The sequence below is a fragment of the Pseudomonas sp. GW704-F2 genome (assembly GCF_059423025.1).
Genome location: NZ_JBWKXO010000001.1, coordinates 173,015 through 284,992 on the forward strand (window position 1 = coordinate 173,015; position 111,978 = coordinate 284,992).

109 protein-coding genes and 2 pseudogenes (2 of these 111 only partly in view) are annotated in these 111,978 nt (G+C 61.0%); 53 read left to right on the forward strand and 58 right to left on the reverse strand.

The window, feature by feature from the left end:
- Positions 1–1,203, reverse strand: the 5' portion of a protein-coding gene (gene katB, locus AC07W0_RS00775; RefSeq protein WP_017848274.1) for a catalase KatB. Its footprint begins 339 nt before the window's first position; the window shows 1,203 of its 1,542 coding nt (coding positions 1–1,203); its start codon is at positions 1,201–1,203; its stop codon lies beyond the left edge, outside the window.
- Between the two features lie 287 nt (positions 1,204–1,490).
- On the opposite strand from katB, the gene mscL reads away from it, so the two are divergent.
- Positions 1,491–1,907, forward strand: coding sequence for a large-conductance mechanosensitive channel protein MscL (gene mscL / locus AC07W0_RS00780; protein WP_017848275.1), 417 nt, complete (start codon positions 1,491–1,493; stop codon positions 1,905–1,907).
- Between the two features lie 45 nt (positions 1,908–1,952).
- Here mscL and AC07W0_RS00785 read toward each other — a convergent pair whose 3' ends face one another.
- Entirely contained in the window at positions 1,953–2,729 is a 777-nt protein-coding gene (locus AC07W0_RS00785; RefSeq protein ID WP_046381980.1) for a ferredoxin--NADP reductase, read from the reverse strand.
- Positions 2,730–3,129: 400 nt separating this feature from the next.
- On the opposite strand from AC07W0_RS00785, the pseudogene AC07W0_RS00790 reads away from it, so the two are divergent.
- Positions 3,130–3,840: pseudogene (locus tag AC07W0_RS00790) on the forward strand (helix-turn-helix transcriptional regulator).
- A 169-nt stretch (positions 3,841–4,009) separates the two neighbouring features.
- On the forward strand, positions 4,010–5,134 hold the full coding sequence (locus AC07W0_RS00795) for a methyltransferase (protein WP_102616972.1): 1,125 nt from the start codon (positions 4,010–4,012) through the stop codon (positions 5,132–5,134).
- A 69-nt stretch (positions 5,135–5,203) separates the two neighbouring features.
- On the opposite strand, the gene AC07W0_RS00800 is transcribed toward AC07W0_RS00795, so the two are convergent.
- The 3 genes from AC07W0_RS00800 to AC07W0_RS00810 are packed head-to-tail and all read right to left on the reverse strand — an operon-like array spanning position 5,204 to position 7,832.
- Entirely contained in the window at positions 5,204–5,371 is a 168-nt protein-coding gene (locus AC07W0_RS00800; protein ID WP_017848279.1) for a DUF2474 domain-containing protein, read from the reverse strand.
- Positions 5,372–5,383: 12 nt separating this feature from the next.
- Positions 5,384–6,391, reverse strand: a complete 1,008-nt coding sequence (gene cydB / locus AC07W0_RS00805) for a cytochrome d ubiquinol oxidase subunit II (RefSeq protein ID WP_017848280.1) — start codon at positions 6,389–6,391, stop codon at positions 5,384–5,386.
- A 1-nt stretch (position 6,392) separates the two neighbouring features.
- Complete coding sequence (locus tag AC07W0_RS00810) at positions 6,393–7,832, reverse strand: cytochrome ubiquinol oxidase subunit I (protein ID WP_017848281.1); 1,440 nt, start codon at positions 7,830–7,832, stop codon at positions 6,393–6,395.
- A gap of 317 nt (positions 7,833–8,149) precedes the next feature.
- On the opposite strand from AC07W0_RS00810, the gene AC07W0_RS00815 reads away from it, so the two are divergent.
- On the forward strand, positions 8,150–9,388 hold the full coding sequence (locus AC07W0_RS00815) for an MFS transporter (protein ID WP_102616973.1): 1,239 nt from the start codon (positions 8,150–8,152) through the stop codon (positions 9,386–9,388).
- Between the two features lie 48 nt (positions 9,389–9,436).
- Here AC07W0_RS00815 and AC07W0_RS00820 read toward each other — a convergent pair whose 3' ends face one another.
- A complete protein-coding gene (locus tag AC07W0_RS00820) occupies positions 9,437–9,883 on the reverse strand; it encodes a DUF4879 domain-containing protein (RefSeq protein WP_046482566.1) in 447 nt (148 codons plus the stop codon).
- 222 nt (positions 9,884–10,105) lie between these two features.
- Here AC07W0_RS00820 and AC07W0_RS00825 point away from each other — a divergent pair, with 222 nt between their 5' ends.
- Together AC07W0_RS00825 and trmA are read left to right on the forward strand one after the other, a co-directional pair.
- Positions 10,106–11,401 (forward strand): NCS2 family permease, encoded by a 1,296-nt coding sequence (locus AC07W0_RS00825; RefSeq protein WP_017848284.1) that lies wholly within the window; start codon positions 10,106–10,108, stop codon positions 11,399–11,401.
- Positions 11,398–12,477 (forward strand): tRNA (uridine(54)-C5)-methyltransferase TrmA, encoded by a 1,080-nt coding sequence (gene trmA / locus AC07W0_RS00830; protein ID WP_046381974.1) that lies wholly within the window; start codon positions 11,398–11,400, stop codon positions 12,475–12,477. Before AC07W0_RS00825 ends, trmA begins: the two co-directional genes overlap by 4 nt.
- Positions 12,478–12,483: 6 nt before the next feature.
- Here the strand turns inward: trmA and AC07W0_RS00835 are convergent, their stop codons facing one another.
- Both AC07W0_RS00835 and AC07W0_RS00840 read right to left on the reverse strand, forming a co-directional pair.
- A complete protein-coding gene (locus AC07W0_RS00835; RefSeq protein WP_046381973.1) occupies positions 12,484–12,921 on the reverse strand; it encodes a DUF2442 domain-containing protein in 438 nt (145 codons plus the stop codon).
- A complete protein-coding gene (locus AC07W0_RS00840; protein WP_046381972.1) occupies positions 12,918–13,346 on the reverse strand; it encodes a hypothetical protein in 429 nt (142 codons plus the stop codon). Before AC07W0_RS00840 ends, AC07W0_RS00835 begins: the two co-directional genes overlap by 4 nt.
- Before the next feature lie 273 nt (positions 13,347–13,619).
- Here AC07W0_RS00840 and aroQ point away from each other — a divergent pair, with 273 nt between their 5' ends.
- Both aroQ and AC07W0_RS00850 read left to right on the forward strand, forming a co-directional pair.
- Complete coding sequence (aroQ, locus tag AC07W0_RS00845) at positions 13,620–14,060, forward strand: type II 3-dehydroquinate dehydratase (protein ID WP_102616974.1); 441 nt, start codon at positions 13,620–13,622, stop codon at positions 14,058–14,060.
- A gap of 5 nt (positions 14,061–14,065) precedes the next feature.
- On the forward strand, positions 14,066–14,914 hold the full coding sequence (locus AC07W0_RS00850; protein WP_046482177.1) for a shikimate dehydrogenase: 849 nt from the start codon (positions 14,066–14,068) through the stop codon (positions 14,912–14,914).
- A gap of 64 nt (positions 14,915–14,978) precedes the next feature.
- Here the strand turns inward: AC07W0_RS00850 and AC07W0_RS00855 are convergent, their stop codons facing one another.
- Both AC07W0_RS00855 and quiC read right to left on the reverse strand, forming a co-directional pair.
- Positions 14,979–15,644, reverse strand: coding sequence for a TetR/AcrR family transcriptional regulator (locus tag AC07W0_RS00855; protein ID WP_017848290.1), 666 nt, complete (start codon positions 15,642–15,644; stop codon positions 14,979–14,981).
- Between the two features lie 81 nt (positions 15,645–15,725).
- Entirely contained in the window at positions 15,726–17,624 is a 1,899-nt protein-coding gene (gene quiC, locus AC07W0_RS00860) for a 3-dehydroshikimate dehydratase QuiC (protein ID WP_017848291.1), read from the reverse strand.
- 210 nt (positions 17,625–17,834) lie between these two features.
- On the opposite strand from quiC, the gene AC07W0_RS00865 reads away from it, so the two are divergent.
- Positions 17,835–19,169 carry an MFS transporter gene (locus AC07W0_RS00865; RefSeq protein WP_046482183.1) on the forward strand — a complete coding sequence of 445 codons (1,335 nt, stop codon included), beginning with the start codon at positions 17,835–17,837 and terminating at the stop codon, positions 19,167–19,169.
- Position 19,170: 1 nt separating this feature from the next.
- Here the strand turns inward: AC07W0_RS00865 and AC07W0_RS00870 are convergent, their stop codons facing one another.
- Positions 19,171–20,049, reverse strand: coding sequence for a DMT family transporter (locus tag AC07W0_RS00870; RefSeq protein WP_017848293.1), 879 nt, complete (start codon positions 20,047–20,049; stop codon positions 19,171–19,173).
- A gap of 185 nt (positions 20,050–20,234) precedes the next feature.
- Here AC07W0_RS00870 and AC07W0_RS00875 point away from each other — a divergent pair, with 185 nt between their 5' ends.
- Genes AC07W0_RS00875 through AC07W0_RS00885 form a run of 3 tightly spaced genes read left to right on the forward strand, consistent with a single transcriptional unit; the run spans position 20,235 to position 22,561 of the window.
- Complete coding sequence (locus AC07W0_RS00875; RefSeq protein WP_046482185.1) at positions 20,235–20,648, forward strand: lipoprotein; 414 nt, start codon at positions 20,235–20,237, stop codon at positions 20,646–20,648.
- Between the two features lie 44 nt (positions 20,649–20,692).
- On the forward strand, positions 20,693–21,580 hold the full coding sequence (ypfJ, locus tag AC07W0_RS00880) for a KPN_02809 family neutral zinc metallopeptidase (RefSeq protein ID WP_046482187.1): 888 nt from the start codon (positions 20,693–20,695) through the stop codon (positions 21,578–21,580).
- Positions 21,581–22,561 (forward strand): alpha/beta hydrolase family protein, encoded by a 981-nt coding sequence (locus AC07W0_RS00885; protein WP_102616975.1) that lies wholly within the window; start codon positions 21,581–21,583, stop codon positions 22,559–22,561.
- A gap of 120 nt (positions 22,562–22,681) precedes the next feature.
- On the opposite strand, the gene AC07W0_RS00890 is transcribed toward AC07W0_RS00885, so the two are convergent.
- From AC07W0_RS00890 to AC07W0_RS00900, 3 genes are read right to left on the reverse strand one after another with little or no spacing between them, the layout of a single operon-like run.
- Positions 22,682–23,281, reverse strand: a complete 600-nt coding sequence (locus AC07W0_RS00890) for an HAD family hydrolase (RefSeq protein WP_102616976.1) — start codon at positions 23,279–23,281, stop codon at positions 22,682–22,684.
- Positions 23,278–24,147, reverse strand: a complete 870-nt coding sequence (gene tesB / locus AC07W0_RS00895; RefSeq protein ID WP_046381965.1) for an acyl-CoA thioesterase II — start codon at positions 24,145–24,147, stop codon at positions 23,278–23,280. The genes AC07W0_RS00890 and tesB overlap by 4 nt, the downstream gene beginning before the upstream one ends.
- 38 nt (positions 24,148–24,185) lie before the next feature.
- Positions 24,186–24,755, reverse strand: coding sequence for a GNAT family N-acetyltransferase (locus tag AC07W0_RS00900; RefSeq protein ID WP_046482192.1), 570 nt, complete (start codon positions 24,753–24,755; stop codon positions 24,186–24,188).
- Between the two features lie 76 nt (positions 24,756–24,831).
- Between AC07W0_RS00900 and AC07W0_RS00905 the strand changes: the two genes are divergently transcribed.
- Positions 24,832–25,752: a histone deacetylase family protein gene (locus AC07W0_RS00905; protein ID WP_046482194.1), complete on the forward strand. Its 921-nt coding sequence runs from the start codon at positions 24,832–24,834 to the stop codon at positions 25,750–25,752.
- 171 nt (positions 25,753–25,923) lie between these two features.
- Positions 25,924–27,150, forward strand: coding sequence for a TIGR03862 family flavoprotein (locus AC07W0_RS00910; RefSeq protein ID WP_017848301.1), 1,227 nt, complete (start codon positions 25,924–25,926; stop codon positions 27,148–27,150).
- A 123-nt stretch (positions 27,151–27,273) separates the two neighbouring features.
- Here AC07W0_RS00910 and rhlE1 read toward each other — a convergent pair whose 3' ends face one another.
- Together rhlE1 and yedA are read right to left on the reverse strand one after the other, a co-directional pair.
- On the reverse strand, positions 27,274–28,608 hold the full coding sequence (rhlE1, locus tag AC07W0_RS00915; RefSeq protein WP_102616977.1) for an RNA helicase RhlE1: 1,335 nt from the start codon (positions 28,606–28,608) through the stop codon (positions 27,274–27,276).
- 60 nt (positions 28,609–28,668) lie between these two features.
- Positions 28,669–29,565 carry a drug/metabolite exporter YedA gene (gene yedA / locus AC07W0_RS00920; RefSeq protein WP_017848303.1) on the reverse strand — a complete coding sequence of 299 codons (897 nt, stop codon included), beginning with the start codon at positions 29,563–29,565 and terminating at the stop codon, positions 28,669–28,671.
- Between the two features lie 160 nt (positions 29,566–29,725).
- On the opposite strand from yedA, the gene AC07W0_RS00925 reads away from it, so the two are divergent.
- Positions 29,726–30,187, forward strand: a complete 462-nt coding sequence (locus AC07W0_RS00925) for an Lrp/AsnC family transcriptional regulator (protein WP_046381959.1) — start codon at positions 29,726–29,728, stop codon at positions 30,185–30,187.
- Between the two features lie 114 nt (positions 30,188–30,301).
- Here AC07W0_RS00925 and AC07W0_RS00930 read toward each other — a convergent pair whose 3' ends face one another.
- A complete protein-coding gene (locus AC07W0_RS00930; protein ID WP_017848305.1) occupies positions 30,302–30,598 on the reverse strand; it encodes a DUF3077 domain-containing protein in 297 nt (98 codons plus the stop codon).
- Between the two features lie 752 nt (positions 30,599–31,350).
- On the opposite strand from AC07W0_RS00930, the gene AC07W0_RS00935 reads away from it, so the two are divergent.
- The gene (locus AC07W0_RS00935) at positions 31,351–31,623 is read left to right on the forward strand and encodes an acyl carrier protein (RefSeq protein WP_017848306.1); all 273 of its coding nucleotides are present in this window, start codon (positions 31,351–31,353) and stop codon (positions 31,621–31,623) included.
- Positions 31,624–31,798: 175 nt separating this feature from the next.
- Here the strand turns inward: AC07W0_RS00935 and AC07W0_RS00940 are convergent, their stop codons facing one another.
- From AC07W0_RS00940 to AC07W0_RS00950, 3 genes are all read right to left on the reverse strand, one after another.
- Positions 31,799–32,410 carry a 3'-5' exonuclease gene (locus AC07W0_RS00940; protein WP_017848307.1) on the reverse strand — a complete coding sequence of 204 codons (612 nt, stop codon included), beginning with the start codon at positions 32,408–32,410 and terminating at the stop codon, positions 31,799–31,801.
- Between the two features lie 46 nt (positions 32,411–32,456).
- The gene (locus AC07W0_RS00945) at positions 32,457–32,933 is read right to left on the reverse strand and encodes a LabA-like NYN domain-containing protein (protein ID WP_017848308.1); all 477 of its coding nucleotides are present in this window, start codon (positions 32,931–32,933) and stop codon (positions 32,457–32,459) included.
- 128 nt (positions 32,934–33,061) lie between these two features.
- Positions 33,062–33,826, reverse strand: a complete 765-nt coding sequence (locus tag AC07W0_RS00950; protein ID WP_017848309.1) for a DUF2076 domain-containing protein — start codon at positions 33,824–33,826, stop codon at positions 33,062–33,064.
- A 181-nt stretch (positions 33,827–34,007) separates the two neighbouring features.
- On the opposite strand from AC07W0_RS00950, the gene AC07W0_RS00955 reads away from it, so the two are divergent.
- Both AC07W0_RS00955 and AC07W0_RS00960 read left to right on the forward strand, forming a co-directional pair.
- On the forward strand, positions 34,008–34,667 hold the full coding sequence (locus tag AC07W0_RS00955) for a DUF7847 domain-containing protein (RefSeq protein WP_046381956.1): 660 nt from the start codon (positions 34,008–34,010) through the stop codon (positions 34,665–34,667).
- Between the two features lie 40 nt (positions 34,668–34,707).
- Positions 34,708–35,796, forward strand: coding sequence for an endonuclease/exonuclease/phosphatase family protein (locus tag AC07W0_RS00960; RefSeq protein ID WP_017848311.1), 1,089 nt, complete (start codon positions 34,708–34,710; stop codon positions 35,794–35,796).
- 32 nt (positions 35,797–35,828) lie between these two features.
- Here the strand turns inward: AC07W0_RS00960 and hrpB are convergent, their stop codons facing one another.
- The gene (gene hrpB / locus AC07W0_RS00965; RefSeq protein WP_102616978.1) at positions 35,829–38,336 is read right to left on the reverse strand and encodes an ATP-dependent helicase HrpB; all 2,508 of its coding nucleotides are present in this window, start codon (positions 38,334–38,336) and stop codon (positions 35,829–35,831) included.
- Positions 38,337–38,519: 183 nt separating this feature from the next.
- Here hrpB and pmcY point away from each other — a divergent pair, with 183 nt between their 5' ends.
- Both pmcY and AC07W0_RS00975 read left to right on the forward strand, forming a co-directional pair.
- Positions 38,520–38,939: a periplasmic Zn2+ metallochaperone PmcY gene (pmcY, locus tag AC07W0_RS00970; RefSeq protein WP_017848313.1), complete on the forward strand. Its 420-nt coding sequence runs from the start codon at positions 38,520–38,522 to the stop codon at positions 38,937–38,939.
- Between the two features lie 15 nt (positions 38,940–38,954).
- Positions 38,955–39,848 carry a cation diffusion facilitator family transporter gene (locus tag AC07W0_RS00975; protein WP_017848314.1) on the forward strand — a complete coding sequence of 298 codons (894 nt, stop codon included), beginning with the start codon at positions 38,955–38,957 and terminating at the stop codon, positions 39,846–39,848.
- Here the strand turns inward: AC07W0_RS00975 and AC07W0_RS00980 are convergent.
- The gene (locus AC07W0_RS00980; RefSeq protein WP_102616979.1) at positions 39,845–40,864 is read right to left on the reverse strand and encodes a DUF6515 family protein; all 1,020 of its coding nucleotides are present in this window, start codon (positions 40,862–40,864) and stop codon (positions 39,845–39,847) included. The two genes, AC07W0_RS00975 and AC07W0_RS00980, sit on opposite strands and share 4 nt — an antisense overlap.
- A 415-nt stretch (positions 40,865–41,279) precedes the next feature.
- Here AC07W0_RS00980 and AC07W0_RS00985 point away from each other — a divergent pair, with 415 nt between their 5' ends.
- Together AC07W0_RS00985 and AC07W0_RS00990 are read left to right on the forward strand one after the other, a co-directional pair.
- Complete coding sequence (locus AC07W0_RS00985; RefSeq protein WP_003194418.1) at positions 41,280–41,759, forward strand: Lrp/AsnC family transcriptional regulator; 480 nt, start codon at positions 41,280–41,282, stop codon at positions 41,757–41,759.
- A 165-nt stretch (positions 41,760–41,924) separates the two neighbouring features.
- Positions 41,925–42,134 (forward strand): DUF2788 domain-containing protein, encoded by a 210-nt coding sequence (locus tag AC07W0_RS00990; protein WP_026140189.1) that lies wholly within the window; start codon positions 41,925–41,927, stop codon positions 42,132–42,134.
- On the opposite strand, the gene AC07W0_RS00995 is transcribed toward AC07W0_RS00990, so the two are convergent.
- The 4 genes from AC07W0_RS00995 to AC07W0_RS01010 form a co-directional block, all read right to left on the reverse strand.
- The gene (locus AC07W0_RS00995) at positions 42,129–42,764 is read right to left on the reverse strand and encodes a pseudouridine synthase (RefSeq protein WP_017848317.1); all 636 of its coding nucleotides are present in this window, start codon (positions 42,762–42,764) and stop codon (positions 42,129–42,131) included. The two genes, AC07W0_RS00990 and AC07W0_RS00995, sit on opposite strands and share 6 nt — an antisense overlap.
- Positions 42,765–42,835: 71 nt before the next feature.
- Positions 42,836–44,308, reverse strand: coding sequence for an AMP nucleosidase (amn, locus tag AC07W0_RS01000; protein WP_173677794.1), 1,473 nt, complete (start codon positions 44,306–44,308; stop codon positions 42,836–42,838).
- Between the two features lie 155 nt (positions 44,309–44,463).
- The gene (locus AC07W0_RS01005) at positions 44,464–46,116 is read right to left on the reverse strand and encodes an acyl-CoA dehydrogenase family protein (RefSeq protein ID WP_102616981.1); all 1,653 of its coding nucleotides are present in this window, start codon (positions 46,114–46,116) and stop codon (positions 44,464–44,466) included.
- Between the two features lie 69 nt (positions 46,117–46,185).
- Positions 46,186–48,579 carry a hybrid sensor histidine kinase/response regulator gene (locus tag AC07W0_RS01010; RefSeq protein ID WP_102616982.1) on the reverse strand — a complete coding sequence of 798 codons (2,394 nt, stop codon included), beginning with the start codon at positions 48,577–48,579 and terminating at the stop codon, positions 46,186–46,188.
- A gap of 288 nt (positions 48,580–48,867) precedes the next feature.
- On the opposite strand from AC07W0_RS01010, the gene AC07W0_RS01015 reads away from it, so the two are divergent.
- The 4 genes from AC07W0_RS01015 (at position 48,868) to AC07W0_RS01030 (ending at position 52,388) form a co-directional block, all read left to right on the forward strand.
- Entirely contained in the window at positions 48,868–49,665 is a 798-nt protein-coding gene (locus AC07W0_RS01015) for a hydroxymethylpyrimidine/phosphomethylpyrimidine kinase (protein ID WP_026140190.1), read from the forward strand.
- Between the two features lie 18 nt (positions 49,666–49,683).
- Positions 49,684–50,313 carry a thiamine phosphate synthase gene (gene thiE, locus AC07W0_RS01020; protein WP_017848322.1) on the forward strand — a complete coding sequence of 210 codons (630 nt, stop codon included), beginning with the start codon at positions 49,684–49,686 and terminating at the stop codon, positions 50,311–50,313.
- Positions 50,314–50,324: 11 nt separating this feature from the next.
- The gene (hemL, locus tag AC07W0_RS01025) at positions 50,325–51,608 is read left to right on the forward strand and encodes a glutamate-1-semialdehyde 2,1-aminomutase (RefSeq protein WP_046381936.1); all 1,284 of its coding nucleotides are present in this window, start codon (positions 50,325–50,327) and stop codon (positions 51,606–51,608) included.
- A 225-nt stretch (positions 51,609–51,833) separates the two neighbouring features.
- On the forward strand, positions 51,834–52,388 hold the full coding sequence (locus tag AC07W0_RS01030; RefSeq protein ID WP_017848324.1) for a tetratricopeptide repeat protein: 555 nt from the start codon (positions 51,834–51,836) through the stop codon (positions 52,386–52,388).
- A gap of 42 nt (positions 52,389–52,430) precedes the next feature.
- On the opposite strand, the gene AC07W0_RS01035 is transcribed toward AC07W0_RS01030, so the two are convergent.
- Positions 52,431–52,757, reverse strand: a complete 327-nt coding sequence (locus tag AC07W0_RS01035; protein ID WP_003194436.1) for a DUF1820 family protein — start codon at positions 52,755–52,757, stop codon at positions 52,431–52,433.
- A 131-nt stretch (positions 52,758–52,888) separates the two neighbouring features.
- On the opposite strand from AC07W0_RS01035, the gene miaB reads away from it, so the two are divergent.
- The 5 genes from miaB to lnt all read left to right on the forward strand — a co-directional run bounded on the left by miaB (position 52,889) and on the right by lnt (position 58,265).
- Positions 52,889–54,214: a tRNA (N6-isopentenyl adenosine(37)-C2)-methylthiotransferase MiaB gene (gene miaB, locus AC07W0_RS01040; RefSeq protein ID WP_017848325.1), complete on the forward strand. Its 1,326-nt coding sequence runs from the start codon at positions 52,889–52,891 to the stop codon at positions 54,212–54,214.
- A gap of 184 nt (positions 54,215–54,398) precedes the next feature.
- Positions 54,399–55,400, forward strand: a complete 1,002-nt coding sequence (locus AC07W0_RS01045; RefSeq protein ID WP_017848326.1) for a PhoH family protein — start codon at positions 54,399–54,401, stop codon at positions 55,398–55,400.
- The gene (gene ybeY, locus AC07W0_RS01050) at positions 55,393–55,851 is read left to right on the forward strand and encodes an rRNA maturation RNase YbeY (RefSeq protein WP_017848327.1); all 459 of its coding nucleotides are present in this window, start codon (positions 55,393–55,395) and stop codon (positions 55,849–55,851) included. Before AC07W0_RS01045 ends, ybeY begins: the two co-directional genes overlap by 8 nt.
- Before the next feature lie 42 nt (positions 55,852–55,893).
- The gene (locus AC07W0_RS01055) at positions 55,894–56,733 is read left to right on the forward strand and encodes a CorC family transporter (protein WP_017848328.1); all 840 of its coding nucleotides are present in this window, start codon (positions 55,894–55,896) and stop codon (positions 56,731–56,733) included.
- 8 nt (positions 56,734–56,741) lie between these two features.
- The gene (lnt, locus tag AC07W0_RS01060; RefSeq protein WP_102616983.1) at positions 56,742–58,265 is read left to right on the forward strand and encodes an apolipoprotein N-acyltransferase; all 1,524 of its coding nucleotides are present in this window, start codon (positions 56,742–56,744) and stop codon (positions 58,263–58,265) included.
- Positions 58,266–58,379: 114 nt separating this feature from the next.
- Here the strand turns inward: lnt and AC07W0_RS01065 are convergent, their stop codons facing one another.
- Positions 58,380–59,141, reverse strand: a complete 762-nt coding sequence (locus AC07W0_RS01065; protein ID WP_102616984.1) for a YdcF family protein — start codon at positions 59,139–59,141, stop codon at positions 58,380–58,382.
- A 107-nt stretch (positions 59,142–59,248) separates the two neighbouring features.
- Positions 59,249–59,566, reverse strand: a complete 318-nt coding sequence (locus AC07W0_RS01070; protein ID WP_046381934.1) for a hypothetical protein — start codon at positions 59,564–59,566, stop codon at positions 59,249–59,251.
- Positions 59,567–59,828: 262 nt separating this feature from the next.
- Between AC07W0_RS01070 and leuS the strand changes: the two genes are divergently transcribed.
- The 5 genes from leuS to AC07W0_RS01095 all read left to right on the forward strand — a co-directional run bounded on the left by leuS (position 59,829) and on the right by AC07W0_RS01095 (position 65,920).
- Positions 59,829–62,435, forward strand: a complete 2,607-nt coding sequence (leuS, locus tag AC07W0_RS01075) for a leucine--tRNA ligase (protein WP_046381933.1) — start codon at positions 59,829–59,831, stop codon at positions 62,433–62,435.
- 89 nt (positions 62,436–62,524) lie between these two features.
- A complete protein-coding gene (locus tag AC07W0_RS01080; RefSeq protein WP_017848334.1) occupies positions 62,525–63,130 on the forward strand; it encodes an LPS-assembly lipoprotein LptE in 606 nt (201 codons plus the stop codon).
- A gap of 39 nt (positions 63,131–63,169) precedes the next feature.
- Entirely contained in the window at positions 63,170–64,207 is a 1,038-nt protein-coding gene (gene holA, locus AC07W0_RS01085; protein ID WP_046381932.1) for a DNA polymerase III subunit delta, read from the forward strand.
- Between the two features lie 161 nt (positions 64,208–64,368).
- Entirely contained in the window at positions 64,369–64,533 is a 165-nt protein-coding gene (arfA, locus tag AC07W0_RS01090) for an alternative ribosome rescue factor ArfA (RefSeq protein WP_003176285.1), read from the forward strand.
- A gap of 61 nt (positions 64,534–64,594) precedes the next feature.
- Positions 64,595–65,920 (forward strand): lytic murein transglycosylase, encoded by a 1,326-nt coding sequence (locus AC07W0_RS01095; protein ID WP_102616985.1) that lies wholly within the window; start codon positions 64,595–64,597, stop codon positions 65,918–65,920.
- 129 nt (positions 65,921–66,049) lie between these two features.
- On the opposite strand, the gene AC07W0_RS01100 is transcribed toward AC07W0_RS01095, so the two are convergent.
- The 13 genes from AC07W0_RS01100 to AC07W0_RS01160 all read right to left on the reverse strand — a co-directional run bounded on the left by AC07W0_RS01100 (position 66,050) and on the right by AC07W0_RS01160 (position 78,536).
- Complete coding sequence (locus AC07W0_RS01100) at positions 66,050–66,982, reverse strand: S66 peptidase family protein (RefSeq protein WP_017848337.1); 933 nt, start codon at positions 66,980–66,982, stop codon at positions 66,050–66,052.
- A gap of 151 nt (positions 66,983–67,133) precedes the next feature.
- Positions 67,134–68,135 carry a lipoyl synthase gene (lipA, locus tag AC07W0_RS01105; RefSeq protein WP_167379504.1) on the reverse strand — a complete coding sequence of 334 codons (1,002 nt, stop codon included), beginning with the start codon at positions 68,133–68,135 and terminating at the stop codon, positions 67,134–67,136.
- Between the two features lie 26 nt (positions 68,136–68,161).
- Positions 68,162–68,809, reverse strand: a complete 648-nt coding sequence (gene lipB, locus AC07W0_RS01110; protein ID WP_017848339.1) for a lipoyl(octanoyl) transferase LipB — start codon at positions 68,807–68,809, stop codon at positions 68,162–68,164.
- The gene (locus AC07W0_RS01115; RefSeq protein WP_017848340.1) at positions 68,809–69,084 is read right to left on the reverse strand and encodes a DUF493 domain-containing protein; all 276 of its coding nucleotides are present in this window, start codon (positions 69,082–69,084) and stop codon (positions 68,809–68,811) included. Before AC07W0_RS01115 ends, lipB begins: the two co-directional genes overlap by 1 nt.
- Positions 69,085–69,169: 85 nt before the next feature.
- A complete protein-coding gene (locus AC07W0_RS01120; RefSeq protein WP_102616986.1) occupies positions 69,170–70,327 on the reverse strand; it encodes a D-alanyl-D-alanine carboxypeptidase family protein in 1,158 nt (385 codons plus the stop codon).
- 183 nt (positions 70,328–70,510) lie between these two features.
- Entirely contained in the window at positions 70,511–71,509 is a 999-nt protein-coding gene (locus tag AC07W0_RS01125; protein WP_017848342.1) for a septal ring lytic transglycosylase RlpA family protein, read from the reverse strand.
- Positions 71,509–72,519 (reverse strand): lytic murein transglycosylase B, encoded by a 1,011-nt coding sequence (gene mltB / locus AC07W0_RS01130; protein ID WP_017848343.1) that lies wholly within the window; start codon positions 72,517–72,519, stop codon positions 71,509–71,511. The genes AC07W0_RS01125 and mltB overlap by 1 nt, the downstream gene beginning before the upstream one ends.
- 17 nt (positions 72,520–72,536) lie before the next feature.
- Entirely contained in the window at positions 72,537–73,640 is a 1,104-nt protein-coding gene (gene rodA, locus AC07W0_RS01135) for a rod shape-determining protein RodA (RefSeq protein WP_046482428.1), read from the reverse strand.
- Between the two features lie 31 nt (positions 73,641–73,671).
- Entirely contained in the window at positions 73,672–75,570 is a 1,899-nt protein-coding gene (gene mrdA, locus AC07W0_RS01140) for a penicillin-binding protein 2 (RefSeq protein ID WP_046381927.1), read from the reverse strand.
- A gap of 15 nt (positions 75,571–75,585) precedes the next feature.
- The gene (gene rlmH, locus AC07W0_RS01145; protein ID WP_003176297.1) at positions 75,586–76,053 is read right to left on the reverse strand and encodes a 23S rRNA (pseudouridine(1915)-N(3))-methyltransferase RlmH; all 468 of its coding nucleotides are present in this window, start codon (positions 76,051–76,053) and stop codon (positions 75,586–75,588) included.
- Between the two features lie 9 nt (positions 76,054–76,062).
- A complete protein-coding gene (gene rsfS / locus AC07W0_RS01150) occupies positions 76,063–76,557 on the reverse strand; it encodes a ribosome silencing factor (RefSeq protein WP_003176298.1) in 495 nt (164 codons plus the stop codon).
- A 69-nt stretch (positions 76,558–76,626) separates the two neighbouring features.
- Positions 76,627–77,271: a nicotinate-nucleotide adenylyltransferase gene (gene nadD, locus AC07W0_RS01155; protein ID WP_017848346.1), complete on the reverse strand. Its 645-nt coding sequence runs from the start codon at positions 77,269–77,271 to the stop codon at positions 76,627–76,629.
- Positions 77,271–78,536, reverse strand: coding sequence for a glutamate-5-semialdehyde dehydrogenase (locus AC07W0_RS01160; protein WP_046381926.1), 1,266 nt, complete (start codon positions 78,534–78,536; stop codon positions 77,271–77,273). The genes nadD and AC07W0_RS01160 overlap by 1 nt, the downstream gene beginning before the upstream one ends.
- A gap of 174 nt (positions 78,537–78,710) precedes the next feature.
- Here AC07W0_RS01160 and AC07W0_RS01165 point away from each other — a divergent pair, with 174 nt between their 5' ends.
- Together AC07W0_RS01165 and AC07W0_RS01170 are read left to right on the forward strand one after the other, a co-directional pair.
- A complete protein-coding gene (locus AC07W0_RS01165) occupies positions 78,711–79,394 on the forward strand; it encodes a DNA-3-methyladenine glycosylase (protein WP_046381925.1) in 684 nt (227 codons plus the stop codon).
- 25 nt (positions 79,395–79,419) lie between these two features.
- Positions 79,420–80,736, forward strand: a complete 1,317-nt coding sequence (locus AC07W0_RS01170; protein WP_102616987.1) for a bifunctional DedA family/phosphatase PAP2 family protein — start codon at positions 79,420–79,422, stop codon at positions 80,734–80,736.
- Here the strand turns inward: AC07W0_RS01170 and AC07W0_RS01175 are convergent.
- The 4 genes from AC07W0_RS01175 to AC07W0_RS01190 all read right to left on the reverse strand — a co-directional run bounded on the left by AC07W0_RS01175 (position 80,730) and on the right by AC07W0_RS01190 (position 82,735).
- Positions 80,730–80,945 (reverse strand): hypothetical protein, encoded by a 216-nt coding sequence (locus tag AC07W0_RS01175; protein ID WP_026140195.1) that lies wholly within the window; start codon positions 80,943–80,945, stop codon positions 80,730–80,732. The two genes, AC07W0_RS01170 and AC07W0_RS01175, sit on opposite strands and share 7 nt — an antisense overlap.
- Positions 80,946–81,047: 102 nt before the next feature.
- A complete protein-coding gene (locus AC07W0_RS01180; RefSeq protein WP_017848351.1) occupies positions 81,048–81,638 on the reverse strand; it encodes an LON peptidase substrate-binding domain-containing protein in 591 nt (196 codons plus the stop codon).
- Positions 81,639–81,659: 21 nt separating this feature from the next.
- Positions 81,660–82,376, reverse strand: coding sequence for an LrgB family protein (locus AC07W0_RS01185; protein WP_017848352.1), 717 nt, complete (start codon positions 82,374–82,376; stop codon positions 81,660–81,662).
- The gene (locus AC07W0_RS01190; RefSeq protein WP_017848353.1) at positions 82,373–82,735 is read right to left on the reverse strand and encodes a CidA/LrgA family protein; all 363 of its coding nucleotides are present in this window, start codon (positions 82,733–82,735) and stop codon (positions 82,373–82,375) included. Before AC07W0_RS01190 ends, AC07W0_RS01185 begins: the two co-directional genes overlap by 4 nt.
- A 159-nt stretch (positions 82,736–82,894) precedes the next feature.
- On the opposite strand from AC07W0_RS01190, the gene AC07W0_RS01195 reads away from it, so the two are divergent.
- From AC07W0_RS01195 to AC07W0_RS01205, 3 genes are all read left to right on the forward strand, one after another.
- Positions 82,895–83,350 (forward strand): MaoC family dehydratase, encoded by a 456-nt coding sequence (locus AC07W0_RS01195; RefSeq protein ID WP_017848354.1) that lies wholly within the window; start codon positions 82,895–82,897, stop codon positions 83,348–83,350.
- Positions 83,351–83,545: 195 nt separating this feature from the next.
- Positions 83,546–85,264, forward strand: coding sequence for a C13 family peptidase (locus tag AC07W0_RS01200; RefSeq protein ID WP_017848355.1), 1,719 nt, complete (start codon positions 83,546–83,548; stop codon positions 85,262–85,264).
- A gap of 30 nt (positions 85,265–85,294) precedes the next feature.
- Positions 85,295–85,936 (forward strand): oxidoreductase, encoded by a 642-nt coding sequence (locus AC07W0_RS01205; RefSeq protein ID WP_017848356.1) that lies wholly within the window; start codon positions 85,295–85,297, stop codon positions 85,934–85,936.
- 59 nt (positions 85,937–85,995) lie between these two features.
- On the opposite strand, the gene AC07W0_RS01210 is transcribed toward AC07W0_RS01205, so the two are convergent.
- The 5 genes from AC07W0_RS01210 to AC07W0_RS01230 all read right to left on the reverse strand — a co-directional run bounded on the left by AC07W0_RS01210 (position 85,996) and on the right by AC07W0_RS01230 (position 91,671).
- Entirely contained in the window at positions 85,996–86,280 is a 285-nt protein-coding gene (locus AC07W0_RS01210) for a YceK/YidQ family lipoprotein (RefSeq protein ID WP_017848357.1), read from the reverse strand.
- Positions 86,273–86,902 carry a flavin prenyltransferase UbiX gene (gene ubiX, locus AC07W0_RS01215; protein WP_010206807.1) on the reverse strand — a complete coding sequence of 210 codons (630 nt, stop codon included), beginning with the start codon at positions 86,900–86,902 and terminating at the stop codon, positions 86,273–86,275. The genes AC07W0_RS01210 and ubiX overlap by 8 nt, the downstream gene beginning before the upstream one ends.
- Positions 86,899–88,248: a UDP-N-acetylmuramate:L-alanyl-gamma-D-glutamyl-meso-diaminopimelate ligase gene (mpl, locus tag AC07W0_RS01220; protein ID WP_017848358.1), complete on the reverse strand. Its 1,350-nt coding sequence runs from the start codon at positions 88,246–88,248 to the stop codon at positions 86,899–86,901. The genes ubiX and mpl overlap by 4 nt, the downstream gene beginning before the upstream one ends.
- 209 nt (positions 88,249–88,457) lie before the next feature.
- Positions 88,458–89,534, reverse strand: a complete 1,077-nt coding sequence (locus tag AC07W0_RS01225) for a hypothetical protein (protein WP_146013155.1) — start codon at positions 89,532–89,534, stop codon at positions 88,458–88,460.
- A gap of 211 nt (positions 89,535–89,745) precedes the next feature.
- Complete coding sequence (locus tag AC07W0_RS01230; RefSeq protein ID WP_102616989.1) at positions 89,746–91,671, reverse strand: sigma-54-dependent Fis family transcriptional regulator; 1,926 nt, start codon at positions 91,669–91,671, stop codon at positions 89,746–89,748.
- Between the two features lie 274 nt (positions 91,672–91,945).
- Between AC07W0_RS01230 and exaC the strand changes: the two genes are divergently transcribed.
- The 9 genes from exaC to AC07W0_RS01275 all read left to right on the forward strand — a co-directional run bounded on the left by exaC (position 91,946) and on the right by AC07W0_RS01275 (position 101,332).
- Positions 91,946–93,466, forward strand: a complete 1,521-nt coding sequence (gene exaC, locus AC07W0_RS01235) for an acetaldehyde dehydrogenase ExaC (RefSeq protein ID WP_017848361.1) — start codon at positions 91,946–91,948, stop codon at positions 93,464–93,466.
- Between the two features lie 184 nt (positions 93,467–93,650).
- Entirely contained in the window at positions 93,651–95,084 is a 1,434-nt protein-coding gene (gene eat / locus AC07W0_RS01240) for an ethanolamine permease (protein WP_017848362.1), read from the forward strand.
- 63 nt (positions 95,085–95,147) lie between these two features.
- Entirely contained in the window at positions 95,148–96,542 is a 1,395-nt protein-coding gene (locus AC07W0_RS01245; RefSeq protein WP_017848363.1) for an ethanolamine ammonia-lyase subunit EutB, read from the forward strand.
- Complete coding sequence (eutC, locus tag AC07W0_RS01250) at positions 96,539–97,372, forward strand: ethanolamine ammonia-lyase subunit EutC (RefSeq protein WP_017848364.1); 834 nt, start codon at positions 96,539–96,541, stop codon at positions 97,370–97,372. Before AC07W0_RS01245 ends, eutC begins: the two co-directional genes overlap by 4 nt.
- Positions 97,373–97,464: 92 nt before the next feature.
- Positions 97,465–97,923 (forward strand): GNAT family N-acetyltransferase, encoded by a 459-nt coding sequence (locus AC07W0_RS01255; protein ID WP_017848365.1) that lies wholly within the window; start codon positions 97,465–97,467, stop codon positions 97,921–97,923.
- Positions 97,924–98,231: 308 nt separating this feature from the next.
- Positions 98,232–98,888, forward strand: a complete 657-nt coding sequence (locus AC07W0_RS01260; protein ID WP_017848366.1) for a DedA family protein — start codon at positions 98,232–98,234, stop codon at positions 98,886–98,888.
- A gap of 6 nt (positions 98,889–98,894) precedes the next feature.
- Positions 98,895–99,710 carry a M90 family metallopeptidase gene (locus AC07W0_RS01265; RefSeq protein WP_102616990.1) on the forward strand — a complete coding sequence of 272 codons (816 nt, stop codon included), beginning with the start codon at positions 98,895–98,897 and terminating at the stop codon, positions 99,708–99,710.
- Positions 99,711–99,817: 107 nt separating this feature from the next.
- On the forward strand, positions 99,818–100,345 hold the full coding sequence (ppa, locus tag AC07W0_RS01270; RefSeq protein ID WP_003176323.1) for an inorganic diphosphatase: 528 nt from the start codon (positions 99,818–99,820) through the stop codon (positions 100,343–100,345).
- Positions 100,346–100,558: 213 nt separating this feature from the next.
- A complete protein-coding gene (locus tag AC07W0_RS01275) occupies positions 100,559–101,332 on the forward strand; it encodes a LexA family transcriptional regulator (protein WP_102616991.1) in 774 nt (257 codons plus the stop codon).
- 247 nt (positions 101,333–101,579) lie between these two features.
- Here the strand turns inward: AC07W0_RS01275 and AC07W0_RS01280 are convergent, their stop codons facing one another.
- From AC07W0_RS01280 to AC07W0_RS01290, 3 genes are all read right to left on the reverse strand, one after another.
- The gene (locus tag AC07W0_RS01280; protein WP_102616992.1) at positions 101,580–104,408 is read right to left on the reverse strand and encodes a TrlF family AAA-like ATPase; all 2,829 of its coding nucleotides are present in this window, start codon (positions 104,406–104,408) and stop codon (positions 101,580–101,582) included.
- Between the two features lie 250 nt (positions 104,409–104,658).
- Complete coding sequence (locus tag AC07W0_RS01285) at positions 104,659–104,889, reverse strand: hypothetical protein (protein WP_046482507.1); 231 nt, start codon at positions 104,887–104,889, stop codon at positions 104,659–104,661.
- Between the two features lie 69 nt (positions 104,890–104,958).
- Positions 104,959–105,114, reverse strand: a complete 156-nt coding sequence (locus AC07W0_RS01290) for a hypothetical protein (protein WP_155677694.1) — start codon at positions 105,112–105,114, stop codon at positions 104,959–104,961.
- A gap of 117 nt (positions 105,115–105,231) precedes the next feature.
- Between AC07W0_RS01290 and AC07W0_RS01295 the strand changes: the two are divergent.
- Both AC07W0_RS01295 and AC07W0_RS01300 read left to right on the forward strand, forming a co-directional pair.
- Positions 105,232–106,489: pseudogene (locus AC07W0_RS01295) on the forward strand (DNA/RNA helicase domain-containing protein); the annotation flags it as partial.
- A gap of 199 nt (positions 106,490–106,688) precedes the next feature.
- Entirely contained in the window at positions 106,689–106,892 is a 204-nt protein-coding gene (locus AC07W0_RS01300; protein ID WP_052743318.1) for a DUF1016 family protein, read from the forward strand.
- A gap of 19 nt (positions 106,893–106,911) precedes the next feature.
- On the opposite strand, the gene AC07W0_RS01305 is transcribed toward AC07W0_RS01300, so the two are convergent.
- Positions 106,912–107,148, reverse strand: coding sequence for a DUF6124 family protein (locus AC07W0_RS01305; protein ID WP_046482509.1), 237 nt, complete (start codon positions 107,146–107,148; stop codon positions 106,912–106,914).
- Positions 107,149–107,597: 449 nt separating this feature from the next.
- Here AC07W0_RS01305 and ycaC point away from each other — a divergent pair, with 449 nt between their 5' ends.
- Positions 107,598–108,233 (forward strand): isochorismate family cysteine hydrolase YcaC, encoded by a 636-nt coding sequence (gene ycaC, locus AC07W0_RS01310; protein ID WP_046482510.1) that lies wholly within the window; start codon positions 107,598–107,600, stop codon positions 108,231–108,233.
- Positions 108,234–108,284: 51 nt separating this feature from the next.
- Here ycaC and AC07W0_RS01315 read toward each other — a convergent pair whose 3' ends face one another.
- The 3 genes in view from AC07W0_RS01315 to AC07W0_RS01325 are tightly spaced (at most 57 nt apart) and all read right to left on the reverse strand, a layout consistent with a single transcriptional unit that may run on beyond the window.
- Positions 108,285–110,030 (reverse strand): LeoA/HP0731 family dynamin-like GTPase, encoded by a 1,746-nt coding sequence (locus tag AC07W0_RS01315; protein WP_046482512.1) that lies wholly within the window; start codon positions 110,028–110,030, stop codon positions 108,285–108,287.
- Positions 110,017–111,651: a GTPase gene (locus AC07W0_RS01320; RefSeq protein WP_102616993.1), complete on the reverse strand. Its 1,635-nt coding sequence runs from the start codon at positions 111,649–111,651 to the stop codon at positions 110,017–110,019. Before AC07W0_RS01320 ends, AC07W0_RS01315 begins: the two co-directional genes overlap by 14 nt.
- Positions 111,652–111,708: 57 nt before the next feature.
- A protein-coding gene (locus AC07W0_RS01325) for a P-loop NTPase family protein (protein ID WP_102616994.1) crosses the window boundary here: on the reverse strand, positions 111,709–111,978 show its end. Its footprint extends 606 nt past the window's final position; the window shows 270 of its 876 coding nt (coding positions 607–876); its start codon lies beyond the right edge, outside the window; it ends in the stop codon at positions 111,709–111,711.

The following is a 111,978-nucleotide window of genomic DNA, read 5'->3' on the forward strand; positions in this document are numbered from 1 at the left end:
GGTGCTGGTCTTGGCGGAATTCATCGCGCCGTCCTGGTTGCCGTTGTTGACGGTGACCCGTGGCGCGTTGATCGGCAGTTGCAGGGCGTTGGCGCCCAGGCGGTACATCTGCGTGTCGGCATAGGAGAACACTCGGCCTTGCAGCAGGCGGTCTTCCGACGGCTCGATGCCTGGCACCAGATTAGCCGGGGCCATGGCCACTTGCTCGGTTTCCTGGAAGACATTGGCCGGGTTGCGGTTCAACACCATCTGCCCGACTTTGCGCTCGGGTATGCCGGGCCAGATCTTGGTGGCGTCCAGCGGGTCGAAATCGAACTTGGCCAGTTCCTCAGGTTTGAGCACCTGCACGTACAAGTCCCACTTGGGGAAGTCGCCCTTGTTGATATGGGTGACCAAGTCATTCGTCATATGGCTGTAGTCACGGCCCTGTACGTCGGTGACTTGCTTGGGATCAAGATTCTTGATGCCTTGCAGGCTCTTCCAGTGGAACTTGACGTAATGCACTTCGCCCTTGGCGTTGATCAACTTGTAGGCATGTACGCCGTTGCCGTCCATTTCGCGGTAACTGGCCGGCGTGCCGGAGTCGGAGTACAGCTCGGTCAGGGTGCGGGTGGCTTCGGGAACATGGGAGAAGAAGTCGAAACGACGCGAGTCATCATCCAGGTTAGTGCGCGGGTCGGGTTTGAAGGCATGGACCATGTCCGGGAACTTGATGGCGTCTCGGATAAAGAACGTCGGGAAGTTGTTGCCGACCAGGTCCCAGTTGCCGTCGGCGGTGTAGAACTTGGTGGCGAAGCCGCGAGGGTCGCGCAGGGTTTCCGGGGAGTGATTGCCGTGTACCACCGCCGAGAACCGCACGAATACCGGGGTTGCCTCACCGGCGGCGAAAACTTTGGCCTTGGTCAGGTCGCTGAGGTTATCGGTGACGGTAAACGTGCCGTGAGCGCCGGTGCCACGGGCATGTACCACGCGCTCGGGGATGCGTTCGCGGTCAAAGCGTTGCAGCTTCTGAATCAGTTGCACATCTTGCAGCAGCACCGGGCCGTTGGCGCCCGCGGTTTGCGAGTTCTGGTTGTCGCCGACGGCGGCACCATTGTCGCGGGTCAGATTGGCAGCTTGCACAGACAGGGAAAGCAGGCTGACGGTTGCCAGCACCAGCGCATGTCGCGCCAGAACGGGCGCGCGGCTCATTGGGTTGTTCATCGAGGTTTCCTCTGGTTTTTTTAATGCACATTCAGTTGTGCTTGCCAGAGGCTAGTGACCCGCGAGTCAGAAGATAAATAGAAAAACCCCAACGGGTCGATTGAGAAAATAATCTGGTAACTCACTGAAATCGCGGGTATTTCGCGCGCGATTGATGGCACTTTGCAAACTATTTGCGATTTAATGTGTCGATAAAAACCGACAGTGTTAACAGTTGTGTCAGGCAAGCCCGCTACGACTGACTTACACTGACTTCCACCCTTCTCATCTGTAACAAGGAATAACCTATGGGCGTGATCAGTGAGTTCAAGGCCTTCGCGGTCAAAGGTAATGTGGTCGACATGGCCGTCGGGATTATCATCGGCGCCGCCTTCGGCAAAATTGTTTCCTCGTTTGTAGGCGACGTGGTGATGCCACCGATCGGTCTGTTGATCGGCGGTGTGGACTTCGCTGATCTGGCGGTGACGCTCAAGGCTGCGCAGGGTGATGTCCCGGCGGTCGTGCTGGCCTACGGCAAGTTCATCCAGAGCGTGATCGACTTCCTGATCGTCGCGTTTGCGATCTTCATGGGGGTGAAGGCCATCAACCGCCTGAAGCGCGAAGAAGCCGTGGCCCCCAGCCTGCCGCCGACGCCGAGCAAGGAAGAAGTGTTGCTGGGTGAGATCCGCGATCTGCTCAAGGCACAGAACGACAAACCGCAATAAGCCGTATCGGTTTGAACGAAGGCGCCTCCAGGGGCGCCTTTTTTGTTACCAGTAGTTCTCCACCGCCACCTGGCCGGGGCGCCGGGACAGGCTCAATTGCATATCGCGTTGTTTGAGCAACTGACGGGTGTCGTCGATCATCTGCGGGTTGCCGCAAATCATCACGCGCGAATGCTCTGGGGTCAGCGCGACGCCGGCTGCGCGCTCCAGCTCGCCATTCGCGATCAGGGTGGTAATGCGCCCGTGCAGCGCACCGGGGTGCTGCTCGCGGGTGACCAGCGGCAGATAGGTCAGCTTGTGGGCGTACTCGGCCAGGTACTCACGCTGCGCCAGCCCCTGGATCAGCGACTGATAGGCCAGCTCCCTGGCTTCCCGGGCGCTGTACACGAGGATGATGCGCTCGAATTTTTCCCAGACCTCGAAGTCCTGCAGGATCGACAGGAACGGCGCCACTCCGGTGCCGGTGCCCAGCAACCATAAGTCACGACCATCGACAAACCGGTTCAGGGTCAGGAAGCCTGTGGCCTGACGCTCGACCATCAACGTATCGCCGACGCGCAGACGGCTCAGCTCGCTGGTGAACTCGCCACCGGGCACCACGATCGAGAAAAAATCCAGGTACTCATCAAACGGCGACGACACCACGGAGTACGCGCGCCATACCGTGCTGCCATCGGCCTTGGTCACCCCCAGGCGCACGAACTGGCCGGCGGTGAACCGAAAGCCCGGGTCACGGGTGGTGCGCAGGGTGAAGAGGCTGGGGGTCAGCGATTGCACGTCGAGCAGGGTCTGGCGGGTAAATTTCTCAGCACTGGCCGTCATGGGGAGCTCCGTTCTACAGGTGCCCTAGTGTCCCCCAAAGTCACGTGCGGAAACACCCGTAGTCGGTAGTGGCATTGTGAATAGAGCAAAAACCCCACAAGTTGATGGCTATTTAATTGCACTGCTAAACATTTGGCTATTAGTCCAAGACACATCACAACATCGCCCCATAGTGCGATTGTCAGTGACGCACTACAGACGCTAAAACCCACTAAAAAAGGGCAAAACTTCGCAAAAAGTTGCGGACGGAAGTTGCACACCTGCTTAAAGAGTCTTAGAACACGACGAACAAGAACGAAAATTTCCGCTGCAAGTGTAGTCCATGTCCTACACTAATTTGCGTGCAACATTGGGGGCCAGGACGTACCCAAGTCACAAAGAACTCCATGGAGATTTTCCGATGGTCAACTGGCGCAATACACGACTCCCTAAACTGGAAGGCGAGGACAAGATCACCAGTGTATTTGAAATGGTAATCAACAAAACCTACGAGCTTGGCTTCCAATTCTGTTCCTTCACGATGAGTTCACAACGACCCACACACCCATGCAAACCGATTTGCCTCAACAACTACCCAAATGAATGGAACTCCCTGTACGACCAGGCCCACTTTTTCGACGTAGACCCGGTTGTCACCCACTGCAAACGTTGCGTATTACCGATCGTCTGGGAGGAAAAAGTGTTCGGCGCCGCGCCGAATTTTTGGGAACTGGCCCGGTCCTCTGGCGTGCATCTGGGGTGGACCCAGGCGGTCCACGATTTCTAGGGCGTGTTCAGCATGCTGACCCTGGGACGCAGCAAGGGCGAGGTCAGCCCGGAAGAGCTGTACGAAAAGGCCGGCCAGGTATTGTGGCTCTGTCATGCGATGCATGCGGTGGTCGCACAGAAATATGCCGACAAGCCCAACGCGCCTTCGGCCTGCAAATTGACACCACGGGAGACAGAAATCCTCAAATGGTCAGCCCTGGGCAAAACGGCTGCCGATATCGCCGCCATACTGTGCCTGTCGGAACGCACCATTGGTTTTCATCTCAAAAGCATCTTCACCAAAATGGGCGTCAATAACAAAATCGCTGCGGTGCTCTGTGCCTCGAAAGCAGGCTTGTTTTAACCCGCTTTGAAACACCGCATGTAATCACTCCAAAAAAAAAGTAACATTTACGGCCAACTCTGAGTGTTGACGCAGCCCCTCGGTGCCGCCTCGTAGTTCACTCAGACGGTTCCGCCGGCCGCCACAGCGCCTGCCGAACACCCATCGATTACCCAGAGCCTCCCCCGCCATGCCCCTGCTCGAAAGCCCGTTCGCCCAGCTCGATCTGATCCGCCAACCCGAGCAGCACAATGATCCGCTGCAGGCCTTCGACGCCGCCGACGAGTATCTGCTCAGCTACCTGGCCGAACAGCAACCGAACGCCGCAACTCGCGTGCTGGTGCTTAACGATAGCTTTGGCGCATTGGCCGCCAGCCTTGAGGGCCATGTGCAGGTGACATCCAGCGGCGACTCGTTTCTCGCCGCCCAAGGCCTGGAAAAAAACCTGCTGCGCAACGGCAAGGCGTTCGATGCGGTGTCGTTCATCCCCGCCAGCCAAGTGCCTGTCGGGCCATTCGACCGGGTGCTGATCCGCGTACCGAAAACCCTGGCGCTGCTCGAAGAACAGTTGATCCGCCTGCAGGGCCAACTGGCGCCGGGCGCTGAAGTTATCGCCGCAGCGATGGTCAAGCATCTGCCACGGGCCGCCGGTGAATTGCTGGAGCAGTACATCGGGCCGATGCACGCGTCCCTCGCGGTCAAAAAGGCGCGGCTGTTGATCGCCACCGTTGGGGAGCGCCCGGCCGCCGTCTCGCCCTACCCCACCCGTTACGCCTTGGACACTCCAGCCATCGCCCTGCTCAACCACGCCAACGTGTTCTGCCGCGAAAGCCTGGACATCGGCACCCGCGCCTTCCTGCCACACTTGCCCACGGGCCTTGGCAGTGCGCGAGTCGCCGACCTGGGTTGCGGCAATGGCGTACTGGCGATCGCCAGCGCCCTGCAGAACCCGGACGCGCATTACACCTTGGTGGACGAGTCCTACATGGCCGTGCAATCGGCCGCCGAGAATTGGCAAGCGGCCCTGGGTGATCGCGAGGTCATCGTCCGCGCCGACGATGGCCTGGCCGGGCAGGCACCGCAATCGTTGGATGTGGTGCTGTGCAATCCACCGTTCCACCAGCAGCAGGTGGTCGGCGACTTCCTCGCCTGGCGCATGTTCCAGCAGGCGCGCGAAGCGTTGGTGGTCGGCGGCGCCCTCTATATAGTCGGCAACCGTCACCTGGGTTATCACAGCAAGTTGGCGCGGCTGTTCCGGGGCGTCGAGCAAGTGGCCGCCACGCCCAAATTCGTCATTCTCAAAGCGCGCAAATAAAAAAAGACCCCGCCCCTCCAAAGAGGGGCAGGGTCAAAAAACCGTGCCGCAAGGCAACGGGATGGGATGTCAGTGCGTGGTCAGGCCGGCCGCGCTCATGAACAGGCGCATCAGGCTGGCCACGATGAACAGGGCCAGCACGCTGCCGCTCCAGATCATCGCCAACCAACCAAGGCGCCGCCACAGCGGTTGCTTCTCAGCCTGTTCAATCTCGTGCAACGAAGGTTTGCCGGACATGAAACGACCCTCCTAGTGATAACCGTCTTCATGGGTGACCTTGCCGCGGAACACGTAGTAGCTCCAGAAGGTGTAGCCCAGGATGAACGGGATGATGAACAACGTGCCCACCAGCATGAAGCCCTGGCTTTGCGGCGGCGCGGCAGCGTCCCAGATCGATACCGACGGCGGGATGATGTTCGGCCACAGGCTGATCCCCAGGCCGCTGTAGCCGAGGAAGATCAGCACCAGCGTCAGCAGGAACGGCGTGTAGTGCGCGTTGCGCGCCACAGCGCGGATCAGCCCATACATGGTCACCAGCACCAGGATCGGCACCGGCAGGAACCAGAACAGGTTCGGCAGGGTGAACCAGCGCGAGGCGATTTCCGGGTGCGATAGCGGTGTCCAGATACTCACGATACCGATCACCGCCAGCACCACGAAGGCCAATGGCCGCGCCAGGTTGTGCATCTGTTCTTGCAACTTGCCTTCGGTCTTCATGATCAGCCAGGTGCAACCGAGCAACGCGTAGGCCACGATCAGCGCCACGCCGCAGAACATCGTGAACGGCGTCGCCCAATCCAGTGAGCCACCGGCAAACTGGCGATCGACCACCGGGATGCCGTCGATGAACGCACCCAACGCGACGCCCTGGAAGAACGTGGCCGCCAGCGACCCGCCGATGAACGCCTTGTCCCACAGGTGACGCTTGTGGTCCTTGGCCTTGAAGCGGAACTCAAAGGCCACGCCACGAAAGATCAGCCCGATGAGCATCAGCATCAGCGGCAGGTACAACGCCGACAGCACCACAGAATAGGCCAGCGGGAACGCGCCGAACAATGCCGCGCCGCCCAGTACCAGCCAGGTTTCGTTACCGTCCCAGACCGGGGCGACGGTGTTCATCATTACGTCACGGTCGGTCTTGCCGGGGATGAACGGAAAGAGGATGCCGATGCCCAGGTCGAAACCGTCCATGACCACGTACATCATGATGCCGAAGATGATGATCACGGCCCAGATCAGCGGAAGATCAATACCCATCTCAATGCCCCTTATGCTGGAGGTCGACGTGATCGTCATCGCTGCCGTCATCGGCCGCCGACAACGGCCGCGCCGGTGTGCGTTTCTGGCCTGGGCCACCGTGGGTTGGCTCGATGCCGTCGTGGGCCACCGGGCCTTTGCGCACCAGGCGCATCATGTAGCCCAAACCAGCGCCGAACAGCGCGAAGTACACCACCACGAACAGCACCAGGGTGATGCTCATCTGCGCCAGGCTATGCCCGGAGGACGCATCCGCAGTCCGCATCAGCCCGTAGACCACCCACGGCTGGCGGCCGATCTCGGTGGTGAACCAACCGGCGAGAATCGCGATCAAGCCGGAGGGGCCCATCCACAACGCCAGGTACAGGAACGGCCGGGACGTATACATTTTGCCGCCCCGACGCAGCCAAAGGCTGAACAGGCCGGTGAAGATCATCAGGAAACCCAGGCCGACCATGACCCGGAACGACCAGAACACGATGGTCGAGTTGGGGCGGTCCTCAGGCGGGAACTCCTTGAGCGCCGGTACCTGTTTGTCCAGGGAGTGGGTCAGGATCAGGCTGCCGAGGTAGGGAATTTCCACCGCGTACTTGGTTTTTTCCGCCTTCATGTCGGGCCAGCCGAACAGGATCAGCGGCGTCGGCTCGTTGCCGATGTTTTCCCAGTGGCCTTCGATCGCGGCGATTTTCGCCGGCTGGTGCTGCAGGGTGTTGAGGCCGTGGAAGTCACCGATCACTGCCTGGATCGGCGCGACGATCAGCGCCATCCACATGGCCATCGACAGCATCTTGCGGATCGCCGGGTTGTCCTTGCCGCGCAGCAAATGCCAGGCCGCCGAAGAACCGACGAAGAACGCCGTCGCCACAAACGCCGCCGTGGCCATGTGCATCAGGCGGTAGGGGAACGAGGGGTTGAAGATCACGGCCAGCCAGTCCGTGGGGATCACGCGGCCGTCGATGATTTCAAAGCCCTGGGGAGTCTGCATCCAGCTGTTGGAAGCGAGAATCCAGAAGGTCGAAATCAGCGTGCCGACGGCCACCATCACGGTCGCGAAAAAGTGCAGCTTGCGCCCCACCTTGTTCCAGCCGAACAGCATCACGCCGAGGAAACCGGCCTCGAGGAAGAAGGCCGTGAGCACTTCATACGTCAGCAGCGGCCCGGTGACGGAGCCGGCGAAGTCCGAGAAGCGGCTCCAGTTGGTGCCGAACTGGTACGCCATGACCAAGCCAGAGACCACACCCATGCCGAAGTTGACGGCAAAGACCTTCGACCAGAAATGGTAGAGGTCACGGTAGGTATCGTTATGGGTCTTGAGCCACAAGCCTTCCAGCACCGCAAGGTAACTCGCAAGGCCGATGGTGATCGCCGGGAACAGGATGTGGAACGAGATAGTAAACGCGAACTGAATTCGGGCGAGATCTAGCGCCTCCAAACCGAACATAAGTCTTCCTCTGTCAGGTAATACCGAATGCTGGCTGGAGGCCGCATCCACTGCCCCCACGGATATGGAGTGTGGCGAATTTCAATTCGTTTCTTTTTTTACCAACCACGTAGGGAGTCAGGCCTTGCGGCCGCCAGAACAAATCCTGAAATAGCTTTGATCTGGATCAATCACAGTCAAAAGAGTAGTCCCATTTTGGCGATTGGCCTGTGTGGTCTTTTGCCGCGTGACAGCTTGCCTCAGCGCAGTTTCTGCAACTGTTTGTTACAGCTTGATGCTAATCTCGGGCTTCCCTACCGCGCTGGCCCGAACTCCCGATGCCCAATGAACCCGCGTTGCTGTTGCGTCACCACCGCCCTTTCATCGCGTTCTGGCTGGCGCGGATCTTCACCGCCAGCGGCTTCCAAATGCTCACCGTGGCCATCGGCTGGAACCTCTATCAACTGACCGGCAACGTGCTGGACCTTGGCCTGGTCGGCCTGGTGGAATTCGTTCCCCGCGTGCTGTTCATGCTGCACACCGGGCATGTGGCCGACCGCTATGATCGGCGCAAGGTGGCGGCCATCTGTCAGACCGTGCAGGCGCTGATTGCCGTGTCCCTGGCCATTGGCGGCCTGACCGGCAATGTGACCCGCGAGATGATCTTTATCCTCGCCTTCCTGCTCGGCGCCGCGCGCTCCTTTGAAATGCCCACCACCCAAGCGCTGCTCCCGAGCATCGTGCCCAGCACGCTGTTCCCGCGCGCCGTGGCCTCGTCGCAATCGGCCCAGCAACTGGCAACCATCGTCGCCCCGGCCCTCGGCGGTTTGCTCTATGCGTTCGGCAGCGTGTGGGTGTATGGCCCGACCGTGGTGCTGTACCTCATTGCCTGCACGCTGACCCTCAACCTGCCCGCGCGCCAGACGCCGCTGAACAAGGCCAAGGCCACGATGGACTCGCTGCTGGCCGGGATTCGCTTTATCCGCAGCCGCCCGGACATCCTCGGAGCGATTTCCCTCGACCTGTTCGCCGTGCTGCTCGGCGGTGCCACCGCGTTGCTGCCGGTGTTCGCCAAGGACATCCTGCTGACCGGCGCCTGGGGCCTGGGCCTGCTGCGTTCGGCGCCGGCGGTGGGCGCGCTGTTGATGTCGTTGTGGCTGGCGCGCTTCTCGGTCGACCGACACGTGGGCCGTGTGATGTTTACCGCCGTCGGGGTGTTCGGGGTGGCGACCATCGCTTTCGGCCTGTCCACCTCGTTCTGTTTTTCCCTGGCGGTGCTGGTGGTGCTGGGCGCGGCCGACATGATCAGCATGGTGATCCGCGCATCCTTCGTGCAATTGGAAACCCCGGACGACATGCGCGGGCGGGTCAGTGCGGTCAACGGCCTGTTTATCGGCGCGTCGAATCAACTGGGCGAGTTCGAATCCGGGATCACCGCCCACTGGTTCGGCACCGTGCCCGCCGTGGTCATGGGCGGGATCGGCACGTTGGTGGTGACCGGGACGTGGATCAAACTGTTCCCGACCCTGGCTCACCGCGACCGCATGCATGTGCCGCTGGACGAAGCCAAGGGCTGAACCTCACCACCAGCCGCTGCGGATATCCGTGACGTTCAGGGCCATTGATCAGCGGATATTGAGCTGGGTATTCAAGGTATTTCGCGGCGCGTTGATCGACGTGTTGCTGTATTCGAACCAGCCTTGGGCTTCGACGTTCAGGTCGAACACATAGATGTAGCCCATCAACGTGCCCGCGCCATTGCAGGCCTGGCTGACGTTGCCGACCTGGCACACCGCAGTGCGTTGCCCGTTGAGTACCGCGCCATTGAAGCGCCCCATCGGGTTGTTGCCCAGGCCAACCTCCATCACCGACACCTGGGTAGGCCCACGGTGCGTACACATCTGTGTGCTCTGGGAGCGCTCCGGAATCGTTTCCACACACCCGGCCGACTCGACCTTGAACACCCGCACCTCGCTCAAGGCCGGTGCAGTCGCGCCCCACGCCGGTGCCGCACCTAACCACGCGCTGATACAAGCGATCAGAGCTAGACTCCACCGGTTGGCTTTTTTCATGCTGTCGATGACCCTGAATTAAACATCGGCGCAGTATGCCTCAAGGCCATGATTCACAGCCATGCGCCACAAAGCCAAGCCCGTGCGCCACACGGCCTCGGCTGCTGGTATGATGCGCCGCTTTTTCCGATCCTCTCTGAAACCACAGGCGCTTGGCGCAATTTGTGCTTTGACTTAGAGGTCAACAAATAACGACGCAACATAGCGTCACAGGGAGCAGGCATGCTGGAAAAGCTGTTTCAACTCAAAGCACACAACACGAACGTGCGAACCGAGATCCTCGCGGGCATCACGACATTCCTGGCCATGGCCTACATTTTGTTCGTGAACCCGAGCATCCTCGGCGAAACCGGCATGGACAAGGGCGCAGTGTTCGTCGCCACCTGCCTGGCAGCGGCCATCGGTTCGACCGTGATGGGCTTGATCGCCAACTACCCGATCGCGCTGGCGCCGGGCATGGGCCTCAATGCCTTCTTTACCTACACCGTGGTCCTGCACATGGGCCATACCTGGCAAGTGGCGCTGGGGGCGGTGTTCATTTCGGCGGTGCTGTTCTTCATGCTGTCGATCTTCCGCATCCGTGAATGGATCATCAACAGCATCCCCCTGCCCCTGCGCTCGGCGATTGCTGCCGGTATCGGCCTGTTCCTGGCGCTGATCGCCCTGCACAACGCCGGGATCGTGGTGAGCAACTCGGCCACCATGGTCGGCCTGGGCGACCTGAAACAACCGGCACCGATCCTCGCCGCCCTCGGTTTCGCGCTGATCGTCGCGCTGGAAGCCCTGGCGGTACGCGGCGCGGTGCTGATCGGCATCCTGGCGGTGACCATTGTCTCCATTCTGCTCGGCGTGACCCCGTTCGGCGGCGTGACCTCGATGCCACCGTCCCTGGCCCCGACCTTCCTGCAGCTGGATATCAAGGGCGCGCTGGACATCGGCCTGGTCAGCGTGATCTTCGCGTTCCTGTTCGTCGACCTGTTCGACAACTCCGGCACCCTGATCGGCGTGGCCAAGCGCGCCGGGTTGATGGACAAGGATGGCCACATGCCGAAAATGGGCCGTGCGCTGATCGCCGACAGCACCGCCGCCATGGCCGGTTCGCTGCTGGGCACCTCGACCACCACCAGCTACATCGAATCCGCCGCGGGCGTGAGTGCCGGTGGCCGCACCGGTTTGACCGCGGTCGTGGTCGCGATCCTGTTCCTGCTGGCGCTGTTCTTCTCGCCACTGGCCTCCAGCGTACCGGCCTTCGCCACTGCACCGGCGTTGCTGTTCGTGGCCGTGCTGATGACCTCGGGCCTGGCGGAAATCGACTGGGATGACATCACTGTTGCAGCGCCGGTGGTGATCACCGCCCTGGCGATGCCCTTCACTTACTCCATCGCCAACGGCATCGCCTTCGGTTTCATCGCCTGGACCGCCATCAAGCTGCTTTCGGGCCGCTACCGTGAGCTGAACCCGGCGCTGGTGATTCTGTCGATTCTGTTTGTGATCAAGCTGGGCTGGTTCAACGCATGACTTTTGACGCCGCAAGCTACACCGTTCAACTGCAAGACAAGGTCACGCGCTTGCGTGACCTGCTGGCACCGTTCGACGCACCACAGCCTCAGGTCTTCGACTCGCCCCTGCAGAACTTCCGCCTGCGCGCGGAATTCCGCCTGTGGCGCGAAGCGGGGGAACGCCACTACGCAATGTTCTCCCAGGACGACAAGCGCACGCCGATCCTGATCGACGAGTTCCCCATCGCCAGCCAGCGCATCAACCAGTTGATGCCGCAGCTCAAGGCCGCCTGGCAAGCCAGCGCCGCCCTGAGCCACAAGCTGTTCCAGGTGGAGTTCCTGACCACCCTGGCCGGCGACGCGATGATCACCCTGTGCTATCACCGCCCGCTGGATGAGCACTGGCACACCGCCGCGAACCAACTGGCCGCCGACTTGAACGTGAGCATCATCGGCCGCTCCAAGGGCAAACGCGATGTGATCGGCCATGACTACGTGGTGGAAAAACTCGACGTCGGTGGCCGCACGTTCAGCTATCGCCAACCCGAAGGCGCCTTCACCCAGCCCAACGGCACGGTGAACCAGAAGATGCTCAACTGGGCATACGACGCACTCGGCGATCGCCCGGACGATCTGCTGGAGCTGTACTGCGGCAACGGCAACTTCACCCTGCCGCTGGCCACCCGCGTGCGCAACGTGCTCGCCACCGAAATCAGCAAGACCTCGGTGAACGCAGCCCTGAGCAACCTCGATGAAAACGCAGTGGATAACGTCACCCTGGTGCGCCTCTCCGCCGAAGAACTCACCGAAGCGCTGAACGACGTGCGCCCGTTCCGACGCCTGCACGGCATCGACCTGAAAAGCTACGAATTCGGCAGCGTCTTCGTCGACCCGCCGCGCGCCGGCATGGACCCGGACACCTGCGAACTGACCCGGCGCTTCGACAACATCCTCTACATCTCCTGCAACCCGGAAACCCTGGCGGCGAACATTGCGCAACTGCATGACACGCACCGGATTACCCAATGCGCGATGTTCGACCAGTTCCCATGGACGCACCATATGGAGTCCGGGGTGCTGTTGACCCGTCGATAACCTCCCTTACGGCTCCTTGCGCGGCCGACCGCCCTTCTTGCCATTGGCTCGGGCGGCGGCGGATTTGGCCGCGCTGCTTTTACGGCCGTTGTGCGACGCCACCAGGCTCACGGCCAGATCCATCAAGGGCTGGCTGGTCGCAATCAGGCCGGTGATGGAAACATGCAGGTCGCGGGCTTCACAGCACAGCGCCTTGCCGCCAAAGCCGACCTCCAATTGCTCGAAGTCCTGCGCGGAAAACCCTTCGAACTCCGGAAGACCGGCCACCGGCAACATGATGCGACTGCCATCGCTGAAGCCGATGGAGATGCAGTCATCCTCGTAACGCACCGAGCAGGCATTGGCGTACACACGCTTCAGTTTGCGCCCCCGCACTATGGCCTTATCGATATCGGCCTCAGTGATCGGTACATCGGGCAAAGTTTTGGCTTTTACGATTTTCATAGATCAATCTCCACACAATCTGGCGCCCTGACCAGATTCAAAAGGGTTCGCTGCCCCGCCACATCGTGTCGGGCGTTTGCAATCACATAGACGCCACGCCGAATGATCAACCCCGGCACCACCTCGTCGGCGTCCCAATCCCAGGAATGGTTCTCCAGGCAAACCGTTTGCAGTTTTTCCCACCAGATCCTTCGTACACGAGCCAGGACGTGTCGCTGCATCAACGTCTGGCGAATGCCCTCCAGAATCCCGGGGGGTGGCCGCCGCCGTTCGGGGTCTACATCCCAAAGCTCCACTCGCCCATCCAGAAAGCTGAAACGAAAACGCGCATCCCATTGCTTTCCCCTGACATGCACGTGAGGCGGGCAATGCTCATCCCTGAGAAACACCGCAATCACATGTCCTTTGTAAGTGCCTACTTTCATCGTAACCCATCCGTTAGGTTATTTTCCGCCGGGTAACACTTTTCCATACATCACCCGACAACCGGCTCCTTGAACAGGGCGTTTTTCACAGCGTAGTAACAGCGGGCAAACCGTCGAATACGGTCTTGTAACGACTCATGGCAGCACCTGGAAATGCCCGGTCTCACTGATTAACGGTTCGATAATCGAACACATCTACCGCCATCGATTGACCAAATTAACCATTCAGTACATTTTATCCGCACAACGAACAATAACTGTGGAGATCCCCTTATGCCGCCCATCGTGCTGGTGCTCAACGGCCCCAACCTCAACCTGCTCGGCACCCGTGAGCCCGCCACCTATGGCCATGAAACCCTGGCCGACATCGCCGCGCTGTGTGGCCGCAGTGCCGAGCAACTGGGGCTGACCATCGAATTTCGCCAAACCAACCACGAAGGCGAATTGCTCGACTGGATTCACGGCGCCCGCGCCCGTTGCGCCGGTATCGTGATCAACCCGGCGGCCTGGACCCACACCTCGGTGGCGATTCGCGATGCGCTGGTGGCCAGTGAAGTGCCGGTGATCGAGGTGCATTTATCCAACGTGCATGCGCGCGAGGCGTTTCGTCATCACTCGTTCGTGTCGCCCATCGCCAAGGCGGTACTCGCCGGGTTTGGCAGCCACGGCTATCACCTGGCCCTGGAACATTTCAGCCGCACGGTGAAAGGATGAGCCCGATGAAACCGCGCGTCCTCGCCGGCCTGATCGGCGCCGGCATCCAGGCCTCCCGCACGCCCGCCCTGCATGAACAGGAAGGTGACGCCCAAGGACTGCGTTACCTGTATCGCCTGATCGACCTGGAACCGCTGCAGCTGGACATCAATGCCCTGCCCGACCTGCTGCAGGCCGCCGAGCAGATGAACTTCACCGGGTTGAACATTACCTACCCGTGCAAGCAGGCGATCCTGCCTTTACTCGATGAATTGTCCGACGAGGCCCGGGGCATTGGGGCGGTCAACACCGTGGTGTTCAAAGCGGGCAAACGCATCGGCCATAACACCGACTGCCTGGGGTTCGCCGAAGGTTTCCGGCGCAACTTGCAGGATGTCGTTCGGCGACGCGTGGTCCAGATGGGCGCCGGCGGCGCAGGCGCGGCGGTGGCCCATGCGCTGCTGGCGGAAGGCGTTGAGCACTTGAGCATTTTCGACGTAGACGCCAGCCGCGCCCAGGACCTGGCGGATAACCTCGCACACTGTTTCGGCCCGGGACGGGCCCAGGTCGGCACCCATCTGGAAAACGCCATGGCCGAGGCCGACGGGTTAGTGAACACCACGCCGATGGGCATGGCCAAACTGCCCGGCACGCCCGTGCCACCGGCCTTGCTGCACGCGCAATTGTGGGTCGCGGAAATCGTGTATTTCCCACTGGAAACCGAACTGCTGCGCAACGCCCGCGCCTTGGGTTGCCGCACTCTGGATGGCGGCAACATGGCAGTATTTCAGGCGGTGAAGGCGTTCGAATTGTTCAGTGGCGTGGTGCCGGATGCACACAGGATGTTGGCGCACTTCCAGAGCATGAAGAGCTGACGGCCGAAACCGCATCCAAATGTGGGAGGGAGTTTGCCCCTCCCTCCGTGAATCCGCGCCAACCTCAGGTTTGCAGGTAACGCAGCACCGACTCGCAAATCATCTGTCGATGCCGCTGCTTAACCGCCTCGTCCGACAATTCGATCTGAAAAATCTCACTGAACGTATGGCGGTTGGATACGCGATAAAAACAGAATGAGTTGATCAGCAGGTGAACGTCCAGCGGCTCCAGCCCCTCGCGGAACAGCCCCATTTCGGCGCCACGGCGCAAGGTCGTGCCCAGCGCGTCCAGGATGTTGCTGTTCATCGCCTTGATTGAATCGGAGCGCTTCACGTACTCGGCATTGTGGATATTTTCGATGCAGACGATACGCACGAAATCCACGTTCCGGTCGTGGTGATCGAAGGTGAACTCCACCAGCCGACTGATCGCTTCGCGCGGCTCCAGGGCCGTGAGGTTCATGCGTGATTCGGTGTTGCGGATATCGCCGTAGAGCTTCTCCAGCACCTCGACGTACAACTGCTCCTTGCTGCCGAAGTAGTAATAGATCATGCGTTTGGAGGTGTGGATACGCTCGGCGATCGCATCCACGCGAGCGCCGGACAGGCCCTGCTGAACAAACTCGACAATGGCTTCTTGCAGTATGTTTTCGCGGGTCTTTTCCGGGTTGTTCTTGCGACTCTTGCGCGGTGCGTCTGACACTGCGGAGAGATCGGGAGTCAAGGTCATGGTGCGCTCACGGCCGTTTTTTATTGTGCAGGCCGCGATTATGGGCCGCGGCGCTCCCCGAAGGAAGCACCGGCCCTGCCGTCACAACCGTGCCTGGCGTACCGCACCACTGCGCGACTTGGCCATCGCCGCCAGACGCACCGCCACATTGGCCGCACCGTAGCCGGCGTAGCCATGCTTGCGCTGGATGATCTCGAAGAAAAACCGCCCTTCGAACGGCTCGGTGTACACATGAAACAACTCACCGCCCTGGGCGTCGCGGTCGTACAGCACGTTGTAGTACGCCAGCTCGCTGAGGAACTCGTCGTCGAAATCGAAGCGCGCCGCCAGGTCGTCGTAGTAGTTGAGCGGGATATCCAGCAGCGGTACACCCGCCTCCTTGGCCCGGCGCACTTCGGCGAAAATATCCGCGCAGTCGAAGGCAATGTGATGCACACCCGAGCCGCGATAGCTCGACAGCGCGTGGGAAATCGCGGTGTTGCGGTTTTCGGAAATATTCAGCGGCAAACGAATCGAGCTGCAACGGCTGCGCAGCGCACGGCTTTTCACCAGGCCATACGGATCAGGCAGCACCACTTCGTCATCGGCCTCGAAATCCAGCAAGCTCTTGTAGAACAGCACCCAACTGTCGAGGCTGTCGGCAGGCAAGGCCATCGCCATGTGGTCGATGCGCAAAAGCCCGCCGCTGGTGGCAGCGCCCGGTTGCAGATTGAAATCGGTGTCGTATACGCCTTCGCTTGGGTCCACCAGGTAAATCAGGCTACCGTCCGGCGCGCGCACCGCCGCCAATTCCAGTTCATTCGGCCCGACCAGGCCACGATACGGCTGGCCCTTGTAGGCCACCGCCCGTTCCAGGGCCTTGGCGCTGTCCTTGACCCGAATCGCGGTGGCGCACAGCGACGGCCCATGCGCCTCGAAAAAGTTGTGGGCGAAGGAGTAGGGCTCGCAGTTGAGGATCAGGTTGATATCGCCCTGACGCAGCAGGCTGACGCTCTTGGAGCGATGCTGGCCGGCCTTGACGAAGCCCAGGCGCTCCAGCCATTGGGTCAGCTTGGCGCCGAGGTCTTCGTCCACGGCAAACTCAAGGAACTCGATGCCGTCGTATTCGCTGGCGGGCGGGGTTTCGAAGAGGATATCCAGCGGTACGGCAGGGCGTTCCTGCGCCAGGCGTTGGCGGGTTTTCTCTTCGAGGTAGAGCAGCGAGCGCAGGCCGTCCGCCGCGTTGGCTCGGGTTGGTGCGGCGCGGAAGCCGTCGTTGAAGATTTCCAGGGACAGCGGCCCGGTATAGCCGCTCTTGATGATCGGCGCGAGAAAACCCGCCAGGTCGAATTCGCCTTGGCCGGGGAAGCAACGGAAGTGTCGGCTCCACTCCAGCACATCCATGGCCAGGATCGGTGCGTCGGCCATCTGCACAAAGAAGATCTTGTCGCCGGGGATCTCCGCGATGGCGCTCGGGTCGCCCTTGAGCGACAGGGTGTGGAAGCTGTCGAGCAACACCCCGAGGCTCGGGTGATCGACCTGACGCACCAGGTTCCACACCTGCTGCCAGGTGTTCACATGCCGGCCCCAGGCCAGCGCTTCATAGCCGATGCGCAAGCCACGGCGGCCGGCGTGTTCGGCGAGCAGGCTGAGGTCATCGAGTAGAATACGTTCATCGCCCACGCAATCGGCCGAGGCGTTGCTGCACACCAGCACCAGGTCGGTGCCCAGCTCGTGCATCAGGTCGAATTTACGCTCGGCGCGCTCCAGGTTGCGCGCTAGGCGGTCGCGGCGGCAGCCTTCAAAGTCGCGGAATGGCTGAAACAAGGTGATGGCCAGGCCCAAGTCAGTGCATATTTGCCTGACTTCCCGCGGGCTGCCGTCGTAATACAACAGGTCGTTCTCGAAGATCTCGACCCCATCAAACCCGGCGGCGGCAATGGCTTCGAGCTTTTCCGGCAGGGTGCCGCTCAAGGAAACAGTGGCGATGGAACGTTGCATGGGGCGACTCCCGGCAATTGTTATTTACAGTAAATTATTCGCCCCCTAGCCTAATGCAGCAATTGAAATGTACGAACCAGTTAGTTTTCAGGGCGATTATCGAACACAATGGCCATTGGCGAATTGACGATTTTTTAGCCACTGCGCACCATCGATTCCGTAACAAAACCCAGAACACACCATAAAAATTTCAAAAACGGGTAAACCCTCATGCCTTCGCAAAACTCCGTCCTGGCTGCGCGCCCGGCCAATCCGCACGCCGGCATCGGCGACAAGATCCGCGGTGCAATGGCCGTCGGTAAAACTCGCTGGGGCATGCTGGCCCTGGTGTTCTTCGCGACCACACTCAACTACATCGACCGCGCCGCCCTCGGCGTGATGCAACCGATCCTGGCCAAAGAAATGAGCTGGACGGCGATGGACTACGCCAACATCAACTTCTGGTTCCAGGTCGGCTACGCGATTGGCTTTGTGCTGCAAGGCCGACTGATCGACCGCGTAGGTGTCAAGCGCGTGTTCTTCTGCGCGGTGCTGCTGTGGAGCGTGGCCACCGGCGCCCATGGCCTGGCCACCTCGGCCGTCGGCTTCATGGTCTGCCGCTTCATCCTCGGGCTGACCGAGGCCGCCAACTACCCGGCCTGCGTCAAGACCACTCGCCTGTGGTTCCCTGCCGGCGAGCGCGCAGTGGCCACCGGCATCTTCAACGCCGGTACCAACGTCGGCGCGATGATGACGCCGATGCTGCTGCCGTTGATCCTGCACGTATGGGGCTGGCAAGCGGCGTTCCTGTGCATGTCGGCACTCGGTGGGATCTGGCTGCTGTTCTGGGGCTTGAAGTACTACAACCCGGAAGAGCATCCGACGGTTAAGCAGTCCGAACTGGACTACATCCAACGGGAAGTCGAACCGGAACAGCCCCGCGTCCCCTTCAGCCGCATCCTGCGCATGCGCGGCACTTGGGCCTTCGCCATCGCCTACTCGCTGACCGCGCCGGTGTTCTGGTTCTACCTGTACTGGCTGCCGCCGTTCTTGAACCAGCAATACAACCTGGGCATCAACGTCACGCAGATGGGTATCCCGCTGATCATCATTTACCTGACCGCCGACTTCGGCAGCGTGGGCGGTGGGATTCTGTCGTCGTTCCTGATCGGCCGCGGGATGAATTCGATCAAGGCGCGGCTGCTGTCGATGCTGCTGTTCGCCTGCTGCATCATCGGGGTGATCATGGCCGCCGGCTCCAGCCAGTTGTGGGTCGCGGTGTTCGCCATCTCCCTGGCGATTGGCGCACACCAGGCCTGGACCGCCAACATCTGGAGCCTGGTGATGGACTACACGCCCAAGCACATGATGAGTACGGTATTCGGCTTCGGCGGCATGTGCGCGGCCATCGGCGGCATGTTCATGACCCAGATTGTCGGCCACATCCTGACCGTGACGAACAACAACTACACCGTGCTGTTCACCCTGATCCCGGCGATGTACTTCATCGCGCTGACCTGGATGTACTTCATGGCACCGCGCAAGATTCCCAGGGTCGACGCCTGATTCAGCGCCGCCGCTGCTGCCAGGCAGCGGCCAACCCGCTCATGCAGATCACCCCGATGCCGACCACCGTGGTCAAGTCGGGGGTATGCGCAAACACCAGCCAGCCCAACACGCCCGCAAACACGATCTGGCAATAGCCGAACGGCGCCAGCAAGGCCGGCGCCGCGAAGCGGAAGGCCTGGGTCAGCAGCAAGTGCGCGGTCATCCCGCAGGTGCCCAACGCCAGCATCAACACGCCGTGCCACAGGGTTGGCACTTGCCAGAAGAACGGCACCATCGCACTCATCACCAAGGTATTGCACAGGCCGGCGAAGAAGTTACTGGTGGTGGGCGTGTCGTATTGGCTGAGGATGCGCGTGAGCAGTTGGTAGAAGCAGAAGAACAATGCCGAGCACAGCGGCAGCAGCACCGCCGGGGTGAACAGTTCACCGCCCGGGTGGATGATCACCAGCACCCCGACAAACCCGCAGATCACCGCCAGCCATTGGCCACGCGTCACGTGTTCACCGAGCAGAGGCACCGACAGCGCCGTCACCAGGATCGGCGCGAGGAAGTTCACTGCGGTGGCTTCCGCCAGCGGGATGTAATGCAGCGCGGCGGTAAAAAACAGGCTGGTGCCCAACAGGCACAAGGCCCGCACCACCTGCATCCCCGGCCGCTTGCTGCGCAGCACGCGCAAGCCCGATTGCGGCAGGAAAATCCCGGCCATCAACAAGGTATGCACCAGGTAACGCGCCCACACCACCATCACGATCGGGTAGAACCCGGCCAGGAATTTGGACAAGGCGTCGTGGCTGGAGAACAGAAAAGTCGCCACCACAATCAGCAGAATGCCTTTGAAGGGATGGTTGACGCCGGAAAGTGGGGTGCTGACAGTCATTGAATTCTCTTGCGTGGCGGGCTGAACGCGGTGGTACTCAACCCGTTAATCTAGCAGTCGGGCATGCGTCTGCCCCAAGAGCATAACCAAACACCGTGCGAACAGCGCACTAAATCACTGCAATCGAGTCCAACGCTGCACGTTCGCCCCGGCGTTGCACACTTTTTAACCAAGGCCTTTCCGCTATGAAAAAAACTGTCTTTCTTCTGTCTACCCTTGCCCTGCTCACCGCGTGCAACCAAGAGTCCAAGGCGCCCGCCAAACCGGCGCCGCCTTCCGTGCAAGCGACCCTGGTGCCGCAAACCCCACCCACCGACAGCTGGGTCGGCAAATGGATCGGCGTCGAAGGCTTGCACCTGACCATCGCCAAGGACGACAGCATCGGCCGTGGCCACTACCTTCTTACCATGCAATACGGCCTCGACGCCGACGCCGCCGGCACCTTCAAAGGTGAAGCGGCCGAAGACGGCATCGCCTTCACCCGCCCCGATGGCCCGCAACAGCTGCGCGCCGGTGACGGTGCGGCAACCGGGTTGAAATGGCTGGCGGATAAAAAGAACTGCCTGATCGTCGCCACCGGCGAAGGCTATTGCCGTTAATCACGACCATAATCAATCACGCTTAGCACACAGAGGATTGCCCCATGCTATGGAAAAAAGGCCGACGCAGCGACAACGTGGTGGATGCCCGCGATGACAGTGGCGGTGGTGGTGGCGGCATGCGTTTTGGCGGCGGCAAGGGCCTGAGCCTGACCGCGATTGTGTTGATCGTCGGCATCGGCTGGCTGACCGGCCAGGACCCGCTGCAGATCCTCGGCCAATTGACCGGCCAGCTGGAACAGGCGCCCTCGGTGAGCACCCCGTCGCGCCAGGCGCCGCCGGCCAATGATGAGCAGACCGACTTTGTCCGTGCGGTGCTCGGCGATACCGAAGACACCTGGGCCCAGGTGTTCCAGGAAAACGGCTTGGCCTACAAGAACCCGAAACTGATTCTGTTCCGTGGCCGGGTCAATTCCGCCTGCGGTGGCGCCACGTCCGCCAGCGGCCCGTTCTATTGCCCGGCGGATCAGCAGGTGTACCTGGACCTGGATTTCTTCCGGGAAATGTCGCAACGCTTCCAGGCCGCCGGCGATTTTGCCCAGGCCTACGTGATCGCCCACGAAGTCGGGCACCACGTGCAGACCTTGCTCGGCATCTCGTCGAAGATCCAGGTTGCGCGCCAGCAAGGCCGGCAGATGCAAGGCGACGGCGGCCTGCTGGTGCGCCAGGAGCTACAGGCCGACTGCTTTGCCGGCGTGTGGGCCAACCGCGCGCAAAAACGCCTGAACTGGCTGGAACCCGGCGATATCGAAGAAGCGCTGAATGCGGCCAACGCGATTGGCGATGACCGTTTGCAGCAACAGGGCCAGGGCCGTGTCGTGCCGGACTCGTTTACCCACGGCACCTCGGCGCAGCGCGTGCGTTGGTTCAAGACCGGCTTTGCCCAAGGCCAGATCACTCAATGCGACACCTTCGCGGCCAAGAGCCTTTAAATGCATACGCGATTGCGAATGCTGCTGGGTGTGCTGGTCGCCTGCAGCGCCTCCACCTGGGCCGCCGAGCAGGGGGTCAAGGTGGTCAGCCCCGAGCGCTTTCACCTGCCGGCCGGCGACCTCAGCCTCGGCTTGAGCCAGGACTGGAGTAAACCCCTGCCCAACGTCACCCGTGCGTTGATCATCGTGCATGGTCGCCTGCGCAACGCACAGACCTACCTGCAGAGCGCTGAAGACGCCGCCGAACATGCCGGGGTTGGCGGCACGACGCTGGTGGTCGCGCCGCAGTTTCTCAATGACTCGGACGTGAAACGCCATCACCTGGCCCCGCAAGTGCTGCGCTGGAACGGCAATGACTGGATGGCCGGCGGGCCCTCCACGGGCCCCGGCCAGGTCAGTTCCTACGGCGCCCTGGACCAGATTATCGAGCACCTGGGCAACCGCACCGTGTTCCCGGCACTGAAAGAGATTGTGGTGGCCGGCCATTCCGGCGGCGGCCAGGTGGTGCAGCGCTTCGCGCTCACCGGCCAGGCTCAACCGAGCCTGCAAAGCGCGGGCATCCGCCTGCGCTATGTGGTGGCCAACCCGTCGTCCTACGCCTACTTCAGCCCGCAGCGCCCGGTGCCGTTCAAGGTCGCCGACTGCCCTGGCTTCAATGACTGGAAGTACGGCATGCAACACCTGCCCGCCTATGCCAAGGGGCAAAGCGCCGAGCAACTGGAACAGGCCTATGTGTCGCGTGACATCACCTACCTGCTGGGCCGGCAAGACACCGACCCGAACCACCCGGCGCTGGATAAAAGCTGCGAAGCCGAGACTCAGGGCGCGTACCGCCTGATTCGCGGGCACAACTATTTCGACTACCTCAAGCAGCGCCACCCGCAACTGACCCAGAAGCTGGTGGAAGTGCCGGGGGTTGGGCATAACGGCGATGGGATCTTCACTTCGCCTGAAGGGCAGAAGGCACTGTTCTCTCAGTAACACCTGCAGAAACCGGCTCAACCTGTGGGAGGGGGCTTGCCCCCGATTGCGGTGTAACAGTCAGCAATTTTTTAACTGACAGACTGCTATCGGGGGCAAGCCCCCTCCCACATTTGATCTCTATTGCCCGGGCTGGATCATCCGGCGCAGTACCGCGCAGTCTGCGGCATGCCAATCAGCCAGCTCGGGCCACGGGTTCTCCGGCAGGTTGACCAACACTGTTCTGGTCCCCGCTGCGCGGCCGCAATCCAGGTCAAAGCGGTAATCCCCCACCATCACCATCGCACTGGGCGAGACATCCCAGGCCGCCGCCAGTTTCAGCAGGCCGCCTGGGTCGGGCTTGGGCGGCGCATCATCGCGCCCCAGTACATCCTCGACGGCAAAGCAGTCCGCCAGGCCAATCGCTTCCAACGTCACATGCGCCAGCTCCCGCGCGTTGCGGGTCAGGATGCCCAGGCGACAACCCCGCCCGGCCAATTCCCGCACCAGTTCCACCGCGCCTTGCGCCGCGACCGAACCCAGCGCCAGCTCGCGCTCATGCTCCAGCAACCAGGCATGTTTGGCCGCCGCGACATCCGCCGGCAATGCTGCGAGGTGGGTGAGGATGTCATCCTCGGGCGGAATATCCAGCGCTACGCGAATGGCCGCGAAATCATGCACAGCCACCGTGAGGGTGCCGTCCATGTCGAACACCCAATGTTTAATCTGCGCCAGGCTCACGCCCAGTCCTTACGGTGGCGGATCAGGCCTTCCTGAGTGACCGAGGCCACCAGTTGCCCAGCGCGGTTGTACACGCTGCCCCGCGAGAAACCACGGGAATTACCAGCCCACGGGCTGTCCATGGCATAGAGCAACCAGTCATCGGCGCGCAGGTCGGCGTGGAACCACAGTGCGTGGTCGAGGCTGGCGACCTGCATGTCTTTCTGCCACACGGTCTTGCCATGGGGCAGCAGCGACGTGGTCAGCAAGCCGAAGTCCGAGGCGTAGGCCAGCAGGTACTTATGCAGCGCCGGCGTGTCGGCCAAAGCGCCGTCGGCGCGGAACCACACGTACTTGACCGGGTCGGACGGCTGCGGGTTGAACGGGTCTTTTTCGGTCACCGGGCGCACTTCGATCGGCTTGGGGCACAGCAACTTGTCGCGCATGTGCTCGGGGATCAGGTGGACGCGCTGCTTGGTCAGCTCCAGCTCCGACGGCAGGTTTTCCGGGCCGACCACCGCAGGCATGCTGGTCTGGTGCTCGAAGCCGGCTTCGTCGTACTGGAACGACGCGCTGCAGGTAAAAATCGGGTGGCCCTTCTGGATCGCCGTCACGCGGCGTGTGCTGAAGCTGCCGCCATCGCGCACGCGGTCCACCGAATACACCACCGGCAATGCGGCATCGCCGGGGCGCAGAAAATAACCGTGCAAAGAATGCACGTGCCGCTCGGCTTCTACGGTCTGGCTGGCAGCCGACAGCGACTGGCCGAGCACTTGCCCGCCGAACAGTTGGCGAAAACCCAGGTCCTGGCTGCGGCCGCGAAAGAGGTTTTCCTCGATCGGCTCCAGGGTCAGCAAGTCCACCAGATCTTCCAATACTTGGCTCATAGAGCAACTCCTACAATCTATGGGGCATTCCGGGCTGCTTATCCGTGCAGCGTGTCCAACCATTGGGCGCGGGTGATGCGGTACAAAACATGCGGGCGCAGCGGGTCATCGGCCGCGACCTTGGGGTGTTCAAAATCTGCCTGGGGATCGTAATGCATCCCGATGGCTTGCATGACTTTTTGTGATGGCAGATTGGTTTGGGTGGTGAAGGCGACGATTTCGTCCAACTGTAGGCGGTCGAAACCACAACGCAACGCGGTCCATGCCGCCTCGCTGGCATACCCCAGGCCCCAATGCTCACGCGCCAGGCGCCAGCCGATTTCCACCGCAGGGGTGAAGGCGGTTTCAAAGCTGACATTCTGCAACCCGGTCAGGCCGATGAACTCGCCGCTGTCCTTGCGCTGCAAGGCCCACAGGCCGAAGCCGTATTCGGCGAAATGCCCACGAATCCGGCCGATCAACGCGGCGCTTTCCAGGCGGTCCAATCGGGTCGGGAAATAACGCATCACCTGCGGGTCGGCGCACATGTGCGCAAACGCCGGCAGGTCGGCATCGCGCCATTGGCGCAGCACCAGGCGTGCGCTGTGCAATTCCAGTATCGGCTCCATGGGTCCCCCTCCCTTGCCATGTGCGTGAGTGTACCGCGCTGTTAAGATCCGTCGCAGGTTCCCGTCAGAAAATCCCATGCCTTTGCCATTGATCTACCACGATGATTACAGCCCCGAGTTCCCGGCGGACCACCGCTTCCCGATGGACAAGTTCCGCCTGTTGCGTGACCACTTGGTGTCCACCGGGCTGACCCAGGACAGCCAATTACTGCGCCCACCGCTGTGTCCGGCGGACATTCTGGCCCTGGCCCATGAACCTGGGTATATCGAACGCTACATGAGCGGCGAGTTGTCCCGCGAAGACCAACGGCGCCTCGGCCTGCCCTGGAGCGAAGCCCTGGCGCGGCGTACCGTGCGCGCGGTGGGCGGTTCGATCCTGGCGGCGGAGCAGGCGCTGGAACACGGCCTGGCCTGCCACCTGGCGGGCGGCACCCATCACGCCCACTACGATTACCCGGCGGGCTTTTGCATCTTCAATGACCTGGCCGTGATCAGCCATTACCTGCTGGCCAGCGGCCGGGTCAACCGCGTGCTGATCTTCGACTGCGACGTCCACCAGGGCGACGGCACCGCGCGCATCCTCCACGACACGCCGGACGCGATCACCGTGTCGCTGCACTGCGAAAAGAACTTCCCGGCGCGCAAGGCCCAGAGCGACTGGGACATCCCGCTGCCCATGGGCATGGGCGACGCCGATTACCTCAAGGTGGTGGACGACGCGCTCAACTACCTGCTGCCGCTGTACCAGCCGGACCTGGTGCTGTACGACGCAGGCGTCGACGTGCATAAGGACGACGCCCTCGGCTACCTCAAGCTGACGGACGAAGGCGTCGCCGCCCGCGATGAGAGCGTGATGCGCCATTGCCTGGGCCGCGACATTCCGGTGATGGGCGTGATCGGCGGCGGCTACAGCAAAGACCGTGTGGCCTTGGCCCGCCGCCACGGCATCCTGCACCACAGCGCACAACGGGTGTGGACGTCATCAGGTTGTCATTGAAATATGGGCGTTACCCACAATGCCTGTGGAACGGCCTGTGGATAACTTGAGCGTAAACGTCTGAAAGCCAGTAACCGCATAGCCTGTAGGAAGCTGTACGTTTTTTGATCAGGAACTTGCGCCGTCCTCGGGTAGAATGCTCGGCCTATTCACGCGACCGTAGCCCTGCCCATGCCTCAGACCCCTGCCCAACACGTCACCATTATCGGCGGCGGCCCTGCCGGCCTGATGGCCGCTGAAATCCTGAGCCAGGCGGGCCTGCGGGTGGACGTGTACGACGGCATGCCCTCGGTGGGGCGCAAGTTCCTGCTGGCCGGTGTGGGCGGCATGAACATCACCCATTCCGAGGCTTACCCGGCGTTCCTGTCACGCTATGCCGAACGTGCGCCGCAGATGGCGCCGTTGCTGCGTGCGTTTGGTGCGCAAGCGCTGTGCGAATGGATTCATGGCCTGGGCATCGACACCTTTGTCGGCACCTCCGGCCGGGTGTTTCCCACAGACATGAAAGCCGCCCCGTTGTTGCGTGCCTGGCTCAAGCGCCTGCGCGACCACGGCGTGGTTATCCACACCCGCCATCGCTGGCTGGGCTGGAGCGCGGACGGCGGTTTACTTATCCACAGCCCGGACGGCGAAAAAACCATCCACAGCGACGCCGTGCTGCTCGCCCTTGGCGGCGGCAGTTGGTCGCGCCTGGGCTCCGACGGCACCTGGCTCAAGCGGCTGGAAGCTAAAGGCGTGCCCTGCGCGCCGTTACAGCCGAGTAATTGTGGCTTCGAGGTGTCGGCCTGGAGCGAACTGATGGTCAGCAAATTCGCTGGCGCACCGTTGAAAAACGTCGCTATCGGCCTGGGAGATGACAAGCCGCGCCTCGGCGAATGCGTGATCACCGCCAGCGGTATCGAGGGCAGCCTGATCTATGCGCTGTCGGCACCGATTCGTGAGGCGATCAATCGCAATGGCGCCGCCACGGTGCACATCGACCTGCTGCCGAGCAAGCCGCTGGACAAGGTCCAGGCCGCCTTGGCCAAGCCGCGTGGGTCGCGCTCGATGAGCAAGCATCTGCACAGTCAGTTGGGGCTGGATGGGGTCAAGGCGGCGTTGTTGCGTGAGCTGGCACCCGCCGAACATTTCAACGACCCGGCGCAATTGGCTGTGGCTATCAAGGCATTGCCCCTGAGCCTGGTGAAAACCCGGCCGATGGATGAAGCGATCAGTACGGCGGGCGGTGTGCCGTTTGAGGCGCTGGATGAGCGGTTGATGCTCAAGCAATTACCGGGGGTGTTTTGTGCGGGGGAGATGCTGGACTGGGAGGCGCCGACCGGCGGGTATTTGCTGACGGGGTGTTTTGCCAGTGGCAGAGCGGCCGGGCGGGGGATGTTGGAGTGGCTTAAGCGTTGAGATCTGCGGTGAATTCAAAGCCGTCATCGGGGGCAAGCCCCCTCCCACATTTTGAATGTATTCACAGATCAAAACTGTGGGAGGGGGCTTGCCCCCGATGAGGCCATCAGCCACGCCGCAAAATCACTTCTTCTTACGCGGCCCAGTATTGAACACCGGCACCTTGCGCACCGGCTTGATCGACGGCTCGGCAGACGCGACCTCACCACTGTCCACCCACTTGCCCAGGTTGCGCTTACCGCCACCACCGGAAGCCTTGGGCTTCTTCGGCTTTTTCGGTTTCTTCACCACTTGCCCACTGGCATCGGTGTCCGGCACGCGGTGTTCCGGTTCGAAATCCTGTTCCATATGCCGGGTCAAGGTCTGACGCGTGAGCATCTCGATGGCCGACAGCATGTTCACTTCATCGGCGCACACCAGGGAAATCGCCTCGCCGGTGTTGCCCGCGCGGCCGGTGCGGCCGATACGGTGGATGTAGTCCTCAGCCACAATCGGCAGGTCGAAGTTGACCACCAGCGGCAGGTCTTCGATATCCAGGCCACGGGCCGCCACGTCGGTGGCCACCAGGATCTGCACGTCGCTCGACTTGAAGCGGTCCAGCGCGCGTTGGCGGGTCGCCTGCGGCTTGTCGCCGTGGATGCCGTCAGCATTGATGCCCAGGCCCTGCAGCTTATCCACCAACGCGTCCACGCCGTTACGGGTCTTGGCGAACACCAGCACCTGCTTCCAGCGGCCCTTGCGCATCAGGTGGACAAACAGCTCCGGCTTGCGCTTCTTGTCCACCGGCACCACCCATTGCTTGACGGTATTGGCGGCGACGTTGCGCGGGCTGACTTCGATGCTCAGCGGGTCGTTGAGCATTTGCCCGGCGAGCGTGCGGATTTCATCGGAGAAGGTCGCGGAGAACAGCAGGGTCTGGCGCTTTTTCGGCAGCATGCGGTAAATATTCGCCAGCTCCTCGGAGAAGCCCAGGTCGAGCATGCGGTCGGCTTCGTCGAGCACCAGGGTTTGCAGTTGATTGAGTTTCAGCGCGTTCTGGCGAAACAGGTCGATCAGGCGGCCAGGCGTGGCGACCAACACGTCGACGCCTTTGCGCAGCTTCATCATCTGCGGGTTGATGCTCACGCCGCCGTACACCGCGTAGGTGGTGAGTGGCAGGTGCTGGGCATACTCAGCAACGCTGGCGTGAACCTGCTCGGCCAGCTCGCGGGTCGGGCACAGGATCAGCGCGCGCGCCGAGTTGGCGGCGACTTTCGGCCCTTCCATGGTCAGCAGTTGCAGGAGCGGCACGGCGAAAGCGGCGGTCTTGCCGGTGCCGGTCTGGGCAGCGGCCATCAGGTCGCGGCCGGCCAGCACCGCCGGAATGGCTTGCGCCTGCACCGGCGTCGGGGTCTGGTAGCCGAGCGTCTCAAGGGCGCGCTGCAAGGGTTCGATCAGGCCAAGTGTGGCGAAAGTCATGTGGTTACCGTAGGGGAAATTCAGCGCCTAAGCGGGTAAAAAGGCGTTATGCGCGGCAGTTTACCTTATTTTCGGCCCAGGCTTTCGCCACTGGGGCAGGCTGATCAACAGCACGGCGCTGATGATCACCAACATGGCCAGTGCCTCTTCGATGCCGATGGACTCGCCGACAAACACGATCCCCAACAACACCGCCACCGCCGGGTTCACATAGGCATAGCTGGTCGCGGCAGCCGGACGCACGTGCTTGAGCAGGTACATATACGCGTTGAAGGCGATGATCGAACCGAACACCGTCAGGTAGGCCAGGGCCAGCCAGCCCTCCAGCGGCGGCATGGCTTGCAGGTGCTCACCGGACACTGCGCTGCCGATCAACAGGGCCGCACCGGCCACCAGCATCTCCGCCGCACTGGCCATCGCGCCCTGGGGCAGCGGCAGTTGCCGGCTCCACACCGAACCGAACGCCCACGAGGCGGCGGCAAACAGCAATAAAGCCGCGCCGATCGGGCTCGATTGCAAGGTGCTGCCCATGTTGAGCATGGCAATGCCGATAATGCCCAGGATCACCCCCGCCCACTCCAGACGGGTATTACGCGCGCCCCAGAAGTAACCGCACAGCAAGGTGAACAGCGGCACGGTCGCCACGGCCAGCGCAGCGACACCGGACGACACCCCCGCGTGCTCCGCCAACGTGACACCGCCATTACCGAAAGTGAGCAGCAAAATCCCGATCATCCCGGCGGACTTCCATTGCACCCACGTCGGCGCCGGCACTCCACGCCAGCGCAAAAACGCGTACATCAGCGCCCCCGCCGTACAGAACCGAATCCCCGCCAGCAACAGCGGTGGCCAGTACTCCACACCGATCCGGATCACCAGGTAGGTAGACCCCCAAATCACATACAACGCAAAAAAGGCGGCGATCAACGGTAAGGGAAAGCGACGTGGGCCAGGCATTGGGCAGCTCTGCGGCAGAAAAAGAGAGGCTTATTCTAAAAAGACAGGTGCATAAACATAAGTTACAAAACCTGTTTAAACCGCCCATACACTTTTCAAAGCATGGTTATGAGGGCTATAAACCATGCTTTCGAAAGCCACCTGACGCTGGAGCCTTTTCATGGACAAATACGACCGCATGCTCCTCAGCGCCCTGCTCGAAGACGGCCGCGCGTCCTACGCGCAACTCGCGCGCACGGTCAACCTCTCCGCCCCCGCCGTGGCCGAGCGCGTGGCCAAGCTGGAAGCCAGCGGCGTGATCACCGGCTACCAGGCCAAGGTGGACCTGTCCAAAGTCGGCCTGCCGATCCAGTGCGTGATCGAACTGCGCCTGACCAACCATGGCAGCCAGAAGGTGTACGACGCCCTGGCCGAAATCCCCGAACTGACCGAATGCCACCGGGTCACGGGCGATCCGTGCGTGATCATGCAAGCGGCGGTAGGCACCATGCCGGAGCTGGAGAGTTTGATTAATCGGATAGCGAAGTTCGGCTTCAGCAAGACCTCGATCATTTTGTCGAGCGCGATAGAGCGGCGGGTGCCGTTGGGGCAGTTGGAGGGGAATGGGAAAAGTGGTGGCTGATCCAGCGCCATCGGGGGCAAGTCGAATCGTCGCACCGCCCTTCCCACTTTGATGGATGAACACAGTCAAAATGTGGGAGGGGGCAAGCCCCCTCCCACATTCGTTATGTGTGGTTCAACGAGGTTGCACACACTCCAGCGCCCGATCCACCACTCCCTTCGCCATTTCCACCAAATGCATCACCGCACGCTGCTGCGCGTTCATCGCCTCACCCGGCAAGTGCGCAGTTTTCACCGCGCAATGCAGCAAGTCCGCCGCATGGGCGAGGGCATCTTCTAGGCTCAGGTTGTCATTCAGGATGAAGGTGGGTGCATCCGGGGCGGACGCTTTGAGGTAGTAGTCGATGGCGCGGCGGTTGAGCAGGGCGTCTTCGCTCAAGAAGTCTGGTGGATCGGGGGTGACTTTGACCATGGTGTAATTCCTCTGAAGTAAGAGGCCGTCACCGTTCGCTTGCACGCGAATGAGGGTGGCAGCTGTACGCAGGTGTGCAAGACCGGGGCAAAGGAAACCCGGCAGACCCCGAAGGTCTTCAGCGCACAGCCGCCATAACAGATAAACGCCGACCACTAAAAACCAGGCGTTGAGATGTAGGGCGCTAGTGCACCTTTGCGAACCGGACTTGCACGTCCGATCATCGATGATTCGATGACGAGGCGAGACTAGCTACCTGATCCGAGGGGCGCAAGGCCGTGGAATTCTCTAGGAAACGTCCCGCAAATGAAAGGGATTGGTCTTGCTTGCCACTAAAACATCAGTTCTTTGTGGAGGCTTTTAGCGGTCTTCTGAAACGTCAGTAGGCTAAGCGCTACTGCTTCGTCGGACCTTTCTGGTTTTTCCCGCCAACCACCAATCGCCCTTTGCTGAAACTTACTATCCGCCTGTCATTTACGTACAGGGACTACGGCATGCAGGAAAGCGATCTTCATACAGCAATCATGCGAAGCAAGTTTGAGCTCGAAAGCAAGGGCATCGATTTCGGCTCAACTTCAAGCATGGCGTTTCATATGGGAAACACAATGACAAGCTGCCCGGCAGTCATGGCTTTGCCTAATTCGCCAGGCTGGACCCATGGCGCCAGATCGGGCGAGGCATTCCCTTCGTGGCTGCGGGGTTGGCTGTCTTTGATCTAATCAGTATTGGTAAGTGTGCCTACGAGGCAAGAAATGGAAAGTAATCTGACCCGAGCCGAGATCAGCGAAAAGGTCATTCAACTGTTCGTCGATATCATCGGCTTCATCGACCGCAGCCAGGTGACGGAACAAACGGATTTCATCCATGACTTCAAGATCATCGATGACGATTTGACTTGCTTTGTCATGCAGATCAAGTGGCAATTCAAACTGCGCGCGACGCAGGCAGATTGGGATCACATCACCACCCTTGAGCAAATTGTCGACTTGATCGTTCAGCGTTCAAATCTGCAGTGCGGCCTCTGACGCCATCGGGGGCAAGTCGAATCGTCGCACCGCCCTTCCCACTTTGATGGATGAACACAGTCAAAATGTGGGAGGGGGCTTGCCCCCGATAGCAGTGGATCAGTCAGCTTATGTGTAGCTGACCCACCGCAATCGGGGGCAAGCCCCCTCTCACATGTTGAACGGCGTTGTTCTATCAGAACCCGCGATGCTTCTTCAAATGCTCATTGATCTTCGCCGCCGGGACTTTCTGCAAGGTACACAGCAGGTCGTGGGACAGCTCGCGCAAGCCATGGGTCCGTCGCAGTTGCTCGGCCAGGTGCGCCGTCAGGTTAGCCGCCATCTCCGCATCGGCCATGGCCCGGTGAGCCTGGCCGGTGTGGGGCAGTTGGGCGTAGCTGTTGAGGGTGCCGAGTTTGTGGTTGGGTGCAGCAGGCATGAGGCGGCGGGCCAATAGCAGCGAGCAGGCGAATTTTTGCAGGCGGGTGCGGCGGATCAGGCCCAGTTCGAAGTCCCAGAACTTCTGGTCGAACGCGGCGTTATGCGCCAGCAGCGGTGTGGTGCCGACGAACTCGTTGACTTCGTTCATCACCCGCTCGGCCGGCGGCGCGCTGCGCAGCATGGCGTTGCTGATGCCGGTGAGCTGTTCGATAAAGCCCGGCACGCGCACGCCGGCGTTCATCAGGCTCTGGTAGCGGTCCACGATCTGGCCACGTTCGAGGATGACCACCGCGATTTCCGTGGCCCGGCAGTGGCTGCTCGGGGTGATGCCGGTGGTTTCAAAGTCGATGACCGCTATACGTTCCAAACCTGTTCCAACTCCGTCTAAGCATTTATCTATTGAACCGCAGCGCTTATTTGAGCAGCAACGCGCCTTCGATCGGCACGTAGCGGCTGGCGGCGCGTATCAGTGAGTTGGCCGTCAGCCCCGGCACGCCGTAGGCCACGGCTTCAACGCCATGCTTGTGGATGATGCGGTCGAGCAGCATGTCGAAATCACCGTCGCCGGAAGCCAACACCACTTCGTCGACGTTAGCGGCGGCGTCCATGATGTCGATGGTGATGCCCACGTCCCAGTCGCCCTTGGCCGAGCCGTCGCTGCGCTGGATGTAGGGCTTGAGCTTCACGGTAAAGCCCAGGTTGCGCAGGATCTGCTGGAATTGCTGCTGCTTGCTGTCACCACGGTCGATGGCATAGGCATACGCCTCGACGATCTGCCCGCGCGAGCTGATGTCAGCCCACAGGGCGGCGTAGTTGAAGTGGCAGCCATACGCCTGGCGCACGGTGTAGTAGAGGTTTTGTACATCGGCGAACACTGCAATTTTCTTCACCGCACTTCCCCATGACTGCCGCTTGGACCCCGGACGCGAAGGTCCGCAAAGGTTGCCAGTATGCCAGCCACGGGAAAGTTTCCGGGAAAAATCAGCCCGGGGCGGCAAAGCGCCCCGGCCTGGATGCGTCAGACGAAGGAATCGTCGTCGTCGAAGGAGGACGAGTTGTCGGAATAATCACTGTCCGCGAAGCTGTCGGAATTGTTGCTGCCCCAGTTGTCATTGCCAGCAAACTTCTGGTCATCGTTGCCCCAGTTGCTGTTGTCACTGGCAGGCGCAGGCACTTCACGGATGATTTCTTCCACCACTTGCGGCTGTTGCGAGTTGTGGTTGAACAGGCTGCTGATACCTTCCGCCAGCATCACACCACCGGCCACACCCGCTGCGGTTTTCAGGGCGCCACCGAGAAAGCCACTGCCGATGGGGGCGGCAGCGGGTTGTTGCGGCTGTTGGTAATTCTGCTGCGGGGCGGCGTAGTTTTGTTGCGGTGCAGGTTGTCCGAAAGACGGCCGAGCCGGTTCACGCCAACCGCCGCCGGATGAGGCCGGAGCGCTCTGTGGCGGTTGCGCGTCACGGGAACCGCCGCCGAAAATGCTCGACAGAAAGCCACCGCTGCTCGGCGCCGGTTGTGCCGCCTGGGACTTGGCCCGCTGCAGCTCGTCTTGCAATTGCTGGATCTGTTGCGCCTGCTGCTTGTTCTGCGCGTCGAGGTTCTTGAGCGCGTGTTCCTGCACCAGGATCGACTGGGTCATGTAGTACCCGGCCGCCGGTTGGCGCGTCATATGCTCCTTGATCCGCGCTTCGGCCTGCGCGTCGCGGGGGGCTGAGTCCGTTTCGGCCTGTTGCAGCCGTGAAAACAGTCCATCGATCAGGGTTTGCTCTTCGCTGTTCATGGCGACCTCGTTAGATTGCCGGTAGAAATCATGGTCCGGCCTGTGATCAGGCTCGGTCTTGCTAGTTATGGGGGTGTTACCAGTTGTTTCAATGGTCTTTACTCAAGGTTTACGTTTGCTTGCTCACGGCACCTATCGGTTAAAGTGTGCCCCTGCTTTTTTTCGGCCTGTGATGACTCTGATGAATCCGTTAGATGTGCTGCGCGACTCCCTCCGTTTCACCCAGCGCAACCTGGGCGCCATCGTCCAGCTGTGCCTGCCGCTGGTGATCCTCGAAGCCCTGCTGCAACAGGTGCTCGACCACACGCTCGGCCCGGATGCCTTCCCCGGCTACAGCGTGGTGGTGGGGTTGCTGGTGTATCCGCTGTACACCGGGGCGCTGATCCTGTTTCTCGACGCCCGCACCCGTGGCGAATCGCCGCGCACCAAGGATGTATGGGCCATGGCCCTGACGCTGTGGCCGCGCTTCGCCCTGCTGACGGCGATGAGCACCCTGCTGATATTGCTCGGGCTGTCGCTGTATTTCCTGCCGGGCCTGTGGCTGATGGTGGTGCTGGCGTTCGCCGAGTACCTGCTGGTGCTGCGCGGCATGCCTGCACTGGCGGCGATGAAGGAAAGTTTGCGCCTGACCCGCGGGCATTTCTGGCGAATCCTGGTGTGCCTGCTGTGCGTAATGACGCCACTGTGGCTGCTCAAAGGCGCCAGCATGGCCGCGTATCCCGAGCCCGCGCCGTTGCTGGGCGTGCTGATCGACAGCGCGCACAGCTTCCTGCAGCTGTTTACCAGTGTGGTGCTGTTCCGTTTATTTATGCTGATCGGTGGCGACGCCGACGTGCGGTGATATGCTCCGTGTCACCTCTGACACGCTATAAGCCGAGCCGATGACCCGTTTATTGCGCCTCACCTTGCTGGGCCTGCTGATCATCGCGGGCCTGCTGACGGCCCTGATCTACAGCCTGACCTGGCGCCCCGCCGACAAGCAAACCCTGCCCGTGAGCTGCATCGCGCCCCGTGCGCCGACCCTGCTGCCCGGGCAGGCGCTCAAGGTGATGACCTGGAACGTGCAGTACCTGGCCGGCAAGAACTACGTGTTCTGGTACGACACCGCCGACGGCAGCGGCCCGGACGACCGCCCCACCGTCGAAGACATGGCCTTCAGCCTCGACGAAGTGGCCCGGGTGATTCGCGACGAACAGCCCGACATCCTGCTGTTGCAGGAACTCGACGAAGGCGCCAAGCCGTCCCACTACCAGGATCAGGTGGCGCTGCTGCAAGAGCGGCTCGTCGATCTCTACCCCTGCAGCGCCCAGGCCTTCGACTGGAAAGCTGACTTTATCCCCAACCTGCATATTTTCGGCAGCGTCGGCCGCAAGCTGGTGACCCTGAGCCGCTACCAGATCGAACACGCCGAACGCCTGCAACTGCCCGTACCGCCCGCGGATTTCATCAGCCGTCAGTTCCAACCCAAACCGGCGTTGCTGCTGACCTATCTGCCCTTGAGCGACGGCGGCCAACTGGCGGTGCTCAACACTCGCCTGGAAGGCGACGCACCCGGGCGCAGTGCGGTGCAAGCACAAGTCCAGGCCACGGTGAAACTGCTGGATAAATTCGAAAGCCGCGGTACGCCGTGGTTGATCGGTGGGGATTTCAATTTGCTGCCGCTGGGGCAATTCCTGCGCCTGGATGCCGGTAAACGCGGGCAGTATTCACCGGACAGCGAACTGCATCTGCTGTGGGACAAATACCCGATGATCCCGAGCAACAGCGAATCCACCGGGATTGATCGTGAGCAGTGGCTGACGCACTTTCCGAATGACCCGAGCCTGGACGGACCGGATCGCACCGTCGATTACCTGTTCTACAGCTCGCGGATCAAGCGTGTAGAAGCCAAGGTGCGCCAGGCGGATACGTTGCGCATTTCCAACCATCTGCCGGTCATCGCCCGCTTCCTGCTGCCCGCCGCGCAATAACCGCCCCTTCCACATTTGAGTCGCGGTCACGCTTACTTGCGGGGTTTGATCCGCGCCGTCGCCTCGGCCACCAACGGGTCATCCGGCCAGTAATGTTTGGGATAGCGCCCTTTCAGATCTTTCTTCACCTCGGCGTAGGTACTGCGCCAGAAGTTCGCCAGATCCTGGGTCACCTGCACCGGCCGTCGCGCCGGGGACAGCAGGTGCAACTTGACCACCTGGCGCCCGCCGGCAATGCGCGGTGTATCCGCCAGGCCGAACAATTCCTGCAGGCGCACTGCCAGAATCGGCGGATGCTCGCTGTAGTCCAAGCGCACCGACGAACCCGACGGCACTTTCAAATGGTGCGGCGCCAGTTCGTCCAGGCGTTGGGGCAACGGCCAGGGCAACAGGTTGTGCAGGTAGCTGGAAATATCCAGATTGGCGAAATGACTGAGGCGCGAGACCTTGCCCAGGTAAGGCATCAGCCAGTGCTCCAGGCCGGCGAGCAAGGCGCTGTCGCTGACGTCGGGCCATTCGCTGGTGTTGCCGGTGTCCAGCTGGCGCAGCAACATCACACGGGCCTGCCATTGGCGCAGTTCCGGCGTCCAGGGCAACAGCTCCAGGCCTTTGCGCCGGACCAGGTTGACCAGCGCCTGGCTGCGGGCGTTTTCGTCGAGGCCGCTGAGGGGTTCGCGGCTGAGCACCAGTTCGCCGACTTTACGCTGGCGTTCGGCGCGCAGCACGCCTTCGCGCTCGTCCCAATCCAATTGGTCGACGGTGCGTACTTGTTCGGCGAGGACCGTGTCGAACAGCGCCGGATCAAAATCCGCCGCCAGGTAGATGCGTTCTTCGCGCTGGCCCTGGCGGCTGCCCAGGTCGGCAATCACCAGCCAGGCTTGTTTCATCAGGCTATCGGCCTCGGCGAACAAGGCGGCGCGGCCATTGGCCAGGCGGTATTCGGCGCCGCCGGGGCGGCGTTGTTGGGCCACGCGGTCGGGATACGCCAACGCCAGCAGCGCGCCGAGCCAACGCGGGTGTTCGGGGTCGGCCACCGGCTGGGTCGCCTGGCCGCGCAAATAGCCGCGATATTGCCGGGCCAACTGCTTGGCGCGCTGAACACCACCCTGAGTGCCCCGCGCGCGTTCTTCACCGGACAATAACGCCAGGCGACTGTGCAGATCCGCGCCGCCCCCGCGCAGGATATCGCGCTCGCCCAGCAGCGCGGCGACATCACACGCAGTGGCCGCCAGCCCCAGATCCTGCCCGCGCAGCAGCAGATGGGCGATGCGCGGATGGGCCGGCAGCTCGGCCATCTTCTGGCCGTGGGCGGTCAGTTTGTCGTCATTCAAGGCGCCGAGGCGTTGCAGCAGGTCCTGGGCCTGGGCATACGCGGCAGCGGGCGGCATGTCGAGCCACACCAACTGCGCGGGCGCAACGCCCCAACGCGCCAGTTGCAAGGCCAGCCCGGCGAGGTCGGCGGCGAGGATTTCCGCGCTGCCATAGGCGGCCAGGCCTTCGTGCTGGTCCTCGGACCACAAGCGATAGCACACGCCCGGTTCCAGGCGCCCGGCCCGGCCGGCACGCTGAGTGGCGCTGGCGCGGGAGATGCGCTGGGTGTCGAGGCGGGTCATGCCGCTGCCGGGGTCGAAACGCGGCACACGCGCCAACCCGGCGTCGATCACCACGCGCACGCCATCGATGGTCAGGCTGGTCTCGGCGATGTTGGTGGCCAGCACCACTTTGCGCTTGCCGGCGGGCGCTGGGTCGATGGCGGCACGCTGGGCATTCAGGTCGAGCTCGCCATGCAGCGGGCAGAGCAGCACATCGCGGCGATCACCGAGCGCGTCTGCCAGTTGCTGGTTGACCCGGCGGATCTCCGCCTGGCCCGGCAGGAACACCAGCACGCTGCCGGTTTCGTCATGCAAAGCGTCGAGGATGGTCTGCACCAGGCGCGGCTCGATGAATTCACCGGCCTGGTACGGCCGCCCCCAGCGCATCTGCACCGGGAACATGCGCCCTTCGCTGCGCAGGATCGGCGCGTTGTCCAGCAGCGCGGCCAGGCGCTCGCCTTCGAGGGTGGCGGACATCAGCAGGATTTTCAGCGGCTGCTCGTCGCGAAACAGGTCGCGGCCATTCAGGCTCAGGGCCAGCGCCAGGTCGGCGTCGAGGCTGCGTTCGTGGAATTCGTCGAAGATCAGCAGGCCCACGCCGTCCAGCGCCGGGTCGTCCTGCAGGCGGCGGGTGAGGATGCCTTCGGTGACCACTTCGATGCGCGTGTTGGGCCCCACTTTACTGTCGAGGCGGATGCGATAGCCGACGGTTTCACCGACCTTTTCCCCCAGCTCGCTGGCCAGGCGCTCGGCGGCGGCGCGCGCAGCCAGGCGTCGGGGTTCGAGCATCAGGATGGTCTGCCCGGCCAGCCAAGGCTCATTCAACAAGGCCAAGGGTACGCGGGTGGTTTTACCGGCGCCGGGCGGTGCTTCCAGCACGGCTTCATGGCGATTCGCCAAGGCGTCACGCAGGGCGGGTAAAACATCATCAATCGGCAACGAATTCATACTGGCTCCAAAGCAGAGCGGCAAGTATAACGGCGAACTGTCGGATGCCGGTGGTGGTCTCCCGTAGGCGCGAGCCTGCTCGCGAAAAATCACAGAGCACCACGCACATTCAGGCAGCACGCGGTATCGTTAACGTCTTTCGCGAGTAAGCTCGCTCCTACAGTGACTGACAGGAGATTTTCCATGCGTATCGCTTCCCGTGTCATCGGCGGTGTCCTCGCCGTCACTCTGCTGAGCCAACTGACGGCCTGCGGTTCGATTTTCTATCCCGACCGTCGCGGCCAGATCGACGGCAAGATCGACCCGACGATTGCCGTGCTCGACGCCGTGGGCCTGCTGTTCTACGTGATCCCTGGCCTGATCGCCTTCGGCGTCGACTTCGCCACCGGCGCGATCTACTTCGAACCGGGCAAGACCGCACAAGTCGCCCCGGAGAAACTGCAGCAAGCCATCGGTGCCGACGGCAAGGTCGACACCGCCAAGCTGCAGACCATCATCCAGCAGGAAACCGGTCGCACGCTGCCGCTGGACGACCCGCGCATGATCCAGTTCAAGGGCAGCGTGCAACAACTGGCGGCCCTCGGCTTACAACCGTCCGCCTAAGGATCTGACCCGCTTATGACCAGCAGTCCCGAACACGCCCGGCTCTTGCGCCTGGCCACGCGCGCCTCGGTGGGCGTCGCCTCTGTGCTGATTGTGACCAAGGCCATCGCCTGGTGGCTCAGCGGCTCGGTGAGCATGCTCGCCGGGTTGACCGATTCGCTACTCGATGGTGTCACCTCGCTGCTCAATCTGCTGGCGGTGCATTACGCCCTGCGCCCGGCCGATGACGATCACCGTTACGGGCATGGCAAGGCCGAGTCGCTGGCCGGGATGGCGCAGGCGCTGTTTATCGCCGGCAGTGCGGTGCTGATTGCGTTGCAGGCATTCGAACGGATCAAGCATCCCGAACCGGTGGGCGCGCCGTGGCTGAGCATTGGCGTGATTATCTTGTCCCTGGCGCTGACCGTGGCCCTGCTGGTCCTGCAACACCACGTGGTGCGGGAAACCGGCTCAAGCGCCGTGCGCGCCGACTCGCTGCACTACCGCTCGGACCTGCTGCTCAATGGCAGTATCTTGATTGCGCTGATCCTGGCCGGTTTCGGCTTCCATCAGATCGACGCCTGGTTCGGCCTGGGCATCGCGGCCTACATTCTGTGGAGCGCGATCCAGATCGCCCGGGAAAGCTTTGCCGTGCTGATGGACGAAGAACTGCCGCCGGACGTCAGCCAGCACATGCTGGAATTGGCGCGTGGCGTACCCGGCGTGCTGGGCGCACACGACTTGCGCACGCGGATTTCCGGCAACCACTGGTTTGTGCAACTGCACCTGGAATTGCCGGGGGAATTGACGTTGTCTGTCGCCCACGGCATCAGCGACCAGGCCGCCGATGCCATTCACAAAGCCTACCCGCGGGCCGAAGTGCTGGTACACGCCGACCCGTTGGATGTGGTGAGTGGCGCCCAGGCCTAGTACTGCACCTGATAGCCGCGACTGCTCAGGCAGTTGCCCTGGGCCTGGCGGTAGGCTTGCACCACTGCCGGGGCTGGAGCGTAGGTGACCGCTTGCGGGTCAAAGCCACTTTGCTGCACGGCCCAGCGATAACAGTCGTAACCATCCTGCTGCACCTGCGCCGGTGACTGGCCGTTGGCGGGATAGGCCACCACGTCATAACCGTTACCCTGGGGTGCTGGCTGCGGTGCCGGTACGGCGGTCGGCGGTTCCACCACCACGTACTGCTGGGTACTGTTTTCGTAGGTGTAATAGGCACCCGCCGCGAGGAAGAACAGCGCACCGCCCACCCACACTTCGCGCGCGTAGTCCGGCAAGTAATGCACGCGGATGCCATACGGCGGCGCCACCACTACATAGCGCGGGCCTTGCGGGCGATACCAGTAGCCGCCGGAGAAGAAATAATCCTGGCCACGGTAAGGCACGCGGTAATTACGCTCGGGAAAACGATCCACCATATACCCCGGGCGATACTGCGGGCCGGGGCCCCAGCCGTTGCCGTGCCCATCGGGGCGACCTGGCCAGCGATTATCACCGGGACGCTCATTGTGGTAACCGCCGTCGTTGCCTGGACGTGAACCGGGGCCGCCGGCCTCCCAATGTTGATTGCCGTCGTTGCGGCGCGGGATATCGCGGTAGTAACCCTCACGCGGTTCCTGGGTCTGGCGCACCGTATCGGGCCGCCCCTGGATCGGCAGGCTGTTCGACGGTTGTGGCTGCGGTGCCGGGCGACCCGGCTCATTGCCCTGGGGCCGGCCTTGCCCCTGACCGCCGCCGTTCGGGCCGCCGCGATCAAAATGTGGGTTCTCCGGGCGCGGTTGATTATTCTCAGGCCGCCCGCCACCTTCAGGGCCGCGTTCATGCTGCCCGCCGCCCTGCGGCCGCTCGGGTGAATTATCGCGCTCGTCCGCTGTTACCTGCGCGCTGACGCTGACCACCAACAAACCAACACCTGCCATTCGCCAGATGCGCTTCATGCTCTTCCTCACTGCGGTTTAGGGCTTATCAATGAGACTGGAAAAGCCTCGCCCGGTTCTGGAACAGGTTATCAGTCACGAGAACTATTTTCTTAAGGCAAAAAGAAAGGGGCAGCCCGTCGGCCGCCCCTTGAGAACTTCGTCCTGGCTCAACGCTTATGACGTTGGCTCACCTCACGCCGTCTTGTGGACAGTGTGCAGCCTGGAGGCCGGCTCAACCCTGCTGGGGTGGCGGCCGCAGCGGGCCTGATTGGGCGAGCTGCAGTGGACTATGTCCAGGCGGTGATTCTGTTGGTAATCATAGGCGCAGCGCCCCGACAGATGATTGCGAAGATTGCGTCAATAAACAGTGCTTGCGCAATTTTTAACCCTTAAGGGATAATTCACCGCAATAGTTACGACAAAGGCCAGCCCCATGAGCAAACTTGACCGATACGACCTGAGTATTTTGGCGGAATTGCAGCGCGACGCGAGGATCTCCAACCAGGAGTTGGCCGAGCGTATCGGGCTGTCGCCGTCGCCCTGCTCGCGCCGGGTCAAGCAATTGGAGGACGACGGCTACATCGCCCGCCAGGTCGCGCTGCTCGACCGCAAGATGCTCGGCCTGAGCCTCACCGCCTACGTGCTGATCGGCATGGACCGCCACACCCCCGAGCGCTTCGAGAACTTCGAAGCCGCCATCCGTACCCTGCCGCAGGTGCTGGAATGCAGCCTGGTGACCGGGATGGATGCCGACTATCAGTTGAAAGTGGTGGTGCCGGACATGGATCACTACCAGAAGCTGCTGCTGGGCCACCTCACTCGGATCGAAGGCGTGACCAGCGTGCGCTCGAGCTTTGTGCTGAACCAGGTATTGAACAGCACCGAGCTGCCGCTGACCCATCTGCGTACTTGAGATCGGTGACGGTCAAAGGTGGGAGGGAGCAAGCCCCCTCCCACATTCAGCCTGTGTTTCAACCGTGAAGTCTGCCTGCGACGCACCGACGCAGGTCAATGCCCAGCCCGAGCACTGCCGTATACTTCCCGCCTGCCCTGTCGGAAAAATTACCGAATGAACTCGATTGACCCCGCACTATTCGAAGAATGGATGATGACCGGCCTGGTCACGATTCTGATCATTTTCATGGGCTTCATCGTCTGGGACCTGGCGAAGAAATCCAAGGCCGGGCGTTTTGGCTCGTTCATTCTGTTTTTCGTGCTGGGCCTGGGCGTGGCCGCGTTCGTCATCAAGAGCGTGGTGATCGGCCTGATCGAGTCCGGCGCCTTATAAGCGCGCCGGTACGGCCTTCCATTGGCCCTGATCCAGGCCGTCGATGGACCAATCGCCAATCCGCACGCGCACCAGGCGCAAGGTGGGCAACCCCACCGCCGCGGTCATGCGCCGCACCTGGCGGTTTCGCCCCTCACGAATCACCAACTCCAGCCAGTGGGTCGGCACGCTTTTGCGAAAACGCACCGGCGGGTTGCGTGGCCATAACTCAGGCTCGTCCAGTTGCCGTGCTTCGGCGGGCAAGGTCATGCCGTCGTTGAGCTCCACCCCGTCGCGCAGGCGTTGCAGTTGTTCTTCGGTAGGTTCGCCTTCCACCTGCACCCAATAGGTTTTCGCCAGCTTGTGCTTGGGGTCGGCAATCCGCGCCTGCAATTGACCGTCGTTGGTCAACAGCAGCAGGCCTTCGCTGTCACGGTCCAGGCGGCCCGCCGGGTAGATGCCGGGGATGTCGATAAAATCCTTGAGGGTCGCCCGCCCGCCTTCGTCGCTGAACTGGGTCAGCACGTCGAACGGTTTATTGAACAGGATCAGCTTCGGCTCGGCCGGTGGCGCCTTGGCGACGCGACGGGCTGCGGAATACGGGGCTTTCACGCCAGGGCGACGCGAATCGGGACGGCTGGGACGGGACATGGCGAAGGAACATCTAACGGTCAGGACCGACAATGCTAGTGGCCTGACCGCTAAATGACCATCCCAACCGCTTAGCGGAACGGCGGCTCGTCGAAGCTGCGCAGTTTGCGCGAGTGCAGCGAGTTGAGCTCGGTGCGCAACAGGTCGACCGCCTCGATGCCGATCTTCAAGTGCTGGCTGACCGCCCGCTCATAGAACGCGTTGGCCGAGCCCGGCAGCTTGATCTCACTGTGCAACGGCTTGTCCGAGACACACAGCAACGTGCCGTAGGGCACGCGCAAACGGTAGCCTTGGGCGGCGATGGTGCCGCTTTCCATGTCCACCGCGACGGCGCGGGACAGGTTGATCAGCGGCCGTTCCTGGGCCCAGCGCAGTTCCCAGTTGCGGTCGTCGTAGGTCAGCACGGTGCCGGTGCGCAGGCGCTTTTTCAGCTCTTCGCCTTTTTCGCCGGTGACGTTGGCCGCCGCTTGCTGCAAGGCCATCTGCACTTCGGCCAGGGCCGGGATCGGGATATTCGGCGGCACTACGCGGTCGAGAATGCCGTCACGGCGCATATAGGCGTGAGCCAGGACATAGTCGCCGATGGTCTGGGATTGGCGCAGGCCGCCGCAGTGGCCGATCATCAGCCAGCAATGCGGACGCAGCACGGCCAGGTGGTCGGTGATGTTCTTGGCGTTGGACGGGCCGACGCCGATGTTGACCAGCGTCACCCCGTGGCCGTCACTGGCCTGCAGGTGGTAGGCCGGCATCTGGTAACGGTGCCAGACCACGCCTGCGGCAATGGCGGACGCTTCGCCGTGGTCCATGCTCTTGTCGATGATCACGTTGCCCGGCAACACCATGCGGATAAAACGCGGGTCGCTGCGCAGTTGCTCCAGGCCATGCACGATGAACTGGTCGACATAACGGTGGTAGTTGGTCAGCAGGATCCACGGCTGTACATGGCGCCAATCGCTGCCGGTGTAATGCACCAGGCGGCGCAGGGAAAAGTCCACGCGGGCCGCGTCGAACAGGGCCAGGGGCAGCGGGTCGGTGTTTTCCCAGTCGTACAGGCCGTCGGCGATGCCATCGGTGGCGGCCGACAGGTCGGTGCTGGGGAACACCCGCGCCAGGGTCGCGGCGGTCACGCCGGAGCCGGCCAGTTCGTCGCCCTGCTCGACCACATACGGGTAAGGAATATTCTGCTGGCTGACGCCGACTTCCACCGTCACGGTGAAGTCGTGCATCAGCGGCACCAATTGCTCCAGCAGGTATTTACGGAATGCCGACGGATGGGTGACGGTGACGCTGTAAGTCCCCGGCAGTTGGACCTTGGCATACGCCCGGGTGGGTTGTGGGACTTCGCCATGGCATTGGTAAGTCAGGCGCAGCTCCGGGTAACGAAACATCGCGCGTTGTTCGGCGTCGGGCTCGACGCGGTCCTTGAGGTATTGCTTGAGGGCCTGATTGAGCGCGCCGGTAGCACGCTCATGCAGAGCCGCCAGCCGGTCCACGGCTTCTTCGGCGGTTTGAACGACAACAAAAGCTTCGGTCACGGTAAGCATCCTGTGTGCTGACTTGCAGACCTTTATCTTGCCTGTATCCCTGTCAGACGCAAACTTTGAATTGGCATGCCTACTCAAGAAGAGCTCAGTCCCTGTGGGAGGCTGGCACACCGCGATCGCAGGCAAGCCAGCTCCCACATGTTGACCGCGTGTATTCAAAGGGCCTGTGGCGTGGACCGCGCGACAATCGCCTCAACATCCACACCACGTGGCAAGGTGCCATACACGCGTCCCGACGACTGGCCCAAACGGCTGGCGATAAACCCATCGCTGACCGCCGCGTTCCCGGACTCCAGCAACAACTTGGCCTGCAACGCTACGGCAATGTCCTCGGTCAGTTGCCGCGCGCGGTACTGGATATCCTGGGTGTCCATGAACGCCGACTTCAGTTGCTCAACATGCCGCGCCAACTGCCTGTCGCCATGCCCGTCGCCCAGCTCGACGAACAGCGCTTCCAGCACGCCCGGTTCTTTGGACAAGGCGCGCAGCACGTCCAGGCACTGCACATTGCCGGAACCTTCCCACGTCGAATTCACCGGCGCCTCACGATACAAGCGCGGCAGGATACTGTCCTCCACATAACCGGCACCGCCCATGCACTCGGCGGCTTCGTTGATCATCGCCGGCGCGCGCTTGCAGATCCAATACTTGCCCACCGCCGTCACCAGCCGGGAGAACTTGGCTTCCTGCTCATCGCCCAAATGATCGAGGGCGCGGCCCATGCGCAAGCTCAAGGCCAGCGAGGCCTCGCTTTCCAGCGCCAGGTCGGCCAGCACGTTTTGCATCAGCGGCTGCTCGCTGAGTACGCGACCGCCGACCGAACGATGGGCGCAATGATGGCTGGCCTGGGTCAGCGCCTGGCGCATCAAGGCGCTGGAGCCGACCATGCAATCGAAGCGGGTCATGGCGACCATCTCGATGATGGTCGGCACGCCACGGCCTTCTTCGCCGACCATCCAGGCCAGGGCGCCGCGGAACTCGACTTCGCTGGACGCGTTGGAGCAATTGCCGAGTTTGTTTTTCAGACGCTGGATATAGAACTGGTTGCGCGTGTCGTCCGGACGGTGTCGAGGCAGCAGGAAACAGGTGAGGCCCTTGTCGGTCTGGGCCAGGGTGAGGAACGCATCGCACATCGGCGCCGAGCAGAACCACTTGTGCCCCACCAGCTCATAGGCTTGGCCGGGGCCGCCCGCGCCCACGGGGTAAGCACGCGTGGTGTTGGCGCGCACGTCGGTGCCGCCCTGTTTCTCGGTCATCGCCATGCCGATGGTGGCACCGGCCTTGTGGGCGATGCCGACGTTGCGCGGGTCGTAATCGGTGCTGAGGATTTTCGGCAGCCAGGTCTGCGCCAGATCCGGTTGCAGGCGCAGGGCCGGGACGCAGGCAAAGGTCATGGTCAACGGGCAGCCGGTGCCGGCCTCGGCCTGGCTGTGCAGGTACGTCAGGGCAGCACGGGCCACATGGGCGCCGGATTGTGGATGAGCCCACGGCAGCGACGGCAGGCCATGCTCGACGGCGGTGTGCATCAGCTCATGGTAGGCCGGGTGAAACTCCACCAGGTCGACACGGTGGCCATAGCGGTCATGGCTGCTGAACTGTGGCTTGTTCTGGTTCGCCAGGAACCCGGCCGCCATCAGCGGCCCACCGGCCAACGCGCCATAGGCATCGAAGCGCGGTGCTGCCCAGCCGGCGTCGAAGCGGCGCGACCAGTCTTGCAGCGGCACATCGATGCGGTACAGGTTGATGCCGTCCAGGGAGGGCGGCTGGTTGGTGACGTCGTGGGTTTCGGCGAACTGATGCAGGTTCATGACGGGCCTCCTGGAAAAAAGGCCACCTGGGGTTGCGGCCCGAATTTCAGTTAAGCACCGTCATCTCGCTTAAAAAAGTGGCATACGCGCCGAATGTCCGGCGCTTTCGCCCTCTGACGGACACAGCAGCCGACGTTCCAGCAGCGCTTGCAGCGCGTCGAAACGTACCGGCTTGACCAGGCGCTCGGTGATGCCGATGCCATGACAGCGCTCGCGTTCGGACACATTCAACGTGGTGCTCAGGGCGATCACCGGTAACTCGCCGCAGCCGGGCAACGCGCGAATCTGACAGCACAACGAGAAACCGCCTTCCGGTATATCCAGCAACACTGCGTCGAAGGTTTCCCCCTGCAACGCCGCCAACGCCGCCGGCCCGCTGTCGACGGTTTTCACCCGATAACCGAGCTTGAGCAACATGCCGCGCACCACCAACTGGCCGACGCTGTTGTCGTCCACCAGCAGCACCGCACACTGCGCAGGCGTGCGTGCGTGCGCGGGGCTTGCCGGGCGTGGCTCGGGCTGCAGCGGGGTGACCGCCAGTTCCAGCTGAAAACGACTGCCCTTGCGCGGTTCGGAATGATGGGTAAGGCGCCCGCCGAGTAATTCGATCAGTTGCCGGCAGATCGCCAGACCAATCCCCAGGCCGCCGTATTCGCGGGTCGTCGAGCCATCGAGCTGGAAGAAACGCTGGTACAGGGTGGCCTCGTCGAGGAACGCAAAGCCGATGCCCGTGTCGGTGACGATAAAACTCAGGCGCACTGCACCATCGCTCAGGGGCACGCCGACCACCCGCAGACGCACGACGCCTTCGTGAGTGAACTTGAAGGCGTTGTCCAACAGGCAATCCAGGCACTGGCTGAGTTTGTCGGCATCGCCGCGCAGGCGATCGGGCAAGTCGTCGGCGACATCGATGGAAAAGGCCAGGCCTTTGCTCTGGGCGCTGGCGCTGAACTGCTGGCGCAAGGTGTCGAGCACGCCGCGCAGGCTGAACACCCTGGGCTGGGCACTCAGGCGCCCGGCCTGCAACTCGGTGAGGGTGAGGATGCCATTGACCATCCGCATCATGTCCCGCGCCGAGCCGGCGGCGGTTTGCTGGTAGTTCGCCAGGTCGTCGTCCAGAGGCACGGTCTGCATCAACTCCAGGGAGCCGATCACCCCATTCATCGGCGTGCGCAGTTCGTGGGTCAGGGTGGCGAGGAATTCGTCCTTGAGCCGGTTACTGCGGGCCAACTGCTGGTTGAGCACTTCGAGCTTCTGGCTCGCGTCGTAGAGGATCTGCGCCTGTTGCTCGCGCATGGCGTTGATGCGGTCCGCCAGGGCCAGGGACAACAGCGCCACTTCGATCGCCGAGCCGATCTGGCTGGCGTACATGGTGAGGAACACATTCGGCAGGTAACCCAGCACCATCAAGGTGTTGACCACGCCGCCCAGCAGGAACGCCGACCAGGCGATGATGAAATAACGCGCCACCCGCTGGCCGCAGTACCAGGCTTTGATGGCGGCGACGAAGATAGTCACGGTGAACACCAGCGCCAGGCCGGTGGCCAGGCGCAGCGCGAGAGCGTAGCTGGTCATCAGTGAGAGCAGCATCACCACCGCGCCACAGGCCACCAGCGCCAGCAACAGGCGATTGATCCAGCGGCTGTGCTGGGCGGTGTGCAGGAAGCTGCGGGCGAACAAGCTGCCGAACAACGCCGCCGAGCCGATCATGAACGGCGTCGCGGCATTCGCCCACCAGGGGTTGTTCGGCCAGAAATACTCCACCGCCGCACCGTTCACCGACAGCTGGTACAGACCGAACGAGGCGATATAGAAGATGTAATAAAGGTAGCTGGTGTCGCGCACGCTGAGGTAGATGAACAGGTTGTACACCAGCATCCCCAGCAACACGCCATAGATCAGGCCCAATACATATAGGCGCAGCGGTTGTTGTTCCAGGTAGGCAGTGCTGGACCACAGCGTCAGCGGCGCCTGGATCGAACCTTCGCTTTGCAGGCGCAGGTAGACGGTCTTGGTTTCGCCCGGCGTGAAGTCGACCTTGAACAAGTAGTTGTTCTGGCGAATCTCGCGGCTGGAGAACGCCAAGGCATCCCCGGTGCGACCGGCCAGGCGATAGTTGCCGGTGCTGTCGGGCAAGTACAGGTCAAGGTGGTCGAGGGGCGGATAGGCCAACTCCAGCAGCCAGGTGCGCTGGGTTTCAGGCAGCTTGGGCTGGTAACGCAGGTTGACCTTGAGCCAGAACACCGAGCGCGAATAGCCGGCGTTGAGGGTGTCTTTGTCGTGGGGCTTGAACTGTGTGGCAGCGGCGGGAGCGCTCACATCGGCGATGGTCAGGGTGTTGGTCGGGTCTTCGAGCACTTGCATGGCCCGGCCCAGCGGCAGGCTTCGCGTGTCTTGGGTGAACTCAATGGCGTCGGCGAGCAGCGGTAGCCCGCACAATAATAAAATCAGCAAATAACGCATAGAGCCCCAGCGTGACCTGTCCGGTCATGTCAAAAAGCCCCCCATTCCTTTTGAGAAGACGTATACCGGCGATACAGTAAGTTGTTTCGAATCACTTTAGCATAGCCGCTAAAGGCCATTAGACACCATTGATATAATTTTTCTAAAGGCTCTAGAACAAGGCTTTCAGCGGAATTCATAACTAAAATCCGATACTAGCAAACAGCCATAATCGCCCATGGTTCCCGGCGAAATTCAGCCATCGCCAGACGGCCACGCCAAAAGCGTTTGGTGGTAAGCTCGCGCACCATGAATATCTACAGCTCTCGCCCCGTTGTCCTCTGTCTCTCCGGCCATGATCCCAGTGGTGGCGCCGGCTTGCAGGCAGATATCGAAGCCCTGCTCGCCCAGGGTTGCCATGCGGCCCCGGCCGTTACCGCGCTGACGGTGCAGAACACCGTCAACGTCAGTGATTTCCGCGTGCTCGACCGCGAGTGGGTGCTGGCCCAGGCCAACGCCGTGCTCAGCGATTCGCCAGTGGCGGCGGTCAAGCTGGGCATGCTCGGCTCCACCGCGATGGTCGACACCGTGGTCGAACTGCTGCAGGCACACCCGCACCTGCCGGTGGTGTGCGACCCCGTGCTGCGCGCCGGTGGCGGCGGCAGCCTGGGCAAGGACGAAGTCGGCTACGCCATGCGCGAGCGGCTGTTGCCGTTGTCGCTGATCGCCACGCCCAACCTGCCTGAAGCACGCATCCTTGCCGAACTGCCTGAGGGCACGGCGGACGAATGCGCGGAAAAGCTGTTGCCGTTTATCAAGCACCTGCTGATTACCGGCGGCCATGGCGATGAGCACCAAGTCCACAACCGTCTGTACAGCCGCGACGGCACGCGCCAGACCTTTACCTGCCAGCGCCTGCCCGGCAGCTATCACGGTTCGGGGTGTACGCTGGCCAGCGCGCTGGCGGGCCGGATCGCCCAGGGTGAAGGCCTGGTCAGCGCCGTGCAATCGGCCCTCAACTACACTTGGCGCACCCTGCGTGACGCCGAACAACTCGGCCAGGGCCAGTTCGTGCCTCGCCGGCTGCCGCTGGATTTCTGCTCGTAACACCAAGAGGCCTGCCCGATGAAACTACGTGGCCTTTATGCCATTACCGACAGCCAATTATTGGCCGGCAAATTCCTCGCCTACGTCGAAGCGGCGCTGGATGGCGGCGTGACCCTGCTGCAGTACCGTGACAAAAGCAGCGACGAGGCCCGGCGCCTGCGTGAAGCGGAAAAACTCCGCGAATTGTGCTCGCGCTACAAGACCCAACTGATCATCAACGATGACGCCGAACTGGCCGCGCGCCTGGGCGTCGGCGTCCACCTGGGCCAGACCGATGGTCCCCTGACCACGGCCCGTGCGTTGCTGGGCTCCAAGGCGATCATCGGCGCCACCTGCCACAGCCAGATCGAACTGGCCGAACAGGCCGCGAAAGAAGGCGCCAGCTACGTCGCCTTCGGCCGCTTCTTCAACTCCAGCACCAAGCCCGGCGCCCCCGCCGCCAGCCTCGAAATGCTGGCCCAGGCCCGCGCGCGCCTGCAGTTGCCGATCTGCGTGATCGGCGGCGTCACCCTGGAGAATGCCGAACCGCTGGTGGCCCACGGGGCCGACTTGCTCGCCGTGGTACACGGCCTGTTTGGTGCCGACAGCACCCAGGAAGTCACGCGCCGCGCCCGCGCTTTCAACGATCTTCTTAAATCTTCAGTTTAGAGAGCCCGATCATGTCCCGTTCCGAAACCCTGTTTGCCGATGCCCAGAAACACATCCCCGGCGGTGTGAACTCCCCCGTGCGTGCATTCAAGAGCGTCGGCGGCACGCCGCTGTTCTTCAAGCATGCCGAAGGCGCCTACGTCACCGACGAAGACGACAAGCGCTATGTGGACTACGTCGGTTCCTGGGGCCCGATGATCCTCGGCCACAGCCACCCGGACGTACTCGACGCCGTGCGCCAGCAGTTGCAACACGGCCTGTCCTACGGCGCCCCGACCTCGATGGAAACCGAGATGGCCGATCTGGTCTGCTCGATCGTGCCGTCGATGGAGATGGTGCGGATGGTCAGCTCCGGCACCGAAGCCACCATGAGCGCGATTCGCCTGGCCCGCGGTTTCACCGGCCGCGACAGCATCATCAAATTCGAAGGCTGCTACCACGGTCACTCCGACAGCCTGCTGGTCAAGGCTGGGTCCGGCGCGCTGACCCAGGGCGTGCCAAGCTCGGCCGGTGTGCCGGCAGACTTCGCCAAACACACCCTGACCCTGCCGTTCAACAACATCGCCGCCGTCGAGCAGATGCTCAATGAAGTGGGCCAGGAGGTGGCGTGCATCATCGTCGAGCCGGTCGCTGGCAACATGAACTGCGTACCGCCGGCCCCGGGCTTCCTCGAAGGCCTGCGCGCACAGTGCGACAAGCATGGCGTGGTGCTGATTTTCGACGAAGTGATGACCGGCTTCCGCGTAGCCCTCGGTGGCGCCCAGGCGCATTACGGCGTAACGCCGGACCTGAGCACCTTCGGCAAGATCATCGGTGGCGGCATGCCGGTGGGCTGCTTCGGCGGCAAGCGCGAAATCATGCAATACATCGCGCCGCTGGGCCCGGTGTACCAGGCGGGCACCCTGTCCGGTAACCCGCTGGCCATGGCCGCCGGCCTGACCACCCTGCGCCTGATCAGCCGCCCGGGCTTCCATGCCGAGCTGACCGACTACACCTCCCGCCTGCTCGACGGCCTGCAACAGCGCGCCGATGCCGCCGGCATTCCGTTTGTCACCACGCAAGCAGGCGGCATGTTCGGCCTGTATTTCAGCGGCGCCGACGATATCGTCACCTTTGAGGACGTGATGGGCAGCGACGCCGGCCTGTTCAAGCGCTTCTTCCACCTGATGCTGGACGGCGGCGTGTACCTGGCACCGAGCGCCTTTGAAGCCGGCTTCACCTCGATCGCCCATGGCGACGCCGAGTTGAAACTGACCCTGGATGCTGCCGAGCGCGCCTTCGCCGCCCTGAAATAACCGGCACAGCATTCTGACGTCGCCCCCCGGCGGCGTCAGATTTGCTACTTTGCTTACAGACTTTTCCTGGTTTTCTCGAGAAATCACCTGCAATCCGGCAGATAACTTGCCCAACCGGCAGAAAAACGAGTAAAGACTTTGTAAGCAGAGGTCTGCTTATTTCATAATGCGCGCTTATTGGACCCCCGAGGGTCCGCGTGCCCCGTCAGAGGTAAGTCGATTCCCATGAAACGCACCGGCCGCACCCTGGTCCTGGGCTGCCTGTTGCTCCTTCAGCCGCTGCTGGCACATGCACAAGCAGGCGGCAACTCGTTGTTAATCCCAGCGATGGGTCGTTGCACCCTCAATACCCAGCCAGACAGCCAGGCCGAAGCCCTGAGCGCGTGCCAGAAACAGGCCGACGGCGGGGATGCGCAGGCGCAATACGAGTTGGGCGAGTACTACCACGACGGCAAGAACCCCGCGCGCGACCTCAACAAAGCGTTGAACTACTTCGAAAAAGCCTCGCTGCAGGGCCACGCCCAGGCGCAATTCCAGCTGGGCACCATGTTCTTCAAAGGCGAAGGGGTGCCGGCCAATAACGTCCAGGCGTATATCGTGCTGAAAATGGCCGCGGTCAACGGCGCCGAAGACGCGCTGGACACCGCCGACGAAGTTGCCGAACACATGCAGCGCGATGAACTGGAACTGGCGACCCAGGTGCTGGGCCAGATCTTCCGCAATTATCTGCAGGAACTGCAGAGTGCGGATGGGCGCTCGCCGTTCTCGCCCCTGCCCTGATCGACCGGTGACGAGGGAGCCAGCGCCCTCGCTACAAACGCCCTACTTCTCTGGCATCGGCATCGGAAACGGCATGACATTGCTCGTGCCACGCGCTTCGCTGATCTTCGGCGTGCCCAGGCGCTCGACTTCATCGATACGCACGATCGAATGCATCGGCACAAAACTGCGCACCACGCCTTCGAACTGGGCCTTGAGTTTTTCCTCGCCCGGGTCGACGACCAGCTGTGTGCGCTCGCCAAAGACGAACTCTTCCACTTCCAGGAAGCCCCACAGATCACTTTGATAGATCTGCTTGGCGTACATTTCGAACACCTGGCCCTGGTTGAGGAAAATCACCTTATAGATTGGAGCTTCACGTTTGGTCATGGTGGGCGGGGAACACATCGAGGATATAAAAGAGGGCGCGAACTATAGCATGGCACCCGATGCACAGTGCTAGGAACCGATGGACATGACCCCTATAATGCGCGGTTCTTTACCACCAGTTGACGATTCCCATGGCCAAGAAGCTCTACATTGAAACCCACGGTTGCCAGATGAACGAGTACGACAGCTCGCGCATGGTCGATCTGCTGGGTGAACATCAGGCCCTGGAAGTCACCGCCCGCGCCGAAGATGCCGACGTAATCCTGCTCAATACCTGCTCGATCCGCGAACGGGCACAGGACCGCGTGTATTCGCAGCTGGGCCGCTGGCGTGAATTGAAACTGGCCAACCCGGAGATGGTGATTGCCGTCGGCGGCTGCGTCGCCAGCCAGGAAGGCGCAGCCATCCGCGACCGCGCGCCCTACGTGGATGTGGTCTTCGGCCCGCAAACCTTGCACCGCCTGCCGGAAATGATCGACGCCGCACGCCTCACCAAGCTGCCCCAGGTCGACGTCTCGTTCCCGGAAATCGAAAAATTCGACCATCTGCCCGAGCCGCGCATCGATGGGCCGAGCGCCTACGTGTCGGTGATGGAAGGCTGCAGCAAGTACTGCACCTTCTGCGTGGTGCCCTACACCCGCGGTGAAGAAGTCAGCCGGCCGTTTGACGATGTAATGTCAGAAATCATCCACCTGGCCGAAAACGGCGTGCGTGAAGTGACCCTGCTGGGCCAGAACGTCAACGGCTATCGCGGCCAGACCCACGACGGGCGCCTGGCCGACCTCGCGGAGCTGATCCGGGTTGTCGCCGCGGTGGATGGCATCGAGCGCATTCGCTACACCACCTCGCACCCGCTGGAGTTCTCCGACAGCCTGATCCAGGCCCACGCCGAAGTGCCGGAGCTGGTCAAGCACCTGCACTTGCCGGTGCAATCGGGTTCGGACCGCATCCTGTCGGCGATGAAACGCAACCACACCGCCCTGGAATACAAATCCAAACTGCGCAAGTTACGCGCGGCAGTGCCGGGCATCTGCATCAGTTCGGACTTTATCGTCGGCTTCCCCGGCGAGACCGAGAAAGACTTCCAGCAGACCATGAAGCTGATTGAAGACGTCGGTTTCGACTTTTCCTACTCGTTTGTCTACAGCCAGCGCCCCGGCACGCCTGCCGCCGACCTGCTGGACGAGACCCCGGAAGAGCTGAAAAAAGAGCGCCTGAACGCCCTGCAACATCGCCTGAACCAGCAGGGGTTCGAGATCAGTCGACAAATGGTCGGGTCCACCCAGCGCATCCTGGTCACCGACTACTCGAAAAAAGACCCGGGCGAACTGCAAGGGCGCACCGAGAACAACCGCATCGTCAACTTCCGTTGCGACAACCCGACCCTGATCGGCCAGTTCGCCGATGTCCACATCGATGCGGCGCAACCGCACTCGTTGCGCGGCTCTCTGGTGTAATAAATGTGCGAGGGGGCTTGCCCCAAATTGCGGGACATCAGCAGCACATGAGCTGCCTGACACTCCGCTATCGGGGGCAAGCCCCCTCCCACACTGGATCGGGTTGGATAAGTGCTTTCGCACACTGGCGCGTGGCGTTATCCTCTCTTTCACCTCAACAGCCAAAGGGCGGCTAAAAGCGACCTTGAACGCACCCATCGAACCCCATCGTTTTCTCCTCGAGCCGTTTGAGGCTCGCCGTTTCGCCAATTTGTGCGGACAGTTCGACGAGCACCTGCGCCTGATCGAACAACGCCTGAGCATCGAGATCCGCAACCGCGGCAATCAATTCGAGCTGATTGGTGAACCCCAGCACACCACGTCTGCAGAAAACCTGCTCCGCCGCCTCTACCGCGAAACCAAGGGTAGTGAGCTGTCGCCGGAAACGGTCCACCTGTACCTGCAGGAATCGGCCGTGGAAGACCTGGCCAACAACCCGGTGGCCGAAGCCAGCGTGGCCTTGCGCACCAAAAAGGGCATGATTCGCCCACGCGGCTTGAATCAGCAGCGCTACGTCAAAGAAATCCTCGGTAACGATATCAACTTCGGCATCGGCCCCGCCGGTACCGGCAAGACCTACCTGGCCGTGGCCTGTGCCGTCGACGCCCTGGAGCGCGAGCAAGTGCGCCGCATCCTGCTGGTACGCCCGGCGGTCGAGGCCGGCGAAAAGCTCGGCTTCCTGCCCGGCGACCTGGCACAGAAAATCGACCCGTACCTGCGCCCGCTCTACGACGCGCTCTACGAGATGCTCGGCTTTGAATACGTGGCCAAGCTCATCGAGCGCCAGGTGATCGAGATCGCCCCGCTGGCCTACATGCGCGGCCGGACGCTGAACAACAGCTTCATCATTCTCGACGAAAGCCAGAACACCACCGTCGAACAGATGAAAATGTTCCTCACCCGCATCGGTTTCGGCTCCACCGCCGTGATCACCGGCGACGTCACCCAGGTCGACCTGCCCAAGGGCACCAAGTCGGGCCTGGCCCAGGTGATCGAGGTGCTCAAAGACGTGCCGGGGATCAGCTTCACGCACTTCATGCCCAAGGACGTCGTCCGCCACCCGCTGGTCCAGCGCATTGTCGAAGCCTACGAGCGCTTCGAGCACCGCGACGACGCCCCGGCCAAGGACACCCGCCGCGATGCTTGAGCTTGACCTGCAACTGGCAACCGACGCGCCCGCCCCCAGTGAAGAGCAGTTCCGTCAATGGTGCGCCCTGGCCCTGCGCCAGCGCACCGCCGACTCGGAGCTGACCATCCGCCTGGTGGACGAACCCGAAGGCCGCGAACTGAATCACACCTGGCGCCAGAAGGATTACGCGACCAACGTGCTGTCCTTCCCCGCCGACGTACCCGACGAACTGCTGGATATCCCGTTGCTGGGCGACCTGGTGATCTGCGTCGAAGTCGTCGAGCGTGAGGCGCAGGAACAAGGCAAGGCCCTTGAAGCCCATTGGGCTCATCTGGTCATCCACGGCTGCTTGCATCTGTTGGGTTACGACCATATAGACGATGACGAAGCCGAAGAAATGGAAGCACTGGAACGATCGTTGCTTGCAGAATTGGGTCACCCCGATCCGTATGCAGATGACGAAAACTGATCAACACTCAACTGAAACATCAAAGGATTTAGAGTAATCGCTATGAGCGAAGACCGATCGAGCAACGGGCAAAAGTCATGGCTGGGTAAACTGACCCAGGCTTTTGCCCACGAGCCGAAAAACCGCCAGGAGCTGCTGGAGCTGCTGCGCGAGGCCCATCAGAACAAGTTGCTGGACAGCGAAGCGCTGGCCATCGTCGAAGGCGCCATCCAGGTGGCTGACCTGCAAGTTCGGGACATCATGGTCCCGCGTTCGCAGATGATCAGCATCAAGGCGCCCCAGACCCCACGGGAATTCCTCCCGGCCGTGATCGACTCGGCGCACTCGCGCTACCCGGTGATCGGCGAAAGCCATGACGACGTCATGGGTGTCCTGTTGGCCAAGGACTTGCTGCCGCTGATCCTCAAGGAGAACGGCGACAGCTTCAACATCAAGGACCTGCTGCGTCCGGCCACCTTCGTCCCCGAATCCAAGCGCCTGAATGTGCTGCTGCGCGAGTTTCGCGCCAACCACAACCACATGGCCATCGTGATTGACGAATACGGCGGCGTCGCCGGTCTGGTGACCATCGAAGACGTGCTGGAACAGATCGTCGGCGACATCGAAGACGAGCACGACGTCGAAGAAGACAGCTACATCAAGCCGCTGCCGAGCGGTGATTTCCTGATCAAGGCGTTGACGCCGATCGAGAACTTCAACGAGTTCTTCGACAGCGAATTCTCCGACGACGAGTTCGACACCGTCGGCGGCCTGGTGATGAGTGCGTTCGGGCACCTGCCCAAGCGTAACGAGACCACCGAGATCGGCGCTTATCGCTTCCGCATCCTGAACGCCGACAGCCGCCGGATTCATCTGATTCGCCTGACACCTATTGCCCGTTAAGGACTGACATGCGCCGTTTCATCGCACCCGGCTGGCCCGGCAACTTGTTGGCCGTGGTGGCTGGCGCCATCACCACCCTGGCGCTGGCGCCATTCGATCTGTGGCCGCTTGCGTTGGTCGCGGCCGGATTGTTCTATATCGGGCTGCGCGAGCTGTCCCCACGCCAGGCCCTCGGCCGTGGCTGGTGTTTCGGTTTCGGCCTGTTTGGCGCCGGCACCAGCTGGATCTACTACAGCATCCACCACTTCGGCGGCGCTTCGGTGTTGCTGGCTGGCTTGCTGATGCTGGCGTTCACCGCCGCCATTGCCTTGTTCTTCGCCCTGCCCGCCTGGTTGTGGGCGCGCTGGCTGCGGCGCAATGAAGCGCCACTGGCCGATGCCCTGACGTTTGCGGCGCTATGGGTCGGCCAGGAAGCGTTCCGGGGCTGGTTCCTGACCGGTTTTCCCTGGTTGTACTCCGGTTACAGCCAACTTGACGGCCCCCTCACCGGCCTCGCGCCGCTGGGTGGGATGTGGCTGATTTCCTTCGCCCTGGCCTTGACCTCCGCCCTGCTGTGCAACCTGCCGCGCCTGCTGGCGACCCAGCGCAACGCCTTCATCGGCGCTGGCCTGTTGCTGCTGGTGGCGCCCTGGGCCATCGGCCTGGCCCTCAAGCATCACGCCTGGACTTCACCGTCCGGCGACCCGCTGAGCGTGGCGGCGATCCAGGGTAACGTCGAACAAAGCATGAAGTGGGACCCCGAGCAGCTCAATGCACAACTGGCGCTGTACCGCGACATGAGCTTCAGCTCCAAGCGGGTCGACCTGCTGATATGGCCGGAAACGGCCGTGCCGGTGCTCAAGGAGTCCGTCGAGGGCTACCTCGGGATGATGGGCAAGTTCGCCGCCGAACGGCACACCGCGCTGATTACCGGCGTGCCGATTCGCCAGGAAGTGCATCACCAGAAGCGCTACTACAACGGCATCACCGTCGTGGGCGAAGGTGACGGCACCTACCTCAAGCAGAAGCTGGTGCCCTTCGGCGAGTACGTGCCGCTGCAGGACATGCTGCGCGGCTTGATTGCCTTCTTCGACCTGCCCATGTCGGACTTCGCCCGCGGCCCGTCCGACCAGGCGATGCTACAGGCCAAGGGCTATCAGATTGCGCCGTTCATTTGCTATGAAGTGGTCTACCCGGAATTCGCCGCCAGCCTCTCGGCCCAGAGCGACTTGCTGCTGACCATCAGCAACGACACCTGGTTCGGCACCTCCATCGGCCCCTTGCAGCACCTGCAAATGGCGCAGATGCGTGCGCTGGAAGCCGGCCGCTGGATGATCCGCGCCACCAACAACGGCGTGACCGGGCTGATCAACCCGTATGGGCAGATCACCGCGCAGATCCCGCAGTTCGAGCGCGGCATCCTCTATGGCGAAGTGGTGCCGATGCACAACCTCACGCCGTACCTGCAATGGCGTTCGTGGCCGCTGATCGTGGTGTGCCTGGTGTTGTTTGGCTGGGCGCTGCTGGCCGGCCGAATGTCCAAAACCGTCTAACAGATTCAAATGTGGGAGGGGGCTTGCCCCCGATAGCAGTGTGTCAGTCAGTACATTTGATACTGATACACCGCAATCGGGGGCAAGCCCCCTCCCACATTTTGATTTGCGGTGCTATCGGTAGAACAACCGATACCCCACCTGCCCCACCGCCTCATTGAGCAACTGCCCGCTCTGCCACACCGACTTGAACTCCGGCATCCAACCACCCAGCGGCCGCGCGTTATCCTCGCCGAGGAAGCCGACCGGCGCCGGCACCACGCTGAAACCGGCTTTTTCAAAGCTCCAGACCGCACGCGGCATATGCCAGGCCTGGGTCACCACCACGACGCGCTTGACCCCCTCGGGCAACAGAATCTCGGCACTCATCTGCGCATTTTCCCAGGTGGTGCGGCTGCGCTCTTCCTTCCAGCGCACCGCCACATCGAAGTCGTCCCGCATCGACACCGCCATCAACTCAGCTTCGCTGGGCGGTGTGCCGTAATGCAAACCGCCGCTGGTCAGCACCGGCAGCCCGGAGGCCTTGGCCAATCGCGCGGCGTAGCGCTGACGTTCGAGCCCGATGCCGGTTGGCTGGTCCGAACCCCAGGCCGGGTCGCCACGCTCGCGCCCCGAACCCAGCACCACAATGGCATCGGCGCGCCGGGCCAGGTTCGACCAGTCCTCCCGGGCCAACGGCGGCGCCGTCTCCAGGGCGCGCGCGCCCCACTCCACCATGATCGGCAGGCTCATCAGCCACATCCCGCCCAGGCCGAGGGCAAAGCAGCAGCCGGCCAGGCGCGGGCGGCTGCGGCGAAACCACCAGGCAAGGGCCAGCAACAGCAAGAGAATGCCGGGTGGCAACAGCAGTTGTTTGATGAAATAACGAATAGGCATCGAGCATCTCCATAGATGCCCGAAGCCTAAGGTGTAACGGGGTTTAGCGACAATCTTTACAAGAACGAAGCAGAGTCAGCGATGATCAGGAAACTAAGGGGCATGTATTACTTGAACCGCACGGACCGATGTTTTTCCGGACCGCGAGCGGCTGACACATCCTTGAGCCACACCACCTTGGCCGACCGCACGGGCTCGTTGGGCGGCGTGCTCGCCACGCCGGTAAAAGCCGAACGTTCGTTCCTTGCCAGGTAAGCCTTGATCAGTTCCAGCTCCGCGTGGCTCAAGCCTCGCAGTTCCAACTCGACGGGCTGCTCATCACGCAATCGACCCGCCGTACTTGCTGCATCCAATGCACGACCCAAACGGTCGATGAGTCCTTGGTACACATCCGGTTTAGATAACATTCGCTGCGATTCCACCATCCCCTCACCTCATTGAAGATAAGACTCACTCCCCAATAAACAGCGTAGCCCCCATGGCTGCGCCTGCCCGGCGCCGCGACAGACGGCCTCGACCGCGCAATCAGGGTTTCCCTCGATAGAGTGGGGTCATGTATGCTACGGCGCTTCCTGTAACTCCACTTCCCGCAGGGTTTGGGCACGGACGCGGCGCTTTATGGTGTCGGCCAGCTCGGACAATGCACCGAAGAGGATTAGGCCACCCCTATTCAGTTCAAAAGTAGCCATGCACGAACAATATCAGCCCCGTGAAATAGAAAATGCCGCCCAAACCTTCTGGGATGAGCAAAAGTCCTTTGAAGTCAGTGAACAGCCGGGCAAGGAGACGTTCTATTGCCTATCGATGTTCCCTTACCCCAGCGGCAAGCTACACATGGGGCACGTGCGTAACTACACCATCGGCGACGTGATTTCCCGTTACCAGCGCATGCAAGGCAAGAATGTCCTGCAACCCATGGGTTGGGACGCCTTCGGCATGCCGGCGGAAAACGCCGCGATGAAGAACAACGTAGCGCCCGCCAAGTGGACCTACGAAAACATCGCCTACATGAAGACCCAGCTGCGCAGCCTGGGCCTGGCGGTGGACTGGTCCCGCGAAGTGACCACCTGCAAGCCGGACTACTATCGCTGGGAACAATGGCTGTTCACCCGCCTGTTCGAAAAAGGCGTGATCTACCGCAAGAACGGTACCGTGAACTGGGACCCGGTCGACCAGACCGTGCTCGCCAACGAGCAAGTGATCGACGGTCGCGGCTGGCGTTCCGGCGCGCTGATCGAAAAGCGCGAAATCCCGATGTACTACTTCAAGATCACCGCCTACGCGGATGAACTCTTGTCGAGCCTCGACGACCTGCCGGGCTGGCCTGAACAGGTCAAGACCATGCAACGCAACTGGATCGGCAAGTCCAAGGGCATGGAAGTGCAGTTCCCGTACAACGTCGATTCGATCGGCGAAGCGGGTACCCTCAAAGTCTTCACCACCCGTCCGGACACCCTGATGGGCGCGACTTACGTCGCCGTGGCCGCGGAACACCCGCTGGCCAGCCAGGCCGCACAGAACAACCCTGAGCTGCAGGCGTTCATCGCCGAATGCAAAGGCGGCAGCGTGGCGGAAGCCGACGTCGCCACCCAGGAGAAAAAAGGCCTGCCGACCGGGCTGTTCGTCGAGCACCCGCTGACCGGCGAAAAATTGCCGGTATGGGTCGCCAACTACGTGCTGATGCACTACGGCGATGGCGCAGTAATGGCTGTGCCGGCCCACGACGAACGCGATTTCGAATTCGCCACCCAGTACAACCTGCCGATCAAATCCGTGGTACGCACCAGCTCGGGCGACACCAACCCGGCCCCGTGGCAAGACGCCTACGGCGAGCACGGTGAACTGATCAACTCCGGCGAGTTCGACGGCCTGGACTTCGCCGGCGCCTTCGACGCCATCGAAGTCGCGCTGATCAAGAAAAACCTCGGTGCCTCGCGCACCCAGTTCCGCCTGCGCGACTGGGGCATCAGCCGCCAGCGTTACTGGGGCTGCCCGATCCCGATCATCCACTGCGAAACCTGCGGTGACGTGCCGGTGCCGGAAGACCAGTTGCCGGTAGTCCTGCCGGAAGACGTGGTGCCGGACGGCGCCGGTTCGCCTTTGGCGCGCATGCCTGAGTTCTACGAGTGCAGCTGCCCGAAATGCGGCCAGCCAGCCAAGCGCGAAACCGACACCATGGACACTTTCGTCGAGTCCTCGTGGTACTACGCCCGTTATGCCTCGCCGCACTACGAGGGTGGCCTGGTCGAGAAATCGGCGGCCGACCACTGGTTGCCGGTGGATCAGTACATCGGCGGTATCGAACACGCCATTCTTCACCTGCTGTACGCGCGCTTCTTCCACAAGCTGATGCGCGACGAAGGCCTGGTCAGCTCCAACGAGCCGTTCAAGAACCTGCTGACCCAGGGCATGGTGATCGCCGAGACGTATTACCGTCGCGAAGCCAATGGCAGCTACACCTGGTTCAACCCGGCGGATGTCGAGCTCGAGCGCGACAGCAAAGCCAAGGTCATCAGTGCCAAGCTGATCGCCGACGGCCTGCCGGTGGAAATCGGTGGCACCGAGAAGATGGCCAAGTCGAAGAACAACGGCGTCGACCCACAGTCGATGATCGACCAGTTCGGCGCCGACACCTGCCGCCTGTTCATGATGTTCGCCTCGCCGCCGGACATGAGCGCCGAATGGTCCGACTCCGGCGTCGAAGGTTCGCACCGCTTCCTCAAGCGCGTCTGGCGCCTGGCCCATGCCCATGTCAGCCAGGGCCTGCCGGGCAAGCTGGATGTGGCCGCCTTGAGCGACGAGCAGAAAGCCATTCGCCGCAGCACCCACCTGGCCATCAAGCAAGCCAGCCAGGATGTGGGCCAGAACCACAAGTTCAACACCGCCATCGCCCAGGTGATGACACTGATGAACGTGCTGGAAAAAGCCCCGCAAGCCACCGAACAGGAGCGTGCGCTGGTTCACGAAGGCCTCGAGACGGTCACCTTGCTGCTGGCCCCGATCACGCCGCACATCAGCCACGAACTGTGGCACCGCCTGGGCCACAGCGAAGCCGTCATTGACGCCCGCTGGCCGGTGCAGGATGACAGCGCGCTGGTCCAGGACACGCTGCAGCTGGTGATCCAGGTCAACGGCAAACTGCGCGGCCAGATCGACATGCCGGCCAGCGCCAGCCGCGAAGACGTCGAAGCGGCCGCGCGCTGCAACGAGAACGTGCTGCGCTTTACCGAAGGCCTGACGATCCGCAAAGTGATCGTCGTGCCGGGTAAACTGGTCAATATCGTCGCCAGCTAAATCGGATCGGGCGCAGGGCTTGAGCGCTGCGCCGAACTAAACCTTCAGGGCCTCGATAAGGCCCGCATGGTTTCAAGGGGAGCAATAAAATGATCAAACGCAATTTGCTGGTGATGGGCCTTGCTGTGCTGCTGAGCGCTTGCGGCTTCCAGCTGCGCGGTACCGGCACCAATGAACTGACCATCAAGGAATTGGACGTCAGCGCCCGCAACGCCTACGGCGAAACCGTTGTGCAACTGCGCGACACCCTGAAAAACAGTGGCGTACACGTCTACACCGGCGCGACCTACAAGCTGTTCCTGGCCGACGAGAAAGAAACCCAGCGTAACCTCAGCTACGCCAGCGCTGGCCGTGCGTCCGATATCGAGCTGATCACTTCGTTGACGTTTGAAATGCAGGGCCGCGACCATCTGCCGTTGATGGGTGACAAGATCGAAGTGCAAAAGGTCGTGAGCCACGATGGCAACAACCTGGTGGGCTCGGACTCGGAAATGACCCAGGTTCGCAAAGAAATGCGTCGTGAGCTGGTCCAACGCGTGATGCTGCGCCTGCAACAGCTGACGCCGGAAAAACTGGAACTGCTGCAACAGACCGCCGACAACAAGGCCAAGGCTGACGCCGACGCCCTGAAAGCCGCGCAAGAGTATGAAAACAACACGCCGAAACAATCGCCTGTTGAAGTCCCTGTAGACTAAGCCAGACGGGGCGCCCCAGGCGCCCCGTTCATCGCGCCTATGAAACTCGCCCCCGCCCAACTCGCCAAACACCTGCAAGGTGCTCTCGCGCCTGTCTATATCGTCAGCGGCGATGACCCGTTGCTGTGCCAGGAAGCGGCAGACGCCATTCGCACCGCCGCGCGCCAGCAAGGCTTCGACGAACGCCAGGTGTTCAGCGCCGACGCCAGTTTCGACTGGGGCACGCTGCTGCAAGCCGGCGCGAGCATGTCGCTGTTTGCCGAAAAACGCCTGCTGGAACTGCGCCTGCCGTCGGGCAAGCCCGGCGACAAGGGCGCGGCGGCCTTCATCGAGTACTGTTCGCGGCCTGCCGAAGACACGGTGTTGCTGATCAGCCTGCCCAAGCTCGACGGCAGCGCGCAGAAAACCAAGTGGGGCAAAGCGCTGGTGGAAGGGGCACAGACCCAGTTCATCCAGATCTGGCCGGTGGACAGCAATCAGTTGCCGCAGTGGATTCGTCAGCGCCTGTCCCAATCGGGGCTGTCGGCCACGCAGGACGCCGTGGAACTGATCGCCGCCCGGGTCGAAGGTAACCTGCTTGCCGCCGCCCAAGAGATCGAAAAGCTCAAGCTGATGGCCGAAGACGGGCAGATCACCGTCGAAACCGTACAAGGCGCGGTGGCTGACAGCGCGCGCTTTGACGTGTTCGGGCTGGTGGACGCCATCCTCAATGGCGAGCCTGCGCACGCCCTGCGCATGCTCGAAGGGTTGCGCGGTGAAGGCGTGGAACCGCCGGTGATTCTCTGGGCGCTGGCTCGCGAGTTGCGGGTACTGGCCAATATTGCGCTGCAATACAGCCAGGGCACGCCGTTGGACAAATGCTTCAGCCAAGCCAGACCGCCGGTCTGGGACAAGCGCAAACCGCTGATGAGCAAAGCCCTGCAGCGGCACTCGGCGCAACGCTGGGCGCAACTGTTGCTCGAAGCCCAGCGCATCGATGCGCAAATCAAGGGCCAGGCGGCGGGTTCGCCGTGGATGAGCCTGAGCCGTTTGTCACTGCTGATGTCTGGCCAGCGCCTGACATTACCTGCCGAATAACCCACCCTCTTAAAAACACCGCAAAACCAATGCGGGATGGGGCAAGCCCCCTCCCACATGTTGGCTGCATTTGTATTTCAAAAAACTTGTCGGGCTTTACAGCGGCCAGACTTCGGCAGATGATTTGCACCGCTGCATCCCACCTGAAGAGAGTAACGACCATGAGCAAAAAGCCATCTAAGCATGGCCCCAACAAGGCCAAATCCATCATCGCCCAGCCACTGTTCCGCAGCCGTCAGGAACGCGCCGGCAAGGGCAAAGGCAGCTACCGCCGCGAAGCCTTCCAGTCTAATAGCTGGGAGGCTTCTTACTTTCTGGCCGCCTGAAGGCAAGCGCCCCTCCGGCATGATAAGGTCAGCACTTGATTTGTAATCCCTGGACCTGTGCATGCCCTCTAGTCTTTCCCGTCGTTGGCACCTTCGCCAATTGATCGCTGCCTCCAGCCTCATTCTGCTTGTCGCCTGCGCGGAAAAACCTACCGCCGCAGATGCTCAACCCTTGCCGACACTGTCGACCGCACCGGTCGTAGCGCCCGCTGTCGTGGCCCCGCTGGCTGTGGATAACCTGGACATCCAGCCCACCCAGACCTTTGCCGAATGGCAGGCCGATTTCCGTGCGCAAGCCTTGAAGGCCGGCATTACCCCAGCCGTGTTTGATATCGCCTTCGCCAACGTCACCCCGGACATGGCGGTGATCCGCGCCGACCGCAGCCAACCGGAATTTTCCCGCCCGGTGTGGGAATACCTCGACGGCGCCCTGTCGCCAGTACGTGTGCGTAATGGCCAGGCACTATTGGTCAAGTACGCCGACATCCTGCAAAGCATCGAGCAACGTTATGGCGTCGACCGCCAGGCGCTGGTCTCGGTGTGGGGCATGGAAAGTAACTTCGGTCAGTTCCAGGGCAATAACTCGGTGATCCGTTCCCTCGCGACCCTGGCCTACGAAGGCCGGCGCCCGGCCTTTGCCCAGGCGCAATTGCTTGCGGCGCTGCAAATCATCCAGCACGGCGATATCCAGGCCGACCAGATGCGCGGTTCGTGGGCCGGCGCCATGGGCCAGACCCAGTTCATCCCGACCACCTACAACACCCACGCCGTGGACTTCGACGGCGACGGTCGCCGCGATATCTGGAACAGCCCGGCCGACGCCCTCGCCTCCACCGCGCATTACCTGCAAAGCTCCGGCTGGCAGAAAGGCCAGCCGTGGGGTTTCGAAGTCAAACAACTGCCGGCCAACTTCGATTACACCCTGGCCGACGGTGGCGTGCGCAAGACCGTCGCCGACTGGCTGAAGCTGGGCATCCAGCTGCCACCGGGAGCGAGCATGCCGCCTAATGTCGACCAGCTCTCCGCCGCCCTGCTGCTGCCAGCGGGTTACCGTGGCCCGGCGTTCCTGGTGCTGGATAACTTCCGCGCAATCCTCAAGTACAACAACTCGTCGTCCTACGCACTGGCCGTGGGCCTGCTGTCGGAACGGTTCGGCGGAAGTGGTGTGATTCGTGGCGATTGGCCGAAAGATGAACTGCCGCTGAGTCGTTCCCAGCGCATTGACCTGCAGACCGTACTCAGCAGCAATGGCTATGACGCGGGCAACCCGGACGGGATTATCGGCGCCAACACGCGCAAGGCGATCCGCGCGGCGCAACAGTCACTGGGCTGGCCGGCGGATGGTTATCCGACGGTGAAATTGCTGGAGTCGTTGCAGAACCGTTAGATCGGCTTATGGCGACTGCCGCTATCGGGGGCAAGCTCCCTCCCACATTTTGACCGCGTACATCCTTTGAAATGCGGTCAAAATGTGGGAGGGAGCTTGCTCCCGATAGCGGTTTAGCAGACGACAGATTCAGCGGTTGAACACCACATCCTGTTCCAGCACCAGCCGCTGCTCCCCCGCATCCAACCGCACACGCGCGCCCATCGGCAGCGTCACGTTCGGATCGCAATGCCCACTGCGCCAGCCAGACAGCACCGGAATGCACAGCGGTTCGAAGGTCTGCTTCAGCAGCCGCTCCAGCGCGGTGCTATCCACCCCCGCCACGTCCCCCACCAACACACCCGCTACCTGAGCCAGCTTGCCGGTCAGGCGCAGATGCGTCAGCAAGCGGTCGATGCGGTAGATCGGCTCATTGACGTCTTCGATAAACAGGATGATGCCCTCGGCATCGATTTCGTAGGACGTCCCCATCATGGCCGCGATCATCGATAGGTTGCCGCCGAGCAAGCGCCCACAGGCGATACCGGGCTCGATCGTGGTCAATGGGTAGGCCACCGGGTGCGCCAGCACGCTGCCTGCACCTACCTGGCCACGCAGCATGTTGAACAACGACGACTCGGTGGGTGGCTGCTTGTCGCCGAGCAGGTCGGCATTCAGCATCGGGCCGTGGAAGGTCACAAAACCGGCATAGCGGTTGATTGCCAGGTGCAACGCAGTGATATCACTGTAACCCACGAAAGGCTTGGGGTTGGCGCGCAGCAGGTCGAAGTCCAGGCGGTCCAGCAGGCGGGGCGTGCCGTAGCCGCCGCGCAGGCAGAAGATCGCATCGATATCAGGGTTGGCGAAGGCGGCGTGCAGGTCGCGCAAGCGCACGTCATCGCTGCCGGCCAGGTAGCCGTCGCGTTCATATACTCCGGGGAAGATGCGTAGCTCATAGCCACGGGCGCGCATCCACTGCCCGGCTTTTTCCACGTCCAGCGCGGCAGGGCCGGCGGGTGCGATCAGGCCGATGGTGGCTTCAGAACGCAATGCAGGTACGGCGGCGGCTAGTCGACTGGTCATCCCTGATTCTCCCTATATGACGCGGAACGAAATGTGGGAGGGGGCTTGCCCCCGATAGCGCTGAATCAGCCAGTACCTGTAGCGACTGACACACTGCCATCGGGGGCAAGCCCCCTCCCACATTGGATCTGCGGTGTTGCGCAGATCTGTATTACGAAATCAGGCTAGCCTTGACCAGCTTGGCCTGCTCATCGGCGTGGTACGAGGAACGTACCAGCGGGCCCGACGCGACGTTCTTGAAGCCCATCTTGTAACCTTCCTCGGCGAACCAGGCGAAGGTGTCCGGGTGAACGAAACGCTGTACCGGCAAGTGGCTGCGCGATGGTTGCAGGTATTGGCCGAGGGTCAGCATGTCGATGTCGTGTTCGCGCATGCGCTGCATGACTTCGATCACTTCCTCGTCGGTTTCGCCCAGGCCGAGCATCAGGCCGGATTTGGTCGGGATGTGCGGCATCATCTGCTTGAATTTCTGCAGCAGGGTCAGCGACCACTGGTAGTCCGAACCTGGACGCGCCGCCTTGTACAGGCGTGGCACGGTTTCCAGGTTGTGGTTGAACACATCCGGCGGCTCGGCGGCGGTGATTTCCAGCGCGACGTCCATGCGGCCACGGTAGTCCGGCACCAGGGTTTCGAGCATCACGTCCGGCGACAGCTTGCGGATTTCGCGGATGCAGTCGGCAAAGTGCTGGGCACCGCCGTCACGCAGGTCGTCGCGGTCGACAGAAGTGATTACCACGTACTTGAGTTTCAGGTCGGCGATGGCGATGGCCAGGCTTTCCGGCTCGTTGACGTCCAGCGGCTTCGGCCGGCCGTGGCCGACGTCGCAGAACGGGCAACGACGGGTGCAGATGTCACCCATGATCATGAACGTGGCAGTGCCGCCGGAGAAGCATTCGCCCAGGTTCGGGCAGGACGCTTCTTCGCACACGCTGTGCAGCTTGTGCTTGCGCAGCAACGCCTTGATACGGTCGACTTCCGGCGAGACCGGGATACGCACGCGAATCCAGTCAGGTTTTTTCGGCAGTTCGGTGGTCGGGATGATCTTGACCGGGATGCGTGCAACCTTCTCGGCGCCGCGCAGCTTGACGCCGGCTTCCACCTTGGCACGCGGGGCCGGGGCCGAACGTTCGGTGACGTCCAGCGTCGGGATCATGGTTTGCACTGCATCAGTAGTCATAATCAGTCGATTCCGCCCGTAAGGGTCGTCTGCTCAGCATAGTCGAGGTGTTTGACGAGCTGCGCACGCAGCCGGGTACTTACCTCGGCAAATTTAATCGGTGTGGCGTGGTCGCTCAACTGGGTCATCGCCAACCCGGCATAACCGCACGGGTTGATGCGCCGGAACGGCGCCAGGTCCATGTCCACGTTCAACGCCAGGCCATGAAACGAACAACCGTGGCGAATGCGCAGCCCCAGGGAAGCGATTTTCGCACCATCCACATACACACCGGGTGCATCGGGCTTGGCCACGGCGCTCACGCCGTAACTGGCCAACAGCTCGATCAGGCAAGCCTCCATACGGTTCACCAGGTCGCGCACGCCAAACCCCAGCTTGCGCACATCCAGCAGCAGATACGCCACCAGTTGACCGGGCCCATGGTAAGTCACTTGACCCCCTCGGTCGACCTGCACCACCGGAATATCACCCGGAAGTAGCAGATGCTCGGCCTTGCCGGCCTGGCCCTGGGTGAACACCGGCGGGTGTTCCACCAGCCAGATCTCATCGGGTGCCGAGGTGCCGCGCTCGTTGGTGAAGCGCTGCATCGCGTGCCAGACGGGCTCGTAGTCCATCCGGCCGAGCTCGCGAAAGCCCAGGACCTGTGGCATCACAGCACCATATGTACGAAGCCGGTGGCCCGCAGTTCGCTGTTGATGTCGTAAAGCTGGTCTTGACCGGTCGCAACGATGTGCAACTGGATCGTGGTGTACTTACCGTTGGTGCTCGAACGTTCATCCACACGGTTGTCGTTGATCGTCGCGTGTTTACGCACGATGTCGAGAATCTTGTCCTTGTTGCCCACACCGGTATCGCTGATCACCTTGACGGGATAATCCGTCACCGGGAATTCGATCTTTGGCGCCTTTACTTCTTTATCGGTCATGGCGTAACGGCCTCGTAAGCGTAAGCCGTGGCGACGGGCAAAGCCCCGCGTCGGATCAACACGGGGCTTTGCAGGTGCACACTTATCAGTTGAACAAGCTGTAGAAGAACAGGCGGATGCTATCCCACACGCGGCGGAAGATACCACCCTCGTCGACGGCATCCAGGGCGATCAGGTCGGCACTGTGTACCACTTTATCGTCCAGCTTCACTTCGACCTTGCCGATCACGTCGCCCTTGGCGATTGGCGCAACCAGGTGCGGGTTCATGGTCATGCTGGCCGCGAGCTTTTTCAGCTGGCCTTTAGGCATGGTCAGGGTCAGGTCTTCAGCCAGGCCGGCCTTGACTTGCGAGGTCGCGCCTTTCCATACCGGCGCGGTCGCCAGTTCAGCACCCTTCTGATAGAAGGTCTGGGTTTCGAAGAAGCGGAAACCGTAGGTCAGCAGTTTTTGCGTCTCGGCCGCACGGGCCTGCTCGCTGTTGGTGCCGAAGACCACGGCGATCAGGCGCTGGCCATCACGCACGGCGGACGACACCATGCAATAGCCGGCTTCTTCGGTGTGGCCGGTTTTCAGACCGTCGACGGTCTTGTCGCGCCACAGCAACAGGTTGCGGTTAGGCTGCTTGATGTTGTTCCAGAAGAATTCCTTCTGGGAGTAGATCGCGTAGTGGACCGGGTCGACACGAATGATCGCGCGCGCCAGGATCGCCATGTCGTGAGCCGACGAGTAGTGCTCTGGGTTCGGCAGACCGGTCGGGTTCATGAAGTGGCTGTTGGTCATGCCCAGGTCGGCCACGGTTTTGTTCATCATGTCGGCGAACGCGTCTTCGCTGCCGGCGATGTGCTCGGCCAGGGCGACGCTGGCGTCGTTACCCGACTGGATGATGATGCCGTGCAGCAGGTCGCTGACCGTCACCTGCGAGCCGACCTTGATGAACATCCGCGAACCACCGGTGCGCCAGGCGTTTTCGCTGACGGTCACCGGGTCGTTTTCGCCGATCTGGCCGCGACGGATTTCCAGGGTCGCGATATAGGCTGTCATCAGCTTGGTCAAGCTGGCAGGCGGCAGGCGCTGGTCACCGTTGTTTTCCACCAGCACGTTGCCACTGGCGGCATCCATGAGGACCCAGGCCTTGGCGGCCAGTTGCGGTGAAGCCGGCACCATTTCAACCGCCCAGGCGGCCGGGGTGATGATCAGCGAGATAAGCAGGCACGTGCGTTTGGCTAAGGTGATGATGTTCATCCGTCTCTCGAAATTACGTATGGAAACTTGCCCTCGCGGGCAAAACTTATTCAGACAGCCCGTTACCAGTCTGTCGCGTGTTCGGTTGCGTGCTCACCCCTTGCCCCTGGGTTTTATTGTTCAACGAGCCAACAACCAGGGCCCAGGGCCGCGCACGGACCTGAACCATCAATCCTTTACGGTTTATTCGGCGCTGACCACGCTGGGTTGCCCCAGGTTGGCCAGGCGCACGCTGTTCTGCACTTGCGCGACCTCGCTCGGCGAACCGATCGGGCCCATACGCACACGGTGCAGGGTCTGTTGATTACGCACGATGGAACTGATGAAGACCGGCGCATTGACCATACTGCTCAGCTTGGACCTTAACAGCTCTGCCGCATCCGGGTTGGCGAAAGCGCCCACCTGCAGGTATTGCCCACCGGCAGCCGAAGCACCCGGTGCGGCGCGAGGCACCACGACCGTGTCGGGCGCGTGCTGTTGTGCGGGTGGCGTCCACTGCTCGATCTTGCCGGTCGAGGCTGTGACTTGCGGTTGCGCGGCCTGCGGCTCGTTGAGCATCAACGGTGCCGGTTTGCCACGCTGGGCCCAGTATTGCGCGGGGTCGATCCCTTCGACCTTGACCCGCGCGGTGCCGGTTTCGGCATAACCGAGTTTCTTCGCGGCGGCGTAGGACAAGTCGATGATCCGGTCCGAATAGAACGGCCCGCGATCGTTGACCCGCAGGATCACCGTGCGGTTGTTGTCCAGGTTGGTCACGCGCACATAGCTGGGCAGCGGCAGGGTCTTGTGGGCCGCGCTCATGCCATACAGGTCGTAGACCTCGCCATTGGCGGTGTTCTGGCCATGGAACTTGGTCCCGTACCACGACGCCGTGCCCGACTGCACGTAGGTCTTGGAGTCCTGCAGCGGGAAGTAGCTCTTGCCCAGCACGGTATAGGGGTTGGCCTTGTACGGACCGGTGTGCAGGGTCGGCGTGGCATCCGGGATTTTCGACACGTCGACGTCCCACCATGGCGCACCGTCTTTATGCGCGCGGTTGATGTCCAGGCCCGGCTGGGAACGAATAGCGGTGCCGCCGGACTTTTGCGTCGGCGCGCGGCTGGTGGAACAACTGACAACCAGCAAGGACAACGCGGCAAACGCCACCAGCTTGAGCGGTTTTTTCAACGGCGATGCCCGCATTACTTGTTGCCCCGTGCTTGGACCAGCATGTCAGACAGTTGATGCACAGCCATGGCGTACATCACACTGCGGTTATAACGCGTGATTGCGTAGAAATTCTTCAGGCCCATCCAGTATTCAGGGCCGTTTTCGCCTTCCAGGCGGAAAGCCGTGACCGGCATATCATCGCGCAGCGCATCATGACTTGACCAGCCCAGCGCCCGCAACTCCCCGACCGTCTTGGCCGGCTCGATGCCCTGGGTCAGGCCTTCATCGGCGCGCTCGCCGCTCACGTCGGCACGGCTGACGACCGGTTCGCCGCTCACCCAGCCATGGCGCTTGAAGTAGCTGGCCACGCTGCCGATGGCATCGTCCGGGTTGCTCCAGATATTGATATGGCCATCGCCGTCAAAATCCACCGCGTAGGCGCGAAAACTGCTCGGCATGAACTGCGGCAAGCCCATCGCACCGGCGTAGGAGCCTTTGAGGGTCAGCGGGTCGACCTGCTCTTCGCGGGCCAGCAGCAGGAATTCACGCAGTTCCTTACGGAAGAATTCAGCGCGGGGCGGGTAATCGAAGCTCAAGGTCGACAAGGCATCGATCACCCGGTAACCGCCAGTGTTGCGCCCGTAGAAGGTTTCAATGCCAATGATCGCGACAATCACCTGGGCAGGCACGCCGTATTCCTGCTCGGCGCGGGCCAGCGCGGCTTCGTGCTGGCGCCAGAAGTCCACGCCCCGGGCCACGCGGGCGTCGGTCAGGAACATCGGGCGATAGTCCTTCCACTGCTTCACGCGCTCGGCCGGGCGGGAGATGGCATCGAGGATCGCCTGCTTGCGCTGGGCCTCGCGGAACACGCCCATCAGCTGTTCACCGGCGAAGCCATAGTCACGGGTCATCTCACCGACGAATTCGGCGACCTGAGGTGAGCCATCGTAGTCACCGGCCTGCGCTTCGTGCATGGCGCCCAGCAGCCCGATCAGGCTCATCCAGGACGCATGCCGAGTCGCCCAGCCGCGCAATACTTGCATTGACATCTTCACCTTATTCAAACCTGTGCGATCCATTTGCGATGCGTGTGAATCGACATCAAAACCCCAAACGCTGACAGCAATGTCACCAGCGAAGTTCCGCCGTAGCTAATGAACGGCAACGGCACCCCAACCACCGGCAAGAGGCCACTGACCATACCGATGTTGACGAAAACGTAAACAAAAAAAGTCATGGTCAACGAGCCCGCCAGCAATTTGCCGAACAACGTCTGCGCCTGCGCGGTGATCACCAGGCCACGCCCAATCAACAGTAAATAGATCAGCAGCAACGCGCAAATGCCCACCAGGCCGAACTCTTCGCCCATCACCGCAATAATGAAGTCGGTGTGGCTCTCGGGCAAAAAGTCCAGGTGCGACTGGGTGCCCATCAACCAACCCTTGCCAAAGACACCGCCGGAACCGATGGCCGCCTTCGACTGGATGATGTTCCAGCCGGTGCCCAGCGGGTCGCTCTCCGGGTCGAGGAACGTGAGAATCCGCTGCTTCTGGTAGTCATGCATAAAGAAGAACCACATGGCCACGGCCACCGGCACGGCAGCGGCGAGCACGCTGAGAATCCAGCGCCAGCGCAAGCCGCCCATGAACAGCACGAACGCACCGCCCGCCAGGATCAGCAGCGATGTACCGAGGTCCGGCTGGCGCACGATGAGGATGAACGGCACGCCGATCAGGATCAGGCTGATCCCCACATGCTTGAGTTGCGGCGGCAAGGTGCGCTTGGACAGGTACCAGGCGATGGTCGCCGGCATCAGGATCTTCATGAATTCCGACGGCTGGAAGCGAATCACCCCCGGAATGTTGATCCAGCGGGTCGCGCCCATGGCGTTGTGGCCCATCACGTCCACCACCACCAGCAACAACACGCCAGCGACGTACCCCAGCGGCACCCAGCGCGCCATGAAACGCGGCTCCAGCTGGGCAATCACCACCATCGACAACAGGCCCAGGCCGAACGACGACGCTTGCTTGATCAGCAGGTCCCAGTTCTTGCCGCTGGCCGAATACAGCACGAACAGACTGCCGGCCGCCAGGGTCAGCAGCAGGATCAACAACGGGCCATCAATGTGCATGCGCTGCAGCAACGTCGCGCGGCGACGCATCACATCCTCACTGGAGAGGATGCGGTCAAAATTACTCTTCACTGGCCGTAACCTCGGTGCTTGAAGGGGGGCCGCCATATTCGGGCTTGAGCTTGCCGTCGTCGGTCAACAGCCAGGCATCCATCACTTGACGGACCACCGGCGCGGCGACGCCCGAACCGGACTCGCCGTTCTCGACCATCACGGCGACCACGATCTTCGGGTCGTCCGCCGGAGCGAAGCCGACAAACAGGGCGTGGTCGCGGTGGCGCTCCTGGACTTTGGAACGGTCATATTTTTCGCCTTGCTTGATCGCAACCACCTGGGCCGTACCGCTCTTGCCGGCAATGCGATATTGCGCGCCGATCGCCGCCTTGCGCGCCGTGCCCCGGGCGCCGTGCATCACCTGCTGCATGCCGTGGTTGACCTTGGTCCAGTCCGACGGGTCACGCAGCACAATGTCCGGGATCGGGTTTTCATCCACCGGCTTTTCGCCTTCGATGGTGCGGGCCAGGTGCGGACGGTTCCAGATGCCTTTGTTGGCCACCAACGCCGTGGCCTGGGCCAGTTGCAGCGGTGTCGCCTGCATATAGCCCTGGCCGATGCCCAGGATCAGAGTCTCGCCGGGGAACCACGCCTGGCGGCGGGTCGCACGCTTCCATTCGCGCGACGGCATCAGGCCTGGGGATTCTTCGAACATGTCCAGGGAGACTTTCTGACCCAACCCGAACTTGCCCATGTAGGCCGATAGGCGATCGATCCCCAGCTTGTGGGCCAGGTCGTAAAAATAGGTGTCGTTGGACCGCATGATCGCGGTGTCCAGGTCGACATAGCCGTCACCGGTGCGGTTCCAGTTACGGTATTTGTGGTCGTAATTAGGCAGCATGTAGTAGCCGGGGTCGAACACGCGACTCGACGCCGTGACCACGCCCGCGTCCAGGCCGGCAATCGCTACCGCCGGCTTGATCGTCGAACCCGGCGGATACAGGCCGCGCAACACCCGGTTGAACAGCGGCCGGTCGATGGAATCGCGCAGCTCGGCGTAGGCCTTGAAGCTGATCCCGGTCACGAACAGGTTGGGGTCGAAACTGGGCTGGCTGACCATGGCCAGGACTTCGCCGGTACTCGGGTCCAGCGCCACCACCGCGCCACGGCGCCCGCCCAGGGCCATCTCGGCCGCTTCCTGCAACTTGATGTCCAGGCTCAGCACAATGTCCTTGCCCGGCACCGGATCGGTACGCTTGAGCACCCGCAACACGCGGCCGCGGGCGTTGGTCTCGACCTCTTCGTAACCCACCTGGCCGTGCAGCTCGGGCTCGTAGAAACGCTCGATGCCGGTCTTGCCGATATGGTGGGTGCCGCTGTAATTGACCGGATCGAGGCTTTTCAGCTCTTTCTCGTTGATCCGCCCCATATAACCGACGGAGTGCGCGAAGTGCGGCCCTTGCGGGTAATGCCGCACCAACTGCGCCACCACTTCCACGCCCGGCAGGCGGAACTGGTTCACCGCGATCCGGGCGATCTGCTCTTCGGTCAGCTCGAACAGGATCGGCACCGGCTCGAACGGCCGACGCCCCTGTTTCATGCGCTTTTCGAAGATCGCCCGGTCTTCCGGGGTCAGTTGCAGCACGTCGACGATCACATCGAGAACCTGCTGCCAGTCGCCGGAGCGTTCGCGGGTCATGCTCAGGCTGAAGCTGGGCCGGTTATCCGCGACCACCACGCCGTTGCGGTCGAAAATCAGGCCACGGGTCGGCGGAATCGGCTGCACATGCACCCGGTTGTTTTCCGACAGAGTGGAGTGATAGTCGTACTGGATCACCTGCAGGAAATACAGGCGCGCGATCAACACCCCGATCAACGTCACTACCATGATCGCGCCAAAAACCACGCGCGAGCGCACCAGACGTGCGTCTTTCTCGTGGTCCTTGATGCGGATCGGCTGAGTCATCGGGAGGGGCGCAGACTATTTGTGGTAAGGGTGCCCGGACAGAACTGTCCAGGCGCGATACAGCTGTTCACCGATCAGAATCCTTACCAACGGGTGCGGCAACGTCAGCGCCGACAGCGACCAGCGTTGGTCCGCCCGCGCGCAGACTTCCGGCGCCAGCCCCTCGGGGCCGCCGACCATGAAGTTGACGGTGCGCGAGTCCAGGCGCCAGCGATCCAGTTCCACCGCCAATTGCTCGGTGCTCCAGGGCTTGCCGTGGACTTCGAGGGTGACGATGCGCTCGTTGGGACCGACCTTGGCCAGCATGGCTTCGCCTTCCTGACGGATAAAGCGCGCCACGTCGGCGTTCTTGCCCCGGGTATTGAGCGGAATTTCCACCAGCTCAAGCGACAGCTCGGCGGGCAGACGCTTGGCATATTCATGCCAGCCTTCTTCCACCCACTTGGGCATGCGTGAACCGACAGCGATCAGACGCAGGCGCACAGCCGTTCCTTATTCCTGGTCTTTGTTGAGCTTGTCGAAGTGCGCGTGGCCCACTTCCGGGCTGTGGTGCTTGCCATCAGCGGCACGGCTCTGTTCGGCGCCTTTCCACAGACGCTCCAGGTCGTAGAACTGACGGGCGTTGGAGGTCATCATGTGAACGATCACGTCGTCCATGTCCAGCAGCACCCAGTCGCTGTCGCCCTTGCCTTCTTCACCCAGCGGCTTAACGCCCTGGGCTTTGACGGCTTCGCGCACTTTGTCGAGCATCGCGCCGATCTGGCGGTTGGAGGTACCGGTGGCGATGATCATGAAGTCGGTGATGCTCTGCTTGTCGCGCACGTCCAGCACCTGGATGTCCTGGGCCTTGACGTCTTCCAGGGCCGCCACGGCGACTTTCACCAGCTCTTCGCCAGCCAGTTCCGGGCCAACGTGGGCTTCAACCGGCAGTGGCGCGCTTTTGAAGGTGCCTTTGCGCTTAACTTTGCTTACGTCTTTGTTCGTCATATAAAACTCGTTTTGCTCGTATGTTCGGGCGCTCGCTGCACGACTGTTCGTGCGTTCAAGCGCGCCTTTTCAGTTCGACGCACGGTAAAGCCCGTGCGCATCGATGTAGGCCAGGACCGCGTCAGGCACCAGGAAACGTACCGACTTCCCGCTGGCCAGCAGTTGACGGATCTGGGTGGCGGACACCGCAAGCGGGGTCTGCCAGACGAATGCAATATTCCCGTTCGGCCCGGTCAGGGCCAAGGGGTCACTTACCGACCGCGCGGCCAGCAGGTTGCGCAAGGCATCCGGCGGTTCGCTGTCGGCATCCGGGCGTTGCAAAACCAGGATGTGGCAATGCTGGAGGAGTTCCTCCCAGCGATGCCAAGAGGGCAGGCCGCAAAATGCGTCCCAGCCCAAAAGCAGAAACAACTGGTCGTCCGCGGCCAACTCGGCACGCATCAGTTCCAGGGTGTCGACAGTGTAGGACGGTTTATCGCGCTTGAGCTCGCGGTCGTCCACCACCAGCGGCGGTATGCCAGCTACGGCAAGGCGCACCATTTCCAGGCGCTGCTGCGCTGACACCTGCGGCGTATCGCGGTGCGGCGGCCGGGCATTGGGGGTCAGGCGCAATTCATCCAGCGCGAGGGCATCCGCGACTTCCAGGGCACTGCGCAAATGGCCGATATGCACGGGGTCAAAGGTGCCGCCGAGCAACCCGATGCGTTTACCCATCAAGCGCGCACATGCCCGTCGCCGAACACTACGTACTTCTCGCTGGTCAGGCCTTCCAGGCCAACCGGGCCGCGTGCGTGGAGCTTGTCGGTGGAGATACCGATCTCCGCGCCCAGGCCATACTCGAAGCCGTCGGCAAAACGCGTCGAGGCGTTGACCATCACCGAAGCGGAGTCCACTTCGGTGAGGAAACGCCGGGCATCGCTGAAATGCTCGGTAACAATGGCATCGGTGTGCTTGGAACCATATTTGTTGATGTGCTCGATGGCCTGGTCCAGGTCGTCGACGATGCGGATCGACAGGATCGGCGCCGTGTACTCGGTGTACCAGTCTTGCTCGGTAGCTTCGATCACGTCCGCGCCGAGCAGCGCACGGGTGCGCTCGCAACCGCGCAGCTCCACACCCTTGTCGCGGTAGATGGCAGCCAGCGGCGGCAGCACGCGATCGGCAATGCCGGCGTGCACCAGCAGGGTTTCCATGGTGTTGCACGGGGCGTAACGGTGGGTCTTGGCGTTGTCGGCGATGCGGATCGCCTTGTCGATGTCAGCGGCAATGTCGATGTAAACGTGGCAGACGCCGTCCAGGTGCTTGATCACTGGCACCTTGGCATCACGGCTGACGCGTTCGATCAGGCTCTTGCCACCGCGCGGCACGATCACGTCGACGAATTCCGGCATGGTGATCAGCGCGCCGACGGCGGCGCGGTCGGTGGTTTCCACCACTTGCACCACTTCGGCCGGCAATTCGGCCACGGCCAGGCCCTGCTGGATGCAGGCGGCAATCGCACGGTTGGAGTGGATCGCCTCGGAACCGCCGCGCAGGATGGTGGCGTTGCCAGACTTGAGGCACAGGCTCGCAGCGTCGATGGTCACGTTCGGGCGCGACTCATAGATGATGCCGATCACGCCCAGGGGCACGCGCATCTTGCCGACCTGGATGCCGGACGGCAGGTAACGCATATCGCGGATTTCACCGATGGGGTCAGGCAGCTTGGCCACCTGACGCAGGCCTTCGATCATGTCGTCGATACGTGCCGGGGTCAGCGCCAGGCGGTCGAGCAACGCCGGTTCCAGGCCATTGGCGCGGCCGTTGGCCAGGTCCAGTTCGTTGGCGGCGGTCAACTCGGAGCGCGAAGCATCCAGAGCATCGGCGGCGGCCAGCAAGGCACGGTTTTTCTGCGCGGTGCTCGCACGGGCGATCAACCGCGAGGCCTGACGGGCAGCGCGACCCAGGCGGGTCATGTAGTCAAGAACGGACTCAGTCATGGTCAGGGAGTCTTGGCAAAGAGGAAAGCGGCAGATTATAGCTGTGACGCCGCCCGACTGACAGCGGTGAGGGGCGGATGGTCGAAATGAACTGTAAAAACCTGGGGTTCAGCCGTAATTAAGGTAGGAGTTGTTATTATTCCGTCACATTTAGCCGTATTAACCCTGAAGGCCATGTCGAGTTTCACCCCCCAACTCCCTGCCAGCGCCCTGCCCGACCGCTTCTTCGACCGCGATGCACAACTGCTTGCGCGGGAATTGCTCGGCAAAATCATCCGTCATCGGGTCGGCGATCTCTGGCTTTCGGCGCGGATTATTGAAACCGAAGCGTATTACGTGGCCGAAAAAGGCAGCCATGCCTCACTGGGCTACACAGAAAAGCGTAAGGCTTTGTTTCTGGATGGCGGTCATATCTATATGTACTACGCCCGTGGCGGCGATTCGCTGAACTTCAGCGCCCAGGGCCCGGGCAATGCAGTATTGATCAAATCCGCCTATCCCTGGGTCGATGAGACCTCCGGCCCGGCCAGTTTGGCGCAGATGCTGCTGAACAACCCGGACGCCAATGGCAGGCCACGCGCCTCGCAGAAGCTCTGCGCCGGCCAGACCTTATTGTGCAAGGCGCTGGGCCTGAAAGTGCCGATGTGGGATGCCAAGCGCTTCGACCAGGAGCGGCTCTATGTAGAAGACGTCGGCCAGGTGCCGACGCACATTATTCAGACCACCCGCCTGGGCATTCCCGGCGGCCGGGACGAACACTTGATGTACCGCTTCGTCGATGCAGGCTATGCGCCTTATTGCACGCGGAACCCGCTGCGCCGGGGCCAGGTCGAAGGCCGCGACTATTTTTTGATTTGAAACGGTGACGAGGGAGTGAAGAAATATGGGCCAATGGCTCGATAGCATCACCGGCTGGCTGACCCTGAACCCCCAATGGCTGGCGGCGGCGGTGTTTATCGTGGCGTGCGTGGAATGCCTGGCCATTGCCGGTTTGATCGTGCCCGGCACCGTGCTGCTGTTCGCCATTGCCGTGCTGGCCGGCAACGGTGCGCTGTCGTTGAGTGAAACCCTGCTGCTGGGTTTTCTCGGCGGCCTGGTGGGCGATGGGGTGTCCTACTTCCTGGGACGCCATTTCCACCAGAACATCCGGCGCCTGCCTGGCCTGCGGCATCACCCTGAATGGATGAACGGCGCCGAGACCTACTTCCACAAGTACGGCATCGCCAGCCTGCTGGTCGGACGTTTCATCGGCCCGTTGCGCCCCATGCTGCCGATGGTGGCCGGCATGTGCGACATGCCGTTCCCACGCTTTGCCCTGGTCAGCATTCTCGCGGCGGCCGGTTGGACAGTCGCGTACCTGCTGCCGGGCTGGGCGACCGGCGCGGCTTTCCGCCTGCCATTGCCGGCGGGGTTCTGGCCCGAGGCGGGAATTGTCGCGGCATGCCTGGCGGTGTTGCTGGGGCTGAGCTTGAACAGCAGCCTGCGCGGCCATCGCCGCGCCACAGGGTGGATAGGTTGCGCCAGCCTGACCCTGTTGGTCGCCCTGTTTATCGGCTACCCGCACCTCAACGACTTCGACCAGGGGCTGAGCGCCCTGGTGCAGGAGCATCGCAGCGCCTGGCTGGACGAGACCATGGTGAGGCTCACCCAACTGGGCGAGTTCAAGAATATGTTTGTCGCCAGCGCCCTGTTCACCGGCCTGTTGTTACTCGCACGCCAATGGCGCCACGCGCTGTTTGTCGGCATCACGCTGGGCATGGCCGCAGTGATCAATACCGCCACCAAGCTGTTCTTCGCCCGCGGTCGCCCGGAAATCCTCACCGACCCACTGAGCAGCTTCAGCATGCCCAGCGGCCACTCCTCCGGCGCATTCGCGTTTTTCCTGGCGTTAGCCGTATTGGCCGGGCGCGGGCAGCCCACGCGCCTGCGCCTGACCTGGCTGCTGCTGGGCTGCATCCCCGCGGCATTCATCGCGTTGTCGCGGGTTTACTTGGGCGTCCACTGGCCCACCGACATCCTCGCCGGAATGTTGCTGGCGATGAGCGTGTGTACATTGAGCCTGGGCGCAATCCAATACCGCAGCCCGCTGCCGCCGATGTCGCAGAAAGCCTGGTGGCTGGTATTGCCTGCCCTGGTGGCGGTGCTCGGTTTCATCGCCCTCAGCGACACCTCGCAGGCCCTGTTCAAGTATGCCTACTGACCCTTGGCCGGGCCGATCCAATCGATTGGCGCGGTTCGGCGCTCAACGCAACGTTCGCGCCGCTCCAGCAGCATTTCATCGGCAATTTCTGCGGCACGCTCGGCGATGTATTCCGGGCCGCGCTGTGCATCCTGCGCGAGCAGTTGTGAGGTAATGCTGACAAAAAAAGCGTCCCAGGCCGCCTGCTCCGATTGCGCTAGCCGAATCATGTTCATCCCCTGATCAGTGGTTGTGTGATCGGAAACTATTTCAGCCCGCGCGATGGGAGCAACGCAGAAATGTCTGAAAGCAGCACCAGACAATTCTGAAGATCAGGTGAACAGCTCACCTTGCAGTTCATCCAGCAGCCTCTGGATCGCATCCAGCCGTTGTTGCGGATCGTCGAGTTGCAGCAGGTCGATCTTGTCGGCCTCGGTGAACGGCAGCAAATACGCCAATTGATTGCCCAGGGCCTGCTGGCCGTCGGCATCGGCGCCCATGTCCAGCGAGGCCACCATCGGGTGTTCGGCCAGGGCCTGGAGCAAGGCCTGCAGGTCGGCGTCCGCCTCTTCCAGCGCGTGGTCCGGCCGCTCTTCCAGCCACTGCACCTCGGCCACCAGCAACTGGTCCTTCTGCACCTCAGCGTCGCGGACACGGAAGCGCCGCCCGCCCTCGACGCGAATGCCCAGCAGGCCGTTATCCTGCTGCTTGAAGTCGCGAATCAGCGCTTCACAGCCGATCAGCGCGTAGCCATCCGGGGCCGCGCCCACCTCTTTGCCGTCGAAGATGCACACCACGCCGAAACTTTCGCCCTTTTTCATGCAGCGGCTGATCATGTCCAGGTAGCGCGCCTCGAACAACTGCAGGTCGAGGGTGCAGCCAGGGAACAGCACGGTGTTGAGCGGGAACAGCGCCAGACTCATAAAGGTTTCCTTAACCCTGGTTCAAACAATCACCGACACGGCCAGCGGCAGGAACACCGCCGTCGCCACGCCCATCAGACTCATGGCCAGCGCCGCAAAGGCGCCGCACTCTTCGCTTTCCTGCAGGGCCACCGACGTGCCGACGGCGTGAGCGGTCATGCCCAGCGCCATACCGCGCGCCTCGGGGCTGTGGACGCCCAGGCGCGACAAGTACGCCGGGCCGATCATCGCCCCGATCACGCCGGTGATCAGCACGAACACCGCGGCCAACGCGGCCACGCCGCCGATCTGCTCGGCCACCAGCATGGCAATCGGCGAGGTCACCGACTTGGGTGCCATGGTCATCAACATCCTGTGTTCGGCACCGAACCACCAGCCCAGCAACACACACAGGCCGGTGGCCAACACACCACCTATCACCAGCGTAGTAAAAATCGGCCAGAACAATTGACGAATCCGGCGCAGGTTCAAATAGAGCGGCACCGCCAGGGCCACGGTCGCCGGGCCCAGCAGGATGCTCATGATCTCGGTGCTCTTGCGGTACTCGGCGTAACTCAGGCCACAGGTGAGCAGCACGCCGATCACCAGCAGCATGGACACCAGCACCGGCTGCAGGAAGATCCAGCGGGTTTTCTCGAAGCCCGCGAGCACCAGTTGATAGGCGCCGAGGGTGATGCCGATGCCGAACAGCGGATGATGAATCACCGCCGCCCATGCGCCTTGCCAGTCGAAGGTCATGATTGCTCCTCCTGCTGCGCCTGGCGCTTGACCAGTTTTTGCATCAGCACGCCAACGAACCCCATGGCGATCACCAGCGACAACACCAAGGCACCGACGATGGCCCAGAAGTCTGCGGCGATGTCCTTGGCATACACCATCACCCCGACCGCCGGCGGCACCAGCAGCAAGGGCAAGTAACGCAGCAGGCTGCTGGCCGCCAGGCTCAGCGGCTCGCCGACTTCGCCGCGCCACACCAGGTAACCCAGCATCAGCAGCAGACCGATGATCGGCCCCGGCAACACCGGCAGCAGCAAATGGTTGATCGCCGTGCCGATCAATTGAAACAGCACCAGCCATGTCAGACCGCGTAATAGCATCCGTCCTTCCCCCCTCAAGACCGACCCGCATTATAAGCATGCCCGCGCTATGCTCCGGCATTCGTCATAAGCATGGTGGGTTGACCGGGCGGGTTGCCCATGATGATCTAACATGGTTCTCGCACATCAATAAAAACCGATGAACCAAGGAGAGACGCAATGCCCTATGTACCCGTAGCGCAGCTCAAAGATTATGTCGGCAAGGAACTGGGACGTTCCGACTGGCTCACCATCGACCAGGCCCGCATCAACCTGTTCGCAGAAGCCACTGGCGACCATCAGTTCATCCACGTCGACCCGGTCAAGGCCGCGCAAACCCCGTTCGGCAGCACCATCGCCCACGGTTTCCTGTCGCTGTCGCTGATGCCCAAGTTGATGGAAGACATCCTGATCATGCCCGAAGGCCTGAAAATGGCGGTCAACTACGGCTTGGACAGCGTGCGCTTTATCCAGCCGGTGAAGGTCAATTCCAAGGTCCGCCTGAACGTGACCCTCACCGACGTCACCGAGAAAAAACCCGGCCAATGGCTGTTCAAGGCCACCGCCACCCTGGAAATCGAAGGCCAGGAGAAACCCGCTTACATTGCCGAGTCGCTGTCGCTCTGCTTCGTGTAACCGCCTCCTTCCTCCCTGTAGGAGCTGGCTTGCCAGCGAAAAGCCCCCAGACGCCACATTCCCCCTGAATGCCCGCGTTTTCGTTGACCACCTTCGCCGGCAAGCCGGCTCCTACAGGTCATCATTCCCCAACAGACCACTAGGTATGGCTCCTTCGCTGCGGCATACTCGGCGCTCAATTATCCGGATCCCGCTATGCGCCCACTCGCTCCCTTTGCCCTTGTCCTGTTGCTCACCGCTTGCGGAGACGGCGAATCGCTGTTGCCGCCCGATGCGCGCCTGCCCGACGGCGGCCGTTACCGGGGTGATGTGGTCAATGGCTTGCTGCAAGGCCAGGGCCGCGTGGACTACCCCAACGGCAGTTGGTACGCCGGCCAGTTCGACAAAGGCCAGTGGCACGGCCAGGGCGAATGGCATGGCAGCAACGGCGAAGTCTATAAAGGCCAGTTCCAGCAAGGCCTGTTTGACGGCCAGGGCAGCCTGACCACTGCGGGCAGCCACTACGTCGGTGGCTTCAAGCAAGGCCGGCGCAACGGCGAAGGCACCCTCAAAGAGGGGCAAATGACCTATCGCGGCGAATTCAAGGACGACCAGTATTCCGGCCTCGGGCGCCTGGAGCTGGCCGACGGCAGCCAATACCAGGGCCAGTTCGCCCACGGCAAGCCCAACGGCGAAGGCCAGCGCAACGACGACAGCGGCAACCAGTTCAGCGGCCACTTCGTCGATGGCCAACTGGAAGGCAACGGCACCTTCAACAGCGCTGACGGCGACATCTACGTCGGCCAGTTCAAACAGAACCAATTGAACGGCAAGGGTCGCTACGAAAACGCCGACGGCGACGTGTGGATCGGCCAGTTCAAGGAAGGTGCCCTCAGCGGCAAGGGCGAGTTGATCGGCGTCGATGGCAGCCACTACATTGGCCAGTTCAGCGATTGGCGCTTCAGCGGCGAAGGCCGCCTGAACCTCACCGACGGCAGCTTCTATATCGGCGGTTTCGACAGCGACAACTACCAGGGCCACGGCACCCTGGTGCTCGCCGACGGCACCGTGCAGGCCGGCACCTGGGTCAACGGCATGCGCGTGCGCGACGCCGACGGCAAGCTGTTGCCCGACCCGTTGGAAATCGGCGTGCTGGCCCAGGGCCGCCTGCTCGATGCTGCCCTCGCCGCCGTGCCGCCTTCGACCCCCGCCGTGGAACTGTACACCCTGGTACTCGCTGGCGACGGCAAACAGAGCGTGTTCCTGCGCGAAGCCGATTACGTCAGCAACATGCTCGCCAGCCGCTTCGGTGCGCGCGGGCAGATTCGCCTGGTCAACCACCGCGACCATATCGCCGACCGCCCCCTGGCTACCCGCGAAAGCCTGCGCCGTGCGGTGCAGACCCTGGCCGAACGCAGCGGGCCGGAGGACCTGGTGTTTATCTACCTGACCAGCCACGGCACCCACGAAAGCGAACTGGTGCTCGACCAGCCGCGCATGGAGCTGGCCGACCTGCCGGCCGATGAGCTCGCCGCAGTACTCACGCCGTTGAAGAACCGCGACAAGGTCGTGGTGATTTCCGCGTGCTACTCCGGCGGTTTCATTCCCGCGCTGAAAGACGAGCACACCTTGATCATGACCGCTTCCCGCGCCGACCGGGTGTCGTTTGGCTGCTCCGAGGAAGCCGACTTCACCTACTTCGGCGATGCCCTTTTCGCCCAAGCCTTCAACCAGACCGACGACTTGCAGCAAGCCTTCAAGCTGGCGCAACTGCACGTGACCGAACGCGAACAGGCGGACAACTTCGAAGCCTCCGAACCGCAGATCTGGGCCCCCAAAGGCGTGATCGCCCATTGGCAACTATTACGCAAGCAGCAAGCACGAAAGGCGCTCGAAAGCGTCTCAATGAATAGCAAGGAAGCTAAAGGCAACTAAGCTGTAACGTGTAACAAAGGGGGAAACACCATGTACCTGACGCCTCAGCATATCTTGCTCGCAGGAGCCTCTGGCCTGACCGGCGAACACCTGCTCGATCGCCTGCTCAACGAACCCACCGTGACCCGTGTGCTGGCGCCCAGCCGCAAGCCATTGGCCGAACATCCACGCCTGGAAAACCCAGTGGGCGACCCGGCGGTGGTCCTGCCGCAACTGCGTGGCCAGGTGGATATCGCCTTCTGCTGCCTGGGCACCACGATCAAGCAAGCCGGCTCCGAGGACGCCTTTCGCGCGATCGACCTGGACCTGGTCGTGGCCTTTGCCAAGCGCGCGCGGGAAATGGGCGCGCGGCACCTGATCGTCATCAGCGCGATTGGCGCCGACCCGAAATCCTCGATCTTCTACAACCGGATCAAAGGGCAAATGGAAGACGCCTTGAAAGCCCAGGGTTGGCCGCAACTGACCATCGTGCGGCCTTCGCTGTTGCTGGGGGAGCGCCTCGAACCGCGCCTGGCCGAGCAATTGGCCGGGCCGTTGTCACGGCTGATTCCAGGCAAGTACCACGGCATCGAAGTGTGCGAACTGGCACGCGCCATGTGGCGCCTGGCGCTGGAAGAGCAAGATGGTGTGCGTGTGGTCGAATCGGATGAGTTGCGCAAGCTGGGTAAATAAACCCTGCCAACCGAGCTGCCAGCTCAACATGTGGGTTCAGATGGGGCCTGAGCGCGGAGTCACAGCCCTCCCGTGGCGTTGAACCCTACCCCCAACACCGTCAACACCGACAGCGGCAACAGCAGGGTATCGAGCAACGCGCTGGCTGGCAGGTCGACGCCGGGATAGCTCGGCGCCTCGGCGCCAAAACGGTCCATCGCGCAACAGCCGCCGTTCATCGCATACAGGTCCAGCCGCGTGCCGGCATACACCACCGGCGCGCCGGGCTTCGCCGCATCCAGCGTGCGCGCGGTGGCGCAGCCCGCCAGTTGCAACGCCAGCAACACCAACAGCGCCTTATTCATCGCTGCTCAAATGGTGCTCACCCCAACGCGGGAGCATGTCCTGGGGAATGTTCAGCAGGTTGAGAATCCGCGCCACCACAAAATCCACCAGGTCATCAATGGTCTGCGGCTGGTGATAGAAACCAGGCGACGCCGGCAAGATGGTCACGCCCATGTTCGACAACTTGAGCATGTGCTCCAGGTGAATGCTCGAATACGGCGCCTCACGCGGCACCAAAATCAGCTGGCGCCGCTCTTTCAACGTCACATCGGCGGCCCGTTCGATCAAATTGTTGCAGGCGCCCGTGGCAATCGCCGACAACGTACCGGTGGAACACGGCACCACCACCATCGCCGCCGGCGCGCCGGAGCCGGAGGCCACCGGCGACATCCAATCCTCTTTACCGTAAACCTTGATCTGCCCCGCCGCCGCACCGGTGTACTCGGTGAGGAACGCCTGCATCATCTGCACCTTGGGCGGCAGCGCGACATCGGTCTCGGTGGCCATCACCAGTTGCGCGGCCTTGGAGATCAGGAAATGAACTTCACGCTCCTCGCGCACCAGGCAGTCGAGCAGGCGCAAGCCATAGGGCGCGCCGGATGCGCCGGTCATCGCCAGCGTCACACGCTCGGGCCCGCTCATTTCAGGGCCTCAGCCAATTTGCCGTGCAGGCCGCCGAAGCCGCCGTTGCTCATGACCACCACGTGGGTGCCGGGCGTGGCCTGTTGCTTGACGTGTTCAATGATGCCTTCGATCGAATCGCAGACCGTCGACGGCACGTGACACAGCGCCGCAATGGCGGGCAGGTCCCAGCCCAGGTTGGCCGGTGCGTACCAGACCACTTGGTCCGCATCATTGACGCTCTCCGGCAAACCATCGCGGTGCGCGCCGAGCTTCATGGAGTTGGAGCGCGGTTCGATAATCGCAATGATCGGCGCATCACCGACCCGCTTGCGCAGGCCATCAAGGGTGGTGGCAATCGCCGTCGGGTGGTGGGCAAAGTCGTCGTAGATGGTAATCCCATTCACATCGGCAACCTTTTCCATGCGTCGTTTCACACTTTTGAACGCACTCAGGGCCGCGATGCCCATGGAAGGCACCACGCCAACATGCCGTGCCGCCGCCAAGGTGACCAGGGCGTTGGCAACGTTGTGCTGGCCGGTCATGTCCCAGTCGACCACACCCTGGGCCTCGCCTTCGAACAGCACTTCAAATGTCGAACCGTCTTCACTGAGCAACCTGACCTGCCACTGCCCGCCCGCGCCGGTGGTTTGCACCGGCGTCCAGCAGCCCATGTCGATGACGCGCTGCAAGGCCGGCTCGGTGGTCGGGTGGATCACCAGGCCCTCACTCGGGATGGTGCGTACCAAATGGTGGAACTGCCGCTCGATGGCCGCCAGATCGGGGAAGATATCCGCGTGATCGAACTCCAGGTTATTCAGGATCGCCGTGCGCGGGCGGTAGTGGACAAACTTGGAGCGTTTGTCGAAGAACGCGCTGTCGTATTCATCGGCTTCGATCACGAAGAACGGCGTATCGCCCAGGCGCGCCGACACCGAGAAGTTCTGCGGTACGCCGCCGATCAGGAAACCCGGGCTCATGCCTGCGTGCTCCAGCACCCAGGCCAGCATGCTGCTGGTGGTGGTCTTGCCATGGGTGCCGGCTACCGCGAGTACCCAACGGCCTTGCAGCACATGGTCGGCCAGCCATTGGGGGCCGGACACATAGGGCAAACCTTTGTTCAGTACGTATTCGACCGCCGGGTTGCCCCGAGACATGGCGTTGCCGATCACCACCAGGTCGGGGACCGGATCGAATTGGGATGGATCATAGCCCTGGGTCAACTCGATGCCCTGGGCTTGCAGTTGCGTACTCATGGGCGGATAGACGTTGGCATCGGAACCCGTCACATGGTGGCCCAACTCCTTGGCCAGAACCGCCATCGAGCCCATGAAAGTACCGCAAATACCGAGAATATGAATGTGCATGGTCGACCTCGTAAAACATCGAGGCAGGTTAGCGCAGGGAGGGGGAAATCGCACTCTTTTAGCGGTACACGCCAGCTCAATCGTCTGAATTCGGCCGGCAGTGCGGTCGTTGAGCCCGGTGCCGGCACCCGCCGTGACTGCACCGGACTCAGCGTATACGAGGGGTCACTATGGGGTGTCAATTAACGGCCTCCCCTGCATAACCCGCATCAGACAAACTGCATCGAGGATAGCGGCCCCTTCGGCTCCAACACCGTATTGATACGGGAGATCTGGTTTAAAACAGCCTGATTGCGTCGATCCAATGTTTCAAGGCGGCGCACAGGGTCTTTCTCGGTGGCGGCGGTATCACTTTTAAAGGGCCTGAATATAAAATCATTTTCCTTAGAGATTAATTCCAAGTTCGACTCGACGGTGTTGTATTGCTTTTCCAACATATCAAGTCGGGCAGTTGTCTCGGTTGGCCAATCGGGGCTTTTATCCAAGGCTTGCCCCTCGCTCCCTTCGGTATAGGCCTGGATCGTATTACTGACCAAGAGCAGTTTTAATTCTGCATTGTCCAAGTGCAACGCCAGGTCTTGCGGCGATGAAGGACTCGGCGCCGATCCCGCCACACCGTTCTGTTGACTCGGCGCGGGCTGGTGCGCGGGAGGAAGTAAGGGGGTATTGGCGCTGAACGCCCCCTTGATCTGCTCGCCACTCCATACGGAGCCTGCGTAAGTACCAATACTCAATGGCGTACTGACCAAGCCGTTGACTGCGGCATTCACGAAAGCGTCCCGTGTCACGGTTTTCAGATCTGGCCCGGTCTTGAACACGCCTGCCTTGACCAGGCGATCGGCAGTGACTAGGTTTTGCGCCACCTCTCCAAACGTCTTGGGAACGGGGTGAGACCTGGAAGGAAGGGTAGAGCCCCCGAACCGGTTGTTATTAATCAGATCTCGAAAGGGCTTATTAGATGCATGAGTGGAAGGTGGGTTTGAGAAAAACGGTCCCTTATTAATCTGAGTATATTGACCGGGCGTCCCAGACGGCACACGGGAAGTGCTATGCGTCGGCCTGCGGAAAAAACGTCCGAAATCAATTCCCCTTTTGCTACGAACCTGCGTGTCCGAGTTCAAACGTTCAGCATCATAAGTAAGCTCGGAGCGATCATTTTGCCAAGTAGCCGAAGCGGCGTTGCGCGGGTTACCGGTCGATCCAGTATTATTGGCAGCTTGAGTAACATCAGCTGAAACGTCACTGGACGGTGCTGTAGTGTAAGTTGGAACACCTGTAACATTCATAATCATCACCTTAGTCAGTCAATAAAAACTTGCATTCACTGGGTGACAAAAATATCTATCTCAGTTCCACCGAAACAACATTACATGCATTTACTTCCGCGCCAGCCAGGACACACTTTCTCAACAATTAACCCACAAAAGCAAAAACAGTAAATCCCCCTACAACCAACAATTAAAAACCGCTCCCACACACTCGACAACAACTTACGAATTACAACGCCGAACGCAATTCAATGCCATGTTTGCGTAACTTTCGATATAACGTATTGCGGCTCACCCCCAACCGCTCAGCCACAAGGGTCATATGCCAGCGCTGCTGCGTCAGGACCTTCAACAATGCCAGGCGCTCGGCATCCTCAAGCAGCGACAGCGGGGGGACATCCGCAGCAGGCATAGCCAAGGACGCCGGGCGGATCATCGGCGGCAAATCATCGACACCGATCAACGCGCCGTCACACAGTGCAACCAGGGTACGCAACACCGTGCGCAACTGCCGCACATTGCCCGGCCAGGCGAACGCCAGCAATGCCTGACGCGCGCCGGCATCGAGCGTTATCGTCTGCTCCCCGGCTTCCTGGGCCAGCAGAAAATCCAGCAATTGCGGCTTATCACTGCGCTCGCGCAACGGCGGCAAGCCGATTTCGAGGCCATTGAGTCGGTAGTACAAATCTTCACGAAAGCTGCCGGCCTGCACACGTTGCAACAAATCACGGTGGGTGGCGCTGATGACTCTCACGTTTACCGCCTGGGGCTCGCCGCCGATGGGCACCACCAGGCGATCCTCCAGCACCCTCAAGAGCCGGGTTTGCAAAGCCAGGGGCATGTCGCCGATTTCATCCAGGAACAACGTGCCCCCATCTGCCTGTTGCAGCTTGCCGCGCATGCCTTCCTTGCGGGCACCGGTGAAACTGCCGCCGCGATAGCCGAACAGTTCGCTTTCGATCAGGCTTTCCGGGATGGCGGCGCAGTTGAGCGCAACGAAAGCCTTGTCCGCACGCTGGCTGGCCTGGTGTACGGCCTTGGCGAAGGCCTCTTTGCCGGAACCGGTTTCACCGTTGACCAGCAGCGGCACATCACGTTCGAACACGCGCAACGCCTTGCGAAAATCGCTTTGCAACGCGGAATCGCCCAGGCAGATACCGAGCAGACGCTCGGGCTGGGCGGCAACCACCGGCTGCGACGGTACGGGCACCGGCACACTGCGCGGCTGGCCGCGCAACGCGGCAAACAGATGTCGACCGTCCCGCGTCCGCAGCGGCCAACTCGCTGTGGCATTGGCGCTGGCGCGGCCCAGCAGTTGATCCAGGGTGCATTCGAAAAGCACTTCCACAGGCTGCCCCAGCAAGCCACCACGCATCTGCCCCAACAGGTTCAGGGCACTTTGGTTGACTGCGCAAATGCGCCCTTCGCCGTCGAACGCCAGCAGCCCTTCACTGAACAAGCCCACGGACTCCGCCTGCAAGTGAAAACGCAGCAGCCAGTGGTGTTCAAAATGACGCAGGAAGTAACAACTCTCGATCATCTTCGCCGACAGGTTGACCAGCGCCATGGTATGGAACTGGCTCTGACGCGACACCGCTTCCCGCGCCGACGACACGTCCAGCACCGCCAGCAACTCACCATGGGGATCGAACACCGGGCTCGCCGAACAGGTCAGCCCGGTGTGGCGCCCGCGAAAATGCTCATCGCGGTGAATGGTCAACGACTGGCGCTCCACCAGGCAGGTGCCGATGCCATTGGTGCCTTCGCAGGCCTCGCTCCAGTCGGCGCCGAGCCACAACCCGGCGCGCTCGAAAATCTTGCGCTCGGACGGCGCGGTGACGCAGTTGAGGATCACCCCGCGCGCGTCGGTGAGCAACACGGCGTGACCGGCGCCCGAAAGTTGCTGATGCAGGCTGTTCATCTCGCCGCCAGCGATGTGCAGCACCTGCTGCAGGCGCTCGCGGCTTTCCAGCAGACGGCCATGTTCGAGCACGGTGGGGGCGATGCTCAGCGCAGGGTCGAGGTGATAATCCTCCAGGCAACGCAGCCAGGAGCGGGCGATGGACGGGTCGCTGCCAGGGCCCTGGGAAAGGTCTTGCCCACGGGTCACGGTCAAGACTTGCTGGGCATGGCGACTGAAATGATCGTGATGCATGTTCTTATTATTCTCCCTGCGTGAGAACGTCCAGCATCCCCCAGCCACCCGGCCATTGCAATCCCGCGCCGACCCACCGGTCACAGGCTGTACCGTGCATGGCACAAACTGTCACACAGACTGTACCAAGGCTGGCACAGCCGCACTTTTTGGCTCTCGCCAACCCCCTGATTTAACTGGCTTGCAAGGCAGTGGCCCGACCTTTGCTCTACGCTTTATCAAGCGCTTGCCGCGCTGCACTCCAATAAACATAAAAAGCCAGGAGATACCCACCATGCGTTACGCACACCCCGGTACTGAAGGCGCCATCGTTTCGTTCAAGGCCAAGTACGGCAACTACATCGGCGGCGAATTCGTGGCGCCGATCGACGGCAACTACTTCACCAACACTTCCCCGGTCAACGGCAAGCCCATCGCCGAATTCCCGCGCTCCACCGCCAAAGACATCGACAAGGCGCTGGACGCCGCGCATGCCGCCGCCGACGCCTGGGGCAAAACCTCTGCCCAGGACCGCTCGCTGGTGCTGCTGAAGATCGCCGACCGCATCGAACAGAACCTCGAACTGCTGGCCATCACCGAAACCTGGGACAACGGCAAGGCCGTGCGTGAAACCCTCAACGCCGACATCCCGCTGGCCGCCGACCACTTCCGCTACTTCGCCGGTTGCATCCGCGCTCAGGAAGGCAGCAGCGCCGAAATCAACGAACACACCGCCGCTTATCACTTCCATGAGCCCCTGGGCGTGGTCGGCCAGATCATCCCGTGGAACTTCCCGCTGCTGATGGCCGCCTGGAAACTCGCCCCAGCCCTGGCCGCCGGCAACTGCGTGGTGCTCAAGCCGGCCGAGCAAACCCCGCTGGGCATCAACGTGCTGATGGAAGTCATCGGCGACCTGCTGCCGCCGGGCGTGCTGAACGTGGTACACGGTTTCGGCAAAGAAGCCGGCGAAGCCCTGGCCACCAGCAAGCGCATCGCCAAGATCGCCTTCACCGGCTCTACCCCGGTGGGCGCGCACATCATGCATTGCGCCGCCGAGAACATCATTCCGTCCACCGTTGAACTGGGTGGCAAGTCGCCGAACATCTTCTTCGCCGACATCATGAAAGCCGAACCGCAATTCATCGAGAAAGCCGCCGAAGGCTTGGTGCTGGCGTTCTTCAACCAGGGCGAAGTGTGTACCTGCCCATCCCGCGCGCTGGTGGAAGAGTCGATCTACGACGACTTCATGAAAGTGGTGATGAAGAAGGTCGCGTCGATCAAGCGTGGCGACCCGCTGGACACCGACACCATGGTCGGCGCCCAGGCGTCCGAGCAGCAGTTCGACAAGATCCTGTCGTACCTGGAAATCGCCAAGGGCGAAGGCGCCGAGTTGCTGGCCGGCGGCAAGGTCGAGAAGCTGACAGGTGATCTGGCCACCGGCTATTACATCCAGCCGACCCTGCTCAAGGGCACCAACAAGATGCGGGTGTTCCAGGAAGAAATTTTCGGCCCGGTGGTGAGCATCACCACCTTCAAGGATGAAGCCGAAGCCCTGGCGATCGCCAACGACACCGAGTTCGGCCTCGGCGCCGGCCTGTGGACCCGCGACATCAACCGCGCCTACCGCATGGGCCGGGCGATCAAGGCGGGCCGCGTGTGGACCAACTGCTACCACCTGTACCCGGCACATGCCGCGTTTGGCGGTTACAAGAAGTCCGGCGTCGGTCGTGAAACCCACAAGATGATGTTGGATCACTACCAGCAGACCAAGAACCTGCTGGTGAGCTACGACATCAATCCATTGGGCTTCTTCTAACCCAACACCGCCGGGGCGATAACCGCCCCCGTAGGAGCGAGCTTGCTCGCGAAGAACCTCAACGATTACGCGGATAGCCTGGCTCTGCGCGGTGCTCTGAAGTTTTTCGCGAGCAAGCTCGCTCCTACATTACCCGGCGACAACTTGTCGGGACCAAAACAATAAGAATGAAAGGTACTTTCCCATGCCTAGCGAACCCACTGGATCCTCCGTCGACTTCGAAAAAGTCGATTCCCAATACTTCCAACAACGCGAACTGAAAAAAGGCGCCGCCGGCTGGGTGCTGCTGGTCGGCCTTGGCGTTGCCTACGTGATCTCCGGCGACTACGCCGGCTGGAACTTCGGCCTGGCCCAGGGTGGCTGGGGCGGCATGTTCCTCGCCACATTGCTGATGGCCACCATGTACCTGTGCATGTGCTTTTCCCTGGCCGAACTGTCTTCCATGATTCCTACTGCTGGCGGTGGCTACGGTTTTGCCCGCAGCGCCTTTGGCCCTTGGGGCGGGTTCCTGACGGGCACCGCGATCCTGATCGAATACGCCATCGCCCCCGCCGCCATCGCGGTGTTCATCGGCGCCTATTGCGAGTCGTTGTTCGGCATCGGCGGCTGGATGATTTACCTGGCGTTCTACATCATCTTCATCGGCATCCATATCTTTGGCGTGGGTGAAGCCTTGAAGCTGATGTTTGTCATCACCGCCGTCGCCGCCATTGCACTGGGCGTGTTCCTGGTGTCGATGGTGCCGCACTTCAACGTCGCCAACCTGCTCGACATCCCGGTGACCGACGCCAAGGGCGCCAGCACCTTCCTGCCATTCGGCTACGTCGGCGTGTGGGCAGCGATTCCCTATGCGATCTGGTTCTTCCTGGCGGTCGAAGGCGTACCGTTGGCGGCCGAAGAAACCAAGAACCCGAAGCGCGACCTGCCCCGCGGCCTGATCGGCGCCATTGTGGTGCTGACCAGTTTTGCCCTGCTGATCCTAGTGATTGCACCGGGCGGCGCCGGCACCTACGCGCTGATCAAGTCCGGCAACCCGCTGGTTGAAGCGTTGGCGCTGTCTTACGGCGGCTCGACGTGGATGGGCAGCTTCGTCAACCTGGTCGGCCTGGCGGGCTTGATCGCCAGCTTTTTCTCGATTATCTACGCCTATTCGCGGCAGATCTTCGCGTTGTCCCGCGCCGGCTACCTGCCGCGCAAACTGTCCCAGACCAACAAAAGCAAGGCGCCGGTCCTGGCGCTGGTGATCCCCGGCATTATCGGTTTCGGCCTGTCGCTGACCGGCCAGGGCGACCTGCTGATTCTGGTGGCGGTGTTTGGCGCGACCATTTCCTACGTGCTGATGATGGCCGCGCACATCACGCTGCGCATCCGTCGCCCCAAAATGGATCGCCCGTACCGCACGCCGGGCGGCATCTTTACCTCCGGCGTGGCCCTGGTACTGGCCTGCGTGGCCGTGGTGGCGGGCTTTCTGGTCGACCCGCGAGTGGTGATTGGCGCTGCAATCATCTATGGAGTATTAATTGCTTACTTTGCTTTCTACAGCCGGCATCACTTGGTAGCAGGCACGCCGGAAGAAGAGTTCGCGGCGATCCAGGCCGCAGAGGCCGCCTTGCACTGACTGCCGTAAACCTCGACGCGGGCGCCTTACCCATATTTGCCCGCGTCATCAAGGAGACACTGTATGGCAAGTTTTTCCCACGCGGTGGGCGCATCGACCTACCGCTTCGACAGCCTCAAGGACGTGATGGCCAAGGCCAGCCCCGCCCGTTCAGGCGACTTCCTCGCTGGCGTCGCCGCACAGAACGATGGCGAGCGGGTGGCGGCGCAAATGGCCTTGGCGAATATCCCGCTGAAGCACTTCCTGCAAGAGGCGCTGATTCCCTATGAAAGCGACGAAGTCACCCGGCTGATCATCGACACCCACGATAAACAGGCGTTTACCGCCGTCAGCCACCTGACCGTCGGCGGCCTGCGCGACTGGCTGCTCAGTGACGCAGCCGATGAACAATCCCTACGCGCCTTGGCGCCAGGGCTGACACCAGAAATGGCCGCCGCCGTGTCGAAGATCATGCGCGTGCAAGACCTGGTGCTGGTCGCGCAGAAGATCCGCGTGGTCACCCGGTTTCGCGGCACTATGGGCCTGCGCGGCCGCTTGTCGACCCGCCTGCAACCCAACCACCCCACCGACGAACCGGCGGGCATCGCGGCGAGCATTCTCGACGGCCTGTTGTACGGCAACGGCGACGCCATGATCGGCATCAACCCGGCCACCGACAGCATCGCCTCGATCTGCGCGATGCTGGAGATGCTCGACGCGATCATCCAGCGTTACGAAATCCCCACCCAGGCCTGCGTGCTGACCCACGTCACCACCTCCATCGAAGCCATCAACCGTGGCGTGCCGCTGGACCTGGTGTTCCAGTCGATCGCCGGCACCGAGGCGGCCAACGCCAGTTTCGGCATCAGCCTGAGCGTGCTGCAGGAGGGCTACGAAGCAGGCCTGAGCCTGAACCGTGGCACCCTCGGGCAAAACCTGATGTATTTCGAAACCGGCCAGGGCAGCGCCTTGTCGGCCAACGCGCACTTCGGCGTCGACCAGCAAACCTGTGAAACCCGCGCCTACGCCGTGGCCCGGCACTTCAAGCCGTTCCTGGTGAACACCGTGGTCGGTTTTATCGGCCCCGAGTACCTGTACAACGGCAAACAGATCATCCGCGCCGGCCTCGAAGACCACTTCTGCGGCAAGCTGCTGGGGGTGCCGATGGGTTGCGACATCTGCTACACCAACCACGCCGAAGCCGACCAGGACGACATGGACACCCTGCTGACCCTGCTGGGCGTGGCCGGGATCAACTTCATCATGGGCATTCCCGGTTCCGACGACATCATGCTCAACTACCAGACCACCTCGTTCCACGACGCCCTGTACGCCCGCCAGACATTGGGTTTAAAGCCGGCGCCGGAGTTTGAACAGTGGCTGGCGAACATGGGCATTTTCACGCAAGCCGACGGCAAAGTGCGCTTCGGCAACAGCCTGCCACCGGCGTTTCGCCATGCCTTGGCGCAATTGGGATGAAGGAGCCGCCCGTGCAACCAGACTTACCCGAAAACCCGTGGCTGGAACTGCGTCGCCTGACCCCGGCGCGCATCGCCCTGGGCCGTACTGGCACCAGCATCCCCACCAGCGCACAGTTGGACTTCCAATTCGCCCACGCCCAGGCGCGGGACGCGGTCCACCTGCCCTTCGACCATGTCGGCCTCAGCACTCAGCTCGCCGAACGCGGGCGTGACAGCCTGTTGCTGCACAGCGCCGCCGTCGACCGCCACAGCTACCTGCAACGCCCGGACCTGGGGCGGCGCCTGAGCGATGAGTCGGCCCAGGCGCTGCGCGACCATGCGGCGGCCAACCCCGGCGGTATCGACCTGGCCGTGGTGGTGGCCGATGGTCTGTCGGCGCTGGCGGTACATAAACACACGTTGCCGTTTCTCACGCGCATGGAGGAACAGACCCACGCCGAAGGCTGGTCCTTGTCACCGGTGATCCTGGTGGAACAGGGCCGCGTCGCGGTGGCCGATGAGATTGGCCAGCTACTCGGCGCCAAGATGGTGGTGATCCTCATCGGTGAACGACCGGGGCTCAGTTCGCCGGACAGCCTGGGCCTGTACTTCACCTACAACCCCAAGGTTGGCCTCACCGATGCGTACCGCAACTGCATCTCCAACGTGCGCCTGGAGGGTTTGAGTTATGGCATGGCGGCCCATCGCCTGCTGTACTTGATGCGGGAGGCCTGCCGTCGGCAGTTGTCGGGGGTCAACCTCAAGGATGAAGCGCAGGTTCAGACCATCGAGTCAGATGACCCGGACTTGGTGAAAGGCAATTTCCTGCTCAGCCCGCCCACCGACTGATCCCCGCACGATTGCGCTTTTTCACGTCTTTAGGCAGCATCGAGTCACGGCCGCTCGCGTGGTCATATACCATCTGGAAGTTGAGGCCTGGCATGCGGATCACTCAAGCGACCCTGGAACACCTGGACCTGTTGACCCCGTTATTCGTCAAATACCGCGAGTTCTACGGGGCGCTGCCGTTCCCGGACTCTTCGCGGGCCTTCCTGGAAAAACGCCTGCGCCGCAAGGAATCGGTGATCTACCTGGCCCTGGCCGATGACGACGACAAGCGCTTGCTCGGGTTCTGTCAGCTGTACCCGAGCTTTTCTTCGTTGTCGCTCAAACGGGTGTGGATCCTCAACGACATCTACGTCGCCGAAGACGCGCGCCGGCAACTGGTGGCGGACAACCTGATGCGCGCGGCGAAGAAGATGGCCAAGGAAACCCATGCGGTGCGGCTGCGGGTGTCGACCAGCAGCAACAATAACGTGGCGCAGAAGACGTATGAGTCGATGGGTTTTCGCGAAGACAGCGAGTTCAAGAACTACGTGTTGCCGATCAGCGAAGACTGACCCCATCCCCAAGCCCGCCAAAATCCCTGTGGGAGGGGCTTGCTCCCGATAGCGGTGGCCCCGTCAGACTATTTATAACTGGCACGACCCGATCGGGGGCAAGCCCCCTCCCACATTTGGTTCTGTGGTGCTCTGGGAGCCGAGTGCCATGACATCACCCGCTACAAAACCCACACACTCTTTTCACTTCTCAATCCGTATAATGCCGACCTTTCAGGATTGTAAGAAGCGCGACAAATACTTGTAGCCTTATTACCCGAGCCTCCGCACAGGCCTGCTGAGTCGGGCCATTCACACAGGTGCCATCCATGGATTTCAACCCGCTTGACCTTATCCTGCATCTCGACGTCTACCTCGACCTGCTGGTAAAAAATTACGGTCTGTGGATCTACGCCATTCTGTTCCTTGTAATCTTTTGCGAAACCGGCCTGGTGGTCATGCCGTTCCTGCCGGGTGATTCATTACTGTTCATTGCCGGCGCGGTGGCGGCGGGTGGCGGCATGGACCCGGTCTTGCTCGCCGGTCTATTGATGTTGGCGGCGATCCTCGGCGATAGCACCAACTATGTGATCGGGCGAACAGCCGGCGAACGCTTGTTCAGCAACCCGAACTCGAAAATCTTCCGCCGCGACTACCTGCAAAAAACCCACGACTTCTACGACAAGCACGGCGGCAAAACCGTGACCCTGGCGCGCTTCCTGCCGATCCTGCGCACCTTTGCGCCGTTCGTTGCCGGTATCGCGAAAATGCCCTACCCGCGCTTCTTCGGCTTCAGCGTGCTGGGCACCGTCTTCTGGGTCGGCGGCCTGGTAACCCTGGGCTACTTCTTCGGCAACGTGCCGTTCATCAAGAAAAACCTCTCGCTGCTGGTGGTGTTCATCATCCTGCTGTCGCTGGTGCCGATGATCATCAGCGTGTTCCGCAGCCGCTTTGGTCGCACGTCCACCGAAGCCAAGTCGCAGTAACCTGCGATGTGGTCCCTCAGCGCCTGGCGTCGCCGGCGCCTGTTGGCCAGGCACCCGATTGCCGATGACACCTGGCTGCGGGTGCGCGAGCACCTGACCTTCCTCGACGGCATCAGCGCCGAGCAAGACCAGTGGCTGCGCGAAGCCTGCGTGGTGTTTCTCGCCGAAAAACACCTCACCGCCCTGCCCGGCGTCGAGCTGCACCAGGAACAACGCCTGCTGCTCGCCGCCCAGGCGCAACTGCCACTGATGAACCTCGGCGACCTCGACTGGTATCAGGGCTTCCACGAGATCGTGCTGTACCCCGACGACTTCCTCAGCCCGCAACGTCATCGCGATGCCAGTGGCGTCGAGCATGAGTGGGACGGCGAGCACAGCGGCGAAGCCTGGCAACAAGGCCCGGTGATCCTCGCCTGGCCCGGCGTGCTGGCCAGCGGCAACTGGGAAGGCTACAACCTGGTGATCCATGAACTGGCGCACAAGCTCGACATGCTCAACGGCGACGCCAACGGCCTGCCGCCCCTGCACCACGACATGCGCGTGCAAGACTGGGCCCGCGTGATGCAAGGCGCCTACGATGAGCTTAACCGCCAGTTGGACGCCAACCCCGACGCCGAAACCGCCATCGACCCCTACGCCGCCGAAAACCCGGCGGAATTTTTCGCGGTCACCAGCGAATATTTTTTCAGCGCGCCAGATTTATTGGTGGAAAGTTATCCACAGGTGTACGCCCAACTCAGTCATTTTTACCGCCAGGACCCTCTGGCCCGCCTCGCGCAGCTGCAAGCGCACGACCCGCGTTATCAGCCACAAGGCGAATGACTGTACGACGTCTGGTGCATGGCATCGGCGTCAGAATATGCCTATAATCGCCGCCACTTTTAGGCCAATCCGGCCATGTACATGGCCAACTACGGGGGCAACGCCCAATGAGCTACAGCAAGATTCCGGCTGGCAAAGACCTGCCGAACGACATCTACGTCGCCATCGAGATTCCGGCCAACCACGCGCCGATCAAATACGAAATCGACAAAGACAGCGACTGCCTGTTCGTTGACCGGTTCATGGCCACCCCGATGTTCTACCCGGCCAACTACGGTTTCATCCCCAACACCCTGGCTGACGACGGCGACCCCCTCGACGTGCTGGTCGTAACCCCTTACCCGGTTACCCCAGGCTCGGTTATCCGCGCGCGTCCAGTCGGCATCCTGAACATGACCGACGACGGCGGCGGCGATGCCAAAGTCATCGCAGTGCCCCACGACAAGCTGTCCCAGCTGTACGTGGACGTGAAGGAATACACCGATCTGCCGCCACTGCTGCTGGAACAGATCAAGCACTTCTTCGAGAACTACAAAGACCTCGAAAAAGGCAAATGGGTGAAGATCGACGGTTGGGGCAACGCAGACGCCGCCCGCGCCGAGATCATGAAGTCGGTCGCCGCCTACAAAGGCTGATACCGGCTCCTCATTGCTGCGGCAATCAAAAAGCCTCGATCATTCGGGGCTTTTTTTGTGGAAAAATTTAAACACCAAGTTCAATTATTAACACTCTATGTTGAACTAAGCAGCACCAACGAAAGATCAGGCTACAACTAAGTAAAAACCTACACCGGCAATTGAACGCATAGTTTATTTGATCTATTTTCCCGGCCAGTAAACTCAGCGTTTATGAATACATCAGGTGATCGCTTAAAAGCGCTATTACGGGAAGTTCATCTTTCCGCTTCCGACTTCGCCAAGAACCGCGGCGTCACGCCTCAGCACGTGAACAACTGGTTCAAACGCGGTGTTCCCATGGGCCGACTCAACGAAATCGCAGAACTGCTGTGCGTCTCCAGCCGCTGGCTGCACGCCGGTGTAGGCCCTAAACACCCACCGGCCAACTTCCTGTTGGACGCTCAAGATGCAAGGAAAGCATTGCCCACCCGCGAAGAAAGCGGCAAATACCTCACAGGCCCCGCCCGTTCCCCGGAAACAATCGATGTGGAGATCGCCCTCCATCCGTCCTTCACCTCAACCGAACGTATCCGCCTCTCCCGTCACACCCTCGACACCTTAAACGTAAACCCCGACCGCGCCCTCGGCGCCTACATGGTCGATAACAGCATGGTCGACATCATCCAACAAGGCGCCACCCTCGCCATCGACCGCGGCCGCACCCAAATCGTCGACGGCGAAATCTACGCCGTCGAACACGACGACATGTTGCGCATCAAATACCTCTACAACCGCCCCGGCGGCGGCCTGCGCATGCGCAGCCACAACGCCGGCGAACACCCCGACGAATACCTGACCTTCGATCAACGCTTCGAACAGAACTTCCAGATCGTCGGCTGGGTGTTCTGGTGGTCCACCCTCAACAACCGCCGCCCACCCGTGCCGCTGGATGAACACCTGCTGGGCTGGGAAGGCTCTAAATCGGATACGGAGGTGGGCAACTGAGGTGAATATGGGTATCATGCGCCGCACATTTGGCAGGGGCTGGTTTTAGGCCATTCACCCTGCCAGGCGATGCGGAAAAACGCCCGCGGATGCCCTGACTATTCAGCCAGACGCGATGTTGGCTGAGCGATTTGAAGGCTGGTGAGGTTTGTCAAAAACAAGCTGAGGCGGTCCCCGAGAAGCCGGCCACAAGCCGGCTTTTTAATTGTCCGAAATAATCCTATCCCATCCGATTATGCACAAAAAACTACTCAATTTTTCTTAAACGTAGATATCTCCGCTGAAACGCGTCCTCTCCCCCCTCCATAACTTTACAGATCTCTTCTCGCATTGGTTTATCTTGCAAAGAGCCTGCCTGACTAACAAAACATTGATGATTAAAGTCAAGCACATGAATCATTTCAGCATCACCATTTACCACAATATTCGGATTATGCGTGACAATTATCAATTGTCGACGCTGCTTGTTAGCGCGAATTTGTTGTACCACCAACTCATAAATCAAATGGTTATCTAAGTCGTCTTCAGGCTGATCTAGGATCAATGGCTCATCACCATGGGCTAACAAAAATGCGAGCATTGCTGCGGCTCTCTGACCAGCCGATGCCTGTCCAATCGACTGGAAGTCCTTCCCGTTGCCTTTTCGACTATACTCTACCTGCAAACCGTCCTCAGGAAACCAGCACGAAATATGATTAATAATCTCGGGCCGCTTTGCAATCTCGCCTGTTAAGTACTTATTAAACCACCCGCTAAATTCATCCTTACCACGACAGGCTGAGATCAAACGGCTTTGCACTTGTCTAACTGCATCTTCAATTTGCTGTGTAGCTGGAGTCATCGGTGTATCAAGGAGATGAGCAGCGAGCAGCAGATCAGCGACAATTCCTTTTGCCGCCGACCCACCTTGAGACTCAGCGTAAATATCATCTTTAAACCTATCTGGCACCCCAAGTAAATCGCGCAACGAACGATCTATTGCTAAAGGGTCACGACTATATGGAATTAGCTTTATTCTAACAAATCGATTATCTGCCAGTGTGTCCTGTAAAAACTGAGCTCGTTTATCGCTAACCGCACGTCTCGCGCTCCATACCTCATCAATCTGGACTTTTGCACGTGCCTTCAAGTCGTCAAACTGCTTTTTCAGCTCATTTAAGCGACTAGCTTCTGCATCAAGTCGTTGTCGCTCCTGTACTAGACGGCCGTACTCACTAGGATCGTTAACGCCTTGGCTCTGCAAATCTGTTTTTAACGCGTCATATTCTTCTTTTGCCTTTTCAACTCTTACTTGCCATCCACTCTGCGAAAGCTGCTCTCTCAAAGCACCATTATCATCATCCAATTGCTGAGCGATAGCCTCTAACTGTGCATGGGCCTGCATAACGGATGCCGCTAATTCGCTGACAACACCTAATGCATCCGCATCAATGATCGGGTCGAACCCACCAACAGGCAAATCATCCGTAAATAGCCCTTTGGCAACCTCACGTATATTTTCTGCCAGTTCATCAACACTTTCAAATTGCTTATCCAGCTCTCTAGATTGCCGGCTAGTTCGCTGATAAGACTTTAGTATTTCCGCATGACCACTGGACTCAAAGCGCGCCAATTTTCGCTGCACATCTTGCAATGACTGATTAAGTGCATCACGTCCTTTTAGACTGACACTTAGTTCTCGCAATTTTGCACAAGTACTGAAAAACCCACTAGCTGCGCTTTCTAGTAAATCCTTAGCACCAGCAGTTTCGGCCGCGTCGTCAATTACTTTCAACAAAGTTTGCTGACTTTCACCAGCTAACGCGGCAATTTGTCCCTGACTGAATAGCTTTATGGGAAACCTCTGTTCTGTAACAGCCTGATTCTCAGAGTTTATCCATTCACCCTCTACCCAGTCTTCGACATTTTGTCCTTGGCCATCTTGTTGCCACAACAAACGATGGCGAATGCCATCCCGACTGAGTGTAATTTTGATATTAGTAGCTGCGAGCAAACCTCCCAATTCGTTACGACTCTTGGCAACTCTGTTAAAGCGGGTAAACGTTTCACTTGGGTCGCCGCTCGCATCAAGTTCACGCTCACGCCTAAACGCAAGTCGCAACGAATGCACCACTGTGGACTTGCCCGTGCCTCGACCGCCAACTACCGCGTTGAAATATGGGTTGAACTCTAATCTGGTAGGTTTACCGCTACGCCCCATGAAACGAGCATCAGCTACTTCGATAGCTTCAACAAAGTGTTCTGGTCTATCAAATGGTGAAAAGGGTTCGACATCATCACTTCGGCGAACTGAAATACCTTGGCCATCCAACAGCGCCAACCTCAGACCTTCCAGCGACGGTTTAGCCATCTTGATCCACGTATATCGTGAGCCAGGTACAGCAGGCCCTCGGAAGGTGTGACAGTCAGAACCAATCACTTCGGCCCAGTTCAATTTTGCTTGGGTGTATGCAGAAGGCTTGGGGGTCGCCGGGGTCAACACTTCCATAGCAAGCACGCCAGGATTGCTCAGTAGGAGTTCTATCGTTTGATGATCGAGAGCAGACTGAGTCGAACCTTCTGTCTTGAGTTGGAGCAACCCCTTACTAGCATCGGCATGCGCTGGAATTGGCAGAGCGCCAGCGTCTAGCACCGCCTGTACCACGTCGGCTGCACTACGCCGGGTTACGCCGTCACTATCCCCCTTCGTACCACTGTAATCGACCTTGCCCAAGAGAGAGTCAATATCACTGCTGGTTGCATCGATATTAAAAACTGCTAGCAGATGAAAACCACCGTTAACAGAAAGCTCCACCCCTGGAAACAGATGTAGCTCGCGAAAGCCTTCAGGGGGATCGATCCGCATGCTCGCGTAAGCGGTCTTTAGCTTGTCGACCCAGGCCCCACTGTTGTGATCAGTGACCGCAACGCAGTCGATACCAGCCGACATGTATTTAAGAAGCCATTGCTCAGCCGTAAGCTCGTCAGCGGTACCCTTTGCACGCTGCCAAGCATCGGTATCCTTGGACGCGGGAGTATGGGTATGGAAGTCAAACTTCCACCAGCGAGCACCGGGGTAAGTCCATTCAAAGCTCATTAAAACTCCTTCGCGCCTAGGAACTGAGCTTGACCTCAGCTGACCGCTAGACGTTACCACTCAACTGTACGAAATAACGATGCCCTTTAGGCAAGTTTCCTTATATAGGCGGTAAGGGTCAGCCAGGCTAAGTAACTGGATTAAAGGTTGAAACGCGGTGTGGCGGTGACTCGCTACCTGGATGATGGTGCCCCGCCCATCGACAGCGCGCGGATCTATCAAGCGCCCCTGGACCGAGAAGGACTCAGCGCTACTTCGCTTGCTTCTCTTTCAATTTTTCGAGGGCATCAGGCAGATTCTGAATAAATTTCACGCCTAGATAAAACGATCCTTTGCCGACCAGCTTTGCCGCCGAAGCAGCCCGGGCCACACCCGTACCATGGGAAAAGTCATCCTTAACTTCGTTCCACGCATCACCCATCATCTTATCCAGCGACTCACTGAAGGAAGGTCTGCTTTTTTCCTGAATCTCATCGTCCATACGCTCTTTCCTCAGGTAAGCAAGCTCATAGCAATGAGATGAGCTTGCTATACATGCAATGTGTTGGTATCAGGTCTCTACTGCAGAAATGATTTTTGCCTGCCCCCGTTCCCGCTCTTTGATTTTTTCCTTCGCTTGACTCGCACTGCTCGCCCGCACACTGGTAGTGATTACCGAAGAGTTCGTGCCACGAGTAAACGTTACGCGAAAGTTCTTGTCGCTCATCCCTGTTTCTCCAATTGATATCAAAATGCCTTGCGAGCAAACATTTATCAGTTGGGTCTCAAAAGCACAACCCTGTTCTACGACGAAACGTAGTCGTCCACCTGACTAATCTTGCCTAAGTCAGGTCTTTACGAACTCGACAACGGGAAGATTCGCCCGTCCAAAGCTCTGGCTGAGGCGCTGAGCGGGCTAATGAAAGGCAAGCCTGAGTTCGTATTGATTGATGATCAAAAGTCAATCTTCGAGTCGGCGCTCGCTGCGGCAAGTGAGGCCTCTATTGAAGCGCCAAAGGTGCTGATCATCGAAGGCGGTCCGGGTACCGGAAAAACAGTATTAGCGATCAACTTGCTGGTGAGGCTCACCGCCTTGAAGCTGTTGAGCAAGTACGTCTCAAAAAATGCTGCGCCACGCAAGGTGTACGAGAGCAAGTTGGTTGGCACCGTCAAACGTAGCCACTTCTCCAACTTTTTTCCGGTTCGGGAGCCTTCATCGATACCGAACCCAATACGTATGACGCGCTCATCGTTGACGAAGCCCACAGGCTCAATGAGAAAAGCGGGCTTTATGGAAACCTGGGAGAAAACCAAATCAAGGAGCTGATCGAGTCAGCAAAATGCTCGATTTTTTTCATCGATGAAGACCAGCGCGTGACCTTGAACGACATTGGTAGCAAGCAGGCTATCCGCGCCTTTGCCAAAGCCAAAGGCGCAACCGTGGAGGAATACATACTGTCTTCCCAGTTCCGTTGCAGTGGTTCTGATGGTTACCTGGCATGGTTGGATGACGTACTGGGGATTCACGCGACAGCCAACCCGCTGCTCGATACCAGCGAATATGAGTTCAAGGTGTTCGACTCTCCTCAGGCGATGCACGCGGCTATCGAGCAAAAAAACCACGGAAACAAGGCTCGCGTTGTCGCGGGTTACTGCTGGCCTTGGCTCAGCAAGAAAAACTCCAAGGCCACTGACATCGTTATCGGCGATGACTACGCACGCCAATGGAACCTGGATCAGGATGGCAGCTTGTGGATCATCGCTGAAAACTCCATTGAACAGGTCGGTTGCATCCACACCTGCCAAGGGCTGGAAGTGGATTATATTGGAGTGATTATCGGACCGGATTTGGCCGTGCGTGATGGGCAGGTGGTGACGTCGCCGCATGAGCGAGACAAGCACGACAAATCGATTCGTGGCTGGAAAAAATTGATGAAGGAGCAACCTGCTCTGGCGCATCAGGAGACAGACCGGATCATCAAAAACACGTATCGAACACTGATGACCCGTGGGATGAAAGGCTGCTTCCTGTACTGTACTGTACCGATCCGGAGACCGCACAATACTTTGCAAGCAGGCTTGCCGAACACAACAACGACTGATGGATCCGCGGGGTGACCTCTAGAGGCCCTACCCCCTACCTACCTTCCTCTAGGCCGGACGCTGAAATTGTCCAACAGGCTGTTGGACATTTGCCTTGGGGACATAATCTGTTGTTGCTTGCCAAAGAAAGATCCCCAGCAACGCCAGGCCTGTGCGCAAAGAGCCGTAGAATATGGATGGTCACGCAGCATACTCGGCATGCACATCGAAACTCGTTTGTTGGTGCGTGAAGGCAAAGCGCAAAGCAACTTTGCTATTCAGTTACCCGCACCCGGCTCGGACATGACCCAGCAGACTCTGAAAGCTCCCTATGTCTTCGACTTTCTCGATGTTGCCCGTGAGGCATATGAGCGCGAAATCGAACACGCAGGCCAGTACAGCATTTGGTCAGCAACCTGCTGACCAAATGCCCAATATAACGTCACCTAGGCTTCAAACACTCCACCGCCCGATCCGCTACCAGCTTCGCCATCTCCACCAAATGCATCACCGCCCTCTGCGGCGCAGCCAGCGGCTCCCCGAGTTCCTGCGATGTCGCCACCGCACATTGCAGCAACTCAGCCACGCGCACCCAGGCATCCTCGAAGCTCAGTTCTTCATTGACAGTAAAGGGGTTGGCCGCAGGCGATGACGGTGAATCCGAAACAACGTTATCCATAGCAAAACTCCAATCGATAATTTGGAGCTGCCACTTTCCGCGACTAAACGAAAGGCGGCAGCTGTACGCAGGTTAGTCGACCGGTCGATTGGAACCCGGCGCACCCGAAGGTGCCCTGCGTACAGCCACCATAAGAGGCAGGCGAAGGGGGGCCTGACTCATGAGTTGCTCATACGCCAATCGAATTCGGGCGACTAAACCCGATCACTGAATTTGCAGTGACGGACCGCAGCCTAGTCACGGAATTTCGCTGGCGCAAGCGGCTGGGATTCTCTAGGAAACGTCCTGCAAATGAAAGGGATCGAGACTGCTGGCCGTTCAAATCCATTGTCCTTTCCAAGTTGACAGTAAGACGCCTCCCAGCCGATTTATCCCCCACGTCCCACCCATTAATCTGTGCCCATGTTGAACGCAACGCCCAACCCACTTAAACAAAAAAGGATTCAACCATGAGCACGCCAACCTACAACCGCTTGAACAAAGACGACGCCGTAGTCCTGCTGGTCGACCACCAGACCGGTCTGATCTCCCTGGTGCAGGACTTCTCGCCCAACGAGTTCAAGAACAACGTGCTGGCCCTGGCGGACCTGGCCAAGTTCTTCAACCTGCCGACGATCCTCACCACCAGCTTCGAGCAAGGCCCTAACGGCCCGCTGGTGCCGGAGTTGAAGGAGATGTTCCCGGACGCGCCGTACATCGCTCGCCCTGGCCAGATCAATGCGTGGGACAACGAAGACTTCGTCAAGGCGATCAAGGCCACCGGGCGTAAGCAGATCATCATTGCCGGTGTGGTGACGGATGTGTGCGTGGCGTTCCCGACGTTGTCGGCGCTGGCGGAGGGGTTTGATGTATTTGTGGTGACGGATGCGTCGGGCACCTTCAATACCACGGTGCAACAGGCGGCGTGGAGCCGGATGACGCAGGCCGGTGCGCAGATGATGAACTGGTTTTCGGTGGCGTGTGAGCTGCATCGCGACTGGCGCAACGATATCGAAGGCCTGGGCAATCTGTTGTCCCAGCGTATTCCGAACTATCGCAACTTGATGAATGGTTATGCGGCGCTGACAGCGCAGCAGGCTCAGTAAGGCCGCCTGTCAGGACAAGCCTGACCAGCACCGCTGGCCAGGCTCATGTCGTCAAATCACCCGATACTCCCCTTCAATCACCTCACTTGAACCAAACGCTTGGCTCAGGTGCGTTTCCACCTCTGTCAGTTGCGCTTGACGTTTGCGCAAATGCTCAAGGTTGCCTTCTTGTTCCACTAGAATCTTCTCGAACCCCTTGATCTGCGGTGCAAAGATTTCCATCACCTTGTCGTGGTCTTTGAGCAGTTTCATGGGTTCAGCGAAGTGGCTCTTGACCACTTCGGCAAGGTCATTCTGCAGTTGTTTGAGTTCGGTTTCCGCGCGCTGCTGCTGGGCAACGCTGATGACGTCGGTCAGTACCTGGATGCCCGCGCCGATGGGCCCCGCCCAGCGGCTGATGTTGGCGGCCAGTTTAGTGGCTTCCCAGGGTTTGAACTTGTAGACATATCCGGTGAGGTTCTTGAGGGTTTCACGGGCAAGGAACACGCCGTTCTTAATGCTTTCGACCGGGATCTTCGAGACAGCACTCAACGCCCTGCTAGAGGCAGATAAGGCCGATGCAGTGATGCTGTCGGCAAAGTCCGACGAGCAGTCCAACTGATGTTCGATGCTGGCACTGATGCCATTCATGATGGTCGAGGACTGGTTGAATGCAGTGCTGAACAGGAGGTCGATGCGGAATCGCAACTTCTCTCCGATGTCGTTCTTGGTGAAGCCGATTTCCGCTTCAAGAAAGGCATGAACCTGATCACGCGGCAAGGTGCGAATGCTGTTGAGCAGGTCTTTTTCCAGGTTACTGAGTTCCTGGTAAAGATTACCGACGGTGGCCAGGACTTTGCGTTTGCCTTCGTCAATATCTTCCTGAATACGTGCCGAGTCACGACGCTGGTTGGCAGCAAGAAGTTCGAACCTGATCAGTTCATCCTTGGCGACACTGATTTTTTTGCCCAGCACATCACGGACCACATCGATTCCGGTTTTCTTGATCAGGGTTTCACGCCCGCTGCCGTCAAGAACGTGTTGGGTCACTCGTTTAAGCTCGTTGATCCGCGAACGCTGGTCATACAGATCCTTTTGTTCCAGCCAAAACTCCAGACCACGACTGTTGGGGTTTGACGCGACGCAGACCACGTTGACAGCTTTGCGCTCGGCGGGTGTCAGGTCAACAAAACGCTGTAGTTTGTCGAGTAGGTTGGTCTTCTTGATGGTGCTTTGCTGCTGAAACTCTTCAGCGTCGCGCAGGTCGGCCACTTCATCCATCTTATTAATGATGAAGATCGTCGAGCTCAATTTATTGAGGTCACGCAATACCCAGCGGACGATGTCCTGGTGGCTTTCCTTGAGTGGGTTCGTCGCATCGACCACGTAGAAAATCAGATGTGCTTCGGAAATGTAGTTCTTGGTGATATCGCCGTACTGGATAAGAGCACCGTTTTCCGCGGTTTTTTCCTTGTCACCAAAAAGACCGGGGGTATCGACGATTTCGCAGCGGTCTTGCAGGTTTTCGGGCCGGTAGATCGCGAGCGCGTCCGAAGACTCGTTTGTGTCGATCTTCATGTCCTTCATCACCTGGCCCAACCAGCCGGCAACTACACTGGTCTTGCCATCGGAGAACGCGCCCAGCAGGGCGATGCGCAGCGTATCGGCCTGGACATCACCAATGGCTTTTTTGATCTTGTCGATATCCTGGGCCACGTCCAACCCCAGTTTCTCCAGCTCACCTACCAGGTTCTGGAGGTTGTCGAGCGAGTGAATCACCTCGGTCTTGCTGGCGTTGAACTGCTTAAATTGTTCCATGGGGCTTAGCTTCCACTTGATTTTTCAACGCCTGGATAGAGGCAATTTTTTCGTCGAACAAGGCACCGACGTCAGCCATTTTGCGGCGCTCATCATCCAGCGGGCTCAGGGTTGAGCCTTCAATCTGGGTCTTGATTTGCTCCAGCATGGCTTGGGTATCCCGTTCGAACGTCTTTTCGCTCGCAACGCGTTCTTTCTTGATGGCTTCGGTGATATTGGCTTGTGCTTCGGCGATCTTCTTGTTGCGTCCGCCGAAGAGGTAACTCAACCCTGCGGCAAAGATTCCGACGACACCGCCGATCACGGCGCCAATGATGTTACCCACCCCAGGGAAGAAGAACGTACCGATCGTGAAACCACTCGCGGCATACCCTCCGATACTCAGTAGGAAACCGCCGAAGTCGGAAAAGTTGAAGTCGATTGCATCCATCGCGCTGGATAGCGAAATTGAACTACTGGCCGCGGTGTTCAAGCGTTGTTGAAAACTAACCCGCTCCGCGTTCTCTTGCAGACGCTTGAGTGCCCGCTCAATATTTTGTGACAGTTGCTGCAGAACCTCTTCCTGGCTCTCTTCCAGACGTTTGGCAAGCTGTTCTTGGCCCGCACTGACGTGTACCTGGATCACCCGCTCTACTTCATCCTTATCACTGAAGTGCTCTTCGACCGCTACACGTGCGGCACTACTCAGGTCATTGAAAAAAATACCGAGGGCATTGCTGCGGCGTTTGGTGAAGCTGGTTTTCAGCTCTTCAAAACTGAGCCGAATGGATTTCTGACACTCTAGGATTTCCGCACTGATCTTGTCGGAAAATGCCTGGTGCTCATCCCGTTGTTTCTTCAGATCATTCACGGTGTCTTGCAGCAAACGCAGCACTTTGCGCTTGTTGCTTTCAACGATATCAACCTCAAAGTTGGCGCACGCCTGGCCGATGACTTCGTGCAACTGGTCCAACTGGCTGAAACTGCGCATAGCTTGGCGGCTGGAGAAGTCCTGCTGATAGGCTCGTTGCGACTTCAGCAGGTCAGTACGGCTGGGGTGGATACTGGTCAGGCCGCGCTCATCAAATGCTACGCCGGTCAGGCCGAGCAACCCTTGCAGACTCTGGCAACCACTGACCAATTCGGCGCCGAGAATGTCTTCGAGCACCTCGCGGGTCTGCTGGCGGGTTGCGAGTGCGTCCTTGTGGGTACGCTCCAGCGACTCGCGATCGGTGTCGAACTCATAGGAGTCCGCCTTGCCGCGCAGGTTGCAGATGGCGTAAACCTTGGCGTCACGGTTGAGGTAGTGTTTGATCTTTTGGGCCGTCTCGGCCTCCGGTTTCTTGTTGGTACCGTTGACGTAAAACACCAGGTGGGCCTTGGCGATAGCCGCCTGGACCATCTTTTCATACTTGCTTTCGTTACCCTCGATACCGGGAACGTCGATCAGGTGGAAGCTCTTGCCCTGATGGTTGAACTCGTAGATCACATTATCCTGGGTGAAATCCGCACGACCAGTCCCGACGATTTCACCGTCGATCTGTTCGGCACAGCGCTGCAGGCGCTCCAGTTCTTTCTGCTGTTTCAGCAGGGTCGGCAGCCTGTCGCTGACCAACTCGCTCAAGGAATGTTGTTCGCGCATGGTGGTGTCCGGGAGTCGACGAATGAGAAATAAGTGCCGGGCAAAAAGACGCCGACCTTAAAGCAATTGGGCGTAACCCAAGACTCCCGCGATGACACCGAACGCCAAACCCACGGCCAGACCGATCACCAGTTTCACTGTTGCACGCCGCTCTGAAGCAATGCGCGCAACCTCAGCCTGGCGCTGACTTTCGAGCAATTGCGATTGGCTGGCTTGCAACTGAGTACTTTGCTCCGTCAGTTGCTGCTGACTGCGCTGGCAGTCGCTGCGTGCGCCTTGTAACTGCTGACCAACCTGTTGCAGTTCACCCCGGACCTGGCCCAGCAT

Excerpts from the sequence above, each read along its gene's own strand:
- mscL (WP_017848275.1), top strand. The coding sequence starts at position 1,491 with ATGGGCGTGATCAGTGAGTTCAAGGCCTTCGCGGTCAAAGGTAATGTG.
- AC07W0_RS00785 (WP_046381980.1), bottom strand. The coding sequence starts at position 2,729 with ATGACGGCCAGTGCTGAGAAATTTACCCGCCAGACCCTGCTCGACGTG.
- AC07W0_RS00795 (WP_102616972.1), top strand. The coding sequence starts at position 4,010 with ATGCCCCTGCTCGAAAGCCCGTTCGCCCAGCTCGATCTGATCCGCCAA.
- AC07W0_RS00800 (WP_017848279.1), bottom strand. The coding sequence starts at position 5,371 with ATGTCCGGCAAACCTTCGTTGCACGAGATTGAACAGGCTGAGAAGCAA.
- cydB (WP_017848280.1), bottom strand. The coding sequence starts at position 6,391 with ATGGGTATTGATCTTCCGCTGATCTGGGCCGTGATCATCATCTTCGGC.
- AC07W0_RS00810 (WP_017848281.1), bottom strand. The coding sequence starts at position 7,832 with ATGTTCGGTTTGGAGGCGCTAGATCTCGCCCGAATTCAGTTCGCGTTT.
- AC07W0_RS00815 (WP_102616973.1), top strand. The coding sequence starts at position 8,150 with ATGCCCAATGAACCCGCGTTGCTGTTGCGTCACCACCGCCCTTTCATC.
- AC07W0_RS00820 (WP_046482566.1), bottom strand. The coding sequence starts at position 9,883 with ATGAAAAAAGCCAACCGGTGGAGTCTAGCTCTGATCGCTTGTATCAGC.
- AC07W0_RS00825 (WP_017848284.1), top strand. The coding sequence starts at position 10,106 with ATGCTGGAAAAGCTGTTTCAACTCAAAGCACACAACACGAACGTGCGA.
- trmA (WP_046381974.1), top strand. The coding sequence starts at position 11,398 with ATGACTTTTGACGCCGCAAGCTACACCGTTCAACTGCAAGACAAGGTC.
- AC07W0_RS00835 (WP_046381973.1), bottom strand. The coding sequence starts at position 12,921 with ATGAAAATCGTAAAAGCCAAAACTTTGCCCGATGTACCGATCACTGAG.
- AC07W0_RS00840 (WP_046381972.1), bottom strand. The coding sequence starts at position 13,346 with ATGAAAGTAGGCACTTACAAAGGACATGTGATTGCGGTGTTTCTCAGG.
- aroQ (WP_102616974.1), top strand. The coding sequence starts at position 13,620 with ATGCCGCCCATCGTGCTGGTGCTCAACGGCCCCAACCTCAACCTGCTC.
- AC07W0_RS00850 (WP_046482177.1), top strand. The coding sequence starts at position 14,066 with ATGAAACCGCGCGTCCTCGCCGGCCTGATCGGCGCCGGCATCCAGGCC.
- AC07W0_RS00855 (WP_017848290.1), bottom strand. The coding sequence starts at position 15,644 with ATGACCTTGACTCCCGATCTCTCCGCAGTGTCAGACGCACCGCGCAAG.
- quiC (WP_017848291.1), bottom strand. The coding sequence starts at position 17,624 with ATGCAACGTTCCATCGCCACTGTTTCCTTGAGCGGCACCCTGCCGGAA.
- AC07W0_RS00865 (WP_046482183.1), top strand. The coding sequence starts at position 17,835 with ATGCCTTCGCAAAACTCCGTCCTGGCTGCGCGCCCGGCCAATCCGCAC.
- AC07W0_RS00870 (WP_017848293.1), bottom strand. The coding sequence starts at position 20,049 with ATGACTGTCAGCACCCCACTTTCCGGCGTCAACCATCCCTTCAAAGGC.
- AC07W0_RS00875 (WP_046482185.1), top strand. The coding sequence starts at position 20,235 with ATGAAAAAAACTGTCTTTCTTCTGTCTACCCTTGCCCTGCTCACCGCG.
- ypfJ (WP_046482187.1), top strand. The coding sequence starts at position 20,693 with ATGCTATGGAAAAAAGGCCGACGCAGCGACAACGTGGTGGATGCCCGC.
- AC07W0_RS00885 (WP_102616975.1), top strand. The coding sequence starts at position 21,581 with ATGCATACGCGATTGCGAATGCTGCTGGGTGTGCTGGTCGCCTGCAGC.
- tesB (WP_046381965.1), bottom strand. The coding sequence starts at position 24,147 with ATGAGCCAAGTATTGGAAGATCTGGTGGACTTGCTGACCCTGGAGCCG.
- AC07W0_RS00900 (WP_046482192.1), bottom strand. The coding sequence starts at position 24,755 with ATGGAGCCGATACTGGAATTGCACAGCGCACGCCTGGTGCTGCGCCAA.
- AC07W0_RS00905 (WP_046482194.1), top strand. The coding sequence starts at position 24,832 with ATGCCTTTGCCATTGATCTACCACGATGATTACAGCCCCGAGTTCCCG.
- AC07W0_RS00910 (WP_017848301.1), top strand. The coding sequence starts at position 25,924 with ATGCCTCAGACCCCTGCCCAACACGTCACCATTATCGGCGGCGGCCCT.
- rhlE1 (WP_102616977.1), bottom strand. The coding sequence starts at position 28,608 with ATGACTTTCGCCACACTTGGCCTGATCGAACCCTTGCAGCGCGCCCTT.
- yedA (WP_017848303.1), bottom strand. The coding sequence starts at position 29,565 with ATGCCTGGCCCACGTCGCTTTCCCTTACCGTTGATCGCCGCCTTTTTT.
- AC07W0_RS00925 (WP_046381959.1), top strand. The coding sequence starts at position 29,726 with ATGGACAAATACGACCGCATGCTCCTCAGCGCCCTGCTCGAAGACGGC.
- AC07W0_RS00930 (WP_017848305.1), bottom strand. The coding sequence starts at position 30,598 with ATGGTCAAAGTCACCCCCGATCCACCAGACTTCTTGAGCGAAGACGCC.
- AC07W0_RS00935 (WP_017848306.1), top strand. The coding sequence starts at position 31,351 with ATGGAAAGTAATCTGACCCGAGCCGAGATCAGCGAAAAGGTCATTCAA.
- AC07W0_RS00950 (WP_017848309.1), bottom strand. The coding sequence starts at position 33,826 with ATGAACAGCGAAGAGCAAACCCTGATCGATGGACTGTTTTCACGGCTG.
- AC07W0_RS00955 (WP_046381956.1), top strand. The coding sequence starts at position 34,008 with ATGAATCCGTTAGATGTGCTGCGCGACTCCCTCCGTTTCACCCAGCGC.
- AC07W0_RS00960 (WP_017848311.1), top strand. The coding sequence starts at position 34,708 with ATGACCCGTTTATTGCGCCTCACCTTGCTGGGCCTGCTGATCATCGCG.
- hrpB (WP_102616978.1), bottom strand. The coding sequence starts at position 38,336 with ATGAATTCGTTGCCGATTGATGATGTTTTACCCGCCCTGCGTGACGCC.
- pmcY (WP_017848313.1), top strand. The coding sequence starts at position 38,520 with ATGCGTATCGCTTCCCGTGTCATCGGCGGTGTCCTCGCCGTCACTCTG.
- AC07W0_RS00975 (WP_017848314.1), top strand. The coding sequence starts at position 38,955 with ATGACCAGCAGTCCCGAACACGCCCGGCTCTTGCGCCTGGCCACGCGC.
- AC07W0_RS00980 (WP_102616979.1), bottom strand. The coding sequence starts at position 40,864 with ATGAAGCGCATCTGGCGAATGGCAGGTGTTGGTTTGTTGGTGGTCAGC.
- AC07W0_RS00985 (WP_003194418.1), top strand. The coding sequence starts at position 41,280 with ATGAGCAAACTTGACCGATACGACCTGAGTATTTTGGCGGAATTGCAG.
- AC07W0_RS00995 (WP_017848317.1), bottom strand. The coding sequence starts at position 42,764 with ATGTCCCGTCCCAGCCGTCCCGATTCGCGTCGCCCTGGCGTGAAAGCC.
- amn (WP_173677794.1), bottom strand. The coding sequence starts at position 44,308 with ATGCTTACCGTGACCGAAGCTTTTGTTGTCGTTCAAACCGCCGAAGAA.
- AC07W0_RS01005 (WP_102616981.1), bottom strand. The coding sequence starts at position 46,116 with ATGAACCTGCATCAGTTCGCCGAAACCCACGACGTCACCAACCAGCCG.
- AC07W0_RS01010 (WP_102616982.1), bottom strand. The coding sequence starts at position 48,579 with ATGCGTTATTTGCTGATTTTATTATTGTGCGGGCTACCGCTGCTCGCC.
- AC07W0_RS01015 (WP_026140190.1), top strand. The coding sequence starts at position 48,868 with ATGAATATCTACAGCTCTCGCCCCGTTGTCCTCTGTCTCTCCGGCCAT.
- thiE (WP_017848322.1), top strand. The coding sequence starts at position 49,684 with ATGAAACTACGTGGCCTTTATGCCATTACCGACAGCCAATTATTGGCC.
- hemL (WP_046381936.1), top strand. The coding sequence starts at position 50,325 with ATGTCCCGTTCCGAAACCCTGTTTGCCGATGCCCAGAAACACATCCCC.
- AC07W0_RS01030 (WP_017848324.1), top strand. The coding sequence starts at position 51,834 with ATGAAACGCACCGGCCGCACCCTGGTCCTGGGCTGCCTGTTGCTCCTT.
- AC07W0_RS01035 (WP_003194436.1), bottom strand. The coding sequence starts at position 52,757 with ATGACCAAACGTGAAGCTCCAATCTATAAGGTGATTTTCCTCAACCAG.
- miaB (WP_017848325.1), top strand. The coding sequence starts at position 52,889 with ATGGCCAAGAAGCTCTACATTGAAACCCACGGTTGCCAGATGAACGAG.
- ybeY (WP_017848327.1), top strand. The coding sequence starts at position 55,393 with ATGCTTGAGCTTGACCTGCAACTGGCAACCGACGCGCCCGCCCCCAGT.
- AC07W0_RS01055 (WP_017848328.1), top strand. The coding sequence starts at position 55,894 with ATGAGCGAAGACCGATCGAGCAACGGGCAAAAGTCATGGCTGGGTAAA.
- lnt (WP_102616983.1), top strand. The coding sequence starts at position 56,742 with ATGCGCCGTTTCATCGCACCCGGCTGGCCCGGCAACTTGTTGGCCGTG.
- AC07W0_RS01065 (WP_102616984.1), bottom strand. The coding sequence starts at position 59,141 with ATGCCTATTCGTTATTTCATCAAACAACTGCTGTTGCCACCCGGCATT.
- AC07W0_RS01070 (WP_046381934.1), bottom strand. The coding sequence starts at position 59,566 with ATGGTGGAATCGCAGCGAATGTTATCTAAACCGGATGTGTACCAAGGA.
- leuS (WP_046381933.1), top strand. The coding sequence starts at position 59,829 with ATGCACGAACAATATCAGCCCCGTGAAATAGAAAATGCCGCCCAAACC.
- AC07W0_RS01080 (WP_017848334.1), top strand. The coding sequence starts at position 62,525 with ATGATCAAACGCAATTTGCTGGTGATGGGCCTTGCTGTGCTGCTGAGC.
- holA (WP_046381932.1), top strand. The coding sequence starts at position 63,170 with ATGAAACTCGCCCCCGCCCAACTCGCCAAACACCTGCAAGGTGCTCTC.
- arfA (WP_003176285.1), top strand. The coding sequence starts at position 64,369 with ATGAGCAAAAAGCCATCTAAGCATGGCCCCAACAAGGCCAAATCCATC.
- AC07W0_RS01095 (WP_102616985.1), top strand. The coding sequence starts at position 64,595 with ATGCCCTCTAGTCTTTCCCGTCGTTGGCACCTTCGCCAATTGATCGCT.
- AC07W0_RS01100 (WP_017848337.1), bottom strand. The coding sequence starts at position 66,982 with ATGACCAGTCGACTAGCCGCCGCCGTACCTGCATTGCGTTCTGAAGCC.
- lipA (WP_167379504.1), bottom strand. The coding sequence starts at position 68,135 with ATGATCCCGACGCTGGACGTCACCGAACGTTCGGCCCCGGCCCCGCGT.
- lipB (WP_017848339.1), bottom strand. The coding sequence starts at position 68,809 with ATGCCACAGGTCCTGGGCTTTCGCGAGCTCGGCCGGATGGACTACGAG.
- AC07W0_RS01115 (WP_017848340.1), bottom strand. The coding sequence starts at position 69,084 with ATGACCGATAAAGAAGTAAAGGCGCCAAAGATCGAATTCCCGGTGACG.
- AC07W0_RS01120 (WP_102616986.1), bottom strand. The coding sequence starts at position 70,327 with ATGAACATCATCACCTTAGCCAAACGCACGTGCCTGCTTATCTCGCTG.
- AC07W0_RS01125 (WP_017848342.1), bottom strand. The coding sequence starts at position 71,509 with ATGCGGGCATCGCCGTTGAAAAAACCGCTCAAGCTGGTGGCGTTTGCC.
- mltB (WP_017848343.1), bottom strand. The coding sequence starts at position 72,519 with ATGCAAGTATTGCGCGGCTGGGCGACTCGGCATGCGTCCTGGATGAGC.
- rodA (WP_046482428.1), bottom strand. The coding sequence starts at position 73,640 with ATGCGTCGCCGCGCGACGTTGCTGCAGCGCATGCACATTGATGGCCCG.
- mrdA (WP_046381927.1), bottom strand. The coding sequence starts at position 75,570 with ATGACTCAGCCGATCCGCATCAAGGACCACGAGAAAGACGCACGTCTG.
- rsfS (WP_003176298.1), bottom strand. The coding sequence starts at position 76,557 with ATGACGAACAAAGACGTAAGCAAAGTTAAGCGCAAAGGCACCTTCAAA.
- nadD (WP_017848346.1), bottom strand. The coding sequence starts at position 77,271 with ATGGGTAAACGCATCGGGTTGCTCGGCGGCACCTTTGACCCCGTGCAT.
- AC07W0_RS01160 (WP_046381926.1), bottom strand. The coding sequence starts at position 78,536 with ATGACTGAGTCCGTTCTTGACTACATGACCCGCCTGGGTCGCGCTGCC.
- AC07W0_RS01165 (WP_046381925.1), top strand. The coding sequence starts at position 78,711 with ATGTCGAGTTTCACCCCCCAACTCCCTGCCAGCGCCCTGCCCGACCGC.
- AC07W0_RS01170 (WP_102616987.1), top strand. The coding sequence starts at position 79,420 with ATGGGCCAATGGCTCGATAGCATCACCGGCTGGCTGACCCTGAACCCC.
- AC07W0_RS01175 (WP_026140195.1), bottom strand. The coding sequence starts at position 80,945 with ATGATTCGGCTAGCGCAATCGGAGCAGGCGGCCTGGGACGCTTTTTTT.
- AC07W0_RS01180 (WP_017848351.1), bottom strand. The coding sequence starts at position 81,638 with ATGAGTCTGGCGCTGTTCCCGCTCAACACCGTGCTGTTCCCTGGCTGC.
- AC07W0_RS01185 (WP_017848352.1), bottom strand. The coding sequence starts at position 82,376 with ATGACCTTCGACTGGCAAGGCGCATGGGCGGCGGTGATTCATCATCCG.
- AC07W0_RS01190 (WP_017848353.1), bottom strand. The coding sequence starts at position 82,735 with ATGCTATTACGCGGTCTGACATGGCTGGTGCTGTTTCAATTGATCGGC.
- AC07W0_RS01195 (WP_017848354.1), top strand. The coding sequence starts at position 82,895 with ATGCCCTATGTACCCGTAGCGCAGCTCAAAGATTATGTCGGCAAGGAA.
- AC07W0_RS01200 (WP_017848355.1), top strand. The coding sequence starts at position 83,546 with ATGCGCCCACTCGCTCCCTTTGCCCTTGTCCTGTTGCTCACCGCTTGC.
- AC07W0_RS01205 (WP_017848356.1), top strand. The coding sequence starts at position 85,295 with ATGTACCTGACGCCTCAGCATATCTTGCTCGCAGGAGCCTCTGGCCTG.
- AC07W0_RS01210 (WP_017848357.1), bottom strand. The coding sequence starts at position 86,280 with ATGAATAAGGCGCTGTTGGTGTTGCTGGCGTTGCAACTGGCGGGCTGC.
- ubiX (WP_010206807.1), bottom strand. The coding sequence starts at position 86,902 with ATGAGCGGGCCCGAGCGTGTGACGCTGGCGATGACCGGCGCATCCGGC.
- mpl (WP_017848358.1), bottom strand. The coding sequence starts at position 88,248 with ATGCACATTCATATTCTCGGTATTTGCGGTACTTTCATGGGCTCGATG.
- AC07W0_RS01225 (WP_146013155.1), bottom strand. The coding sequence starts at position 89,534 with ATGAATGTTACAGGTGTTCCAACTTACACTACAGCACCGTCCAGTGAC.
- AC07W0_RS01230 (WP_102616989.1), bottom strand. The coding sequence starts at position 91,671 with ATGCATCACGATCATTTCAGTCGCCATGCCCAGCAAGTCTTGACCGTG.
- exaC (WP_017848361.1), top strand. The coding sequence starts at position 91,946 with ATGCGTTACGCACACCCCGGTACTGAAGGCGCCATCGTTTCGTTCAAG.
- eat (WP_017848362.1), top strand. The coding sequence starts at position 93,651 with ATGCCTAGCGAACCCACTGGATCCTCCGTCGACTTCGAAAAAGTCGAT.
- AC07W0_RS01245 (WP_017848363.1), top strand. The coding sequence starts at position 95,148 with ATGGCAAGTTTTTCCCACGCGGTGGGCGCATCGACCTACCGCTTCGAC.
- eutC (WP_017848364.1), top strand. The coding sequence starts at position 96,539 with ATGAAGGAGCCGCCCGTGCAACCAGACTTACCCGAAAACCCGTGGCTG.
- AC07W0_RS01255 (WP_017848365.1), top strand. The coding sequence starts at position 97,465 with ATGCGGATCACTCAAGCGACCCTGGAACACCTGGACCTGTTGACCCCG.
- AC07W0_RS01260 (WP_017848366.1), top strand. The coding sequence starts at position 98,232 with ATGGATTTCAACCCGCTTGACCTTATCCTGCATCTCGACGTCTACCTC.
- AC07W0_RS01265 (WP_102616990.1), top strand. The coding sequence starts at position 98,895 with ATGTGGTCCCTCAGCGCCTGGCGTCGCCGGCGCCTGTTGGCCAGGCAC.
- ppa (WP_003176323.1), top strand. The coding sequence starts at position 99,818 with ATGAGCTACAGCAAGATTCCGGCTGGCAAAGACCTGCCGAACGACATC.
- AC07W0_RS01275 (WP_102616991.1), top strand. The coding sequence starts at position 100,559 with ATGAATACATCAGGTGATCGCTTAAAAGCGCTATTACGGGAAGTTCAT.
- AC07W0_RS01280 (WP_102616992.1), bottom strand. The coding sequence starts at position 104,408 with ATGAGCTTTGAATGGACTTACCCCGGTGCTCGCTGGTGGAAGTTTGAC.
- AC07W0_RS01285 (WP_046482507.1), bottom strand. The coding sequence starts at position 104,889 with ATGGACGATGAGATTCAGGAAAAAAGCAGACCTTCCTTCAGTGAGTCG.
- AC07W0_RS01290 (WP_155677694.1), bottom strand. The coding sequence starts at position 105,114 with ATGAGCGACAAGAACTTTCGCGTAACGTTTACTCGTGGCACGAACTCT.
- AC07W0_RS01300 (WP_052743318.1), top strand. The coding sequence starts at position 106,689 with ATGCACATCGAAACTCGTTTGTTGGTGCGTGAAGGCAAAGCGCAAAGC.
- AC07W0_RS01305 (WP_046482509.1), bottom strand. The coding sequence starts at position 107,148 with ATGGATAACGTTGTTTCGGATTCACCGTCATCGCCTGCGGCCAACCCC.
- ycaC (WP_046482510.1), top strand. The coding sequence starts at position 107,598 with ATGAGCACGCCAACCTACAACCGCTTGAACAAAGACGACGCCGTAGTC.
- AC07W0_RS01315 (WP_046482512.1), bottom strand. The coding sequence starts at position 110,030 with ATGGAACAATTTAAGCAGTTCAACGCCAGCAAGACCGAGGTGATTCAC.
- AC07W0_RS01320 (WP_102616993.1), bottom strand. The coding sequence starts at position 111,651 with ATGCGCGAACAACATTCCTTGAGCGAGTTGGTCAGCGACAGGCTGCCG.